Genomic DNA, 113,885 nt, shown 5'->3' on the forward strand with positions numbered 1-113,885 from the left:
ATTCGGATAAAGAACCTTCGTTTACGAACATTTATTGGCATTAAGGACGAAGAGATTAACAACCGTCAGGATATTGTTATCAATGTGACGATCCACTACCCCGCCGATAAAGCGCGAACCAGTGAAGATATCAACGATGCGCTGAATTATCGCACCGTAACGAAAAACATTATTCAGCATGTAGAGAATAACCGTTTCTCTTTGCTGGAAAAATTAACTCAGGATGTGCTCGATATCGCACGTGAACATCACTGGGTGACGTATGCTGAAGTGGAGATCGATAAACTGCACGCGCTGCGCTACGCCGATTCGGTATCCATGACCTTACGCTGGCAGCGTTAACCGCCATATCGGGAGGCTGCATGAACATAGTGATCACTGGAGGAACGGGATTAATTGGTCGTCATTTAATCCCACGTTTGTTGGAACTGGGTCATCAGGTCACGGTTGTAACACGTAACCCGCAGAAAGCCAGCTCAGTTCTCGGCTCCCAGGTGACACTATGGCAAGAGCTTGCCGATCAAAGCAACCTCAACGGCGTTGATGCGGTGATCAATCTGGCCGGTGAACCAATAGCCGATAAACGCTGGACTCGCGAGCAAAAAGATCGCCTCTGCCAAAGCCGCTGGAATATAACGCAAAAACTGGTGGATTTGATTAACGCCAGCGACACGCCGCCGTCAGTGCTCATTTCCGGCTCGGCGGCGGGATATTATGGTGACTTAGGTGAAGTCGTGGTCACCGAAGAAGAACCGCCACATAACGAATTTACCCATAAACTCTGCGCCCGTTGGGAGGAAATTGCCTGTCGGGCGCAAAGCGACAAAACACGAGTGTGCCTGCTGCGTACCGGCGTAGTACTGGCTTCGGATGGCGGTATCCTCGGTAAAATGCTGCCTCCGTTTCGCCTTGGCCTGGGCGGTCCGATTGGCTCCGGTCGGCAGTATCTGGCCTGGATTCATATTGATGATATGGTCAACGGTATTCTCTGGCTGCTGGATAACGATCTGCGCGGGCCATTTAATATGGTCTCGCCATATCCGGTACACAATGAACAATTTGCCCATGCGCTTGGTCATGCGCTGCATCGCCCGGCGATTTTGCGCGTCCCTGCCACAGCTATTCGCTTGCTGATGGGGGAATCATCGGTTCTGGTCTTGGGCGGACAACGTGCGTTGCCAAAACGGCTGGAAGAAGCGGGTTTTGCGTTTCGCTGGTACGATTTAGAAGAGGCGCTGGCGGATGTCGTTCGCTGATGTGGTCTATTGCAAACATCCGCCAGTTAATTCCCGGTGTTACAGGATTAGTGGCTTTGCGCGATAAGATCGTCTGGCGAAAGTCGGGTCAGCATCAGAACTAACTCTCTGTCTAAACCTCTCTCCAACATCTCCTGAGCAATACGCAGGGCTTCTTCACGTTTGCCCAGAATTAATCCATCATTCCGCCCTTCTTCACGTAATCTGTCAGCAATGGTCATCAGTTTCTCCTTTTCTTGTGGTGCACGTTCCGCTATCTCACCAATAAATGCTCGGAAACGCTGGGCATCCCCTGTTTGTAATACGTAATTAAACAGAGCTTTTAGCTGTCTGTCATTAGTGTTCCCTGTAACTAGCAGCGAAACAATTTGATCGACTAATCCCAACAGATCGCGCTGACGGATATGTTTCTGAATTAATTCCAACAACGCCATTTTGCGATGTTGCATAATCTCGTCATCCGGCACTACGGTAATATCCACCAGCGGAAAAGCCGATGAATAAATTTTGCGGGCTATAGCTGGCTCCGCAAATTCATCAAGCCAGCAGAGAGAATAAGGGTAAGGACTCCTGCAACCATGATAAAACAGCATCGGGATCACCAACGGAAGCTCTTTATAGCCCGCATCAAGATGGTTTTGCATTGCCGCGATGGAATAGCGCATCATGCGAAAAGCCATTAATTCTTCTGGCTTACTTTGGTGCTCTATCACTACATAAATATAGCCCGCGCCCTCCTGCATTTTCACAGACCACAAGAGGTCGGAATAATATTGCCGCAGGTCTTCATCAATAAAACTGTTAGGTTCCAGTTTGAGCGTCGTTAAATCACACAGTTTGCGCAGCGGTGCGGGAAGATGAATATCAATAAAATCCCGCGCGGTGTCTGGATGGCGTAAAAAAGATTTAAATACCGCATCATGCGGCGTGGAAGTTGTCGATATTGTCATGGCGTTCCGTCACCCCTCAAATTTAAGATGACGTGACAATACCCATCCTTAATAGCTAATGCAGCAGGCAGTTTTTATCTTTGGACAGCGAATTCAGAAGTATTTTTAGCGGACTGCAACTTTTACATTTCAGCGGAAGCTGACTCGCAAATTCCCCCTGAAAATACTCCGGCAGCATTAGCCACCGGAGAGGTAATTATTTCAGCGAACCTTTAAGGAACTGTTGCAGACGCGGACTTTGCGGGTTGCCGAATAACTGTTCTGGCGCCCCCTCTTCTTCAATTTTCCCTTGATGAAGAAAAATTACATGCGTGGAGACGTGGCGGGCAAAGCCCATTTCGTGGGTCACTACAACCATCGTTTTTCCCTCTTCTGCGAGCTGCTGCATAATACGCAACACTTCGCCTACCAGTTCAGGATCGAGCGCCGAGGTAGGTTCATCAAACAGCAGAACCTCCGGTTCCATTGCCAGCGCCCTTGCGATGGAAACACGCTGTTGCTGACCGCCGGAAAGATGCACCGGGTATTTCCCCTGCGCACGTTCGTCTATGCCGACTTTCGCCAGATACTTCACCGCCCGCTCGCGTGCTTCGTGCTTACTCAGACCCAGCACCTGAATCGGCGCTTCCATGACGTTTTCCAGTACCGTCATGTGGCTCCAGAGATTGAAGTGCTGGAACACCATCGTCAGGCGTGTGCGCAGTAAGCGCAGCTGATTTTTATCGGCGACTTTGAGTTGGCCGTCTTTATCACGCACCAGATTGATGGTCTGACCGTTAACCACGATCGATCCTTCGCTCGGTTTTTCGAGGAAGTTAATGCAACGCAGAAAGGTACTTTTCCCCGATCCCGACGATCCGATGATGCTTATCACATCTCCGGCGTTCGCTTGCAGAGAGACCCCTTTCAGCACTTCGTGTTCACCGTAGCGTTTGTGCAAATCGATAACGTTTAATTTATTCTCGGACATCGTATTCTCAGTGCGTTGAAGAAGGTTTCACATGCTGCAACCAGCGTTTTTCCGCTTTACGGAACAGGCTTATCAGGACATAAGAGATAATTAAATAGAGCACAGCGGCAATGCCGAAGGCGGTAAATGGTTGATACGTGGCGGCGTTGATATCGCGGGCAATTTTCAGCAGATCCGGCACTGTGGCGGTAAAAGCCAGCGCAGTAGAATGCAACATCAGGATCACTTCGTTGCTGTAGGCCGGTAACGCAATACGCAGCGCCGATGGCAAAATAATGCAGCGATACATTTTAAAGCTTGAGAAACCGTAGGCTCTGGCGGCTTCGATTTCCCCGTGCGGCACCGAACGGATCGCCCCGGCAAAAATCTCAGTGGTGTAAGCACAGGTGTTGAGCGTCAGCGCCAGCACGGTACAGTTCAGGCCACTGCGGAAAAAGGCATTAAGGAACTCGGTGCCCTTAACAATCTCCAGCGTGTACATGCCAGAATAGAACACCAGCAGCTGAACATACAGCGGCGTACCGCGAAAAATATAGGTAAATAACCAGATTGGAAACTGGATGTATTTATTACTTGAGACGCGACCAATCGCCAGAAACAGCGCCAGAATTCCGCCTATCACTACCGACAAAATCAGCAGCCACAGGGTGATCGCCACGCCGGTAAAACGATAACCATCGGTCCACAGCAGTGGTTTCCAGTATTCATGTAAGATTTCGATCACAGGTCAGCCCTCTTCACACCCACGGAATAGCGGCGCTCAAGGAACAGCAGCACACCATTGGAAACGGTGGTGAAAACCAGATAAATCACGCCACAGACGATGGCGAAATAGAACGGTTCCCAGGTACTTTTTCCTGCCAACTGCGTGGCTTTGACCACATCTTCCAGGCCGAGTAACGAAACCAGGGCTGTAGATTTGAGGATTACCTGCCAGTTGTTGCCAATCCCCGGCAGGGCGTAACGCATCATCGCCGGAAACATGATCCGCCGAAACACTTGCCCACGAGTAAAACCGAACGCCGTCGCCGCCTCTATATGTCCTTTCGGCACTGCCATAAACGCGCCACGGAACGTTTCGGTAAAATAAGCACCGTAGATAAAACCGAGAGTGATAATGCCGGCGACCATCGGGTCGATATCAATCTGCCCGACGCCCATCGCCTCCGTCACCGTGTTTAACGCAATCTGCAAACCATAGAAAATCAGCAGCATCAACACCAAGTCCGGCACGCCACGAATCAGCGTGGTGTATCCTTCGAAAATCAGCCCCGAAAGCCGATTTTGCGAGAGCTTACCGCCAGCGCCAATTAAACCGATGATTACAGCGAGCACTACAGAGCTGATAGCCAGCTCCAGCGTGACGAGCGCACCCTGTAAAATAACACCTGAAAACCCATACAACATGCTGCCTGTCCTGTTATGTGTGGTGAATTACCGCCTCTTGTCTCCCTCCGGTTACCCGAAGGGAGCGGACTTTCTTTCACCGATGGTGATTAACCACCATAAACATCAAAATCGAAGTACTTTTTCGCCAGTTTCTCGTAAGTACCGTCAGCGCGCATTTCGGCAAAGGCTTTGTTCAGTGCCTCGCGCAGTTCGTTATCTTCTTTGCGCAGACCCATGCCGGTGCCTACGCCAAACAGTTTTTCATCTTTAACAGACGGGCCACCGAATTTGTAATCTTTACCGACGGGTTGTTTGAGAAAACCTTCGCTGGCGGCGACCTCATCCTGGAACGCGGCATCAATACGTCCGGCAGTCAGGTCAGAATAAATGTTGTCCTGCCCCTGATAAGAGACGATTTCAATGCCTTTGGGCGCCCAGTGTTCATTACCAAATGTCTCCTGGGTGGTGCCCTGCAATACGCCTACCCGCTTGCCTTTCAGCGACTCGACTGTCGGCTGAATGTCGGAATTTTTCGCCACCACCAGACGAGAATCGGCAGCGTACAGTTTGTCGGTGAAGGCAATTTCTTGCTGACGTTTTTCCGTAATGGAAAGCGATGACATGATGGCGTCAATCTTCTTCGCTTTTAAGGACGGGATTAACGCATCCAGCGGATTCTCAACAAACGTACATTGCGTATTGATGCGTTTACATAGCTCCTTCGCCAAATCGATGTCAAAGCCAACCAGTTCGCCTTGTGAATTTTTTGATTCAAACGGCGCATAGGTCGGATCGGTGCCGATGCGGATGTTTTGCGGGATCGCAGCAAACGCTGCAGTTGCGCTGGAGAAGGCCAGAACCAGAGAGAGCGATAGCACCAGTTTTTTCATAATGTCCTCAACTGACAGTCTTTTTATAGGGAATATTTACAGGTTTGTTACACTTATCGTGCCATAAAATTGACCATCAAGGCAAAATATCCCGCCCCGTTAGACGTATTATTTTCCATTAAAAATGCTTAAGTATGCATTTTAATGCACCACGATAGTGCAACAAACCTGGCGTGCACCATGATGATCATTCCATCAGGTACAGCTTCCCTGCGACATATCAGTCACCGTAGACATTAAAGTCGAAATACTTTTTCGCCATCTTGTCGTAAGTGCCGTCCTGACGCAGTTCGCCAAGCGCCTTATCAAAAGCGGCTTTCAGTTCGGCATCATCTTTACGTAGCCCTACGCCTGTACCATCACCGAAGTATTTTTTGTCTTTCACTGATGAGCCAGCAAAGGCGAACTCTTTACCGGCAGGTTGCTTGAGGAATCCTTCGCTGGCCGCGACTTCGTCCTGCAAAGCGGCATCCAGACGGCCTGCATCCAGATCGGAATAGACCAAATCCTGGTTAGCATAGGCCACCACATCGACGCCTTTACTACGCCAGTTATCATTGGCATACGCTTCCTGGGTAGAGCCTTGCAGCACGCCAACATGTTTACCTTTCAGTGAATCCAGCGTCGGCTGGATCGGCGAACCTTTGGCGGCAATCAAACGAGAATCTGCGGCGTACAACTTGTCAGAGAAGGCAATCTCCTGCTGACGTTTATCAGTAATGGAGAGCGACGAAATAATGGCGTCGATTTTTTTCGCTTTCAGTGAGGGGATCAGCGCATCAAAGTCACTGGCAACCCAGGTACATTTCACCTGCATCCGTTTGCACATCTCGTTACCGAGATCGATATCAAAGCCAACAAAGTCACCTTTGGCATCTTTCGATGAGAACGGTGCATAGGTGGTATCCGTTCCGATACGTACCGTCTCCGGTAGCGCCGCATAGCTGGAGGCCGCTGCGGAAATACCGACTAACAAAGACAGAGCGAGAATCGACTTCTTCATACATAACCCTCAAGTGAAATGGCTTTTTTATGTTGTGTATTGTGTTGTGTGTTTGCAGGCTCTTTCATGCAGGTCTTATGCCATCTTGACGGCAACATTAACATTCAACGTTAAATATGTTAATAAGACGTTGCATTATTGTCCTAAAGTTGAAGATAGCAGGTATGGCGGTTGAATCGCAGCGTTTCGATTGAATGGCAGGAACAAAATGTCGAGGATTTGATCGCGGTTGCAAAATTGCCCTGAAACAGGGCAACAGCGGAATTATGCGCCCTGCCAGCGGGCAAAGAGATCTTCAGGAAGGGTTATCGCAAACTGGTCAAGAACACGGTTAACCGTCTGATTTATCACATCATCAAGGGATTGCGGGCGATGATAAAACGCCGGAACGGGAGGCATAATCACCGCACCGATTTCTGCCGCCTGAGTCATTAAACGCAGGTGGCCTAAGTGCAACGGAGTTTCACGCACGCAGAGCACCAACGGACGACGCTCTTTCAGCACCACATCTGCCGCACGGGTCAGTAAGCCATCAGTATAGCTATGGACAATACCGGACAGTGTTTTGATTGAACAGGGTAAAATCACCATCCCCAGTGTCTGGAAAGAACCGGAAGAGATGCTGGCGGCAATATCGCGCGCATCGTGCGTGACATCGGCTAATGCCTGCACTTCGCGCAGGGAAAAATCCGTTTCGAGGGATAAGGTCTGGCGCGCTGCCTGGCTCATCACCAGATGCGTTTCGATATCTGCGACATCACGCAGAACCTGTAATAAGCGCACGCCATAAATCGCGCCGCTGGCACCGCTGATGCCCACAATGAGTCGTTTCATAAAGAGTTGCCCTGTCAGACTTGCAGGCAGACTTTGCAGGATTTCGGCGAGAGTTGCAAGTCAGGGTGCCAGACTGGCACCCTGCGTGAAGGCATCATCCTTCGTTATGCATTTCGAGATTTTCCACTTCGTTCTGACGTTGCACTGCTTTGGCGTCGTCATTACGTAAAGTATCGAGGAAATCGAGATAGCCCTGATCAACATCTTTGGTGACGTAGACGCCGTTGAACACCGAGCATTCAAACTGCTGGATATCCGGGTTTTCAGCGCGAACGGCTTCGATCAGATCGTTCAGATCCTGGAAAATCAGACCGTCAGCACCGATGATCTGGCGAATTTCATCTACTTCACGACCGTGGGCGATAAGCTCCGTGGCGCTCGGCATATCAATACCGTAAACGTTCGGGAAGCGGATTTCCGGTGCCGCAGAAGCGAGGTACACTTTCTTCGCTCCGGCTTCACGCGCCATCTCGATAATTTGCTCAGAGGTGGTGCCACGGACGATAGAGTCATCGACCAGCAGGACGTTTTTATCGCGGAACTCGGCGCGGTTAGCGTTCAGTTTACGCCGCACGGACTTACGACGCAGTTGCTGACCCGGCATGATAAAGGTGCGACCAACGTAACGATTTTTGACAAACCCCTGACGGTACGGTTTACCCAGAATACGAGCAATTTCCAGTGCGATATCGCAGGAAGTTTCCGGGATCGGAATAACCACGTCGATATCCAGATCTTCCCATTCACGGGCAATTTTTTCGCCAAGCTTCGTTCCCATATTCACACGCGCGCTGTAAACGGAAATTTTGTCGATGAACGAGTCCGGGCGGGCAAAGTAAACATACTCAAACAGGCATGGATTGCTGACTGGATTATCGGCACACTGGCGGGTAAACAACTGACCATCTTCAGTGATGTAAATCGCTTCACCCGGTGCGACATCACGCAGGAACTCAAAGCCCAGGGTGTCGAGCGCAACGCTTTCAGAAGCGACCATATATTCTGTGCGATTCTCATCAATATCGCGTTTTCCTAACACCAGCGGACGAATGCCGTTAGGATCGCGGAAAGCAACCATACCGTGACCGATAATCATCGCCACACAGGCATACGCGCCACGGATCAGGCGGTTTGTGGCGGCAATGGCAGCAAAAATGTTGTCGGCTTCCAGCGGATAATGGCGAAAGTTGTCCAGTTCGCTGGCGAAGATATTGAGCAGAATTTCCGAGTCGGAAGTGGTGTTGATGTGGCGGCGTTTTTCTTCAAACAGCTTTTTACGCAACTCGTGAGCATTAGTCAGATTGCCATTATGGGCAAGCGTGATGCCATACGGGGAGTTAACGTAAAACGGCTGTGCTTCAGAGGCGCTGGAGCTGCCAGCCGTAGGGTAACGCACATGACCAATGCCCATATTGCCCTGTAAACGCTGCATATGGCGAGCTTCAAATACATCGCTCACCAGCCCGTTCGCTTTACGCAAACGGAAGCAGTTATTGGCATCAATGGTGATGATGCCGGCGGCATCCTGACCGCGATGCTGAAGCACCGTTAAGGCATCATAAATCGATTGGTTAACCGGCATAACACCGGCGATACCGACAATACCGCACATACGTCTTTTTCCTCGTTAAGCCACATCTCAGAGCACTTACGCTCTGGGCAAGAAACTTGACGAGCTTTGCAGATAATCAAAAAACCATCTGATGATAAAACTGAACTGTGGAATCAGCTGTGATTTGCTCCAGTCTTCGCTTTTCGACACTCCGGTAAAGGAGTCAAGAAAGAAAAGAATGGCAGCAACAATCAGCACACCACGCAACGCACCGAAACAGACGCCCAGCACCCGATCGGTGCCTGACAACCCTGTTTTCTCCACTAGCTGGCCTATCACGAAGTTCACGATAGCGCCAACGATAAGTGTGGCAATAAACAGTACCGCGATGGCAATCCCATTTCGAACCAGTTCGTCTTCAAAGCCCGTAAACCAGACTGACAGGTAAGTGTAGTAATGACTGGCGACAAAGAAAGCACAACCCCATGTCACCAGCGATAACGCTTCACGAACAAAGCCACGGATCAGGCTAACCAGAGAGGAAAAAGCAATCACCGCGATTATGGCGTAATCAATCCAGACCATATGTGTCCCACGATTTTACGCCCTGTCATCCTGTTCGGGGCGCATTCTAACAGAAAAAGAAAACGTTTGCGTAGGGATTTCCTTCCCGTGCATCAATAAAAATGGCGCTGAAAAAACATTCAACGCCATCGTTTTTTTTTGCCTTTGCGGCATCGGGCAATACATGTCGGATGCGGCGTGAACGCCTTATCCGACCTACGGTTCTACCCCTGCGTAGGCCTGATAAGACGCGCCAGCGTCGCATCAGGCAAAACCGTATTAATTCGGCGTATAGCCCATTACCACGCCGCTTAAGCCAGAAAGTTGCTTCAGCTCACCCAGCGAGCCTTTCAGCTTCTCTTTCGAGGCATCCGGCCCAACCAGAATACGGGTAATTTTACCCTGTACTGGCGTTGACGGCGACGTATAAACCCGGTATCCCGCACCGCGCAATTTACCAACAATCTCATTCACTTTGTCGGCATTTTTCAGCGCACCCAGTTGCACAACATACGCTTTACCCGTCGGTGCAGCTTTTTCCTCCACGACCGGTTTCGGTTCTGGCTTCGGCGCAGGTGCTTCCACTTTCGGTTTAGGCGGTTCCACCGGTTTCGGCTTCGGCGGAGCGACCAGTGCAGGTTCCGGTTCAAACTCGGTATTATTGGCTGCAATGATTGCCGGATCGAGCGAAGGTGCCGCAGCATCGCCCGCACGCACCTCCTCTGCAGCCCCTTCCGGCGGCTGTGTCGGCAATGCCTGGGTAGCGGCTGGCATCATATCAGGCTCATCACGATCGCCCGCTTTAGGCACCAGCGGGATTGCCGCGAACTCATCCTGATAATGTTTTTTCTGCCCGTCCAGCAGCCCTGGCAGCACAATCACTCCCAGCGCCACCAGCACTATTGTGCCAACTAACCGATTCTGAAACTTACTCGCCACCGCTTCTCCTCGCGTCAATCACTTCCATGACATGTGCGACCGTGTGGAATGAACCACACACCAGCACGGTATCTTCCGGTTTAGCGTCTGCCATTGCGGCATCCCATGCCTGCGCAACGCTATCAAATGATTTGCCGTTACCCAAATGCTCAAGCAGTTGTTCTGCCGTGGCACCGCGCGGCCCTTCCAGTGGCGCACAATACCAGTCATCCACCACGCTTTTCAACCAGGCCAATGTACCAGCAATATCTTTATCATGTAGCATACCGATTACTGCCAGTACGCGCCCCTTTTTCGGTAACGCTTTCATACGCCCGGTAAGATATTCTGCCGCATGGGGATTATGGGCGACATCAAAAATGACGCGTGGCGACTCGCTCACAATCTGGAAACGTCCCGGCAAAATTGCGCTGGCAATGCCATCGCGAATTGCCTGTTCACTGACCTCCAGACCGCTGGCACGCAGCGCAGCCAGCGCCGTTGCGGCATTCGGTTGTGGGACAAGCGGTAACGGCAGGTTTTCCAGCGTACCGTTTGCGTCAGTAAACGACCAGCCATGGTCGCTGACGAAATAATTCCACTCTACGCCTCGACGTCGCAACAGTGCGCCCTTCTCATGCGCTACATCGGCGATGGTGTACGGCATTTCAGGTTCACCAACGATCGCCGGTCTTTCACTGCGGAAGATCCCCGCTTTCTCGCGACCAATGCTTTCGCGATCTGGCCCCAGCCAGTCGGTATGATCCAGCGCAATGCTGGTCACCACAGCCACATCAGCATCGACAATATTGGTGGCATCCAGACGACCACCCAGCCCCACTTCCAGAATTACCACATCAAGTTGCGCCTGTTTAAACAGCCACAGCGCCGACAACGTGCCGTATTCAAAATAGGTCAGGGAAATATCACCGCGTGCCGATTCAATCTCAGCAAAAGAGGCGGTGTGGGCCGATTCTGGTAGTTCCTGACCCTGCACACGAACGCGCTCGGTATAACGCACCAGATGCGGCGAACTGTAAACACCCACTTTGTACCCTGCCGCCATGAGTATCGATTCCAGCGTGCGGCAGGTTGTGCCTTTGCCATTAGTACCCGCGACGGTAAACACAAACGGTGCTGGTTTCAGAACGCCGAGACGCGCTGCCACCTGGCTTACGCGCTCAAGGCCGAGATCGATAGTCTTACTGTGCAGGTTTTCCAGATAAGAAAGCCACGAAGCCAAAGGCGACGCGGCTTGAGGTGTGCGTTTGATAATCATGGTATCCGCTGATTCATTACGGGGATAATAGCAAAAGGGCAGAGCCAGCGGCCCTGCCCTTATCAGTTATCAGGCCTCAGGTTCCTGATCCGGTGCTGGTGGCACCACTTCGCCTTCACGTGGCGCTTCAGGATTTGGCGCTGGCAGATTCATCAGCTTCGCCAGAATGCTCGCCAGTTTCAGGCGCATTTCCGGACGACGGACGATCATGTCGATCGCGCCTTTTTCGATCAGGAACTCACTGCGCTGGAATCCCGGCGGCAGTTTTTCGCGAACGGTCTGTTCAATCACACGCGGGCCGGCAAAGCCGATCAACGCTTTCGGTTCAGCAATATTGAGATCGCCAAGCATCGCGAAACTTGCAGAAACACCGCCCATGGTCGGATCGGTCAGCACGGAAATGTACGGCAGACCGCGCTCTTGCATTTTCGCCAGCGCCGCAGAGGTTTTCGCCATCTGCATCAGCGACATCAGCGCCTCTTGCATACGTGCGCCACCAGAGGCGGAAAAGCAGATAAGCGGGCAGTTGTCTTCCAGCGCCTGCTCAACGGCACGCACAAAACGAGCACCCACTACGGATCCCATTGAACCGCCCATAAAGGCAAATTCGAAGGCAGCAGCAACGACCGGCATTCCATACAGGGTGCCTTTCATTACGACCAGCGCGTCTTTTTCGCCGGTTTCTTTCTGTGCTGATGCCAGACGATCTTTATACTTTTTGGAGTCACGGAACTTCAGCACATCTTTCGGCTCAAGCTCGCTACCCAGCTCCACAAGGCTTCCTTCATCTAACAGGCTATGCAGGCGATTACGCGCCGTCATACGCATGTGATGGTCACACTTCGGACAGACCTCAAGATTACGTTCCAGCTCTGCACGGTATAAAACCTGACCGCAGCTATCACACTTAGTCCACACACCTTCAGGAATGCTTGCCTTGCGGGTGGGAGTAATGTTGCTTTTAATTCGTTCAATCCAGCTCATTAGGGACCTTTCTGTCTGAACCTGGTTCGATGCCAGTTTTATCTTTGGGGACGCATAATGCCATTTTTGCCCCCAACAGACCATCAATGTTGCACATTAAAACATAACAGCCCGAAACTTTGGATAAAAAAGTGGTCGAACCGCCGAGTTACTTTATTTTGCGGCGCGTGCCGCAGCGCGTTTGTGACGGATAATTTCGATGACGCCCGGCAATATGGAAACCACAATAATCCCGACGATCAGCAGCTTAAGGTTATCCTGAACCATTGGGATTGTACCGAAGAAATAGCCTGCGTAGGTAAAAAGCAGCACCCATAACAGCGCGCCGATCACATTGTAAGCGGCGAAATGACGGTACGACATGTGGCCCATCCCCGCAACGAACGGGGCGAACGTTCTGACGATTGGCACAAAACGGGCAAGAATAATGGTTTTGCCACCGTGTTTCTCATAAAACTGATGCGTTTTGTCGAGATAACTACGGCGGAAAATTTTCGAGTTCGGATTACTGAATAATTTCTCGCCGAACAATCGCCCGATGGTGTAGTTGACCGCATCACCAACAATCGCGGCAATTAACATCAGTACGACCATCATATGAACATTGAGATCGTTGGTTTCAAGCGAAGCCAGTGCTCCAGCGACAAACAGCAGCGAATCTCCCGGCAGAAACGGTGTCACCACCAGACCGGTTTCACAGAACAAAATCAAAAACAGGATGGCATAAACCCAGACGCCATACTCTGCGACCAGCTCCGCCAGATGCACATCAATGTGCAGGATAAAATCGATGAGGAAATAAATCAGGTCCATAATTGCCTATGCCTTTTGCTCTTACTCTTTCAGGCCGTAACTGCGTTGGCTACGGCCTGAAATGTTCAGAGCATTATTCTCGTTAGTCCGCCAGAAATAGCGGGCCCATTGGCGGCTTTGGAAGATCAAACCGGTCAGGGTAATCCACCGCAACCAGATATAGACCTTCCGCTTTCGCCGTTGCTGCCGCCAGCGTTCTGTCCTTTGCCGCCAACAGCTCTGCTATCCAGCTCTCTGGCTGGTTGTGGGCACCGACTTCCATCAGGCTGCCTACAATATTCCTCACCATATGGTGTACAAAGGCATTCGCTTTGATATCCACCACCACATAAGGACCGTGACGCGTGACGTTGATATGCATAACGTTGCGCCACGGCGTTCGGGACTGACATTGCACCGCGCGAAACGAGGTGAAATCATTCTCGCCCAGCAGACATTGTGCAGCCCGATGCATCCGTTCGGCGTCCAGCGGTTCGTAAAAGTGGGTTACCCCTTTACTCAGCACTGCCGGGCGCAGGCGATGATTGTAGATGATGTAGCGATAACGGCGAGCCGTGGCGCTAAATCTGGCATGAAAATCATCGGGTACAGCTTTAACCCAACGCACGGCGATGTCACCAGGTAAATTCGCATTTACGCCCAACGTCCACGCAGCGTCTTTGCGCTGCGCGGTCGTTTCGAAATGCACAACCTGCCCGGTGCCGTGTACGCCTGCGTCGGTACGCCCGGCGCAGAAGACGGTGATCGGTTCGTTCGCCACCTGCGAGAGCGCCTTTTCCAGCTTCTCCTGCACGCTGCGAACTTCGTTCTGCCGTTGCCAGCCGTAATATCTGCTGCCGTCGTACTCAATGCCCAGCGCAATTTTATAAACTGGCGGTTGTTGCTGGTCGGACATTAGTACAGGTACTCCTGCACCAGTTTTTCAGCGATCTTCACTGCCATCAATGCGCCGCCAAAGCGAACGTTATCAGCCACCGACCAGAACTGAATTTGCTCCGGCATACCATAGTCATTACGCACGCAACCAACAGAAAGATGCGGCGACCCGGAAGCATCGCCCACCTGCGTTGGAAATTCATTCTCTTCAGAAAGCTCAATATCTTCGCTTTGAGCAAACGCATCACGCGCTTCTTCTGCCGCCAGCGGACGCAGTGCTTCAAAATTGACCATCTGGGCATGACCGTAAAATACCGGTGCCTGAACAACACTTGCCGAGATCATCAGTCCTTCGTCCTGCATGATTTTGCGCACTTCATCGACGATACGGCGTTCTTCGCGCACGCTACCTTCGCGATCCGGCAATAAGGGCAGCATGTTGAACGCCAGCTGACGCCCAAAGAAATCTTCTTCATCAATCGGAATACCGTTCAGCAGTTTCGCGCTCTGCCCCGCTAACGCATCGACCGCTTTTTTACCCTGGGCGGAGGCAGAAATCAGGCTGGTGACGCTGATACGAGACAAACCGCCTTGATCGATTAACGGTTTCAGTGCCGCCAGTAACTGGCTGGTCAGGCTATCCGGTACGGCGATGACATTCCGGTTGCGGTAATCGGTCAGTACAAACGGGTTTACTTCCGGCACCACCAGCGGTACGTCGGGTTCGAGAGCAAACAATCCGCTGCTGTCGATCACCAGACAACCCGCGTTAGTCGCTTCTTCAACCCAGGCAGCGGTCGCTTCTTTGCCTGCGACAAAAAATGCCAGTTGCGCCTGCGTCCAGTCGAATTCAGCGGCATCCTGCACGGTGATTGTCTTACCACCAAAGCGCAGTTGTTCGCCTGCGCTTTCGTTACGTGCCAGTGCATAAATTTCCCCAACCGGGAACTGACGTTCAGCCAGCGTTTCAAGCAGGGCTTCGCCCACAGCGCCAGTTGCGCCCAGGACGGCAATGTTCCAGCCTTCAGACATGGTGGTTTACTCCAGAAATAGCAAAACTCCCTGCCAATATTACAGCAGAGAGCATGAAGAAGAGATTAACGTGCCGGATGATGAACGGCGTTAAAACCCAGTTTACACAGTAATGCCGCCGCGCTGGCGTCATCACAGATCACATACAGAGACGACCATTCACGGCGCTCAAGGTAGTTTTTGCGCAGTTTATCAAACTCACCCGGTATTCCGGCGACTTTACGCAGCGGTGCGTCATCGCGGCGCACATCATACACCAAATGCACCAGCCTTTTCAGCGTTGGCTGATCGAGCGAGCCATGCAGCGTAATGCGACCAAACTCTGGCGTTGGCAGCAATGTATCCAGCGCAACGTGTTGTTCATGACCAATAAACTTGCTATAGGCTTCAAACACTTGCGTAGTACCGCGCGCTTTTCCTTCCAGGGTATAACCGGCAATATGCGGCGTGCCGATATCCACTTTCTTCAACAGTTCCACGTTGAGTTCCGGTTCGCCTTCCCAGACATCCAGCACCACGCTTAATTTCTGACCTTCGTTCAGACAGGTCAGCAGGGCGGTATTATCGACGACTGCGCCACGGCAGGCGTTAATCAGGATCGCTCCAGGTTTAAGGCTACGGATCAGTTTTTCATCCGCCAGATGTAGCGTTTTGTACTGTCCGTCTTTGAAGAGTGGCGTATGGAAAGTCAGAATATCCGCGTGCTGAACCAGCTCATCAAGAGAACGGAAATCCCCCTCATCCCCACGATCGGCGCGTGGCGGATCGCAAAGCAAAGTTTTAATCCCCAACGCCTCCAGCCGCGCCTGTAATCGACGACCGACATTACCGACGCCCACGATCCCCACGGTACGGTCATGCAGTGAAAATCCATCGCGTTCGGCAAGCATCAGCAATGACGAGAAAACGTATTCCACTACCGCAATCGCATTACAGCCAGGTGCCGCAGAAAAACCAATCCCCACCTGCTTCAACCATGCCTCATCAACATGGTCTGTCCCTGCCGTGGCAGTGCCAACAAATTTTATCGGTTTCCCCGTCAGCAGCGACGCGTTCACTTTTGTGACTGAACGCACCATCAGCGCATCTGCATCATCCAGTTCAGCGACTGGAATTGGACGCCCCGGAACCGCTTTCACCTCACCCAGACGGCTAAATAATTCGCGGGCATAAGGCATATTTTCATCAACAAGGATTTTCACGTTTGTGCTACCTGTATGAGAACGAGAGTTAACCGGATAAGTGTGCCATAATCTCGCGGCCAGGCATACTTGCGATGATTTCAGGTATAAGGATACATAATGATACAACCTCTTTCAGGCCTTCCTCCTGCGCAACCACCAGGGCAGGGGGATAACCTGTCGTCTGGCGCAGGCAATCAACCTTTATCCAGCTTGCAACGTACCGCGTTGGAAAGTTTGATGACCAAAATAACTTCGCTGACGCAACAGCAGAGAGCGGAATTGTGGGCCAATATAAAGCACGACATCGGTCTGCCGGGTGATTCACCTTTGCTTTCACGCCACTTCCCGGCCGCAGAACAAAACCTTGCGCAACGTCTGCTATCTGCGCAAAAAAGTTATTCTGTCCGCCAACTTCTGGCTCAATTGGGGGAATATTTACGTCTGGGGAATAATCGTCAGGCCGTCACGGATTATATCCGGCATAATTTTGGCCAGACACCTCTGAATCAACTCTCACCGGAGCAATTAAAAACCGTCCTGACTCTGCTACAAGAAGGGAAGATGGTTATCCCACAGCCGCAACAGCGCCAGGCGACCGAGCGACCTTTATTACCAGCAGAGCACAATACGCTCAAGCAACTGGTCACAAAACTCGCGGCAGCCACGGGGGAACCCAGTAAACAGATCTGGCAATCGATGCTGGAACTTTCAGGGGTGAAAGATGGCGAGTTGATTCCGGCGAAACAGTTTAACCATCTCGTCACCTGGTTACAGGCGCGTCAGGCGTTAAGTCAGCAACACACACCGACGCTGGAGTCGCTCCAGATGGCGCTAAAACAGCCACTGGATGCCAGCGAGCTGACGGTATTATCGACCTATGTTGAGCAAAAGTATGGCCTTTCTACGCATTCAGCCCTGACTTCTGCACAGGCCGAGGATATCCTTAACCAGCTCTATCAGCGGCGGGTGAAAGGCATTGAACCGCGTAATATTCAACCGCTGTTCAATCCCTTTACCCCATTCATTGACACGATACAAAAAATGTCAATGCGCCCCAGCTTGTGGATATTATTCGTCGTCATCGTTGTGATGTTGGTTTGGCTGGTGAGTTAACACCGGCGAAACGACAGTATCGTCACGATAATCCCCAGCACCGCCGATATCGCCCCAGCAAGAAATACCGAAGAGTAGCCAAACGAGGTCGCCAGCACTCCCGCCAGCGGCCCGGAAACGCCGAGGGCGATATCCTGAAACGCGGCATAGCCGCCGAGCGCAGTACCGCGAACCTGGGAAGGAACACGTTTAACCACTTCCACACCCAGCGCAGGGAAAATAAGCGAACACCCTGCTCCGGTTAACGCCGCACCTGCTAATGCGACCCACGCGGCCGGCGCCTGCCAGAGCAACAACAAGCCTATCGTTTCCACCAGCAGAGAGACAATCGCCACTTTTACGCCGCCAAAACGATCCGGCATCCAGCCAAACATGACGCGCATCACGACAAATGCGCCGCCAAACGCGGTAAGAGTAAAGCCCGCCATCGCCCATCCTTTGCTGGCAAAGTAGAGCGAAACGAAAGTCCCGATAACCGCAAAACCAACGCCTTGTAGTGCCAAACCTAACCCTGGTTTCCAGATAAGCCTGATAACGCTCCACAGCGATGGACGTTCTCCCGCCAGGGCCGGTACTTTGCGCACTGTGCCGTTACAGGCCCACGCCAGTAAGGGTAATGCCATTGTGGTGAGCGCCAGTGCGGCAAAACCGTAATGGCTATGAATCAACAGGCCAAGCGGCGCACCAACAGCGAGGGCACCGTAAATCGCCATTCCGTTCCATGACATCACTTTGCCGGAATGTTTTGGCCCAACGATGCCTAATCCCCAGGTCAGAGCGCCCGTCAGTAACTGGCTTTCACCAAAGCCAAGAATCAAACGCCCGACGACCAACAGGGCAAATTTGAACGGTGCGGAGACGGGTAACAGCGCCGCCAGCAGCAGCGCGCCGCCAGCCAGACCACAAGCTAACATCCCCTGAAGCGCCGAACGTTTTGCGCCATATTGATCGGCCAGCCGCCCGGCGTAGCCACGCGTCAGCACCGTAGCCAGAAACTGAATGCCGACGGCAATCCCGACCATGGTGTTGCCATAGCCCAGTTCATGATGAACAAACAGCGGGATAACCGGCAACGGTAACCCTACGGTCATGTAAGTTAGAAAAACCGCAAAGGCGATACGAAAGAGTGAAAAATTGGCAGAAGATCGTGTTTCTGTTTGGCTTACAGCAGTCATGCATTACTCCAGAATGCAGCGCAAGGCGAGGAATTTCCCCGTCTCATCTCTCTGGTTTCAGGGTTACGGTGCGTTGGCAGGATTTAACGCTTACGTCTTTTCAGAAGGAAATCGACAAAGCGGGAAGTTTGCCTGGAACAGGCGGCAATTGTCAATGATGTGAAAAAGGGAACCATCAGGCTCCCTTTTGCGTTAGTGTCGGATGCGACGCTGACGCGTTTTATCCGACCGACTCTATCTATTAATCTTTCAGCTTACGCATTACCAGCGTGGCGTTGGTGCCGCCGAAGCCGAAGCTGTTAGACATAACGGTAGTCAGTTCGCGATCGGTTGTTTCGGTCACGATGTTCAGACCCGCCGCCTGTTCGTCCAGCTCTTCAATGTTGATGCTCGGGGCGATAAAGCCGTGTTCCAGCATCAGCAGAGAGTAGATAGCTTCCTGCACACCCGCCGCGCCCAGTGAGTGACCGGTCATTGCTTTGGTTGCAGAAATCGCCGGGCTCTTATCGCCGAACACTTCACGGATAGCCGCCAGCTCTTTCACGTCGCCAACCGGAGTTGAAGTACCGTGAGAGTTCAGGTAGTCGATTGGGGTATCAACGCCGTGCATCGCCATCTTCATGCAGCGAACCGCACCTTCACCAGACGGAGCAACCATATCTGCGCCATCAGACGTTGCGCCGTAGCCAACGATTTCAGCGTAGATGTGGGCGCCACGTGCCAGAGCGTGTTCCAGCTCTTCCACCACGACCATACCACCGCCGCCAGCGATAACGAAACCATCACGATGAGCGTCATAAGTACGGGAGGCTTTTTCCGGGGTGTCGTTGTATTTGGTAGACAGCGCGCCCATTGCGTCAAATTCGCACGCCATTTCCCAGCACAGTTCTTCGCCGCCGCCAGCAAACACGATATCTTGTTTGCCCAGTTGGATCTGCTCGACTGCGTTACCGATACAGTGTGCGGAAGTCGCACACGCGGAGCTGATGGAGTAGTTAACACCGTGAATTTTAAACGGTGTGGCGAGGCAGGCAGAAACGCCAGATGCCATCGCTTTGGTGACCACATACGGGCCAACCGCTTTCAGGCCGCGCGGGCCACGCATTGCGTCAGCGCCGAACACCTGGAAACGCGGGGAACCGCCGCCGGAACCTGCAATCAGGCCAACGCGCGGGTTATTCTGGTAAGCTTCCGGAGAGAGGCCAGCATCTGCAATTGCCTGCTCCATAGAAAGGAATGCATAGATGGATGCGTCGCTCATAAAGCGCACAACTTTGCGGTCAATGAGGCCAGTGGTATCCAGTTTTACGTTGCCCCAGACGTGGCTACGCATGCCGGAATCCTTCAGCTCCTGAGAGAAAGTGATCCCTGAACGTCCTTCACGCAGAGATGCCAGGACTTCCTGCTGGTTATTACCGATGCTGGAAACAATGCCCAGGCCAGTAATCACTGCACGTTTCATTCAATACCTCTGTAAGTCGCACATAGAGTAAGTTTCGAATGCACAATAGCGTACACTTGTACGCCGAACAAGTCCGATCAGACAATTTATAGAGAAATTTGCGCAGCCTGACACACATCGCTAAGATCGAGCCACCGCCTGTAAGACGAGTAACTTACGTGAAACACTACGCAATACAACCTGCCAACCTCGAATTTAATGCTGAGGGTACACCTGTTTCCCAAGATTTTGACGATGTATATTTTTCCAACGATAACGGACTGGAAGAGACGCGTTATGTCTTTCTGGGAGGTAACCAATTAGAGGCACGTTTTCCTGCTCATCCACATCCTCTGTTTGTGGTAGCCGAGAGCGGCTTCGGCACCGGATTAAACTTCCTGACGCTATGGCAGGCATTTGATCAGTTTCGCGAAGTGCATCCGCAGGCGCAATTACAACGCTTACATTTCATTAGTTTTGAGAAATTTCCCCTCACCCGTGCTGATTTAGCGTTAGCGCATCAACACTGGCCGGAACTGGCGCCTTGGGCGGAACAACTCCAGGCGCAGTGGCCTTTACCCTTACCCGGTTGCCATCGTTTATTGCTCGATGAAGGACGCGTAACGCTGGATTTATGGTTTGGCGACATTAACGAACTGACCAGCCAACTGGACGATTCGCTGAATCAAAAAGTGGATGCCTGGTTTCTGGACGGCTTTGCGCCCGCGAAAAACCCGGATATGTGGACGCAAAACCTGTTTAATGCCATGGCGCGTCTGGCGCGTCCTGGCGGCACGCTGGCGACCTTCACTTCTGCCGGATTTGTCCGTCGCGGTTTGCAGGAAGCCGGATTCACAATGCAAAAGCGTAAGGGCTTTGGGCGAAAACGGGAAATGCTTTGCGGCGTAATGGAACAGACATTACCACTCCCCTCCTCCACGCCGTGGTTTAACCGTACAGGCAGCAGCAAACGGGAAGCCGCAGTTATCGGCGGCGGTATCGCCAGCGCGTTATTGTCTCTGGCGCTGTTGCGTCGCGGCTGGCAGGTAACGCTTTATTGCGCGGATGAAGCCCCCGCGCTGGGTGCTTCCGGCAATCGTCAGGGGGCGCTGTATCCGTTATTAAGCAAACATGATGAGGCGCTGAACCGCTTTTTCTCTAATGCGTTTACTTTTGCTCGTCGGCTTTACGATTTATTGCCCGTTAAATTTGATCATGACTGGTGCGGCGTCACGCAGTTAGGCTGGGATGAGAAAAGCCAGCATAAAATCACGCAGATGCTGTCGATGGATTTACCCGCAGATCTGGCTGTTGCAGTCGGGGCGAATGAGGTTGAAGGCGTTACAGGTGTAGTAACAAATTGCGGCGGTATTACATATCCGCAAGGTGGCTGGTTGTGCCCGGCAGAACTGACCCGTAATGTGCTGGAACTGGCGCAACAGCAAGGCTTACAGATTCGTTATCAACACCAGTTACAGGACTTATCCCATAAGGATGACTGTTGGTTGCTGAATTTTGCAGGTGATAAGCAAGCGACGCATAGTGTGGTGGTACTGGCGAACGGGCATCAAATTAGCCGTTTCAGCCAAACATCGCCTCTGCCGGTGTATTCAGTTGCCGGTCAGGTTAGCCATATTCCGACAACACCGGAACTGGCGAAACTGAAGCAGGTGCTGTGTTATGACGGTTATCTCACGCCGCAAAATCCGGCAAATCAGCATCATTGTATTGGCGCCAGTTACCATCGCGGTAGTGAAGATACGACGTACAGTGAAGATGATCAGCAGCAGAATCGCCAGCGGTTGATTGATTGTTTCCCGCAGGCGAAATGGACGACAGAAGTCGATGTCAGTGATAAAGAGGCGCGTTGCGGTGTACGTTGTGCCACCCGCGATCATCTGCCAATGGTGGGCAATGTTCCCGATTATGACGCAACGCTCGCGGAATATGCCTCGCTGGCGGAACAGAAAGATGAGGCGGTAAGCGCGCCGGTTTATGACGATCTGTTTATGCTTGCAGCTTTGGGTTCGCGTGGTTTGTGTTCTGCCCCGCTGTGTGCCGAAATTCTGGCGGCGCAGATGAGCGACGAACCGATTCCGATGGATGCCAGTACGCTGGCGGCGTTAAATCCGAATCGGTTATGGGTACGGAAATTGTTGAAAGGTAAAATGGTGAAGGCCGGGTAATCAGCTTTGGCATTGTTTGTCGGATGCGGCGTGAACGCCTTATCCGACCTACGGTAACATGTAGGCCTGATAAGACGCGGCAAGCGTCGCATCAGGCATGGTGCTCCAGACGCCAACAACTTACTGCTGTGACGCCTGCTGAAACAGTTTTTCCCACATATCGGTAACCAGCGCCTGGTCACGCGGCGACAATTCACCGGCGCCAATGGCTTTTTCCAGACTCTGGCTAACGGTTGTATGCACAGCCTGGGCGGAGTGGTCATCACCACTTTCCAGTTCTGCGATGGCTAACGTCAGGTGGCCACGCAAATATCCACTGGCAAACAACTCATCATCACTGGCATGGTCAACCATACCGTCGATTAATGCCAGAATGCGTGATTCAAACTCCGCGATCATCTTCTTTCCTCATTGTAAAACGTGGCGCTGGCTTCAGTTGAGCTCTTCCGGCCACGGGAACTGTTCCGCCGTAATTTCCGGCGTGTGATAATAATTTTGTAATGCGTTTATGAAGCGTGCCGGACGTTCGGGAATACCGTTTGCCAGATAATCCATCACCTGCGCATGTACGCGTCGCTGGAACACCACGCGATCCGGTTCGAAGTCGCCTTCCAGATTGTCGCAGCTAACGTTAAACGGATATCCCGCCGCCACGCAGAACAACCAGTCCAGCGCCTGCGGCTTAACTTCAACATCTTCAAACTGGCTTTGCGTTTGGGCATCGCGTCCGTCCGGGCAATACCAGTAGCCGAAATCAACCAGTTCACGGCGCGCTTTCCCGGCAATACACCAGTGCGAAATCTCATGAATTGCGCTGGCATAAAAACCATGAGCAAAGACGATTCGGTTAAACGGTATTTCCGCATCAGCAGGAAGATAGATCGGTTCGTCGTCGCCTTTAATCAGACGGGTATTAAATTCATCGGCAAAGCAGCTATTAAAAATTTCAATCAACTGCTCATAGTGGTGTGTACTGTTCATTAGTTCATCCCCAACCAGTGGAGGATCTCCTGTCCGTGGCTATCATAAAGTAATTTGGCACTCATCACCGCCGATACAATAACGATCATCGGGCGGATCAGCTTTTGTCCTTTGCTCAACACCAGTCTTGAACCCATGCGCGCGCCGAGAAACTGCCCCACCAGCATCACGAATCCTGTCGCCCAAATCACTTTGCCGCCGAGAATAAACAGCAGCAAACCGCCTATGTTTGACGTTGCGTTAAGTAATTTAGCGTGAGCCGTGGCTTTGGCGAGGTTGAATCCGCACAGCGTAACGAAGGCCAGCGCGTAAAACGATCCGGCAGCCGGGCCAAAGAATCCATCGTAAAAACCGACACAACCACCAGCAATTAACGCGAAAGGTAGGCCGTACATCCGGCGCTGGCGATCTTCTTCTCCCAGTTTGGGCATCAGCAAGAAATAGAGACCGATACAAATTACCAGAATGGGCAAAATCTGCCGTAAGACATCAGCCTGAACGTATTGCACCAGCAGTGCGCCGCTCATTGAGCCGACAAAGGTCATGGCGATATTGAGTTTCTGATCGCTTAAACTAACCACTTTGCGGCGAATAAAGTAGATAGTGGCGGAAATAGAGCCGCCGCAGGCTTGCAGTTTATTGGTTGCCAGCGCGTTAGCGGGAGACATCCCCGCCGCCATTAACGCCGGAATGGTAAGTAACCCACCGCCACCGGCAATCGAGTCAATAAATCCCGCCAGCATGGCGACAAAAAAGAGAACGCCCAGCAATAGCGGGGAGACCATAAACAGGCTATTAAACGTTTCCATTAGATCACGTGCTCATCCAGTAGCGCCTGGCAGGAAGGCGGCAACGGAGGCGGTGTCTTCTTCTCAGGCTTGGTTGTTCCTGGTTTCGGTGGTTCAAACCAGCTTTGCAGTTCTGCCCCGCAGCCATCGCCCGGCGGCGGTAAAGGTTGATCTTCACACTCCAGACTATCGGCAGGACAACGTAATCGTACATGCATATGCGCGCGATGCTGGAACCAGGGTCGCACTTTGCGCAACCAGTCGCGATCGGTGCCCGCATCAAGGCAAAGTTGTTGTTTAATCGCCGGATTAACAAAAATGCGCGTGACGTCTTTGTCCTGGGCGGCGAGTTTGATCAAGCTGAAAATTTCTGGCTTCCACAGCGTCGGAACAACGTGTTTACCGTCGCGGGAAACTAAGTTTAGTGCTTGCGGACGCAAGAGCTGCGCGGAAGTCCAGCGTATTTTTGGCAGTTGCAGGAAGATATCAACATCCAGTCCGGTCTGGTGGCTGGCGTGACCGCCGTTGAAACGCCCACCAGCGGGCATCCCCATATCGCCAATCAGCACCGTACCCATGCCCAGATTGTTCACCTGGCTACTCAGACGCTGAATAAACATCACCAGATCCGGGTGTCCGAAATAGCGACGCTGGTCGGTACGCATCACCTGATAATGTTCGGAGTGTATCGGCAGCGTGTCAGCACCGACGATACAGCCATTGGAAAAACTGCCTATCGATTGTGCGCTACCCGGCACAGGTTGGGTTATTTTTTGCCACGGCGTCGCTGCCAGGCTGGCGCTACTGGCAAGCAGAGCCAGCAGCGCAATCGCGGTTTTGTTCATTTTTTACCAGCGTGGAATATCAGTCTTCACATCGGCATTTTGCGCCCGCTGCCGTAGCAGGTGATCCATTAAAACGATCGCCAGCATCGCTTCAGCGATCGGCACCGCGCGGATCCCGACACAGGGATCGTGACGGCCTTTGGTGATCATCTCAACTTCTTCGCCAAAGCGGTTAATGGTACGCCCCGGCACAGTAATGCTGGAGGTCGGTTTCAGCGCCATATGGGCAATGATTTGCTGCCCGCTGCTGATACCGCCGAGAATGCCGCCCGCATGGTTGCTCTGGAAACCGTCTTTGGTGATTTCGTCGCGGTTCTGGCTGCCGCGCAGCGCCACCACGTCAAAACCATCGCCAATTTCCACGCCTTTCACCGCGTTGATGCTCATCAGCGCGTGGGCGATGTCGGCATCCAGGCGGTCAAAGACCGGCTCGCCAAGTCCGGCAGGAACGCCACTGGCAACAACGGTGACTTTCGCACCGATGGAGTCGCCCTCTTTTTTCAGCGCACGCATCAGTTCATCTAAGGCTTCGATTTTGTCCGGATCCGGGCAGAAGAACGGATTTTGCTCAACCTGCGACCAGTCTTTGATTTCCAGCGGAATATCGCCCATCTGGGTCAGGCAGCCGCGAATTTCAATGCCAAATTTCTCAGCGAGATATTTTTTGGCAATCGCCCCTGCCGCAACGCGCATGGCGGTTTCACGAGCGGAAGAACGACCGCCGCCGCGATAATCGCGCAAGCCGTATTTTTGTTCGTAGGTGTAATCGGCATGGCCTGGGCGGAAAACGTCCTTAATCGCGCTGTAATCCTGAGAACGCTGATCGGTGTTTTCGATCAACAAGCCAATGCTGGTGCCGGTGGTGACGCCTTCAAAAACGCCGGAGAGAATTTTGACCTGATCCGGCTCGCGGCGCTGGGTGGTATAGCGCGATGTCCCTGGGCGACGACGGTCGAGATCGTGTTGCAGATCCGCTTCCGTGAGCGGGATGCCTGGCGGCACACCATCGACGATACAGCCGAGCGCCAGCCCGTGCGATTCGCCGAAGGTGGTTACGCGAAAGAGTTGTCCTATTGTGTTTCCAGCCATCACGGCTCCGTTATTGTTGTGTTTGCGTGTTTACTTAATCTTTATAAATTCCAAAATGTTCCCGCGCCGCAACAAGCTGCGCTTTGGTGAGCATAAACACACCGTCGCCGCCGTTATCAAACTCCAGCCAGGTGAACGGAACATCCGGATATTGTTCCATAAGATGTACCATGCTGTTGCCCACTTCACAAATCAGCACGCCATCATCAGCAAGGTAATCTGCCGCGTTACCGAGAATGCGGCGCGTCAGTTTCAGGCCGTCAGTGCCAGATGCCAGGCCCAGTTCCGGCTCGTGACGATATTCGTTTGGCAGGTCGGACATATCTTCCGCATCGACATACGGCGGGTTGGTGACGATCAGGTCGTACTGCACTTTCGGCAAGTCACGGAACAGATCGGATCGAATCGGAATGACGTTATGGATCAAACCGTGTTCTTCGATGTTCTGTTCGGCAACCGCCAGCGCGTCGGGAGAGATATCCACCGCATCAACTTCCGCTTCCGGGAAGGCATAAGCGCAGGCAATGGCAATGCATCCGCTGCCAGTGCACATATCCAGAATATGCTGCGGTTGTTTGCTGATAAGCCCGGCAAATTTATTGTTGATCAGTTCACCAATCGGCGAACGAGGCACCAGTACGCGTTCATCGACGTAAAATTCGTGACCGCAGAACCAGGCTTTGTTGGTCAGATAGGCCACCGGAATACGTTCGTTGACGCGGCGGATCACGCGCTCAACAATACGATGTTTTTCGCTGGAGGTCAGGCGGGCGTTACGCATATCTTCCGGAATATCCAGCGGCAGATAGAGCGATGGCAATACCAGTTGCACTGCTTCGTCCCACGGGTTGTCTGTGCCGTGACCGTACCAGATATTTGCCGCGCTGAAGCGGCTAACCGACCAGCGCAACATGTCCTGAATGGTTTGCAGCTCATTTACTGCTTCATCGACGAAAATTTTATCCACGTATTCCTCCAGGGCATGGTCGCATTAATTTCGGCGGCTAGTTTGCCATGAAGATGACGATAAATCAGCATTCACGCGGCGATGACGCAGGAAAATTATGTTTTGACCGATCGATTGTGCTGCGAGTCGGGTAAACTGTAGGAAAATTAAAACAGAGATACATAAATGAAAAAGAAAACAACACTCAGCGAGGAGGATCAGGCACTGTTTCGCCAGTTGATGGCGGGTACTCGCAAAATTAAGCAGGACACGATTGTCCATCGTCCACAACGAAAGAAAGTCAGCGAAGTGCCGGTCAAGCGGTTGATTCAGGAGCAGGCTGATGCCAGCCATTATTTCTCTGATGAGTTTCAGCCGTTATTAAATACCGAAGGTCCGGTGAAATATGTTCGCCCGGATGTGAGTCATTTTGAGGCGAAGAAACTGCGCCGTGGCGATTATTCGCCGGAGCTGTTTTTGGATCTGCATGGTCTGACGCAACTTCAGGCCAAACAAGAGTTAGGCGCGTTGATTGCCGCCTGCCGCCGTGAGCATGTGTTTTGCGCCTGTGTGATGCATGGTCACGGGAAGCATATTTTGAAGCAGCAAACGCCGCTGTGGCTGGCGCAACATCCGCATGTCATGGCGTTTCACCAGGCACCGAAAGAGTATGGTGGCGACGCGGCGTTGCTGGTGTTGATTGAAGTGGAAGAGTGGCTGCCGCCAGAATTGCCCTGAATGACAACAACCGGATATAGAATTTGCAGGTCGGATAAGATGCGTCAGCATCGCATCCGACAAAAAGTGCCGGATGCGGCGTAAACGCCTTATCCAGCCTACGCACGACTGAATGGCAGCAACCGATATGGAATTTGCAGGTCGGATAAGATGCGTCAGCATCGCATCCGACAAATAGTGCCGGATGCGGCGTAAACGCCATATCCTGCCTGGGCGCTACAGCATATTCAATACATACTGGAATCGGCAGGTGGAGTCTATGGGCTGCCTGCTACTGGTATCCACACGCACTAACATATCGTGCAGTTGTCGATCGGTAATAGGGTGTTGCGTTGGCGCTACCGTCACTTTAGCGTCATCACATCCTTCAGCAGTAAAGGTAATCAACTGATTTACAAAGCGACAATACGCGCCGCGTTCATCCATTTTACTGCCATCGCAGAGCTGACCATCTTTCATCAGGTAGGTCGATAAGTTTTGTTCAATCACTGACCCTGTTGATTTCAGATTCAAAACCTTACTGTGTTCAACGCGGCTGTCACTCCAGGAGATATCATAATTTGTTAATGGCTCACCTGGGCAGGTTGTTGTATAGGTCGTCGGCCCCCTATAGTATTCGAACTTCGATTGATAATTAATGAATACCTTTACAGTACTATTCGCCGTCATCCCCACCATCCACGGGCACGTCTCCGCCGAACCATTGACCTCAATCGTCAGTAATATTTTTAAGCATTCCCAGTCGAAATCTGGGTCAATCTCTTTAACGCCCGGACAATAAGAATCTGCTACGACACCATCACCACTTGACATTACCGTTATTTTTGGTGCAGGAATGTTTCCTGGCCCCGTCCATGATTTATTCGGAAGATCCCCATAATGGACGCCATATGATCGATCCTGATAATACTCCCCATGATAAACCCCAGTGGTGGTGAGTAAATCAAGGTAAAAACGAAGCGTTGCAGTGGCACCAAGCGTACCATAATAGACTGGCACATTATTATAGACTGCCCCCAGTTTCGCCTGAACGCCCTGGCTAAAACACAGCACCAGCATGGCGCAAAACAGTAATCGTATTTTTTTCATCTTATATATACTCAAAAGTTGCCGTCAGGCTGGCGGTAAAATCACCGAGCGTGACATCGCGACCGCTTTTCGCCTGCAGCCAGGCCCTGAAATGAATATCATTGCTGCCATCGCTGAGCGTAAATTTCGCCCCGGTCGGGTTGTTAATCGCCACCCGCACACCATCGGTCGTTTCCATTCCAATCCCGACGCCCTGAGCGGTTGAGGTGGTATCCAGCGCGAGGAAACCCGGCTGCTCACTGTCTTCCGTACCGGTAAGGGTCACCTGCACCTGGTAACTCGCTGGCCCTTTACAATCTTTCAGCTTAAACACCACCGGAACGCGCGGGGATTCCCCGGCGACCATAAGATCCTGACGGCTGATGGCAGGAAAATGCACTTCTGCCAGATTTCCGCCATCAACCACCAGCGTGCAGGAACGGCTTAATAAGTTGCCTGAAAAATGCAGGTTGTTATCCACGGCCAGGGCACAAGTGCCACCGGTCAACAGCAGCCCCGCTAACAGCGCGTAGCCGAACGAATAAATGCGTCCTGTCTTCATTGATAATCCACCCGCAATGTTGCATAGGCCGAAAACGTGGTATCACTCAACACCGCATCAGCCGACTTCACTGGCACAGCCTCCAGCTTCGGCTTTTGCGTAAAATCGGTGGCGTTAATGGCAAGCGGCGTATTCAGCTTAAAACGCTGACCATCGTGCTGAAGCTCAATACCAAAGCCAGGGACATCTGTTTCGATAGCCGCGTCATTGTACGAGGTCTGCGTCCCCGTCCAGGTAAGTGTCATAATCCAGTCGGGATCGCGTACTGCGGAGTCACAGCTCAGGTCATAGTTCACTTCCCTGCGACCATAATCCCCGTTGATGCTGTCGATGATAAGATCGCGAAATTCCACTTCAATGGTCTTTCCCTCGCTAATGGTACAGGCTGGAGGTGACACCAGCGTACCGTGGAAGGTGATGTCTTCATTTGCTGCCAGAGCCATGCCACCATACGCGCAGAGTATAAAGAACGTGATTTTTTTCATTGGTAATCCACCACCATCGTCATACTGGCGTTAAATTCCGCTGGCGTAAGCTGCACTCCGCTCTGTTTTACCGGCACAGCTTTGAGACTGGGCAACTGGTTAACATTGAAATCAGACCAGTTACCTTCTCCGACTTTAAACAGGGTGTTATCGGCGCCGTTTTCAATGCGGATACCCAAACCTGAAATTTGCGTCGCAATGACCGTTTCCCCGTTAATCACGGTGGTGGTGCCTTTAAGCTGCATCCGCAGATCATCAACACCTGACGCCTTGTTAGCACAATTCAGGGTATAAAGCGCACCCGTCGTGCGGTAATTTGTGCCATTGATTTTGTTAATGTACACATCGCCAAACTCAACATTGCTCCCCTTCACGGAACAGGGCGGTGGCTCATCCACCAGAACGCGCAACGTTAATAACACCGGTTTACTTTCTCCCGCGACGGACATGTTGCCCGTCAGCCAGCCGCTCAGGAGAAAAATGCCCGTTCCCACCAGAAACGTGTATTTCATAAGACTCTCCCGGCATCAGCCTTTGCGGCTCTGCTCTGCATCCACCTGGCAACTATTGCCGTTGCATTTAAAGATCAGCGACAATCGTGCGCCGTAGTCGTTGACATACGTCAGCACCGGCACACTGTCCATCTTCACATTCAGCGGTGCGGATGTTTTCGGCGGCATCACCAACGGCGTAAATCCGGCTGCCGGATTACCATTTTTCTGGGTACTGGCGTTGCTGAGGATCACGTAATACGGCGTCGGGTTATTAACGGTGAAGGCCTGCCCATTGCGGGTTAAAGTCACCTTGTGCTGCCACGGATCTCTCATATTGATTTCTGCCAGCGCCTTCGGTCGCCAGAACAGTTTGATACGCGTTTGCAGCGCAATTTGCAGGGTGTTCGGTTTGTTCGATTTTGGCGGAATTTCACGCACATTAAAGTAGAACATGCTCTCACGATCGGCAGGTAACTTGCTGATATCCGGCATTCCCTGGACTTTTACCTGACCATTCATCATCGCATCAATGCGCTGTACCGGCGGCAGAACCGTCAATGGCGAGCTGATTTTGTTGCCCTTTTCGTCTTCTATCCAGCTTTGCGCCAGATATGGCAGCTTAGGATCGTTATTGCGCAACGTGACGCTGATGGATTTGTCACTTTCGTTGAAGATCAAGCGGGTGCGGTCGGGCGTTACCGATGCGTGGGTTGTAAAACTGGCGGCGGTCACCAGCAGCGCCAGCGCCGGGGCAACCATTTTTGCGGTATTAGTCTGTGTATACATGGATCATTCCTTAATCACGTTATTGGTTAGCGGAGATAGCGACTGGCGGTGTACCCGGAGTGAGCTGCTGCGTCTGTTCCTGAATCACCGGTTTGATTTCCAGCGGAGTGGCAGGCGCCACCGCGCCTTTTTGCTTACACGGCAGTAACAGGCCGTTGAACAGGTCGGCAGGCAGCGGGTCTGGCAGGGAGATCTCACAGTGGGAAGCCCCATTCCATGAGACACTCATACGTTCGCCAGCTTTTACCCCGGCCAGATAGACGTTGCCGTCATCGTCAACCAGACCGACCTGCTGGTCGTGTTCGTTTTTCACTTCTGCACCAAATGGCGGATAACTACCATCACTCATGCGCAGGACAGCCATCGCCTTTTGCCCACTGATGACCGCAAATTTACGGTAGCCAATGGCTCCTTCGGTGAGCGTCGCCTGAACCACTGACTGCGTGGCTTCGGCATTCTCTGGCAGTTTAGTCAGGTCAATAGTGGCCTGGTTACGGTAGTAGTTATTGACGTCCGCAACGACAGCTTTACCGAACATGTTGGTGTACACCGCTGAACCGTTACCTTCGACCGGTACGTCAGCCACGCCGTCAGCGTCGATAAGCAGGCGCGTACCGCCCATGTTTTGAGTACGATGCAACGCGCCACCGTGCGCCGTTAACGTGGCTCCGCCCTGCAAAGACAACCCGGCAGAAGTGTACTGCCCTTCATGGTAGTTGGCGCTCAGATCCACATGCGCCATTGAACCGTCACGGCTGTAATAGCCATCGACACTGGAGTGATTTTCACTGCTGCCAACGTTTATCTGATAGTGGCTGGCGTCATCAATACGGTTGAAGTATCCCACCTGACTACTGTCTGAACCGCTGCCGTAGTTGCCGTTGTAACTCACGGTGCTGTTATCACCCCACGGCATACTTAAGGAGATATAGACGCCTTTGTCGGCGCTGTTGTCATACTCGTAGCGATAACCCGTCAGGGAGATACTCATGTTACGAATGCCGCCCATGTTGAAATAATGGGAGAGCATGACGTTGTAGTTGGTCTGCTCCTCGCGATCCCAGTAGGTATGGCGCGTATAGTTCAGATAAACAGAAACGCCGGCATCCCTGAAGTTCTGGTTATAGGTGGCGGTGTACATCTCTTTATCATTGCCGGCGCGGACCATTTCGCTGTCATTCGCGTCCAGATACTCGCTCATGGTCATATAGTTTTCTTCAGAGAAGCGGTATCCGGCGAAGGTGACGCGGCTGTTTAGATCATCAAAGTCTTTGGAGTAACTGACGCGGAAAGAGTTACCGTCGAGTGTGCCCTTGCCGTAAGCGGTTGAATCGTCAAGCCGGGTATGTGAATGGGTAATATCAAACGCCATCGCGCCGAAAATGGAGAGATCGCGCCCGATGCCAAGCGCGGCAGACTGGTAGTTTTCATCGCCCAGCGCCCCGCCGTACAGCGACCAGCCGTTGGCTATCCCCCAGGACGCTTCACCACCGGAGAAGAATCCGCCCTGTACATGGTGCCCCCACTCCTGCGGGCGCCCCATCATCACTTTGTATCGCACCTGGCCCGGACGCGTCAGGAACGGCATGGAAGCGGTGCTGATGTCATACTCTTGCACCTGGCCGTTCAACTCTTCAATGCGCACATGCAGCGTACCAGAGTTAAATTCACCGAGATCCTGAATACGGAATGGCCCGGCAGGCACCTGGGTTTCATAAATTATGCGCCCTGCCTGACTAACGGTGACTTTCGCCGCCGTATGCGCCACGCCGGAAATATCCGGAGCATAGCCGCGCAGGTTCGGCGGCAACATTTGATCGTCGGTGCTGATGCTACCGCCGATGTAGTTAAAACCATCAAAAATATCAGAATCGAGGTAGTCTTCGCCGAGTGCCAGTTTGGCTTTCAGGCTCGGTAACGCACGCCAGGCGTAGTAACGGCTCCAGTCCCAGTTTCTCTCGGTGCTGTTATCCGTCTCTTCATCGTTACTGCGGGTGTGCTGATAATCGCTCTGCCAGTCGGCGCGCAGGCGCCACGGCCCAAGGTTAACGCCAACCGTACCATTGCCGCTGATGTTGTTGCTGTCATCGCCGCCATTTTCTTCGTGTCGGGTTTGGGCGTTGATGCTGTAATCGGCAATGAAACCGGGAATGCCATCATCCCAGAGTGAAGGTGGGTCCCAGTCTACATCGCTGTATTCAAGATAAGCCTGCGGTAAGGTGATGAGCAGTGCGGACTGGCTTAAATCAGCACGTATTTCCAGACCGTCAAGTTGACCTGGTTTGAGGCATTTACCATCGCGATCCCATTGCAATTTTTGTGCAATATCTTCTTTAAAACCAAGCTGCGCCACCAGCTCTGGCGACAGGCAGGCGTAAGTTTTATTTTTATCGTTTTCTGACGCATACCAGTAAATATCATATTCATCAGGTAACGGCTGTTTATTTACCTGAATCTGTAAATTATATTTACCCGGTTCAACATAACCCTGGCTGGAAAAACGCTTCAGATCAATTTTCGTGTCGCCTTTTAATTCCAGAAAACGGGAATCAAACTGAATATCTTCGTCGGCCCAGGCATTGATATGGCATCCAGATATTGCCATGGCAACGCACCAGGGAAGCGCCCGTAAGCGGAAAAGGGAATGGTCAGGCATACACGTATCCATCCGTGGTTATTTAAAGACTATCGAAACGCTAAAAAACCCTCATAGCATTACTGCTATGAGGGGGAATACCTTAGAGATAGGTAATCTGGAAGGTGGTATTCGCTTCAAAACCGCCCAGGTCCGGTGCGTCAGTCGCACCTACCAGCCAGGCTTTAAAGTTTAAAGTTTGTTTCGGTTTGCCTTTGGAGGTTGCAGTATCTTTTACGATCTGCTGATTAATGCCAGCGCCACTTTTGTAAGAGGTTCCTTGTTGATCACCAATCGCCAGGCTCACGTTGTTAAACGCCGCACCGGTATCGGTATTAAAAATGGTGTAGTAGTTGCCGCTATTCGCCGTAGACACAGTACCGGTGAAGGTAGTGGTCATGGTAGTTTGGGTATCAAACACGCAATCCTGTAAACGAATCTGGAAATCTTTCGGCGTGGTAGTGCCGTTGTTTTTCAGTTTTTCCGCACCGATATTACCCATATCCACTTCCAGTTTGTGATCGTCTGGTACGATAGAGCAAACGGAATCTTCAATGGTGCCGTAAAAACGGGCAGTACCGTTGTTACCTTCTGCGAAAGAAGATGTTGAAGTGAACGCACCCATTACCATTGCTGCTGCAATAGCTGTTTTTACAAACTTACTCATTATTTGTCCTTAAACCATAAATAATTAGAATATAAGCCAACTGAAATATTGATGATAAAATCCCTCAATCTTTCTTCAGCAGCTTTTAACCAACCATTGAATAGGATTTCTGATCCATAAAATACGGGTTGTACGAGATGATATTCTTTGGCGTGGCGGCAATGTTGATATTTTAATGAGAGTGGTTCAATTTAAATTTACTAACAACACTGTGTAGAAACTTTTAAATAATCAATAGTGCAAATAATATCTTGAGGATTATCTCAAAAAACAGCAGAACATTTCATCAAAACGGCACGAACACTTTACCCCATGAATGATTCTGGATCATAAAACAGCTAAAAATAAATATGGCAATTGTGATTATATCTTCGGGAAGATATAATCTTAATTCTTCTGAATTAATATTATATCAAGACCCTAAAATACCTGCTCAATAATCTCTCTCTTTATTTTTTAACACATCTTTTCGAAAAATAATAACCCATGCAAAAAAGCAACAATTACTTCCATATGTAACTTTGTGAAAATAAATAACTGACCTTGCTATAAATGGAAACATTTATTTTTTCATAACAGGAGGATTAAATGCATTTAAATGGCAATAATTTCAATACAGTAAGCAAAACTAAGGCCCGAAAGCTTACGCCAGCGGGCCTTACACGTTCATATCAAATTGCTTTTGCCATCTTCAGATTACACGGGCTCATCTGCCAGTTGAATTGACCTTTTCCGCTTTCATCAAGCGTTACGCTGGCAATGGCCGAGGTGGTAAACATAGGCGGCGTTTCGCCCGGACATAACTCAGCGACCAGATATCCGACTAAGGGTAGGTGGGAGATCACCAGTACCGAAGCAACACCTTCATTGGTCAACGCCTGCAGATAGGCACTGACCAGGCCAACATCGCCGCAGGGCGTTAACTCCGGCAGAACTTCTGCACTGGAAGGCAGGTTCAGACAATCCCCTACTTCGTCCAGTGTTTGCTCGGCTCGCAGGAACGGGCTCACCAGAACGCGTTCGATTTCCACTTTTTGACCTTTCAGCCAGTTCGCCATCAGGCGAGATTCGTCACAACCGTTAGTGGTCAGAGGACGAACCGAATCACTGGCGGCATCGAGGGCTGCGTCGCCGTGACGCATGATAAAAACTTGCATATTGCACCGCTTTTGTTAACCAGATTCGCCCGTCTTCTTTCATCTGAAACCAGATAAAGAGGACGGTGGCCGGCATTGTGCCTTATCCATTCACCGAATGAAACGCTGTTTTTTACCTCAATGGCGTAAGTATAGTCAATATGCGTTTACATTTTGACCAACACTCCGCCATTCAGCGCGGATTCATATAGCTTTGACCTTCTTATTGCAGGTCAGTTGCAGTTGTTTTCCAAAAACTTTCCCCTCGCTCGCTCATCTCTACTAAACGCTCGCAAGGGGTAAAACGAGAACCATACTGCGTGGCCAGTCGCTGCATTATTGCAACCACTTCGCCCGCGCCGAGAGAATCGATATAGCGGAACGGTCCACCGAGAAATGGCGGAAAACCAATGCCAAATACCGCGCCAATATCTCCGTCACGCACGCTACGGATAACCTGCTCGTCCAGACAACGTACTGCTTCATTCAGCATCAACATCACGCACCGTTCAGCAACCTGCGGTGCGGAGAGCCGCCCCTGCCCTTGCGCGCCAATCAGCGGGTAAATGGCGGGATCGACCTGTTTTTTGCTTTTACGCCCTTTCTGACCGTAAAGATAGAATCCCCGACCATTTTTTCTACCTTTGCGATCGTCGTTCAAAATTGAAGAAACAACATTTGCAGGCGCGCTAAAACGTTCTCCATAAGCGGCTTCCAGTACAGGAATAATTTTAGTCCCGGTATCGATTCCTACCTCATCCAAAAGTTGGATTGGCCCTACCGGAAAACCAAATTTCACCAGCGCAGCATCAATGTGCTCTACCCGTTCACCTTCGGTCAACATGCGGATAGCTTCATTAATGTAAGGCGCTAAGATGCGATTGACGTAAAACCCAGCTTTGTCACGCACGACAATTGGCGTTTTACCCTGTTTTTTCGCCAGTTTTACCGTGGTGGCGATGGTTTTCGCCGATGTAACCGCATGAGGAATGATCTCTACCAGCGGCATTTTTTCCACCGGACTGAAGAAATGCAGGCCGATAACTTGCTCTGGTCGCGTGGCGTGAGCGGCAATATCGCCAATCGGTAAAGATGAGGTATTCGAAGCAAAGATGGTATGAGCGGCGCAATTCTGCTCAACTTCTGCCACCATTTGTTGTTTTAATTCGAGATTTTCAAACACTGCTTCAATAATCAGATCGCGATGGGCAAAGCCGCGATAATCCGTCGTTCCCGAAATTAATGCCAGCTGTTTGTCGCGTTCACTGGCTTTGAGATGCCGACGGCGCACTTTGCCCTCAAGCTGATCCCAACTGTATTTCAGCGCATGATTAATCCCCTGGACGTTGATATCTTTAATTCGTACCGGCAGACCCGCTTTACAGGCAGTGACGTAAGCAATACCGCCGCCCATCAAGCCACCACCTAAAATTCCCACACTATTTAAAGGAGCGGGGGCAACATCGCTGCCGGGATCTTTCTTCACGTCGGTACTGGCAAAAAAGATATTGCGCAATGCCTTTGATTGCGACGTCATCGCCAGTTCACCAAAGGCTCGAGCTTCAGCGTCATAGCCGCTACTGGTGCCCTGCGCTAACCCGGTCTCGATAACCTCAAGAATACGTTTTGTCGCCGGGTAGTTGCCCTGGGTTTTCTGTTCTGTTTTTTTGCTTACCATTTTGAATAACAGCGCACGACCTAATGGCCCCGCCATCACACGTTTGCGAATCGGAAGTGCCCGCGAAACCGGACGATCCTGCTTCGCCAGCTCTACAGCGGCTTCCAGTAAAATGGAGTGCGGAACGACGTCATCCACCAGTCCCAGCTTTAACGCCTGTTTTGCCCGAAGCTGCTTGCCGGTGAGGATCATCTCTAATGCTGTGCTGACACCTATCAGGCGCGGTAAACGCTGGGTTCCACCTGACCCGGGTAACAACCCAAGCTGAACTTCAGGCAAACCGAGCACCGTTTTAGGATCGTCAGTACAAACACGACCGTGGCACGCCAGCGCCAACTCCAGTCCACCGCCCAGGCAAGCGCCGTGAATGGCGGCAATAACCGGAACTGGCAAGGCATGAATTTCCGCCATCAACTGTTGCCCCTGCCGCGCCAGTGCTTCCGCTTCTTGCGCCGTTTTGCAGTTGCCGATCATGTTGATATCCGCGCCGGCAATAAAGTTGTCCGGTTTCGCGGAGATAAACACCACGCCGCGCAGATCTTTATTTTCGCGGAGTTGTTTAATAATGGTGCGTACCTGTGAGGCAAACTCCGCCTTCAGGGTGTTCATTTTCTCGCCAGGGACATCAATGGTGATGACGGCAATATTGTCCAGACGCATATTGAGGGTAAATGCTGATGCCATTTCCATTATTCCGCCTCCAGAACCATTGCTGCACCAAGCCCACCTGCGGCACAGGCGGTCACTAAACCAAATCCACCGCCGCGACGGCGAAGTTCATGCAATGTCTGGGTTATCATCCGCGCACCAGTAGCCGCGAAGGGATGCCCGTAAGCAATCGAACCGCCAAGCACGTTAAATTTGCTGTCGTCCACTTCACCAGTGGCATGTGCGCGCCCCAGCACATCGCGGGCAAAACGTTCACTACCCAGCAACTGAATATTCGCCAGCGTCTGGGCAGCAAATGCTTCATGCATATCAATCAATGTCAGATCGCTCATCGTTAAACCGGCACGTTCCAGCGCCAGCGGCGTTGACCAGGCTGGACCGAGCAACATGTCCTGCCAGACATCTATCGCGGTAAATGCATAACTGCGCAGATACCCCAGCGGCACCAGCCCTAATTCTTTCGCCCGCGATTCGGTCATCAGGATCACCGCCGCAGCGCCGTCGGTCAGCGGCGTACTGTTCGCTGCCGTTACCGTTCCGTGTTTACGATCAAACGCCGGACGCAGCTTTGCGTAATCGGCAAGCGTGGAATTACCGCGAATATTATTATCTTCCGCGAACGGTTGTTTATAAGGGGGGATAAAGGCGGTCATCACTTCTTCTTTGAGTTTACCTTCCGACCACGCCTGAGCGGCTCGCTGATGCGAACGGTGCGCTAATGCATCTTGCTGTTCGCGGGTGATGTCGTAGGTTTTCGCCATTTGTTCAGCGGTGTCACCCATCCGCAAGCCGGTGGAATATTCCGCTACTGCAGGCGGCACGGGTATTAAGTCGCGCAAACGCAGGCGAGAGAAGAGTTTCAGACGCTGGCTCATTGTGCGGGCTTTGTTGACATCCACCAGCACGCGCGCCAGTTTTTTGCTAACGCCAATCGGCAATACCGACGAGGAATCTGCCCCACCGGCAATCCCCGCACGAATGGTTCCCGCCATCAGGCTTTCGGCGACGTTTGCAACAGCCTGGAAACTGGTGGCACAGGCACGACTGACGCTGTAAGCATCGGTATGGACGTTCATTCCGGTGCCAAGAACAATTTCACGCGCAATGTTGGGGGCTTCCGGCATTTGTACGACCTGACCAAAGACCAGTTGTTCAATCACTTCGGCGGGGATCTCGCTACGAGCAAGCAGTTCTCCGACGACCATCTTCCCCAAATCAACAGCGGGAATACCATGAAAAGCCGTCGCCTGGCGAGCAAAAGGCGTGCGTAATCCGCTAACAATGGCGATACGATCGCCCTGGCGGGTAACCAGCGGTAAAACCTGACCCATAACACTCCCCTGTAAAAAAATAGATAAAGTGGTCTGACCTGATCATAGTCTTAACCATTTTTTTACATTTAGCCAAGTGGAGAAAAGGGAAAGTGGGAGCTATAACACAGAGAGAAAAAGAAGAAGAGAAAACAAAACGCCCCTGCCAGCAACTGGCAGGGGCGTGTGTACCTGAGAGGAATTAACGCAGACCCAGCTGGAAGATCAGCATTTCAGCTTCGCAGGCAAAAGTGAAATCGATATCCAGGCGAACACCATCAGACTCTTCAGTGAAAGTCGGGGTGATTTTGCACGGTTCGGATTCCACGCTACGGGCTTTTTCAGTCAGCGCCGCCAGCGTTTGTTCTGCTTCTGCGCGGTTTGCAAACACGCGGCTGTAAGACGCGGTGCAATCGGAGTTGTCCATAATGGTGCCAACATCCATACAGCAGCAAACCGGGGTTTCATCAGCACTACATTTACTCATCGTTGATTTCCTCTGTATGTGCACCCAAGGTGCCAGATAAACGTTGCGGATATTTTACGCTTCCGGAAAGTGCTGCTCCAGTTGTTAATTCTGCAAAATCGGATAAGTGACCGAAATCACACTTAAAAATGATCTAAAACAAAATTCACCCGGATGGATGAGTGCGCCACCTCTAAATTTTGCCAGCTGGATCGCGTTTCTTAGATCATATTTGAAAAAAGATAGAAACATACTTGCAACATCCTATCTGGTCAGACCTATACTCTCGCCACTGGTCTGATTTCTAAGATGTACATCAGCCCCTACACTTCGCGCTCCTGTTACAGCACGTAACATAGTTTGTATAAAAATAAATTATTGAGGTTATGGTCATGAGCCAGAAAACCCTGTTTACAAAGTCTGCTCTCGCAGTCGCAGTGGCACTTATCTCCACCCAGGCCTGGTCGGCAGGCTTTCAGTTAAACGAATTTTCTTCCTCTGGCCTGGGTCGGGCTTATTCAGGGGAAGGCGCAATTGCCGATGATGCCGGTAACGTCAGCCGTAACCCCGCGTTGATTACCATGTTTGACCGCCCGACTTTTTCTGCGGGTGCGGTTTATATTGATCCGGATGTAGATATTACCGGGCATTCTAATTTAACCGGTCAGAGTGCAAATGCTAAAAATATCGCACCGACAGCGTGGGTCCCTAACCTGCACTTTGTCGCGCCTATTAACGATCAGTTTGGTTGGGGAGCGTCAATAACGTCCAACTACGGCCTGGCTACGGAATTTACCGACAACTATGCTGCTGGTATCTATGGCGGTAAAACCGATCTGCAGACAATCAACCTTAACCTTAGCGGGGCTTATCGCCTTAACAATAGCTGGAGTTTTGGTCTTGGTTTTGATGCTGTTTACGCCAAGGCAAAAATTGAGCGTTACGCCGGTTCGCTGGGGCCTTTGTTGTCTCAACAGTTGATTGCCCAAGGTGTACCCGCGTCATTGACCAATGGTATTAATACTCCGGACTCTCAAATTGCTCATCTGAAAGGTGACGAGTGGGGCTTTGGCTGGAACGCGGGTATTCTTTATGAACTGGATAAAGATAACCGTTGGGGCCTGACATATCGTTCAGAAGTTAAAATCGACTTCGAAGGGGATTACAAAAGCTCCATTAACCCAAATCTGAACAACATTTTGGGTAATATGGGCTTGCCGTATGGCACGATGGGTGCAACACAAAATGGATCCTTGACGCTCAACCTGCCTGAGATGTGGGAGATTTCTGGTTATAACCGTGTTGCGCCGCAGTGGGCAATTCACTACAGCATGGCCTATACCAGCTGGAGTCAGTTCCAGGAGTTGAAAGCGAAAGGCGATAGTGGTCAGACGCTGTTCTATAAAGATGAAGGATTCCGTGACGCATATCGTATCGCGTTGGGTACAACCTACTATTACGATAAAAACTGGACCTTCCGTACCGGTATCGCCTATGACGACAGCCCGGTTCCGGCAGATAAACGCTCTATTTCCATTCCTGACCAGGATCGTTTGTGGTTAAGTGCTGGGTTAACCTATGCATTTAATGAAGATGCATCCATTGACGTTGGCGCATCTTATATGCATGGTCAGAAAGTGAAATTCACCGAAGGTGAAGGTGCGGCAGCTTATTCTTTCGAGTCTGAAGGTAAAGCCTGGCTGTTCGGGACTAACTTTAACTACGCGTTCTAATAACACGTTCGTTTAATAAGAAAAAAGGTGAGTTTTACGACTCACCTTTTTTATTTGCGTCTTATTCAGAATCGATATCTTTTAAATCATCCTGAATCGCTTGCGCGTTCGGGTTTTCTTGCGGTTTGAGCTCACCGCCATTGGCGATGAAATCATGACGCTGGAAGTAAGCCTCGCGCACCATAATGTAAGGATCGGAGGACTGGCGAAGCAAGCCGTCAGAATCCAGCAACTGCGCACGAGTTTCGATCCCTTCAAGCGTCCATTTACCCACCGACATCGGCCAGGTCAGCCAGGAAAGTACCGGGTAAAGGCTGTCTGCCATATCACCGCCGTCATCACGCAGCGTAAAGCTACCGTAGAACGGTAACTGAACGTACGGCCCATAACCCACGCCATAGTGACCGAGCGTACTGCCAAAACGGTGAGGTTCGGTGCGTTGCAGTTTCGGGTTCGCCATCCCAGCAACATCAATAAAACCGCCCATTCCCAAAATGGTGTTCAGGAAAAAGCGGGTAAAGTGGACCATCCCCTGATAAGGGTCACCCTGCAAGAAGTAGTTAACCATCACCGCAGGTTCTTCAAGGTTGCCGGTGAAGTTGCTCAAACCGTTACGCGCCGGTTGCGGAACATAATCACGCCAGGCGACCGCTACCGGTCGAACCACATACGGGTCTAACACATTGAAGTTAAAATTGTACATGGTGCGGTTGAACCCTTCTAACGGGTCAGAACGCCCTTGCTGATCTGTACCGGAACTCGCACACCCCACCAGAAGCGTAGTTCCCAGAGCAAGCGCCGACAGGCGAAGCTTCATAAATGTCTCCCTGTTTTTTATGGCTTTTTTATGGCTTATGCAGTTTGCCATCCATGACGGAACGATACCGTATCCGCCTGTTTAGGTGTGGGCGATTGTAACAGCACGTCAACTGATGTCCAGACGCCCTGGTTTGCTGACTTGATCATAGCCTGGTAATCGCCGCCCTGTAGGCTACTTGATTCTGTAGAAACAGAAAAAGGCAAACGCCGCCTTTTATACATTTTCAGAGTAACTCCCGCCAGTTGCGAGCAAAAAAGCCGCTACGCTTTAGCTATACGTGCTAATTCAAGAGACGACATCATGGACAATGACAAAATAGATAAACACAGCGACGAACTTGAAGTAGAGAGCGAAGAAAAAGAGCGTGGAAAAAAAATAGAAATAGATGAAGACCGGCTCCCCTCCAGAGCGATGGCTATTCACGAACATATCCGTCAGGACGGCGAAAAAGAGCTGGAGCGCGACGCGATGGCGCTACTGTGGTCAGCCATTGCGGCGGGTCTGTCGATGGGCGCTTCGTTACTGGCAAAAGGGATATTTCATGTCGAACTGGAAGGCGTACCGGGGAGTTTTTTGCTGGAGAATCTGGGTTATACCTTTGGTTTTATTATCGTCATTATGGCACGCCAGCAATTATTTACTGAGAATACCGTAACGGCGGTACTGCCGGTGATGCAAAAACCGAGCATGGGCAACATCGGCTTACTGATGCGGTTATGGGGCGTCGTGCTGCTGGGTAATATTCTCGGAACAGGTATTGCGGCGTGGGCGTTTGAGTATATGCCTATCTTTAATGAAGAAACCCGCGATGCGTTTGTCAAAATCGGCATGGATGTGATGAAGAACACCCCCAGCGAGATGTTTGCCAACGCGATCATCTCCGGCTGGCTTATAGCCACAATGGTATGGATGTTCCCTGCGGCGGGAGCGGCAAAGATTGTAGTAATTATATTGATGACGTGGCTTATCGCGCTGGGCGACACTACCCACATCGTCGTCGGTTCAGTAGAGATCCTCTATCTGGTCTTTAACGGCACGCTGCACTGGAGCGATTTCATCTGGCCATTCGCGCTACCTACTCTGGCGGGAAACATCTGCGGCGGCACCTTCATCTTCGCATTAATGAGCCATGCGCAAATCCGTAACGATATGAGTAACAAGCGTAAAGAAGAGGCACGCCAGAAAGCAGAACATGCGGAAATCATTAAGAAAAATGATAAAAATCCGCTATAAGTGGCGAGGGTTTAAGCAATCGAGCGGCAGTGTACTTACCCCGCTGTTTAATAGCGGTTATACTCATGCCGCATTGTCCTCTTAGTTAAATGGATATAACGAGCCCCTCCTAAGGGCTAATTGCAGGTTCGATTCCTGCAGGGGACACCATTCACTACCGCCTTCCATACCCCACCATAAAGCGGATCATCAAGCCACAAGCTGGGGCAATAAACATAAATATCCCCGTTACCAGCTCATTACCGCCAGTTAAACACATAGTGAAGTAATAAATGAGGGCGGCGAGGATCACCATGCCGAAAAATGAAGAGACGGCAGATACTACATTTAGTACCTGGCCAATATATCCGCTGACACAAACAATACACAGGGCGAGAAACATCCATAAATAAATCATAGCTCAACCTCCTGCCGCGCTAAAAAACCTGTTACTTCAGGTAATTTAATAGTAAGACAATTCTTAATCACTGGCAATTTTTGCCAGGTTCTAATAAAAACAAGATGTTAAAAAATAGGGCTATTCGCTCCTGAAAAATATTTACTTGAGTGATTAATAATCAGTAGCTGAAAACAATCGGCTGATGATAAAATGGAAGTACCGCATTCATGCTCCTCGTGGTTTTGTCCTGACTAGTCTTTACACTCTTTACAGGAACCATTGTCGTACATGATGGCCTAATATTATTGAGTGTACCGCTGTCGACATGGAATCTTCTGCGATACAACAATTCGTATCTACAGAAGGTAACTATGTTTCCACAGCGCAAATTTTCCCGCGAGTTTCTCCATCCTCGCTACTGGCTCACGTGGTTTGGTCTGGGCGTACTCTGGCTTTGGGTACAACTTCCTTATCCTGTCTTGTGCTTTCTTGGCACACGTATCGGCACGATGGCCAGACCATTTCTGAAACGTCGCGAATCCATCGCCCGTAAAAACCTTGAACTTTGCTTCCCGCAGCATTCATCTGAAGAACGCGAGAAGATGATTGCCGAAAACTTTCGTTCACTCGGCATGGCGCTGGTAGAAACCGGCATGGCGTGGTTCTGGCCCGATCGTCGCGTGCGTAAATGGTTTGATGTTGAAGGTCTGGATAACCTGCAACGCGCACAAATGCAAAATCGCGGCGTAATGGTCGTCGGCGTACATTTTATGTCTCTGGAACTGGGTGGCCGCGTAATGGGGCTTTGCCAGCCAATGATGGCAACTTATCGTCCGCATAATAATCAATTGATGGAATGGGTGCAGACCCGTGGTCGGATGCGTTCGAATAAAGCGATGATCGGCAGAAATAATCTGCGCGGTATTGTTGGTGCTTTGAAAAAAGGTGAAGCCGTATGGTTCGCTCCCGACCAGGATTATGGTCGTAAAGGAAGCTCCTTCGCTCCGTTCTTTGCGGTAGAAAATGTTGCGACAACCAATGGCACTTACGTATTGTCACGCCTCTCAGGTTCCGCCATGTTGACTGTGACGATGGTACGAAAAGCCGATTACAGTGGATACCGTTTGTATATCACCCCAGAAATGGAAGGCTACCCGACAGATGAAGGTCAGGCTGCGGCTTATATGAACAAGATTATTGAGAAAGAGATTATGCGCGCACCGGAGCAGTATCTCTGGATCCACCGCCGCTTCAAAACGCGTCCGGTGGGTGAAGCGTCGTTATACGTTTAACAAACGACCAGCTCTTCTTTCCTCCTCAAATTAGCCATAATAACTCAATGGTTTTTATGGCTTTTTTCTTAAGGCTTTCCCCTTCGCTGAATCATGAATTATTACTGACAGAAATTAAACTGTCGCCGATATGAGACACTCGTAAGTTACTAAAAGTAAATAAGAAAATGCCACTTGTTTCAATTTAGTTTTAGGCGTACATTAGCGCCGTCTCGAGCAAATCAGCTCAGAATTCTGGGGTGATGCCCACGGCAAAACAGAGCCGTGTTAAGGTCGTTTTCCCGGTGTCAACTCACTGTATCAGATGTAATGAAGTCATTCAGGCGTAACAGTAATTACGCGGAGAGATGTAAAGTGAAATATTTCTTTATGGGCATTTCTTTTATGGTCATCGTTTGGGCCGGTACTTTTGCCCTGATGATCTAAAAGCAAACTGTGCAATGAAAAACAGGAGCCATCTGGCTCCTGTTTGCGTTTCTGGCGAAGGTGTTTATTCCGTGTTTTCGTGAATATGTTTACTGCTGGCTGGAAGTAAACCATCGGCTCGGAACATCGCTTTGATGCCTCTGACTGCCTGACGAATACGGTCACGGTTTTCAATCAACGCAAAGCGTACATGCGTGTCGCCGTAGTCACCAAAGCCAATCCCCGGCGAGACACAGACCTTCGCTTCGTTAAGCAGCTTTTTGGCAAACTCCAGCGAGCCCATTGCCGCATACGGTTCAGGGATTTTCGCCCAGACATACATCGAAGCTTTCGGCATTTCGACCATCCAGCCCGCTTCATGCAGCCCTTTTACCAGCACATCGCGGCGGCGCTTATACTGTTCGGCAATATCGCGCACGCACTGTTGATCGCCTTCCAGCGCGGCAATTGCAGCCACCTGTAACGGTGTAAAGGTGCCGTAATCGTGATAACTTTTGATACGCGCCAGCGCACTGACCAGCGTTTTGTTACCAACCATAAAGCCGATACGCCAGCCTGCCATGTTGTAACTTTTCGACAAGGTAAAGAACTCAACCGCCACGTCACGTGCGCCCGGCACCTGCATGATTGACGGCGCTTTCCAGCCATCGTAGACGATATCAGCATAGGCCAGGTCGTGGACCACCAGCACATCGTAGCGTTTCGCCAGCGCCACCACTTTTTCGAAGAACTCCAGTTCCACACATTGCGCTGTTGGGTTCGACGGGAAGCCGAGGATCATCATCTTCGGTTTCGGATAGCTTTCGCGAATAGCGCGTTCCAGTTCATTGAAGAAATCGACACCCTCCACCAGCGGCACTGAACGTACCTGCGCACCGGCAATCACAGCGCCGTAGATATGAATCGGATAACTTGGATTCGGCACCAGCACCGTGTCGCCGTGATCCAGCGTCGCCAGCATCAGATGCGCCAGCCCCTCTTTCGAGCCAATGGTGACGATGGCTTCTGATTCCGGATCAATCTCGACATCGTAGCGATCCTGATACCAGCGGGAAATGGCGCGACGTAAGCGCGGAATGCCGCGTGAAGTGGAATAGCCGTGTGTGTCCGGGCGCTGCGCCACGGTACAGAGTTTTTCGACGATATGCGGCGGGGTCGCGCCGTCCGGATTGCCCATACTGAAATCGATAATATCTTCGCCGCGCCGACGCGCAGCCATTTTCAGTTCAGCGGTAATGTTAAAAACGTAGGGCGGGAGACGATCAATACGCGTAAAGCGACGTTCAGGGCGAGTGTCAGCCATAATTTCCTCAGATAAACGTTAGCGCCCGGACCGTCCGAGCGACGCTGCCACGATGGTGGCTGTTTTGAAAATAGCCTGATTAATTTCTGTCTGTCGAGCGTTTTAGCAAAAATTTTTTTCTACCAAAAAAAGAGGAACATCTGTAATAAAACGGGAAATCCTTACTTTCTTTTAAGAAAATCAAACCCACATTAATTAACATTATAATTTCAATAAATTTACCTTCTGAGTGTGTATTAATAAGAGATGCATTGGCAATGCACCATTTACCTTATAATCCCCTTTTAAAATTGTGGTTTTTCCTCAAAAACGGCCTGCTGGTCATCAGCCTTCAGGTTACCTATCATAGAGGTTTAATCCTTATCCAGAGTTACCCGTGCACGAAATATTCAACATGCTGCTGGCGGTCTTCGATCGGGCAGCGTTAATGCTTATCTGCCTGTTCTTCCTTATTCGTATCCGCCTGTTTCGCGAGTTGTTGCACAAGTCGGCGCACTCACCAAAAGAGCTGCTCGCCGTTACCGCCATTTTCTCGCTGTTCGCCCTGTTCAGCACCTGGTCCGGCGTGCCGGTGGAAGGCTCACTGGTTAACGTGCGTATTATTGCGGTGATGTCAGGCGGGATTTTATTTGGTCCGTGGGTGGGGATTATTACCGGCGTGATAGCCGGGATTCACCGCTATCTTATTGATATTGGTGGCGTGACGGCGATTCCCTGCTTTATCACCAGTATTCTGGCGGGATGTATATCGGGCTGGATCAACCTAAAAATCCCCAAAGCGCAGCGTTGGCGTGTCGGTATTCTCGGCGGTATGTTGTGTGAAACGTTGACCATGATTCTGGTGATTGTCTGGGCGCCGACCACCGAACTGGGGATCGATATCGTCTCTAAAATCGGTATCCCGATGATCCTTGGCAGCGTCTGTATCGGCTTTATTGTGCTGCTGGTGCAAAGCGTTGAGGGCGAAAAGGAGGCCAGCGCCGCGCGGCAGGCCAAGCTGGCGCTGGATATCGCCAACAAAACGCTGCCGCTGTTTCGCCATGTCAATAGCGAATCATTACGTAAAGTCTGCGAAATTATCCGCGATGATATTCACGCCGATGCGGTAGCAATCACCAATACCGATCATGTGCTGGCGTATGTTGGCGTGGGTGAACATAATTATCAGAATGGTGATGACTTTATTAGCCCGACAACCCGCCAGGCGATGAATTACGGAAAAATCATCATTAAAAACAATGATGAAGCCCATCGCACGCCGGAAATCCACTCGATGCTGGTGATCCCGCTTTGGGAGAAAGGAGTCGTGACCGGGACGCTGAAAATCTACTACTGCCACGCGCATCAGATCACCTCGTCATTGCAGGAAATGGCGGTCGGTCTGTCACAAATCATCTCCACGCAACTGGAGGTTTCGCGTGCCGAGCAGCTACGTGAAATGGCAAATAAGGCAGAGCTTCGCGCGCTACAAAGTAAAATTAATCCCCATTTCCTGTTTAACGCTCTGAACGCAATCTCCTCATCAATTCGCCTGAATCCGGATACCGCTCGCCAGCTGATCTTTAATCTGTCGCGTTATCTGCGCTATAACATTGAATTAAAAGACGATGAGCAAATCGATATCAAAAAAGAGCTGTATCAAATTAAAGACTATATTGCCATTGAGCAGGCCCGCTTTGGCGACAAGCTGACGGTTATCTATGATATTGATGAAGAGGTGAATTGCTGCATTCCCAGCCTGCTGATCCAGCCGCTGGTAGAAAACGCCATTGTTCACGGTATTCAACCTTGTAAGGGAAAAGGTGTTGTCACCATCAGCGTTGCAGAGTGCGGTAATCGGGTTCGTATTGCGGTGAGAGATACCGGGCACGGCATCGATCCGAAAGTGATTGAGCGGGTCGAAGCGAACGAAATGCCGGGCAATAAAATTGGCCTGCTGAATGTGCATCATCGCGTGAAGTTGTTATATGGTGAGGGGCTGCATATTCGTCGTCTGGAGCCTGGGACGGAAATCGCGTTTTACATTCCTAACCAACGCACCCCTGTCGCCTCACAGGCTACGTTATTGCTTTGAGCCGGAGTGATATTGTGAAAGTCATCATTGTTGAAGACGAATTCCTGGCACAACAGGAACTGAGCTGGCTAATTAAAGAGCACAGCCAGATGGAGATTGTCGGCACCTTTGACGACGGTCTGGACGTGTTGAAGTTTTTGCAGCATAACCGCGTCGACGCCATTTTTCTGGATATCAATATTCCGTCGCTGGATGGCGTGCTGCTGGCGCAAAACATCAGCCAGTTTGCCCATAAACCGTTTATTGTGTTTATCACCGCGTGGAAAGAACATGCGGTAGAAGCGTTTGAACTGGAGGCGTTTGACTACATTCTCAAACCGTATCAGGAATCACGCATCACCGGGATGCTGCAAAAACTGGAAGCGGCCTGGCAGCAACAGCAAACCAGCAGTACGCCTGCCACAACGGTAACGCGTGAGAATGACACCATTAATCTGGTGAAAGATGAGCGAATTATCGTTACGCCAATTAATGATATCTATTACGCCGAAGCGCACGAAAAAATGACCTTTGTCTATACGCGGCGTGAATCCTACGTAATGCCGATGAACATTACCGAGTTTTGCAGCAAGCTGCCTCCATCGCATTTTTTCCGCTGCCATCGCTCGTTTTGTGTCAATCTGAACAAAATCCGCGAAATCGAACCGTGGTTTAATAACACTTATATTCTGCGGCTAAAAGATCTGGATTTTGAAGTGCCAGTCAGCCGCAGCAAAGTTAAAGAATTCAGGCAGTTAATGCATCTGTAATCAGGAATATTCATGAAAGCAACAGGCTTGCCCGCCGATCAACAATTTTTCGCCGATCTGTTCAGCGGCCTGGTGCTTAACCCGCAACTACTTGGGCGCGTCTGGTTTGCCAGCCAGCCTGCCTCGTTGCCGGTGGGTAGTTTATGTATTGACTTTCCCCGTCTGGATATCGTGCTGCGCGGCGAATACGGCAATCTGCTGGAAGCAAAGCAGCAGCGTATGGTGGAAGGGGAAATGCTGTTTATTCCGGCGCGCGCGGCTAATTTACCGGTCAACAACAAACCGGTGATGCTCTTAAGCCTGGTGTTCGCACCGACCTGGCTTGGGTTATCGTATTACGATAGCCGCAGCACGTCATTGTTGCATCCGGTTCGCCGGATCCAGCTTCCCAGTCTGCAACGCGGTGAAGGTGAAGCAATGCTCACCGCCCTCACCCATCTCAGCCGTTCGCCGCTGGAGCAGAATATCATTCAGCCACTGGTGTTAAGTTTGCTGCATCTTTGCCGCAACGTGGTGAATATGCCGCCGGGCAATTCGCAGCCGCGCGGCGATTTTCTCTATCACAGCATTTGTAACTGGGTTCAGGATAATTATGCCCAGCCGCTCACCCGCGAGAGCGTGGCGCAGTTTTTTAATATCACGCCCAATCATCTGTCAAAACTGTTTGCTCAGCATGGAACGATGCGTTTTATCGAGTATGTGCGTTGGGTGCGAATGGCGAAGGCGAGGATGATTTTGCAGAAATATCATCTGTCGATTCATGAAGTGGCGCAGCGTTGCGGCTTTCCGGATAGCGACTATTTTTGTCGCGTCTTCCGGCGTCAGTTTGGCCTGACGCCGGGAGAGTACAGCGCCCGTTTTCAGGGCTAACATTAGAAGGTTAATTCCGTTTCCAGCAGCGTCAGGATGCTTTGTGCGTCTTGCGCGGCGAACAGCGACTGGCGGAAGTTTTTATTCACCAGTTTGCGCGCCAGCTGCGAGAAGACCTTCACATGGTTCATCCCTTCGCTAGCGCCCAGCGTCAGCATGATCACCAGCTCGACTTCGCCCATTTCTGACTGCCAGTCAACCGGTTTCACCAGCCGGGCAATGCTGATACTGGAATGGCGGATCCACTGAGATTTAGTGTGCGGGATCGCCACGCCAAAACCAACACCAGTAGTCACAATCTCTTCCCGCTGCCAGACATCCTCTTCCAGCTCGAACGGATGTTCAGTGCGCCCGTTAACGCCGAGGTTACCGCACAGGAACTGGATCGCCTGCTCTTTATTGCTAAAGGCCTGATCAACGAAGATATTCTCCAGCGCCAACAATGGGCGAACGTCTTCTTCCGGCGTAAAGGCGGTGAGTAACGCTTCAATTTCCTGCGCGCTGCGACATTCACACGCCTGACGTGCCAGTTCCCGACACGCCTCGCTATCCAGTTGACGAAGCTGGCTTTTCACCGCCGGAATGCGCGGGCTACTCATACTTAGCTCATCCAGGCTCAGCCCAAGCAGTAGCGGCAGATAACGGCTTTCACCACCCAGCTCACCGCAAATGCCGACCCATTTTCCCCGCTGATGCGCAGTGGTCACTATCTGCTGCAACATGCGCAGGAAAGATGGCGTAATCGGGTTATACAGCGGCGATACGCGCGGGTTATTACGATCGACCGCATACAGATACTGGGTCATATCGTTCGAGCCGATACTAAAGAAATCGACCTCATCGCAGAAGTGGTCGATGATGTAGCAAACCGACGGCACTTCCACCATGATCCCAAGCGTAATCGTCTCTGCATGACGCAGGCCATCGCGCTTAAGCTCAACGATTGCTTTCTGGATCTCACTCTTCACCCATAAGATCTGATCGAGGCTGTGAACCATCGGAATCATCAACTGAGCGTTACCGTAACTGGCAGCACGCAAAATGGCCCGTAGCTGGGTACGGAACAGGCCAGCAAATTCCGGGTAAATACGTACCGCGCGATAGCCGAGGAACGGGTTCTCTTCCTGGGGAATATTCAGATAAGGAATGCTTTTATCGCCGCCGATGTCCATCGTGCGGAAAATAATTGGCTTGTCGCCCGCCGCCAGTAACACCTGCTGGTAGGCTTCAAACTGTTCCTGCTCGTCCGGCGCGCTATCGCGATCCATATACAGCATTTCGGTGCGGAACAGCCCGACGCCTTCCGCGCCATTGGCAAACGCACCAGGAGCTTCCAGAGCGGTGCCAATATTCGCGGCGATATCAATTCGCTTGTTATCACGGGAATAGGCCAGTTGCGCGGCGGCCTGCGCCTGTTGTTTTTGGCGTTTGTCCGCCAGCGTCTGCGCAACCTGGTAATAACCGCTCACCGCGTCATCAGGATTAATCGCCAGCACGCCACACTGGGCGTCAAGCACCGCCGGTTGCCCGGCATAACGGGCTATCGCATCCAGCGGCAAGCCGCTCAGTACCGGGATCGCCGAAGCTCGCGCCAGAATCAGGGTATGCGATGTGCGCCCGGTTTTCTCCAGAATCATGCCTGCGAGATTTTTTAAATCGAGACTCAAAAACTGGCTTGGAGTTAAATCTTCGGCGACCAGAATGGTCGATTTTTCAAGCAGCAGATTATTGCGCGGCTTCAGTTCCGGCCAGGTGATATGCAGCAACTGTTCGCTGATATCACGAATATCACTAACTCGTTCGCGCAGATAATCGCTGGCAGAGGCAGAAAGTTTGTCGCAAACCTGCTCCATATTGCTGATGATTGCCGCCCCCAGTCCCTGATGTTGTTCTGCCATCAGACGACGGATATTCCCCGCAAACTCTTCATCCTGAATCAGCGACAAATGGGCGCTAAGAATGGTTTTACTTTCGCCGTCACGCTCGCGCAGCTGCTGGTTCAGTTGTTCGGCAAGCGTTGCCAGGCTGTGTTCCAGCCGGGTGGTGTCTTGCACACTGGCAGGGATCGCCCGATAACTGTCGAGGCTGTCGCTCTGCAACAACGTTAACGTACCAACACCGACGCCGCTCGCCAGCACGTTACCGTACAGCAAATCAGGGTTAAGGCGACTTAATGAACGTGGCAGCGGATGCGCCGTCAGTTCTGCTTGTGTCGGTTGGATGCTGTCGCTGTCGATAAAGCGCACCTGGATGTACTCTTCCAGTACGCGCCGTGCCTGTTCTTCATCGCCACCGCTAATGTTCAGGCTGCAACTGTCATTAAATAAAGTGCCGGTGCCAATCAGCGCCAGTGAACTTTTGGCATCGGCCTTTGCGTTCTGGCGATGGTTGATAAAAGCGATTTCGCTTTGCCACTGACTACACTGTTCTTTAAGTTCCCACGCCGGACGGGCATGAAGACCGTTAGGCAAAGGACAGAGAAATTGAATCGTTAACATAACCGCTCCGGGTTAATCGGGAAATCATCTGAAATCCGTCAGTTGAACAACCGTCTCACGGGTAAGACGTTGAATAAGGGCAGATAAAAGTTGCTGCATCTGCAAAATATCGCGGCAGTCGGCAATCGATGCGGCGCAATGTCCATGGCGGGTTGCTGGCCCCATCACCACTGTGGGTACGCCAGTACCGGTTAAGTGAACCGCTCCACCGTCCGTGCCGCCGTTACTGAACATATCCGCCTGTAACGGCACGCCAATTTCTGCCGCCACGGTTTCAATCCAGGCTGTGAGTTTTGGCGGCGCAATCAGCGATTTATCGCTTAACACCAGCATCGGACCGTTACCAATCTGGCGATGGTTCGCCGCGCCATAATCAAAGTTTTTCGCCCAGCAGGCGGTATCAAGCACAATGGCGACGTCCGGCGACACCGCGCGGGTGGCGGTTTGCCCGCCGCGTAATCCCACCTCTTCGCTGGAACTTGCCACCAGCCACACTTCCGCAGGCAGTTCGGCGCTGTGTAGTTCGCGCAGTAACGTCACCAGCAGATAGCAACCGAGGCGGTCATCAAAGGCTTTCCCCATCACCCGCTGGTGAGGAAGAACCTGAAAAGCGGTATCAAACGTGACGCGATCGCCTGGACGAATTCCCGCCTGTATCACTTCATCATACGAGCGCGCGCCAATGTCCACGCGCATTACGCTAACCTCATTTCCCTGCCGCTCGCCATCAAGCAGGCCGGGAATTTTGCACTCTTCACGGGTGGTGATGCGCACCGGCTGCAACTGGCGGGCAGCCATGCGCACGTTGCCAACCGGCAGCACGTCAATAGCGCCTTCGCGGGAGATGCTACGCACCATAAACCCCACTTCATCCATATGTGCGCAGATCATCACCTTCGGCCCCATCGATTCATTGAGGCGGATCAGCACCGATCCCAGACCGTCAAATCGCACTTCTTTTTGCAGTCGATCCGCTTCATCCAGCAGGATCTGCCGCACTTCCTGTTCCGAGGAGGCGATCGCATCGGCCTCGCTCAACGCTTTTAATAGCGATAAATCCATTATGCCTCTCCCGTGAGCAACACTGTTTTCGGCATGGCGTAGAGCACTTCTGCGCCTTGCGGGGTAACCAGCACAACATCTTCGATGCGCACGCCCCCTTGCCCTGGCAAATAAATCCCCGGCTCTACGGTCAGTAACATGCCAGGCTGGAGCATCGTGGTATCACGTGGTGAAAAACGCGGATCTTCATGTACGTCAATGCCGATTGCATGACCGGTGTTATGGCCGAAATACTCTCCATAACCGGCTTCTGTAATGACCCGACGCGCGGCGTCGTCAACCTGCTGGCAACGCACGCCGGGGAGAATCGCGGAGATTGCCGCCAGTTGCGCTTGCAGGACAATCTGATACACGTTAAACAGCGGGTGAGATTCGGCGCTCACCCCTTCGCCATGAACCAGAAAGGTGCGCGTCATATCAGAGCAGTAGCCCTGATACAGCGCACCGAAATCGAGTGTGACAAACTCGCCCGCTACAACCACTTTGTCGCTGGCCTTGCCGTGCGGCAGCGCCCCACGCCAGCCACTGGCAACAATGGTGTCAAAGGAGGCTTTTTCTGCTCCCTGCTGGCGCATAAACCACTCCAGTTCAGCAGCTATCTCACATTCGCTCATCCCCGCCTGAATAAAGCGGCGAATATGCTCTGCACCACGATCGGCAATCCCACAGGCGAGACGGATTTTCTCCACCTCCTCTGGCATTTTGATTTGCCGCAGCACATCCGGCGTGGCGCTGACCAGCTTTGCATTAAGTTCAACCTGCCAGCGGTGCGCGGTTTCCCAACTCACCTGCTGGCCTTCAAAACCGAGCGTTTGCAGCTGCTCATCGGCAATGATTTGATTGACGATGGTTGCCAGCGTGTGCGTCGCGTCAAGCAAATGTAGCTGGTAGCCTTGCGCACGAGCTTCCACCTCCACGTAATAGCGCGAATCCACCAGAATGTGCGCGCTCTCACGACTAATCAGCACATAGCCTGACCCGGTGGAAATCCCCAGATGGGGCTGTTTGTTCTGCCGTGAGGAGAGAAGCACCGCATCCAGCTGTTGCGCCTTAAGCCAGTCGCGCAGCGAAGCGAGTAATGTCATTAGGATTGTCCTTCTTACAGGCTATCGATTAACAATTTGCCTTTGCGGAACATCATCAAACGCAGGAACACCACCATCAGCGCGGTAATGATTGCCCCCAGCGCGATCCCCGCCATGTAAACGCCCAGATTAGTCACCAGCGGCCACGCCCAGATTGCTGATTCCGGGAACCATTGCACTGCGCCCAGCCAGACAGCGGCGGTGGAGCCGACAATCGCACCGACCATATAGGACGGAATTGCGGTGATGGGGCTTTCCAGCGCAAACGGAATCGCACCTTCACTGATCCCCATAAACGCCAGGAACATGGCGGTTTTACCCTGCGGATAAAGCTGGGCGTTAAACAGGCGTTTGCCGGTTAAACGACGGTCGATAATAGTCGCCAGACCCAGACCAATCGGCGGAATGACGATTGCGATAGAACGCGCGGTAACCGGTAATACGTGGTCAGTGGTAAAGCTGAAAGCAACGAAACCTGCTGCTTTGTTGATTGGGCCACCGAGGTCGATTGCGGTCGCTGCTGCGATACCCATCGCATACATCAGCGCCCCCTTCTCACCTGCGGCAGTCAGCACGGTACGGATACCGCCGTTGATCCAACCGCCAAATGGGGTGATGACGTAATACATCGCCAGCATGACAAAAATGGCGGAAAGAATCGGTAGCAAAAATGTGGTTTTGAACGCTAACAGGAAATCCGGTAACTGGATTTTCTGGTTCATCCACTTCACAAGGTAACCTGCAACGATAGAAATGATCAGCGCACCAATGAAGGTAGACGGCACCGGTGAAGAGGTCGCCCACTGCATGGTACTGGGATCAAAGTTCAGCAGTTGCGTTGGCTGGGTAGACATTAACCCGCCGATAAACCCAGCCGGGAACGCCAGTTTGCCGCCAATGGAGTTCGCCACAAAAGCAGCAAACATCGGAATGGCAAAACCAAACAACACGCCGCCAAAGGACTGCGACAGCCAGGCAAATTTCAGTAAGGAGAGGTCGAAACCGGAAAATTTCCCGCTATTAAGTGCATCCATAATGCCAATGTCAGCGGGAATTTTTAGCCAGCTATAAGCAATCAGCTGGCTGAAAGCGAGGATCACGCCGCCCATAATTAAGGTCGGCACCATGCGTGAAATCCCTGACATCACATGCTGCGGAAGTTCACCCCAGAAGCTGCTTTTAGAGGCCTGCGGATTCTTAATTGCCGCTGCCGCACCGGATGCGCCAGGCACAACGGTTGCACTGCGTTTTTTAATGGCCATAACAATTATCCCTGTCGAAAATTACGGTTGTTCAGCGGCAATCATCTCTTCGATTTCTTTGATGATGCCCGCTGCGTTTTTAATTGCGTCCTGCAAAGTGATTTCATAAACGTCGCGGGATTCGAAACGTTCGTTATCTTCCGGGGTAACTGCCACTGAGTGGATGATGATGGTCGCTTCGGCGATATCCTGCGCCGTCAGGCGATTCTGGATACCGTCCGCGCCCTGGGTTTCAATTTTCACTTCATAGCCAGCTTCCACTGCGGCCTCTTCCAGCGCCTGAGCCGCCATAAAAGTGTGCGCAAGGCCCATCGGGCAGGCACATAAGGCAATCAGTTTCTTACTCATCGTTATTTCCTCGTTCGTTTATAGTTAACGAGTGAAATTATGAACGTGCAAAACAAATTGCCGTTACCAGACAAATAATGCATTTACTGGAGAATTAATCCCGTAGTGCGGAAGTGTGACGCAGGTCGGCCTTGTGATGAAACACAAAGAAAAATTGAACTAACCGTATGATTTAAAAGATTATCGGGAGGATTATCTCCCGATATGGCAGGAAGGATTTACAGGACGTACCCTAAGGTCTGGCGTAAATGTGCACCTGAGCCGAGAAGACCCGGATTGTCATGGACGATAAGATAAGCCGGAATATCATGGACATATTCTTTAAAGCGGCCTTTGTCTTCAAAAGCGGCACGGAAACCAGAGGCTTTGAAGAATTCAAGGAAACGCGGCACGATACCGCCCGCAATAAACACGCCGCCAAATGTGCCGAGATTGAGCGCCAGATTGCCGCCAAAACGGCCCATAATCACGCAAAACAGCGACAACGCGCGGCGGCAATCGGTGCAACTGTCGGCCAGCGCGCGTTCGGTAATATCTTTTGGCTTGAGATTTTCTGGCAGACGGTTATCTGCTTTCACAATCGCGCGGTACAAATTCACCAGCCCTGGCCCAGAGAGCACGCGTTCAGCAGAGACATGGCCTATTTCAGCACGCAGTATTTCGAGAATAATGGCCTCTTCTTCGCTGTTTGGCGCAAAATCAACGTGACCGCCTTCGCCTGGCAGGCTTACCCAGCGTTTATCAACATGAACCAGATGCGCCACGCCTAGCCCCGTTCCGGCACCGTAAACCGCGATAGGTTTACCTTCAACTGGTTCCTTACCGCCAAACTGGATCAGATGCTCTTTTTTCAGCATCGGGATCGCCATCGATACAGCGGTAAAATCGTTAATAATTTCCAGATGGCTAAAACCGAGATTCTTTTTCATTTCGGCAATTGAGAACGCCCAGGTATGGTTGGTCATTGCCACCCAGTCACCGGTAATTGGGCAAGCGATGGCAATACAACCGTCTTTCACCTCGACCTTATGTTCTTCGAGATAAACGCGGATAACCGCTTCCAGGCTGGGATAATCAAGCCCAGAATAGGTTTTAGCCTGCGAGATTTCACCACTGGTAATATCACACAGAGCAAGACGTGCGTTGGTGCCGCCCACATCACCGACTAATGCATACTTTGTCATTCTTCTACTGCTCCGCTAAAGTCAAAATAATTCTTTCTCACACTGTAAATACCTGGGAGCCTAACAACAACGCCGGAAAGGCGGGCTCCCTGTAAATATCGATCTGGGTCACACTATTACTTTATCGTTTCAGCACCAATTGCAGCGATGCCTTTATGCAAGCTGGGCAAACTAAGTATCTGACCCCGCATAAGGAATAGAACATGCTCCATTCGCGAGCCAGAACCATGTTGTTATTATCGCTTCCCGCCCTGGCAATTGGGATTGCGTCCAGTCTTATTCTGATTGTGGTGATGAAAATCGCCTCGGTATTACAGAATTTACTCTGGCAACGACTGCCGGGAAGTCTGGGGATAGCCCAGGATTCACCGCTGTGGATCATCGGAATATTAACGCTGACGGGGATCGCAGTGGGACTGGTTATCCGTTTCAGCCAGGGTCATGCCGGACCAGATCCCGCCAGTGAACCGCTGATCGGCGCGCCAGTCCCCCCTTCTGCGCTACCAGGGCTTATCGTAGCATTAATTCTCGGTCTTGCCGGTGGCGTCAGCTTGGGGCCGGAACATCCGATTATGACTGTTAATATCGCCCTCGCGGTAACGATAGGCGCTCGCCTGTTACCTCGAGTTAACCGGATGGAATGGACTATTTTAGCCTCAGCCGGAACTATCGGTGCGCTATTTGGTACACCTGTTGCGGCGGCGTTGATATTTTCGCAAACCTTAAATGGCAGTAATGAAGTGCCGCTATGGGATCGACTCTTTGCGCCGTTAATGGCAGCGGCGGCTGGTGCGCTGACGACAAGTCTATTTTTCCACCCCCATTTTTCGCTGCCCATTGCGCATTACGGACAGATGCAGATGGCAGACATTATCAGCGGTGCGATTGTAGCGGCGATTGCCATCGCTGCGGGGATGGTCGCCGTATGGTGTCTGCCACGGTTGCACGCAATGATGCATCAGATTAAAAACCCTGTGCTTATGCTCGGGGTTGGCGGGTTTATTCTCGGTATTTTGGGCGTTATTGGTGGGCCGGTTTCACTGTTTAAAGGGCTGGATGAGATGCAGCAAATGGTGATGAATCAGGCTTTCAGCACCAGTGATTACTTTTTACTGGCAGTGATTAAGCTCGCCGCTCTGGTCATTGCCGCCGCCAGCGGGTTTCGTGGCGGGCGAATCTTCCCGGCAGTGTTTGTTGGCGTGGCGTTAGGTTTGATGCTACATGAACACGTTCCCGCAGTCCCGGCGGCAATTACTGTCTCCTGCGCTATTCTCGGTATGGTACTGGTGGTAACGCGCGATGGCTGGTTAAGCCTGTTTATGGCGGCAGTCGTTGTACCTGATACCAATCTGCTACCGCTACTTTGTATCGTTATGCTTCCGGCATGGCTATTGCTGGCTGGCAAACCGATGATGATTGTGAATCGCCCGAAGCAGCAACCACCCCACGATAATCTTTAGCAAAAAATGCTCTCCATCATGATTTAAGAGTTATGGCGATGAAACGGGGCTTTACCTCCCCGTAATATTGCGTTAACAGGCCGCTGACGGCTTCGATCGTGAAGGAGAATAACAATGTTCAGGTCACTGTTTCTGGCGGCCGCCCTGATGGCTTTTACCCCGCTTGCGGCAAACGCAGGTGAAATTACCCTACTGCCATCAATCAAATTACAAATTGGCGATCGCGATCATTATGGTAATTACTGGGACGGTGGTCATTGGCGCGACCGTGATTACTGGCATCGTAATTACGAATGGCGTAAAAACCGCTGGTGGCGTCACGATAATGGCTACCACCGTGGCTGGGATAAGCGTAAAGCGTATGAGCGTGGCTATCGTGAAGGCTGGCGCGACCGTGATGATCATCGCGGGAAAGGTCGTGGACACGGACATCGTCATTAAACACATCCACCAATGGAGCACGATGCCTGATGCGACGCCCGCGCGTCTTATCAGGCCTACAGCCCCACTCCATTATTGAACGCGTAGGGCGGATAAGGCGTTTACGCCGCATCCGCCAGTGATGCCTGGTACGACGCCAGTTGAACTACAACCCCAGCGCCGTTCCCACCAACAGCCAGATATTCAGCGCCACTACCAATACCACAATCACCCAGCCAGCCTGTTTTACGCGTTTGCTGTTCACCAAATCGCCCATCAACTTACTGTCGCTGGTGAAAATCAACAGTGGAACCAGCGCCAGGGCGATACCAAAACTTAGCAGCACCTGACTCATGACCAGAATTCGTGTCGGATCTAATCCCATCAGGATGACAATAAATGACGGTAACATGGTCACTGTCCGGCGCACCCACAGCGGGATATGGAAACGAATAAAGCCCTGCATCACCACCTGCCCCGCCAGCGTACCCACCACCGTTGAAGAAAGCCCTGCTGCCACCAGGCTTAAACCAAAGACCGTCGCTGCAGCATTGCTTAACAGCGGTTGCAGCGTCAGGTAAGCTTCGTCAAGATCGGCGACACCAGTATGGCCGGAAAAGTGGAACGCGGCAGCAGCCGTTGCCATCATCGCCAGATTGACAAAACCAGCAATAGTCATGGCAATCGCGACATCCCATTTGGTGGCTGAATAACGTTGCTGGCGTGACCCACCATGCAGATGCTGGGTCAGCGAAGAGTGCAAATAAATCACATGCGGCATAATTGTCGCACCCAGCACACCCGCAGCCAGGAAGACCGCCTCTGAGGTCGGTAAACTCGGGATCACCATCCCTTTACTCAACTGCACCAGGTTAGGCTGGGAGAAGATCAGCTCAACAATGTAAGCCGCTGCGACAAACAGCAGTAGCCCGCCAATCACTTTCTCCAACGGTTTTTGCCCGCGACGTTGCAGCATTAAAATGAGGAAGGTTGCGATACCCGTTAATACGGCGCCCTGCAACAGCGAAACCCCAAGAATGAGTTTGAAACCGATAGCCGCACCAATAAATTCCGCCAGGTCGGTAGCCATCGCAATAATTTCTGCCTGAACCCAATAGAACCAGACGACCGGACGCGGGTAGTGATCGCGAATTTGTTCCGCCAGATTTTTACCGGTGGCAATCCCCAGTTTGGCCGAGAGGATCTGAATCAACATCGCCATCAGATTAGCCCAGACAACAACCCACAATAGCTGATAGCCGAAGCTGGCACCCGCCTGAATATTGGTCGCAAAGTTACCAGGATCGATATAACCAATCGCCGCAATGAACGCAGGTCCCATTAATGCGAGCCTCATCTTGCGCGCCGCCCGTCCGCTGCTACTCTCAACGCGATAGTTCGTCATCTTGTTGTGCCTCTAAAACATAGCCTTTGCTATGTTTCATGCTATGTCAAACGAGAATGATTATCAAATTCATTTAAATGGGTTGTGATGATTTCTCTGATAGACCAGGATTATGACTACGAAAAGATTGATGGTTTGAATGTTATTTTTATGTTTAATGTTAGCACATTTACATAACTTTCCGCTTCCATACACAACATAGCAGAAATGTAGGACAGCTCACTATTTTTGAAGCTTGTCACAGGACGTCATTATAGTGTGTGTCAGATCTCGTTTTCCTGAATCATGTTGCATAGAATGTGCACGGAAATTTAACCTGCCTCATATTTGGAGCAAATATGGACCGCGTCCTTCATTTTGTACTGGCACTAGCCGTTGTTGCGATTCTCGCATTGCTGGCAAGCAGCGACCGCAAAAAAATTCGTATCCGTTATATTATTCAACTGCTTGTTATCGAAGTATTACTGGCGTGGTTCTTCCTGAACTCTGACGTTGGTCTGGGCTTCGTGAAAGGCTTCTCCGAAATGTTCGAAAAACTGCTCGGATTTGCCAACGAAGGTACTAACTTCGTCTTTGGTAGCATGAATGATCAAGGCCTGGCGTTCTTCTTCCTGAAAGTGCTGTGCCCTATCGTCTTTATTTCTGCGTTGATCGGTATTCTCCAGCACATTCGCGTGTTGCCGGTGATTATTCGCGCGATTGGTTTCCTGCTTTCCAAAGTCAATGGCATGGGCAAACTGGAATCCTTTAACGCCGTAAGCTCCCTGATTTTGGGACAATCCGAGAACTTTATCGCCTATAAAGATATCCTCGGCAAAATCTCCCGTAACCGTATGTACACCATGGCAGCAACGGCGATGTCCACCGTGTCGATGTCCATCGTTGGCGCATACATGACGATGCTGGAGCCGAAATACGTCGTTGCTGCACTGGTACTGAACATGTTCAGCACCTTTATCGTACTGTCGCTGATCAACCCTTACCGCGTTGATGCCAGCGAAGAAAACATTCAGATGTCCAACCTGCACGAAGGTCAGAGCTTCTTCGAAATGCTGGGTGAATACATTCTGGCAGGTTTCAAAGTCGCCATTATCGTTGCAGCGATGCTGATCGGCTTTATCGCCCTGATCGCCGCACTGAACGCACTGTTTGCCACCGTGACTGGTTGGTTTGGCTACAGCATCTCCTTCCAGGGCATCCTGGGCTACATATTCTATCCGATTGCATGGGTGATGGGTGTTCCTTCCAGTGAAGCACTGCAAGTGGGCAGTATCATGGCGACCAAACTGGTTTCCAACGAGTTCGTTGCGATGATGGATCTGCAGAAAATTGCTTCCACGCTTTCTCCGCGTGCAGAAGGCATCATCTCTGTATTCCTGGTATCCTTTGCTAACTTCTCTTCTATCGGGATTATCGCGGGCGCGGTTAAAGGCCTGAACGAAGAGCAAGGTAACGTCGTTTCTCGCTTCGGTCTGAAACTGGTTTACGGCTCTACGCTGGTGAGTGTGCTTTCTGCGTCAATCGCAGCACTGGTGCTGTAAGTCCAATACATTCATTAAAAAAGCCGGGGATAATTCCCCGGCTTTTTTACGTCTGTTAATCAACTAATGGCTGAGGGCGACCAATCAAATACCCTTGCAGATATTGCACCCCAAGTTTATGCAATAACGCCTGCTGCTGTTGCGTTTCGACAAACTCCGCTACCACGCTTAACGACTTCGCTTTCGCCAGGTCGGTAATTGACCGCACAATCATCGCATCCAGCGTATTAGTCACTATATCTTTCACAAAGACGCCATCAATCTTGATGATATCGGCCTGCAAACGTTTTAATCGCTCGTAGTTGGCATAACCAGTGCCAAAATCATCAATCGCAATACGGAAGCCAAATTTATGCAGTTGCTCGATGTTGTACATGCTGCTTTCTGCATTTGAAAACGCCTGCTCCTCGGTGATCTCAAGAATGACTGTCTCCGGGGAGATGTGATAACGCTTAAACAGACGAATAATCCGCCCGGCGATATTTTTTTGCAGCAGAGTGAGCGGCATTAAATTGACTGAAAAGCGCGGACCTTTATTGTTGGAAGGGTGAGTTGCTAACCACTTCAACAGAGATTCCAGCACCTGCAAATCGAAACGCGCGCTAAGGTTAAACTGGGCGATAAGCGGCAGAAATTTATCCGGCGTCATAATGCCGTCGTCATATTTCAGACGCGCCAGGATCTCATCATAGCCCTGCCCCTCTTTGTTTCGAATGGGCTGAGCGTAGAGGAGCAAGTCACCATTATCTAACGCCTTACGAATGGTGTTCAGCAACAGTACCTGTTTGGTGGTCTGCCCGGACGCTATTTCCTCTCGATTATCCAACGCCAACACATGATGATGAACGCAGGATTGTTCCGCCAGCCAGCTTAACTGCCCCAGCATGGGCTGCAGGGTTTCCTGATTGCCATCAAAACGCCCCCAGGCGGCACCATAGCCCATATCCAGGCCGGTGTTGTTCCAGTGAATCTGCCGACTATTGAGGATGTTAACCATATGCTGTAGTCGACCTTCCGTTTCCGGCCCGGTCAGTACCAACAGCAATTCACTGCCCGGCAGTTGATACAACTTTTCGTTTTCCTGCATCAACGGCAGCAAGGTACGGTAAATTGAGCGGATACAATGAACACGCATCACCAGGCCGTAATGACGACTCAGAAACTCAAGATTATCAATACGCAGGCAGCAAAAACTCTTTCCTGCCTCCTGCTCTTGCGATTGCTCCAGTGCACGAAAGTTGGGTAATAGCGTTAATGGATCGGTCAGCGCCTGCAAATGCCAGCGGCGATTAAGCCATTCACTTCGATGATAAATACGCACCATGTAAAGCAGGCAAACGCTAAAGGAAATCAGCACCGCGAGAATAAATGCCAGCGAATATTCGGTTTCGACTCCTTGTAAAAAATTCTGGTTGTAATTCAGGAGGAAAAGAGTCGAAACAGCCCAGGTGAGATTTAAAAACGGATAACGAAGTTTACCAACACCAAGGGTAAAGATGATGAAGAAAACGGGCACCAGGTAACCGGCAATAAAATCGTTTTCATAAGGCGTACACATCAGAAGCAGCAGCACGCTAAGAGTTACCAGCCAGCTTAAAGTAAATGCACGTTTCTCTTTGTTCAGCGACGGGGCGATATCCCTGCGCCACAATATCTGCGCAAAGTGGGGACTTACAACCATGCGAGTGAGATAGTAAAAGAACATGTTGTAAATCAGCACAGCGGTGAAAAGGCTAAGCAAATCAACGACCGTGAAAATAGCATCTGCATCGCCGAAAAATGTCGATATCTTTAGCGGGAAATCAAAAAAGCTACCCACCAGATACATGCTGCCTTTGATGCCAATCGGCGTCACTAAACCAAGCCAGAAGAGACGTTGCCAGACGTATCGGGTGGTCAACCCATAACGCCAACGCGTTCCTAACTGCCAGCGTAATATTGCACAGGCACACAGCACTACAAATGTCTGGCTGCCGAGCATGACGGCAGTTTGCAAAAATGAGAGATGAAAATTCCACAGATTAGTGCAAAACATCCCGCATAAAACAGGAACAACACCACGCCAGCCAAAGATGAATAATATTGACAGCATTACGCACAGTGGCATCCACGCCAGAAAGATATAGCTGGAATGGATAACGGCCAGTGGCGAAATAAAACGGGATAGCTGAATAAGTACCACGGTGAGCGTAAACGCCAGTGTGAATATCTTGATATTTTTTATCAGGTTATGCTCCACAAACATGAGTAGACTACTCTCACTGATCGGGGTTTTCAGGCACACAAATAATAAGTTTATTCGCATCGCGAAGCAAACAGGGGCCGGCCTGTTGCCGATTTTTCATCCAATGATGCTTTCACCAGGCGGCACTAACCCGGACGTAGACTGTATTACAAAAGCGGCAAAAATCAGAGACAAAAAACCCCCGCTTCACAGCGAGGGTTTGAAATTTGGTGGAGCTAAGCGGGATCGAACCGCTGACCTCTTGCATGCCATGCAAGCGCTCTCCCAGCTGAGCTATAGCCCCACGAGGCGTTTACGTACCAAATTTGCTGGGTGCAAAATTTGGTGGAGCTAAGCGGGATCGAACCGCTGACCTCTTGCATGCCATGCAAGCGCTCTCCCAGCTGAGCTATAGCCCCGTCACGTAAAGCTTGTCGAGTTGACGGGCGGCATCATATGAATTCCGTCCGAATGTGTCAACGGCAAATTGCAGCGCCTTGTTTCAATCGCTGAAAAATCAGGCAAATGAACATTTTTGGATTACGCCTCGCATTCAGTAGTTATTCATGTCACGGTTTCATGTAAATTGATGCTATAAAATGAACACTTAATAGACCCACAACTATTCCGGGAATTGTTATGTTCAAGGAGAGGATGACGCCAGATGAACTTGCCAGACTGACCGGTTATAGCCGCCAGACCATTAATAAATGGGTACGCAAGGAAGGCTGGACGACATCACCCAAACCAGGCGTCCAGGGGGGCAAGGCTCGACTGGTACACGTCAATGAACAGGTTCGTGAATATATTCGCAATGCAGAACGCACGGAGGGTCAGGGAGAAATACCCGCCCTGTCTGGCGATGCACCGCTTGAAGTGCTGTTAGCTACGCTGGCGAAAGAGATGACGCCGGCTGAACAAAAACAGTTTACATCATTGCTTCTGCGGGAAGGGATTATCGGGTTATTACAACGCTTAGGGATTCGCAATAGCAAATAATATGAAAAGATTACGCAATAAAATGACCACCGAAGAACTGGCGGAATGCCTCGGTGTGGCTAAACAAACCGTTAACCGCTGGATTAGAGAAAAAGGCTGGAAAACAGAAAAATTTCCCGGAGTGAAAGGAGGTCGCGCCAGACTTATTCTACTGGACACACACGTTTGCGAATTTATTCAAAACACGCCTGCCTTCCATAATACGCCAATGCTTCTTGAGGCCGAAGAACCCCTTGCTGAATACGCGCCAGGTATGCGCACTCCGGCTTATCGGCAAATCATCAGCGCAATAGACAATATGACTCACAGTGAGCAGGAAAAAGTTGCGCAATTTTTATCGCGTGAAGGAATTCGTAATTTCCTTGCCCGTCTCGACATAGACGAATCAGCATAAATAAAAAACGGCAGGGGTATTTCTCCTGCCGTTTATCTTTTATGCGCTAATTACTGCTGGTTTTCGCGTTCAGCAATAAAAGCCAGAGCTTTATTGATGCGCTCGATGCTACGTGCTTTGCCGATCGCGTGAACGGTAACATCCAGTGCCGGAGACTGCCCCGCACCAGTAACGGCGACACGCAGCGGCATACCAACTTTACCCATTCCCACTTCCAGCTCGTCCGCCGTCGTCTGAATAGCGTGGTGAACGTTTTCAGCTGTCCAGTCAGTAATCGCGGCCAGTTTGTCGCGAACTACTTCCAGCGGCTGACGTGCTACCGGGCGCAGATGTTTTTTCGCTGCATCGGCATCGAACTCAGCAAAATCTTCGTAGAAGTAACGGCAGCTCTGTGCCATCTCTTTCAGCGTCTTGCAGCGTTCACCCAGCAGTTTAACCAGATCCGCCAGCTGCGGGCCGTTGCGGGTATCGATATTTTCCTGCTCGATGTGCCACTGTAAATGGGTAGCAACATACTCCGGCGGCAGCGTGTTAATGTAGTGATGGTTCAACCACAGCAGCTTGTCGGTATTGAACGCGCTGGCGGATTTGCTGACGGCATTCAGGGTGAAGTATTTGATCATCTCTTCACGGGTGAAGATTTCCTGATCGCCGTGAGACCAGCCCAGACGCACCAGATAGTTCAGCAACGCTTCCGGCAGATAGCCGTCATCACGATACTGCATTACGCTGACCGCACCGTGGCGTTTGGACAGTTTTTTACCATCATCGCCGTTGATCATAGAAACGTGCGCATAAACCGGCACTGGTGCTTTCAGGGCTTTAAGAATGTTGATCTGGCGCGGCGTGTTGTTGATATGGTCTTCACCACGGATAACATGGGTGATTTCCATATCCCAGTCATCGACAACTACACAGAAGTTATAGGTCGGAGAACCATCGGTACGGCGGATGATCAGATCATCCAGCTCCTGGTTGCTGAACTCGATCGGACCACGGATCTGATCGTCAAAAACCACAGAACCTTCTTGCGGATTAGCAAAACGAACGACACATGGTTCATCATCAGCATGATGTTCATGGTTGTGGCGGCAGCGACCGTCATAACGCGGCTTTTCACCTTTCGCCATTTGCTCTTCACGCAGTGCTTCCAGACGCTCTTTAGAGCAATAGCATTTATAGGCCGTGCCCTCTTCCAGCATCTGATCGATAACTGCGTTATAGCGATCAAAACGTTTGGTCTGATAGTACGGACCTTCATCCCACTCCAGACTCAGCCAGTTCATACCATCCATAATGGCTTCGATAGCTTCCGGCGTAGAACGCTCAAGATCGGTGTCTTCAATACGCAGCACGAACTCACCGCCGTGGTTACGTGCAAAAAGCCAGGAGTAAAGAGCAGTACGCGCGCCGCCAACGTGCAGATAGCCTGTTGGGCTTGGCGCGAAGCGAGTTTTGATTTTCATGAAATGGCCTTACGTTTAGAAAGATGCCGACAACCGGCAAATCCTGGAAAAATTGAGTGGGCGATATTCTATCACTCCAGCCTGATTCCTCAATGTAGTTCGGGTTGCTACATGATGCATTATTGTTTTCGTTGAGAAATTGCGCAACGCGGTCTGTTTTGCGATCATCCTGCTTAATTTTACGACGAACAAACAAATTCTTTAGAAAATGCGTTGACTCATTTCCAACTCTCCCTATAATGCGACTCCACACAGCGGGGGTGATTAGCTCAGCTGGGAGAGCACCTCCCTTACAAGGAGGGGGTCGGCGGTTCGATCCCGTCATCACCCACCAACTACTTTATGTAGTCTCCGCCGTGTAGCAAGAAATTGAGAAGTGGGTGATTAGCTCAGCTGGGAGAGCACCTCCCTTACAAGGAGGGGGTCGGCGGTTCGATCCCGTCATCACCCACCACTTTCTCGCCAGCTAAATTTCTTGCAATAATGTGAAGTACCGAAGTGGGTGATTAGCTCAGCTGGGAGAGCACCTCCCTTACAAGGAGGGGGTCGGCGGTTCGATCCCGTCATCACCCACCACTTCGGGTCGTTAGCTCAGTTGGTAGAGCAGTTGACTTTTAATCAATTGGTCGCAGGTTCGAATCCTGCACGACCCACCAGTGTAAAAAAGCGCCCTAAAGGCGCTTTTTTGCTATGTGCGATTTGCGAAATTGCCAGATTCGCTTCGCTTATCAGACCTACGATTTCCGGCTATCTCCCCCTCGCCTACTGTCTCAATGCTGCCAACAGCTTAACCATCGCGGGCGTCACCTGCTGCGTTTCATAAACAATATATAAATCTGCCGGGATGCGCTCTTTGAGCGGACGGAAAATGACACCAGGCCAGTTCATCTGTGCATAGCTGTCTGCTATCAATGTGATACCAATGCCCATACTGATCATGGCCAGCACCGTTTGTGGTTCATTAACTTCGCGAATAACAACCGGTGAAAAACCCGCCTGCTGACAAACGCGCTGCAAAAATTCCCAGTCAGTGTACACGGGCGGCATTGTGACAAAATACTCGTCACGTAGTGCTTCCAGCGGAACGTCGGAATATGATGAGAGGTGATGCTCTTCAGGCATCGCTACCAGAAACGCCGATTCATGCAAGCGTAAGCTGGTAAAATCTTCCGGTGGTTCTGTCGCCATTCGCCAGATCCCGGCATCGAGTTCGCGGCGCTCCAACAGCGCCATTTGCATCGCAGGCATCTTTTCGCGAAACAGTACTTCAACGTTGGGGTTTTCCCTAAGGAATCGCCGCATAACCGGCCGCATCCGTCCCCACATTGCCGTTCCGACCACACCGAGTTCAATCCGCCCTGCTTCTCCCCGGCCTATTTGTTCAATCCGAGCCAACACCTGATTTGCATTCATCAGCAACCGGCGCGATTCTTCCATCAAGATTTTGCCCGCGTGTGTCAGGGCGACGCTGCGCGAATGACGAATAAAAAGCTGTGTGCCGAGTTGATTTTCCAGCTCTTTAATATGAATACTGAGCGGAGGCTGAGACATATTTAAACGCGCCGCTGCGCGGCCAAAATGTAACTCTTCCGCTACAGCAAGAAAATAACGGAGCAACTTAAGGTCTGTTCTGTAAATGCGTTCCATAATTAAATGCTCCGTTTAATAAATATATCTTATTAAATTATCACGGCATAAAGTATTTCACCACCAGATAACCTACATACATAAACACAATAGATAATATACCCGGCAATACATTTGGCACGGGAATAGGTAACCGCACGATTGTAAATAAAGCACCAATACCAAAACCGACGCCAGAAGAAAATAAAATATCTTTCATTAATTAACCTTTATCATAAAAGCAGCCCTGAAAAACGGAGCTGCCAGTTCTTTTAATGTGTCACTGTTCGATGTGTTATCTTTTCAGGGTCATGGTTATATTTAAATCCAAAGAAAAATATCACTGCGAGGAAAAGAGAATATCCTGCAAACATCAGCCAGATAGTTTGCCAGTCTTTTACGCCATCTACCGAGAAGTAATCCACTGCCATGCCGCTCAGAATCGAGCCAACCCAAGCACCGACACCATTTACCATGGTCATAAAGAGCCCCTGTGCGCTGGCACGAATGTTGGAATCAACTTCCTGTTCAACAAAGACCGAACCGGAAATATTGAAGAAATCAAATGCGCAGCCGTAAACAATCATCGACAGCAGCAGCAAAATAAACCCAGTTGGTGACGGATCGCCATAAGCAAAGAAGCCAAAGCGCAGCGTCCAGGCCACCATACTCATAAGCATGACCGTTTTGATGCCGAAACGCTTCAAAAAGAACGGAATCGTCAGAATGAAACCGACTTCAGCCATCTGTGAAACTGACAATAAAATGGACGGATATTTCACCACGAAGCTATCAGCAAACTCCGGGTTACGGGCAAAATCATGCAGGAACGGGTTGCCAAAAACGTTGGTAATTTGCAGTACCGCGCCCAGCATCATGGCGAAGAGGAAAAAGATGGCCATACGCGGATTTTTGAATAGCACAAACGCGTCCAGACCGAGTTTACTGGCAAGCGAAGTAGTCACTTTTTTCTGCGCAACAGGAATTTTAGGCAAAGTCAGCGCGTAAGCCGACAGCAGCAGAGACGCACCGGAAGCGATATACAATTGCAGGCTGCTCAATTCCAGATGCAGTAAGCTTACTGCCCACATCGCAATGATGAACCCCACCGTACCAAAAACGCGAATAGGCGGGAAAGCTGTCACCGGGTCAAGCCCGGCCTGAGCGAGGCAGGAATAAGAGACGCTGTTTGATAACGCGATGGTCGGCATAAATGCCATTGCATTGACTAACATCACCCAAAACATCGTATCCGGATCACTGACGGATGCCGCATAAAAAAGCACGCCAGCACACACCAGGTGGCACAGCATATATGCGCGTTCCGCACGCAGCCATTTATCCGCGATAATCCCCATAATGCCGGGCATAATAATCGCAGCAATCCCTTTGGAGCTGTAGACCATACCGACGTTAGCGCCGGTAAAATGAAGGGTATTAATCATGTAGGAACCGAGGGTAACCAGCCAGCTCCCCCAGATAAAATATTGCAAAAAGGACATTACCTTTAAGCGCAAAGCGATGCTCATAATCGTTTCCTTGTCGCATCATGTGGCCTCACCCGTGAGGCCGTTTATTGTTGTTTTAATCAGGCAATATTGCGCAGAAAGCCGCAAATAAGGTTGATAAAGTTCTGCTTAGAGAGATCCGCTGCCGCCAACGTTTGGGTATGCGAGAGCTTCACGTCACTCAGACCTTCCGCCATATTGGTAATCGCAGAAACGGCCACGACCTTCAGGTCACAATGGCGTGCTGAAATAACTTCAGGCACAACGGACATTCCAACGACATCCCCGCCAATAATTTGCATCATGCGAATCTCTGCCGCCGTTTCGAAATTCGGCCCCGGATACGAGACGAACACACCTTCCGTCAGGGGGAAACCCTCTTCTTTCGCCACTTTTTGCAACAGTGCGCGGTAGTCCGCATCGTAGGCATTCGCCAGCGAGAAAAAGCGTTCGCCAAAGCGTTCATCGTTAAGACCCACCATCGGTGTACCTGGCATGGTGTTGATGTGGTCTTTCAGCGCAACCAGACTGCCCGCACCGACTTCCGGACGCAGTGAGCCCGCCGCATTGGTGCAGAACAGCAGTTCACAGCCCAGCAATTTGAAAGTACGAATCGCGTCGGTCATGATGGTCATTCCACGACCTTCATAGAAATGCCCTCGACCTTTCATACATGCCACCGGAACGCCCTGGAGATGCCCCAACACCAGCTCACCCGCATGTCCATGCACCGTACTCACCGGGAAACCCGGCAGCTTTTCATAGGAAATGGCGACAGCGTTATCAATCTGATCGGCCAGCGCGCCCAGCCCGGAACCTAAAATAAAAGCCACTCGTGGTGTGAAATCTGGTTTATAAGCCTGGATAATATCGACGCAATACAGCGGGTTATGAGAAAATTGAGCCTGAGACATATATATCCTTTTTTCAGTAGGGTTGAATCTAATGTCTTTTTATAGCGAGGTTGTCCCGGCTCTTACCAATACACTTTCCTCACGCATTCAATAGCGATTTGATATCGATGGATTTATATCTTTTCACTATTAATTCCCAGCAAAAACTGTATTGGCGATATTCACTCCCTTGCATTAACAATATGCTGTTTTTAACAAACCACTTTATTAAGCAATCTACTAATAACGATCGGCATAGGGAATTATGCTATGAAAAAACATCTTTTAACTCTGACGCTCACCTCTTTATTAGCCGTACCCGTAATCTCCCACGCAGAATTTAAAGGTGGGTTTGCAGATATCGGCGTGCATTACCTGGACTGGACCAGCCGAACCACCGAGAAATCGTCAACTAAGTCACACAAAGATGATTTTGGTTATCTGGAACTGGAAGGCGGTGCCAACTTTAGTTGGGGAGAAATGTACGGGTTTTTCGACTGGGAAAACTTTTATAACGACCGCCACGATAAACCAGGTAGTGAGCAGCGTTATACCTTTAAAAATACCAACCGCATTTACCTGGGCAATACCGGATTTAATCTCTACCTGCACGCGTATGGCACCTACGGTTCTGCAAATCGGGTAAATTTCCACGACGATATGTTCCTGTACGGTTTTGGCTACAACTTCACCGGTAACAGTTGGTGGTTCAAACCGTTCTTCGCCAAACGCTATACGGATCAAACCTATTACACGGGCGATAACGGCTACGTGGCAGGTTGGGTTGCGGGTTACAGCTTTATGCTGGGCAGAGAGAAATTCACCCTCACCAACTGGAACGAGTACGAGTTTGACCGTGACACGACCTATGCGGCAGGTAATGGCGGTAAAGAAGGGCTGAACGGTGCGGTCGCCCTCTGGTGGAATGCTACCCCGAATATAACTACGGGGCTTCAGTATCGCTACGCGGACGACAAGCTGGGAGAAGCCTGGTATCAGGACGCCATCATTTACTCGGTCAAATTTAACTTCTGAACCATTTCTGCCGGGATTCCCGGCAGAAATGCATAACACGATATATGATACAACGATTCCCCTTCTCGCCCTGCCATCACTATTCACCCTGTTCTTGCTCCACGTCCTCTAATGCTTCACCAGCTGTTGAAAGTGTCCGGTTCTTCCTTCGCTACTGTGACGAAAACCTTTAATTGTTTTAAAGAGTCATTCATCTATTTTCTTCATGAATGAATGCAATAAATCAATTTTATTTCTCAAACTGGAAGAAGCACAATAGAACCATCGATCATCTGGAGTCTTTATGAAACTTTTTCGTATCCTCGATCCTTTCACCTTAACCCTGGTCACGGTGGTGTTACTGGCTTCTTTCTTTCCGGCCAGAGGCGGTTTTGTCCCCTTCTTTGAAAATCTGACCACGGCAGCCATTGCTCTGTTGTTCTTTATGCACGGCGCGAAGTTGTCGCGAGAGGCCATTATTGCAGGTGGTAGTCACTGGCGACTGCATTTGTGGGTGATGTGCAGTACCTTCGTGCTGTTTCCGGTTCTGGGCGTGTTGTTTGCCTGGTGGAAACCAGTAAACGTCGATCCAATGCTCTATTCCGGTTTTCTCTATCTTTGCATTCTTCCTGCCACGGTGCAGTCTGCAATCGCTTTTACCTCAATGGCGGGCGGTAACGTCGCGGCGGCCGTTTGTTCTGCATCAGCATCCAGCCTGCTGGGTATTTTCCTTTCGCCATTGCTGGTTGGTCTGGTGATGAATGTTCACGGTGCAGAGGGCAGCCTCGAACAGGTCGGTAAGATTATGCTGCAGCTGTTACTACCTTTTGTGTTGGGGCATCTTTCTCGCCCGTGGATTGGCAACTGGGTGGCGCGTAATAAAAAGTGGATTGCGAAAACTGACCAGACTTCCATTCTGTTGGTGGTCTATACGGCCTTCAGCGAAGCTGTTGTTAACGGCATCTGGCACAAAGTCGGTTGGGGTTCGCTGCTGTTTATTGTGGTAGTTAGCTGCGTATTGCTGGCTATTGTGATTGTGATTAACGTCTTTATGGCGCGTCGACTGGGTTTCAATAAGGCGGATGAGATAACGATTGTCTTCTGTGGTTCGAAAAAGAGCCTGGCGAATGGTATTCCGATGGCGAACATTCTGTTCCCAACGTCAGTTATCGGTATGATGGTGCTGCCACTGATGATTTTCCATCAGATCCAGCTGATGGTTTGCGCGGTGCTGGCGCGTCGTTATAAGCGCCAGACCGAGCAACTACAGGCGCAGCAGGAAAGCCACGCAGGGAAGATTTAAAGCGGACGTTTCAGGGGCTGAACCAGTTGCGTCAGCCCCTCGGTTTTAATCAGCAGCGTGATTTGCATTAGCTCACCGAGTTTTCCTGCCGGGAACTCATCCTTGCGGGCAAACCACAAAAGATACTCTTCCGGCAGGTCGATTAAGCGACGCCCTTTGTACTTGCCAAACGGCATTATCGTATTGGCTATTTCAATCAGCTGCTCTTTTTCCATCTCAGTTACCCAGCAAACGTAGCATCTCTGCTTCGTCGATCACTTCAATGCCCAATTCCTGCGCTTTCGCCAGTTTAGAACCTGCGGCTTCTCCGGCGATCACCAGATCGGTTTTCTTCGAAACGCTGCCCGCGACTTTCGCGCCCAGTTCGACCAAGCGAGCTTTAGCATCATCACGCGACATCTGACTTAAGCTACCGGTGAGCACCACGGTTTTACCGGCAAACGGGCTGTCGATCTCTTCCGCGTTAATCACCACCGGCGCAGGCCAGTGAACACCTTCCGCCAACAGCTCGCTGATGACATTGCGGTTACTGTCTTCGGCAAAGAAGTTGTGAACATGGGATGCGACGACAATTCCGACATCGGGCACTTTTTGCAGCTCTTCAATCGAGGCTGCTTCCAGTGCGTCCAGCGTGCCGAAATATGCTGCCAGACCTGCTGCAGTGGCCTCGCCGACTTCGCGAATGCCAAGCGCATAAAGGAAGCGAGCAAAGGTGGTTTCTTTCGCTTTTTCCAGCGCGTTAACCACGTTTTGCGCTGATTTCGGCCCCATTCTCTCCAGTCCGGTCAGTTTGCCTGCGGTGAGTTTAAACAGGTCAGCAGGTGTGTGGACGTACTCTTTTTCGACAAGCTGGTCGATGATTTTGTCACCCATACCGTCAACGTCCATCGCCCGACGGGAAACAAAATGTTTCAGTGACTCTTTACGCTGAGCGCCGCAAATCAGGCCACCTGTACAGCGGGCGACTGCTTCTCCTTCCACACGTTCAACATCAGAACCACATACCGGACAATGTGTCGGGAACTCTACGGCACGGGTATCTTCCGGGCGTTCAGAAAGCACGACGTTAACCACCTGCGGGATCACATCGCCAGCACGGCGGATCACCACCTTATCGCCAATACGTAAACCAAGACGTTCGATTTCATCGGCATTGTGTAAGGTAGCATTGCTCACCAGCACGCCTGCAACATGTACAGGTTCCAGACGCGCAACGGGCGTAATAGCGCCGGTACGTCCAACCTGAAACTCAACGTCGCGCACGAAAGTCATCTGTTCCTGCGCCGGGAATTTAAACGCCACAGCCCAGCGCGGGGCACGTGAAACAAACCCAAGCTGTTCCTGCTGCGCCAGTGAGTTGACTTTAATCACCACGCCGTCGATATCAAAGCCCAGCGTCGGGCGGTCTTCTTCAACTTTGTGATAAAACGCCAGCACCTCTTCTGCCGATTCACATAACGTGACACGATCGCTGACCGGTAATCCCCACTTTTTAAATTGCATTAAACGACCAAGATGGGTGTCCGGCAGCTCGCCGCCTTCCAGCACACCAACGCCGTAGCAGAAGAACGTGAGCGGTCGCTTCGCCGTGATACGCGGATCAAGCTGACGCAGCGAACCTGCCGCAGCATTACGTGGGTTAGCAAATACTTTCCCGCCCGTGCGTCGCGCCTCTTCGTTGATCTTTTCGAACCCTGCTTGTGGCAGGAATACTTCACCACGCACTTCCAGGCGCGCCGGGATATTCTCACCATGCAATTTCAGCGGAATCGCGCGAATAGTACGGACGTTAGAGGTGATGTCTTCGCCGGTGGTGCCATCACCACGGGTCGCCGCACTGACCAGAACGCCATTCTCATACAGAATGCTGACGGCAAGGCCATCAAGCTTCAGCTCACAGCACCAGGTGACTTTTTCGTTACTTTTCAGACGATCCAGTACGCGTTTGTTGAAAGCGAGAAAACTCTCTTCATCAAAAACGTTGTCCAGCGACAGCATCGGTACTTCATGACGGATCTGGCTGAAGGCTGCCAGCGGCGCTGCACCTACGCGCTGGGTTGGTGAATCCGGGGTAATGAGTTCCGGATGTTTTGCTTCCAGCTCGCGCAGCTCACGCATCAGCCTGTCGTATTCAGCGTCGGGAATTTCCGGCGCATCCATCACATGATAAAGATATTCATGATGGCGAAGCGTCGTTCGCAGTTCTGTGAGTTGTCTTTCGATTGATTCCATATCGCACCATCAATGCTAAAAACCCCCGACAAGCGGGGGTTCGAAGAAGAGTTAATTTGCCTTAAGTGTATCAGACGTTAGCGTCTTTCACTTCGCGGATGATGTCCTGATACTCGCGCAGTTTCTGCGGAGTCATCATACGGCGCTGATCGTCAAGAACTACGCCACCGACTTCATCAGCGATATGCTGCGCAGATTGCAGCATCAGCTTGAAGTTTTGCAGTTCATCACCATAAGACGGAACCTGCATAAAGATAGTGACGCCAGGAGTGGTGAAATCCTTCATTTCAGGATCGAATGTTCCCGGTTTCACCATATTCGCCAGGCTGAATAACGCAGGGCCACTGCCGTCCGGGCTGAGATGACGATGGTAAATATTCATATCGCCAAAGATAAAGCCCGCCTGCTGAATGCTGTTAAGAAGCAGTTCACCATTCAGCTCGCTACCGTGATGCGCCGCGACGTTCATAATGATCACCGCTTCTTTACGCTTCGGCTTATCCATGACAGGTGCCGGTTCATTTACAGGTTCAGGCTGCGGTGCCGCTACGGGTTCCGCAACCTGGAAAGCCTGCTGCGCTGGTTGGGGCGCTGGCTGCGTCGGTTGCGGAGCTGGCGGTACTTGCGGAGCAACCTGCTGTTCAGGCTGCGGCTGGTAGGTCGGCTGCTGAACCGGCTGCGGTTGCTGAACCGGCTGCGCTGAATGCGGAGCATGTTGCGGCGATACCTGCGCTTCAGGCGGCTGCTGAACCGGTTGACGCGGCTGCGCAGACGCATAAGGCGGTTGGTACTGGTGTTGCGGCGACGGACGAGCAGCCTCATGCTCCTGGGCGTTAGCCGGGGCATGATTTACGCGGTGAACACGAACCTCACCAACGCCCTCATCATCTTCGACATCCTCATCATAAGAATCGTCGTCACGTTTTGACTTCATTCGTTTTAATGGCCGATCGCGGAACATAGAAGATCGTTCTTTACGGCTGGTCCAGAAACCATGTACCAGTAAAGCGATTATGGCGATCGCGCCAACAATGATTAATATCAGACGCAAATCCTGCATCATTATATTCTCTGTTGTTCTAACACCTTGCCACCACGGCAAACATTTACTCACTAAGAGTATTTGCCGATTACCTCGAGTGCAAGTGCACTCTTAACTTTCACAGCACAAAGATAGATGAAATCGTGCTTTTTGCTGTTTTTTCGAACATATCCTAACTGTCCATTGCGCAATTACCCGGTAAAATACGCAGAATTTTCCTGGGATTGGTCAAAAGGAGCATCTCCTGATTATGGTTTCAACATACACATCTTCCCCACGCAGCGGTTTTTACTATTTTGCGCAAGGCTGGAAGCTCGTCTCGCAACCCGGGATTCGGCGTTTTGTCATTTTACCTCTGTTGGTCAATATTTTGTTGATGGGAAGTGCATTCTGGTGGCTCTTTACCCAACTGGATGTCTGGATCCCATCATTAATGAGCCACGTGCCTGACTGGCTGCAATGGTTAAGCTATTTGCTGTGGCCTGTCGCGGTTCTCTCCGTGCTGCTGATTTTTGGCTATTTTTTCTCAACTATTGCGAACTGGATTGCCGCGCCATTTAACGGTTTATTGGCTGAACAACTGGAAGCAAGGCTGACAGGCGCTACGCCGCCGGATACCGGAATTTTGGGTATCATGAAAGATGTGCCGCGAATTATGAAACGCGAATGGCAAAAATTTGCGTGGTATTTACCACGCGCCATCGTATTGCTGATCCTCTACTTTATCCCAGGCATCGGGCAAACCGTCGCGCCAGTGTTGTGGTTCCTGTTCAGCGCCTGGATGTTAGCCATTCAGTACTGCGACTATCCGTTCGACAACCACAAAGTGCCGTTCAAAGAAATGCGCACTGCCCTGCGCACGCGCAAAATCACTAACATGCAGTTTGGCGCATTAACGAGTCTGTTCACGATGATCCCGGTGCTCAACCTGTTCATCATGCCGGTGGCCGTCTGTGGCGCGACAGCAATGTGGGTCGATTGCTATCGCGCTAAACATGCACTATGGCGGTAACAATCTTCCGGTTGTTTTGTAAACTATTTGTATGAAACAAGGGTGGCTTATGCCACCCTTATTCCATCTTGCAAGTCATTATTTCCCTTCTGCATATAGATATGCTAAATCCTTACTTCCGCATATTCTCTGAGCGGGTATGCTACCTGTTGTATCCCAATTTCATACAGTTAAGGACAGGCCATGAGTAAGATTTTTGAAGATAACTCGCTGACTATCGGTCACACACCGCTGGTTCGCCTGAATCGCATCGGTAACGGACGTATTCTGGCGAAGGTGGAATCTCGTAACCCCAGCTTCAGCGTTAAGTGCCGTATCGGTGCCAATATGATTTGGGATGCCGAAAAACGCGGCGTGCTGAAACCCGGCGTTGAACTGGTTGAACCCACCAGCGGCAACACTGGTATTGCTCTGGCTTATGTGGCAGCCGCTCGCGGTTATAAACTCACTCTGACCATGCCAGAGACAATGAGTATTGAACGCCGCAAACTGCTGAAAGCCCTGGGCGCAAACCTGGTACTGACTGAAGGCGCGAAGGGCATGAAAGGCGCGATTCAAAAAGCAGAAGAAATTGTCGCCAGTAACCCAGAGAAATACCTGCTGCTACAACAATTCAGCAACCCGGCGAATCCGGAAATTCATGAAAAAACCACCGGTCCGGAGATCTGGGAAGATACCGACGGTCAGGTTGATGTATTTATTGCGGGTGTCGGTACTGGCGGTACGCTGACCGGCGTCAGCCGCTACATTAAAGGCACCAAAGGCAAGACTGACCTCATCTCTGTTGCCGTTGAGCCAACCGATTCTCCCGTCATCGCCCAGGCGCTGGCAGGTGAAGAAATCAAACCCGGCCCGCATAAAATCCAGGGCATCGGCGCTGGCTTTATCCCGGCGAACCTTGATCTCAAACTGGTCGATAAAGTTATTGGCATCACCAATGAAGAAGCTATCTCTACTGCACGTCGTTTAATGGAAGAAGAAGGCATTCTTGCCGGAATCTCTTCCGGTGCGGCGGTTGCTGCGGCGCTGAAACTACAAGAAGATGAAAGCTTTACCAATAAGAATATTGTGGTTATTCTGCCATCATCGGGTGAGCGTTATTTAAGCACCGCATTATTTGCCGATCTCTTTACCGAAAAAGAATTGCAACAGTAATGCCAGGTTGTTAAAAATGCGTAAAAAAGCACCTTTTCAGGTGCTTTTTTGTGGCCTACTTCAAATTTTAGCCTCTCCTGGCATTGATTCAGCCTGTCGGAACTGGTATTTAACCTGACTAATTATTTTGATGCGCGAAATTAATCGTTACAGGAAAAGCCTTAGCTGAATCGATTTTATGATTTGGTTCAATTCTTCCTTTAGCGGCATAATGTTTAATGATGAACGAAACGTCAGCGGTCGATATCCGCCAGCAATGGACTGTACAGAACACTTCGTGCGTCGCGTCTGTTAAAAACTGGCGCTAACAATACAGGCTAAAGTCAAACCGCCAGGCTAGACTTTAGTTCCACAACACTAAACCTATAAGTTGGGGAAATACAATGTTCCAGCAAGAAGTTACCATTACCGCTCCGAACGGTCTGCACACCCGCCCTGCTGCCCAGTTTGTAAAAGAAGCTAAGGGCTTCACTTCTGAAATTACTGTGACTTCCAACGGCAAAAGCGCCAGCGCGAAAAGCCTGTTTAAACTGCAGACTCTGGGCCTGACTCAAGGGACCGTTGTGACTATCTCCGCTGAAGGCGAAGACGAGCAGAAAGCGGTTGAACATCTGGTTAAACTGATGGCGGAACTCGAGTAATTTCCCGGGTTCTTTTAAAAATCAGTCACAAGTAAGGTAGGGTTATGATTTCAGGCATTTTAGCATCCCCGGGTATCGCTTTCGGTAAAGCTCTGCTTCTGAAAGAAGACGAAATCGTCATTGACCGGAAAAAAATTTCTGCCGACCAGGTTGATCAGGAAGTTGAACGTTTTCTGAGCGGTCGTGCCAAGGCATCAGCCCAGCTGGAAACGATCAAAACGAAAGCTGGTGAAACGTTCGGTGAAGAAAAAGAAGCCATCTTTGAAGGGCATATTATGCTGCTCGAAGATGAGGAGCTGGAGCAGGAAATCATAGCCCTGATTAAAGATAAGCACATGACGGCTGACGCAGCTGCTCATGAAGTTATTGAAGGTCAGGCTTCTGCCCTGGAAGAACTGGATGATGAATACCTGAAAGAGCGTGCGGCTGACGTGCGTGATATCGGTAAGCGCCTGCTGCGCAACATCCTGGGTCTGAAGATTATCGATCTGAGCGCCATTCAGGATGAAGTCATTCTGGTTGCCGCTGACCTGACACCGTCCGAAACCGCACAGTTGAACCTGAAGAAGGTGCTGGGTTTCATCACCGACGCGGGTGGCCGTACTTCCCACACTTCTATTATGGCGCGTTCTCTGGAGCTGCCGGCCATCGTGGGTACTGGTAGCGTCACTTCGCAGGTGAAAAATGACGACTATCTGATTCTGGATGCCGTAAATAATCAGGTTTACGTCAATCCAACCAACGAAGTTATCGATAAATTGCGCGCTGTTCAGGAGCAAGTGGCTTCTGAAAAAGCAGAGCTTGCTAAACTGAAAGATCTCCCGGCTATTACGCTGGACGGTCACCAGGTAGAAGTGTGCGCTAACATCGGTACTGTTCGTGATGTTGAAGGTGCAGAACGTAACGGCGCTGAAGGCGTTGGTCTGTATCGTACCGAATTCTTGTTCATGGACCGCGACGCGCTGCCAACAGAAGAAGAACAGTTTGCTGCCTATAAAGCAGTGGCTGAAGCGTGTGGTTCGCAGGCTGTTATCGTTCGTACCATGGACATTGGCGGCGACAAAGAGCTGCCGTACATGAACTTCCCGAAAGAAGAGAACCCGTTCCTCGGCTGGCGTGCTATCCGTATCGCGATGGATCGTAAAGAGATCCTGCGCGATCAGCTCCGCGCTATCCTGCGTGCCTCGGCTTTCGGTAAATTGCGCATCATGTTCCCGATGATCATCTCTGTCGAAGAAGTTCGCGCTCTGCGCAAAGAGATCGAAATCTACAAACAGGAACTGCGTGACGAAGGTAAAGCGTTTGACGAATCAATTGAAATTGGCGTAATGGTGGAAACACCGGCTGCCGCAACAATTGCGCGTCATTTAGCCAAAGAAGTTGATTTCTTTAGTATCGGCACCAATGATTTAACGCAGTACACTCTGGCAGTTGACCGTGGTAATGATATGATTTCACACCTTTACCAGCCAATGTCACCGTCCGTGCTGAACTTGATCAAGCAAGTTATTGATGCTTCTCATGCTGAAGGCAAATGGACTGGCATGTGTGGTGAGCTTGCTGGCGATGAACGTGCTACACTTCTGTTGCTGGGGATGGGTCTGGACGAATTCTCTATGAGCGCCATTTCTATCCCGCGCATTAAGAAGATTATCCGTAACACGAACTTCGAAGATGCGAAGGTGTTAGCAGAGCAGGCTCTTGCTCAACCGACAACGGACGAGTTAATGACGCTGGTTAACAAGTTCATTGAAGAAAAAACAATCTGCTAATCCACGAGATGCGGCCCAATTTACTGCTTAGGAGAAGATCATGGGTTTGTTCGATAAACTGAAATCTCTGGTTTCCGATGACAAAAAGGATACCGGAACTATTGAGATCATTGCTCCGCTCTCTGGCGAGATCGTCAATATCGAAGACGTGCCGGATGTCGTTTTTGCGGAAAAAATCGTTGGTGATGGCATTGCTATCAAACCAACTGGTAACAAAATGGTCGCTCCGGTTGACGGCACCATTGGTAAAATCTTTGAAACCAACCACGCGTTCTCTATCGAATCCGATAGCGGCGTTGAGCTGTTCGTCCACTTCGGTATCGACACCGTTGAACTGAAAGGCGAAGGCTTCAAGCGTATTGCTGAAGAAGGTCAGCGCGTGAAAGTTGGCGATACGGTTATTGAATTCGATCTGCCGCTGCTGGAAGAGAAAGCCAAGTCTACCCTGACTCCGGTTGTTATCTCCAACATGGACGAAATCAAAGAACTGATCAAACTGTCCGGTAGCGTGACTGTGGGTGAAACCCCGGTTATCCGCATCAAGAAGTAATTCTTGCCGCAATGAAAAATGGCGCCATCGGCGCCATTTTTTTATGCTTCTAACAGCGGCGGCAAAATCAATTCATCGCTCTCATGTTGCTGTGTATAACGCATTACCTCCAGCACACGTAAGCCCGCGCTGTGTACTGCGTCGGTTAACGCCTTCCCTTTCAGTAATCCACTAATAAGCTGGGCGCAAAACAGATCGCCAGTACCTTTCAGGTCGGTTTTTACCCGTGAATGGGAAATGACATTCACGCTATCGGCACTGACCACCACCACCTGCATCTCCTGGTGTTCTTCATTGCCGGAGGCGCTGGTAACAACCACCCATTTTAATGTCTCTGAAAGCAGGCTTTTTGCAGCAGCAATGGCGCTGTCGAGGTCGCGGCAGTTTTTACCGGTCAATATTTCCAGCTCAAAGATATTTGGCGTAATCCCCTGCGCCAGCGGCAGTAAATATTGCCGATACGCATCGGGAAGATCAGCTTTGACGTAAATACCGCTATCAATATCGCCAATCACCGGATCAACCATAATCAGCAAGTCAGGATGCTCTTCGCGTAAGGCTGTCAGCCATTCAGCAAGGATTTTGATTTGCGATGCCGTCCCCATATAGCCCGTGGTAACAGCGCGAAGTTGGCGCAGCGCATCACGCTCCTGAAGCGCACGCAAATAGCCACTAAACCACTCGTCCGGAATCGCACCACCGTAGAACGTATCGTAATGCGGCGTATTGCTCAGCAACACGGTCGGCACGGCAAAGACATTCAGGCCGTTCTGTTTAATCGCAGGCACGGCAATGCTGTTACCTACGCTGCCGTACACCACCTGCGACTGCACGGCGACGATATCCGCCTGCAGCGCCCTGCTCTTATCGTTAAACAACAACAAACTACTCATTTAGTTTTTCTCCTTGCCGATGATCCCCATCGTATTCCAACCGAAACTTTACCTGATTCTGGCAGTCAAATCGGCTATCACAAAACAAGGATAAGGTAATTCAGTGAAGAAAATCATTTGTCTGGTCATTACGCTGTTAATGGCACTTCCCGCTTACGCGAAGTTAACAGCCCATGAAGAAGCCCGCATCAACGCCATACTAGAGGGATTAGCACAGAAAAAGGATTTGATATTTGTACGCAACGGCGATGAACACACCTGCGATGAAGCGGTTTCCCACCTGCGTCTGAAGCTGGGCAATACCCGTAATCGCATTGATACTGCCGAGCAATTTATTGATAAGGTTGCCTCGTCATCATCGATTACCGGAAAGCCTTACATTGTGAAGATCCCTGGTAAGAGCGATGAAAACGCGCAACCTTTTTTACATACGTTAATTGCCCAGACGGATAAAACGTTGCCTGCGCAATAAACTCAAATCCCCGCCCCCTGGCTAAAGTGTTCTTCGCCAAATACGCCGGTGGAAAGGTAGCGATCGCCGCGATCGCAGATAATCGCCACCACTACCGCGCCAGCGTTAGCTTTTGCCACGCGCAGCGCACCAGCAACCGCGCCGCCAGAACTAACGCCGCAGAAAATCCCTTCCCGCACCGCCAGTTCGCGCATGGTGTTTTCCGCATCGCGCTGATGAATATCCAGCACCTCATCCACCAGCGAGGCGTTGAAAATCCCCGGCAGATACTCTGCTGGCCAGCGGCGAATGCCCGGAATGCTGCTGCCCTCTTCTGGCTGCAGGCCGACAATGGTCACCGGTTTGGATTGCTCGCGCATAAACCGTGACACACCGGTAATGGTGCCGGTTGTCCCCATACTGGAGACAAAATGGGTAATGCGACCGCCAGTTTGCTGCCAGATTTCCGGCCCGGTGGTGGTGTAATGGGCGTAGGGGTTATCGGGGTTGTTGAACTGATCGAGCAACTTGCCTTCGCCCCGGTTCGCCATTTCCAGCGCCAGATCGCGCGCGCCTTCCATGCCTTGTTCTTTGGTCACCAGAATCAGCTCCGCACCGTAGGCACGCATCGCCGCACGGCGTTCCTGGCTCATGTTGTCGGGCATCAGCAATTTCATGCGATAGCCTTTTAGCGCGGCGATCATTGCCAGCGCAATGCCGGTGTTACCGCTGGTGGCTTCAATCAACACATCGCCCGGTTTAATCTCACCGCGTTTTTCCGCCTCAACAATCATCGATAGCGCCGCACGATCTTTCACCGAACCTGCCGGATTATTACCTTCCAGCTTTAACCAGACTTCACTGCCGTTATCCGGCCCCATTCGCTGTAACTTCACCAGAGGCGTATTGCCTATTGTTTGTTCTAATGTACTCACGATCTCTGTCCATACATGGTGTTGCCTGATGCGACGCTTGCGCGTCTTATCAGGCCTACAGGTTACAAAACCTTGCCATTAAAAAGCCCGGATCGCGGGAAGCGCCTCCGGGCGTTTAACATTCACTCAACCTATCAGGCGCTTTGTGCGAGAGCAAGTTCCTCATCGCGGGTTTCGATACGCTCGTCACCGTTATACAGCCGCGCATGTTGCAGCCCAACAAACAGGCGATCGCCGCGTACTGGCGCGTCATCCCCGCGCATCACCACGGTTAGCGGGTCGTCATACCATCCCAGCGGCTGCACCACTAATTGGGTGTAGTGGCCTTTCGGGCTGGCCTCCAGTACCTGTACCGGCAGTGGCGAATCGAGGCTGGTACGGCGGCTGATATCCACTTCCCACGGGCGCAGGAAGAGATCCACCGGCCCCTGATAGGCAGGCGTATATCCCAGCGGCCAACGGTGCGCGCCAACGTGGAACTGCCCGCCGCGAATGGTGCCACGCAGACGGTTTACTTCGCCCATAAATTCCAGCACAAAACGGGTCGCCGGTTCGCGCCATACCTGATCCGGCGCGTCAGCCTGTTCAATATTGCCCTGGCTCATCACCACCACGCGGTTAGCGACTTCCATCGCTTCTTCCTGGTCGTGGGTCACAAAGACGCTGGTGAATTTCAGTTCTTCATGCAGTTGACGCAACCAACGACGCAGCTCTTTACGCACCTGCGCATCCAGTGCGCCAAACGGTTCATCAAGTAGCAGAATTTGCGGTTCAACAGCAAGCGCGCGCGCCAGCGCCACACGCTGTTTCTGACCGCCGGAAAGCTGCGCCGGATAACGATCCGCCAGATGAGCAAGCTGCACCATCTCCAGCAATTTTGTCACTTTCGCTTTGATGGCTGCGGCATTTGGCCGCTCGCGACGCGGCAGCACCGTTAGGCCAAAAGCGATATTGTCGAATACCGTCATATGGCGGAACAACGCGTAATGCTGGAACACGAAACCGACTTTACGGTCGCGCGCGTGCAGGCGGCTGACGTCAGTGCCGTGGAAGCGAATATGTCCGCTGGTTTGATGTTCCAGCCCGGCAATAATACGCAGCAGCGTGGTTTTCCCGGAACCGGACGGCCCCAGCAGCGCGACCATCTGGCCTGAAGGAATATCCAGTGAGATATCGTTCAGCACCTGGGTGCGACCAAAAGACTTCTTAATCCTGGCAATCTCAATGCTCATGATGTTCCTCCTGCTGCGCGCGTTTTTCCTGATTCTCCAGGCGCCATTGCAACATACTCTTCAAAAACAGGGTGATAATCGCCATCAGCGTCAATAACGCCGCAGCGGTAAAGGAGCCGACAGTGTTGTAGTCCTGCTCCAGCAATTCAATTTGTAACGGCAGCGACAGCGTTTCACCGCGAATCGAGCCGGAAACCACCGACACCGCGCCAAACTCACCAATTGCGCGGGCGTTGGTCAGCACCACGCCGTAAAGTAGCGCCCAGCGAATATTCGGCAATGTGACGCGACGAAACATCTGCCAGCCAGATGCACCAAGCAAAATCGCCGCTTCGTCTTCCTGGCTGCCCTGGCTTAACATCACCGGCACCAGCTCGCGCACCACGAACGGGCAAGTCACGAAGATAGTGACCAGCACCATCCCCGGCCACGAGAACATAATTTGCAGGTTATGCTCGTCGAGCCAACCGCCCAGCGGGCCATTCGAGCCGTAAAACAGCAGATAGACCAGACCGGCAACCACCGGCGATACGGCAAACGGGATGTCCAGCAGCGTCAGCAGCAACTGACGTCCCGGAAAATCAAAACGCGTCACCAGCCAGGCCAGCAGAATGCCGAATACCAGGTTTACCGGTACGGCAATCAGGGCGATCATCACCGTCAGCCAGATGGCGTGCAGCATGTCCGGGTCGGCCAGATTCTGTAAAACCGGCATCAGCCCTTTGCTGAATGCCTGCACGAAGATGTAAATCATTGGCACCAGCAGGATGAACGCCGAAACCAGCATCCCGGTGCCAATCAGAAACCATTTGCCCCAGTTAATCGGGCGCGCGTCATAACGCTTCAATTGGGTAACTTCCGCCATTAATGACCTACCACACGCCGACCAAAGCGACTTTGCAGAGTGTTAATAGAGAACAGCAGCAGCAGTGATGCCGCGAGGATCACCGAAGCGATCGCGCTCGCAGCCGGGTAATCAAACTCCTGTAAGCGAACGAAAATCATCAGCGACGTCACTTCCGTCTTCCAGGCGATGTTCCCGGCGATAAAAATCACCGCGCCAAACTCACCGAGGCTGCGGGTGAACGACAGCGCAATACCGGCAATCAGCGCCGGAGAGAGTTCTGGCAGCACCACTTTGCAGAAACTCTGCCAGCGCGTTGCTCCGAGCGTTTCCGCCGCTTCTTCATATTCCGGGCCTAACTCTTCAAGCACCGGCTGCACGGTACGCACCACAAACGGAATACTGGTAAAGGCCATTGCCACCGCAATCCCCAGCCAGGTGTAGGTGACCTTGATATCAAACTTCGCCAGCCATTCACCGTAAAAGCCGTTGACCGAAAACAGCGAAGCCAGCGTTAAACCTGCTACCGCCGTCGGCAATGCAAACGGCAAATCCATCAGCGCATCAAGCAGAGTGCGCCCCGGAAAGCGATAACGGGTTAGGATCCATGCCATCAGCAGACCGAAAACGCCGTTAAAAATCGATGCCACAAACGCCGACAGCAACGTCACTTTATAGGCCGCCACCACCTGCGGGTTGGTGATCACCTCCCAGTACTGCGCCCAGCTCATCTCAGAGAGCTGCATCACCAGTGCGGAAAGCGGCAGTAACAAAATCAGGCACACAAACAGCAGACTGGTGCCGAGGCTTAAGGTAAAGCCCGGCAGCACACGTCTGGAAGCGACGGCAAACATCAGCTACGCCCCGCCGCTAACAGCTTGTCTAACTCGCCGCCGCTGGTGAAGTGAGTTTTCATCACTTCCGGCCAGGAGCCAAATTTGTCTTCCACGCGGAACAGCTCGGTCTGCGGGAATTTATCTTTCAGTTTGTCCATAACTTCCGGGTTATTTACGCGGTAGTAATAGTCGGTGATGATGGTTTGCGCCTGCGGGCTGTAGAGCCAGTTCAGGTAAGCTTTGGCGGCTTTTTCCGTACCGTTGGCCTGCACGTTTTTATCCACCCACGCCACCGGGAACTCCGCCAGAATGTTGGTTTTCGGGATCACCACTTCAAAGCCCTGCGCTTCATACTGTTTACGGATGTTGTTCACTTCCGATTCGAAGCTGATCAGCACATCGCCCAAGCCGCGCTCGGCAAAAGTGGTGGTTGCGCCACGACCGCCGGTATCGAACACTTCGACGTTTTTCAGGAACTGGGTCATAAACTGTTCGGTTTTGGCTTTATCGCCACCGTCGGCTTTATCCGCTGCGCCCCACGCGGCTAAATAGGTGTAGCGCGCGTTACCGGACGTTTTCGGGTTCGGGAAAATCAGCTTCACGTCGGAGCGAACCAAATCGTTCCAGTCGTGGATATTCTTCGGGTTGCCCTTACGCACCAGGAAGCCCATGGTGGAGTAGAACGGCGAGCTGTTGTTCGGCAGGCGCGACTGCCAGTCCGCCGGGATCAGCTTGCCTTTGTCGTGCAGGATTTGTACGTCGGTCACCTGGTTATAAGTAACAACGTCGGCTTTTAAGCCCTGCAAAATCGCCAGCGCCTGTTTTGATGACCCGGCATGAGATTGTTTTATCGTCAATTTGTCGCCGCCGTTATCTTTTGCCCACTGCTGTTCAAACGGGGTATTCAGGGCTGCAAACAGCTCGCGGGAGACGTCATAAGAACTGTTAAGCAGTTCCGTTGCCTGCACGTGGCCAGCCAGCAGCAGCGAAGCGACCAGCGCGAGAGAGTTCTTTTTCAGTAAGTTAACGGCCATTGCGCACCCTTATATATTTAATGACTTTCTAATAGCCATCATATTTATAACGGGCATGAAAGGAGTAACGGTTTTATATACCGTTTGGTGATTTGGAAGTTGAAAAGGGAATAAGAACTTGGTTCAACAGGCGTAATTGTTGCAGTCAGTTTGGACACGGACAGCGCGGAGAAACCGGAGCGTACACATAGTACGTGAGGATTTCGAGCACTGCCCGGGGCAAAAATGACAAATAAAATAGCCTGGTGAACTTAGTTCAAGACGAAATCCTCCCCACTAATGCAGGGAGGAAACAGAGGTGAATCAGATGCCGACGCTAACCGTCTCCGGTAGTGTGCTACCGCCATCGATCACATTCTGTGTACCTGTTAAATAGCTGGATTCATCCGACGCGAGGAAGGCTGCCAGTTCGCCGACTTCCAGCGGATCGGCGAGGCGACGCAGCGGGATTGCTTTTGCCATTTCGGTGAGCACCGATTCCGGATCTTGCGGATTTGACTGACGGGCGATGCTTTCCGCCATTGGCGTGCGAACGTAACCAGGGCAGATTGCATTAACGCGAATCCCCGACTGTGCATACTCCACTGCCAGCGATTTGGTCAGCCCCACAATCGCCGCTTTCGTTAAGGCATACGCTGTTTCGCCCGGATCGGCCACCATATCGCCGGTGACCGAAGACATCATCACAATGCGACCATCTTTGCGGGCAATCATCTCCGGCAGCACCGCCTTCGTGACGTTCCAGACACCTTTGATATTGATATCAATATGGAAATCGCGATCGTCATCGCTCATTTCAAGAAAACTACCCAGACGGCAAACACCTGCGTTATTCACCAGAATATCAATGCGCCCTTCTTTTTCCTTCGCGCGCTTGATCGCTGCCGTAACTGACGCCGGGTCGCGTACATCGGCAATTACCGCCGTACAGCGATGACCACGACCACACAGCTCATCCGCCAGCTTTTCAATCTCAGGGGAGATATCCAGCAAGATTAGGTTTGCGCCATGACGCGCAAAGGTTCTGGCAATTCCTTCACCAATGCCTTGCGATGCGCCCGTAATCAGTGCTGTCTTGCCCGTGAGTTTACCCATTTCAAGTTTCTCCTTTTGAATACAGAGCATTACGCTCTATTGTCCCTACCATACCTGAATAACAGATCAATGCTGAGGAGTGGATCTAAATTCAGGAAAATCTTAAGTAAAATCTCCCTTAACCACAACTCTGTCATTGTATGCATTCCCTGCTGTACATAATCAGGCAGGGAGATATGATTCACTCCATATGAAATTATTCGAAGGCAAATATTTAAGGTGATTGTATATGCAACTTGAAAAAATGATTACTGAAGGTTCGAACAGCGCCTCGGCTGAAATCGACCGCGTATCGACGCTGGAAATGTGCCGAATTATCAATGATGAAGATAAAACCGTTCCATTGGCCGTTGAGCGAGTACTGCCGGATATCGCAGCGGCGATTGATGTCATCCACGCCCAGGTCAGCGGTGGTGGTCGTCTGATTTATCTCGGTGCCGGGACTTCCGGTCGGCTGGGGATTCTGGATGCCAGCGAGTGCCCCCCAACCTACGGCGTGAAACCTGGTCTGGTGGTTGGTTTGATTGCTGGCGGCGAATATGCCATTCAGCACGCGGTGGAAGGCGCGGAAGACAGCCGGGAAGGCGGCGTCAACGATCTGAAAAATATTGCGTTAACGGCGCAGGATGTGGTTGTCGGTATTGCTGCCAGTGGTCGCACGCCGTATGTGATTGCCGGGCTGGAATACGCTCGCCAGTTGGGCTGCCGCACGGTGGGCATTTCCTGTAATCCCGGTAGTGCTGTTTCAACAACCGCAGAGTTTGCTATTACGCCAGTCGTCGGGGCTGAAGTGGTTACCGGTTCTTCGCGGATGAAAGCAGGTACGGCGCAGAAACTGGTGCTCAACATGCTCTCCACCGGGCTGATGATTAAGTCAGGAAAAGTGTTCGGCAACCTGATGGTCGATGTGGTCGCCACCAATGAAAAACTACACGTGCGCCAGGTCAATATTGTCAAAAACGCAACCGGATGTAGCGCGGAACAGGCGGAAGCGGCGCTAATTGCCTGCGATCGCCACTGCAAAACAGCGATTGTAATGGTCTTGAAAAATCTCGATGCCGCAGAAGCGAAAAAACGCCTGGCGCAGCATGGCGGTTTTATTCGTAAGGCTCTGGAAAAGGAATAACCTATGGCTAAAGAGATCAGCAGTGAGCTTCTGAACACCATTCTTACCCGCGTCGGCGGCGCGGGAAATATCGCCAGTTGTGGTCACTGTATGACGCGTCTGCGTCTCGGTGTACATGACAGTTCACTGGTTGATCCTGATATCAAAACGCTGGAAGGGGTGAAGGGTGTCATTTTGACCAGCGATCAAGTACAGGTGGTATTTGGGTCGGGCAAAGCGCATCGTGCCGCAAAAGCGATGAGCGTGTTGTTGGGTGAAACACCAGTGCAGGATGCCGCAGAAATCGCCGCTCAGAACAAACGTCAGTTAAAAGCCAGACAAACCTCTGGCGTGCAGCAATTTCTCGCCAAATTCGCCACTATCTTTACGCCGCTAATCCCCGGATTTATTGCCGCTGGTCTGTTGCTGGGGATTGCGACGTTAATCGCCACGGTGATGCACGTTCCGGCAGATGCCCAGGGAACGCTGCCCGATGCGCTGAATTTTATGAAGGTATTCAGCAAAGGCTTATTCACCTTCCTGGTGATCCTGGTGGGATATAACGCCGCTCAGGCCTTCGGCGGCACAGGTGTAAATGGCGCGATTATCGCCGCACTGTTTTTGCTCGGTTATAACCCAGGCGCGACCACCGGTTACTACGCTGGTTTTCACGATTTCTTCGGCCTGCCTATCGATCCGCGCGGAAATATCATCGGCGTACTGATTGCCGCCTGGGCCTGCGCCCGCATTGAAAGTATGGTGCGTCAATTTATGCCGGACGATCTCGACATGCTGCTGACCTCGTTAATCACTCTGCTGATCACCGCTACGCTGGCATATCTGGTGATTATGCCGCTGGGAGGCTGGTTATTCGAAGGCATGTCCTGGCTGTTTATGCATCTGAACAGTAATCCACTTGGCTGTGCAGTGCTTGCCGGACTGTTCCTGATTGCCGTGGTCTTCGGCGTGCATCAGGGCTTTATTCCCGTTTATCTTGCCTTGATGGACAGCCAGGGTTTCAACAGTCTATTCCCGATCCTTTCAATGGCAGGCGCAGGTCAGGTGGGCGCGGCGCTGGCGCTTTACTGGCGCGCGCAGCCGCACAGTGCCTTACGCAGCCAGGTGCGCGGGGCGATTATCCCTGGTCTGCTGGGCGTTGGTGAACCGTTGATTTACGGTGTCACCCTGCCGCGCATGAAACCGTTTGTTACCGCTTGTTTAGGCGGCGCAGCAGGTGGATTGTTTATTGGTCTTATCGCATGGTGGGGTCTGCCGATGGGGCTAAACAGTGCCTTTGGGCCGTCTGGCCTGGTGGCGTTGCCGCTGATGACTTCGGCACAAGGCATCCTTCCGGCAATGGCTGTGTATGCAGGTGGGATTCTGGTGGCATGGATTAGCGGGTTCATTTTCACCACGCTCTTTGGCTGCCGTGACGTCAATCTGGACTAAGCCGTAACTTAGAAACAAAACAGCCCGATACGCTACGCTTATCGGGCCTGCAGGTTAACTGCAATTTATTGAATTTTAACGATCATACAGGCCGGATAAAGCATTTACGCCGCTCCGGCAAGACGCTACAGGTGTGTGAGTAAAACTTACAGCGCCATCAGCTTGTCCAGCGACGGTGCGAAGTAATAGCCGCCAGTGACCGGTTTGGTGAAACGTAACATTGCGTCACGTTTGCCATCAGTATCGCCAAACATGCTCAGCAGCTGTTGCTCAATGTTGTGCAGACGTGCGCAGTAAGCGCAGAAGTACAGACCGTGCGTGCCGCTGGCTGTACCGTATGGCAAGCTCTGGCGAACAATCTTCAGCCCTTTGCCGTCTTCTTTCAGATCAACGCGGGTCAGGTGAGAGGTTTCCGGACGTTCGTCGCCGTCAATCTCTTCGTTGGCTTCTTTGGTGCGCCCGATCATCATCTCCTGATCGTGAACACTCATACGGTTAAGCTGCTTCAGGTTGTGCTCCCAACGCTGCACAAACACATAGCTGCCGCCCGCATCCACGCCGTCTTTGATAACCGCCACTTCGCGACGCGTCTCTTCACCCGCCGGGTTTTCTGTACCGTCAACAAAGCCGCTCAGGTCACGCTCTTCAACCCAACGGAAGCCGTGGATCTCTTCTTTCACTTCAATGCAGTCACCAAAGGCTTCCATCGCCGCCTGAGCGACAGAGAAGTTTACGTCGTGACGCAGAGAAAGAATGTGGATCAACACATCGAACTGGGTCGTCGGCGCAAGACCTTTACCGTAGCCCGGAAAATCTTTCAGCTCTTCGGCCCCAACGCCGCCACTCAGAGCACGCCAGGTGTTGTTACCAAAGGCAACCACAGCACCGAGATGCGCGTCCGGGAATTTTGCTTCAAAGGTTGCCAGTTTATCGGCAAAGGTTTTACTGGCCGCACGCAGGGCATCAACATCCCCTTTTACGTTGGCTTCAATCCAAATCGCTGCGCGGCAATGTTCTGGCAAAATGCCACTCTGAACCTGAGACATTGTTCCTCCTGAAAATAAGAATGCCACGCAATCCGTGGCATTGTTGGGCGCTATTTTACGTGTTTTTTCGCGGCAGCGGTTTGTTCAGACGCAAATTAACGCCGCCAGATAATTTTACTGACTTTCCAGTTTTTCAGGGTATCGTCTGAAGGCATTAACCCTTCAGGACCACTCCACTCACCGCTGAACTGGTAGCTAATATGTTGACTGCCTTCGGCTTTACATTCGACAGCACGATTATCATCACCATCAGCTTTTTGGCAATTGCCAAATGCTTTGCTGTAAAGGTCGCTAAACGGTGTTCCGATTTTAACACCCGTATCAGCAGGAATATCGCTATCCAGCACGTCAATACGGCTGATTGTGCCCTGATCGCCGTTAATCACCATCGCCACGTTGTCGCCTTTCATCACTTCGAAAAAGCGCACCACGTTGCCGTTCGCGGTTTTCATTCCGCTGCGCAGGCGATAATCGCCATCAAGCGCATCGGCAATGGCTTGTTCTTGCAGTGGTGTGGACGCCGTTAATTCACCCACGCCCTGCTCGCTCACTTTGGTGGACGACCCAAACCAGTTCCATGGATTAGCGGCAGACCAGTTAACTGACGACATCGTGGAACAGCCGGTCAGCATCAACGGCATAGCGCATAACATTAAACGCAGCGATTTCATGTCACTTCCTTTGGTTATTCAATAACGTTGCTTGGAGTGCAAATTCACCAAAAAGTGCCGTTATTCTTTTTCTTCATTAAAACAAGCGCGTAAACGTCGATTGGTCAAAAGCCAGATTAACGCCACAATATCTGCCACTACCAGCGCCAGACCGATACCGCTAACCGATTCGCCGTTCAGCCACAGCCACGGTTGCCAGCAAAGCAAAACGAACTGCGCCAACAGCAACAGAAAATAGAGCACATGCCAGATACGGGAAAACGTAGCCCGCCGACCACTCAGCAAAAACGCCAGCACCGCCGGAATACCCGGGATCAACCCCAGCCAGAAATTATCGTGATCGGGATAAAACAGATTCAGCAGCGCACTACCCTGCTCGCGCGATGCACCGGCAATAACAAACAGTACCCAGGTTCGCGCCTGTAGCAAAAGCACAATCCAGAAGAGAAAAGGTAAACGCAGGCGTCCGTGCGCATCATAATGGACAGGATGAAACTCAGTACTCTTCATCTTCAATCAAACGCTTACCCAGACTCAGCACGTCGGCGTGTTCATATCCCAGGCGTTCATACATTCCGAGCACCATGTCGTTATCTTCCGGCACGTTGATCTGAATTTTCGGGCAGCCGCGAGCAATCAGCTTTTTCTCCAGCCGATTAAGCAGCGCATTAGCAATGCCACGCCCACGAAACTCAGGATGCACACCAAGATAATAAGCAGATCCGCGATGCCCGTCATAACCGCCCATCACCGTTCCCACCACTTCACCGTTCACCTCAGCGACCAGAAACAAACTGACGTCATGGTTCATCTTGCGCTCGATGTCCATTTCCGGATCATTCCACGGACGCAGCAAGTCGCAACGCTCCCAAAGGGTGATGACCTCTTCGAAATCTTCCTGGCGAAATACGCGTATCTCCATGGTATTCGTTACCTTTTTGCGGGTTAAAAGGGTGATTATGGCGTGAACGGTTGAATTAGCCAATATCTGACGAAAATCGGTTGAAAAAGTGGCATAATGGGGAGTTGTCAACTATTGAAATGAAAAGTAAAACAATTCTCAACAGCAAACGGTCGTAACGGATTACGCGATACGATATAACATCTGGAACTTTATTATTACAACTCAGGCCGTATGAGCACTTTTAAACCACTAAAAACACTCACTTCGCGCCGCCAGGTGCTGAAAGCCGGATTGGCTGCCCTGACGTTGTCAGGCATGTCGCAAGCCATCGCCAAAGAAGAACCTTTAAAAACCAGTAACGGACACAGCAAACCAAAAGCCAAAAAAGCCGGCGGCAAACGTGTCGTTGTTCTCGATCCAGGCCACGGCGGGATTGATACCGGGGCGATCGGTCGCAACGGTTCGAAAGAAAAACACGTGGTGCTGGCAATTGCCAAAAACGTCCGTTCCATTTTGCGCAATCATGGCATTGATGCGCGTTTAACGCGTTCTGGCGATACGTTTATCCCACTTTACGATCGCGTTGAAATCGCCCATAAACATGGCGCGGATCTGTTTATGTCAATTCACGCCGACGGCTTTACCAACCCAAAAGCCGCAGGTGCATCAGTCTTTGCCCTCTCTAACCGTGGCGCAAGTAGTGCGATGGCAAAATATTTGTCGGAACGCGAAAACCGTGCCGATGAAGTCGCCGGGAAAAAAGCGACTGACAGAGATCATCTATTGCAGCAAGTGCTGTTTGATCTGGTGCAAACAGATACCATTAAAAACAGCCTGACGCTTGGCTCGCATATTCTGAAAAAGATTAAGCCGGTGCATAAACTGCACAGCCGCAACACTGAGCAAGCCGCGTTTGTGGTGTTGAAATCGCCGTCGGTTCCTTCAGTGCTGGTGGAAACTTCGTTTATCACCAACCCGGAAGAAGAGCGACTGTTAGGCACGGCGGCGTTTCGTCAGAAAATCGCCACAGCGATTGCTGAAGGCGTGATCAGTTATTTCCACTGGTTTGACAACCAGAAAGCACACTCGAAAAAACGGTAAGTTATGAAGCCCGACGCACACCAGGTTAAACAGTTCCTGCTCAACCTTCAGGACACAATTTGCCAGCAGCTAAGCGCCGTAGATGGCGCAGAGTTTGTCGAAGATAGCTGGCAGCGCGACGCTGGCGGCGGCGGACGTAGCCGGGTGTTGCGTAATGGTGGTGTTTTCGAACAGGCAGGCGTCAACTTTTCACACGTCCACGGCGATGCAATGCCGTCTTCCGCCACCGCTCATCGCCCGGAACTTGCCGGGCGCAGTTTCGAGGCGATGGGCGTTTCACTGGTCGTGCATCCGCATAATCCGTATGTTCCCACCAGCCACGCGAATGTGCGCTTTTTTATTGCCGAAAAACCGGGTGCCGAACCCGTCTGGTGGTTTGGCGGTGGCTTCGACTTAACCCCCTTCTATGGCTTTGAAGAAGACGCCATTCACTGGCACCGCACCGCCCGTGACCTGTGCCAGCCGTTTGGCGAAGACGTTTATCCACGTTATAAAAAGTGGTGCGACGAATACTTCTACCTCAAACATCGCAACGAACAGCGCGGTATTGGCGGGCTGTTCTTTGATGATCTGAACACGCCAGATTTCGACCACTGTTTTGCCTTTATGCAGGCGGTAGGCAAAGGCTACACCGACGCTTATTTACCAATTGTAGAACGACGTAAAGCGATGGAATACGGCGAGCGCGAGCGTAATTTCCAGCTCTACCGTCGCGGTCGTTATGTCGAATTCAACCTGGTCTGGGATCGCGGCACGCTGTTTGGTTTGCAAACCGGCGGGCGCACTGAATCAATCCTGATGTCAATGCCGCCACTGGTTCGCTGGGAGTATGATTATCAGCCAGAAGATGGCAGTCCGGAAGCGGCGTTGAGTGAGTTTATTCAGGTCAGGGATTGGGTGTAACTCCCTCACCCCAACTCCCGCATCCGCTGATGCAGCGTCAGTGACGGCTTCTCGGCAAACAGTTGCTGGTAATCCGTGGCGAATTGCCCCAGATGCCAGAATCCCCATTGCATGGCGGCGTCTTTTACCGTTGTGCTTTGCGACCACGGGCTTATCAGTTCGCGTCGCACGGCGTTCAGACGAATACGTTTCAACCACGCGTTCGGGCCAATGCCTAAAATAGCGTGAAACGCGTTTTGTAACGTGCGGCGACTGACATGCAGTTGATTACACAAGTCCAGCACCGTCACCGGTTCGGACATGTTTTCCAGCACATATTCACGGGCGCGGGAAAGCAATCGACGGTAACTCTGATGACTGATGCTTTCCGCCGTCATCATCGGCTGCGCTTCTTCCAGCATCGCCCCCATCGCCATTAGCAAATTATCCCCCAGCACTTTACGCACAGCAGGCTGATGAAGATTTTCCGGGTTCTCGCAAAACGTCGCCAGCGCCTGTTGGACAAAGCCCCACAGAGCGGCTTTATGCTGCTCTTTCACTTCCAGCGCCGACTGGCTACGCAGCATATGTAATACCCGATCCGGATTATGCAAAAAGTTAGCCTGCCGGGTAATGACGTCTTCAGAAAGCACCACGCCAAGAATTGTGTAATCGTCCGGCGTACTTAATTCAAACTCGGTTCCACCAGGGCGCGTGGCAATTTCTGCGCTTCCCAGACATTGCGAACCGATAAATCCCTGTTCACCTCGTGTCGCCGGAATGCCAAACCAGAACGAGTTCGGCCAGACCAGGCACGACTGACGCAGCGCCAGACCGGTGTATTCACGGAAAACCTGAATATCATCGAGCAGGATTTCCGTAAATTCACCATGAAACTTGCCCGGATGGAGCTGATCGTAAATCTGCTGCCAGGCGGTAATCGTCAAGGCATGTTCATAGACATCCGTTGTCTGTCGTTGATGAACATTATCCACTTCGACCTTCGGCGTGAGCTTCAGGTTTTCGGGTAAGGGTTCATGATAAAGATGGTGCAAATTGGCTGTACGGGTCTTTTTCATGATGTTAATGCCGGGTGTTGTATGACACCCGGCACCTCCGACAGGTTAATGGGGCTTGAGACGATAACGACTACTGCGTTTACGTAACGTCCCGGCAGAAAAGAGCTGTTCGAGCGCATTTCTGGCTTTTTCCAGCGGCCAGCCAAAGTGGGCAGCCACTTCTCCTGCCGTCATTCCCTGACGTACTGATGTTAACAGCGCCAACAACTCATCAGCAGATCCCACGGCAATAGCGGACGCGTCAGGTTGCTTCGGCTGGCGATTAAAGCCAGTAACCAGCCACTGGGTGTCATCATCAGGCCGACCAATCTCCTTACGGCTGATGACACGCCCGGTACGCATCGCGGCGGCACAACCTGCGTCCAGCGCCGCACGACACGCCGCCAGATCGCCTTCCACCACCAGCGTTAATCGACCTGGGTCAAGCACTTCGTGACTGAGCAGACGCACGTTAGCCGCTTTCAGCATGGCATCTGCCGCATCTATCGCGGCGACCATGCCGTCCACTTCCAGCAATCCCAGTGCATTGATCATCGGCAACCTCCGTTACGCACGCTGGATTGGATTACGCGCGATTTCCAGCACTGCATCGGTAAAGGCGTTGCAGGCCGCTTTACACGCTGCCTGACTACCGGTTAAAAATGCCGCTGAATAGTTGGTTTCTGACGGTGGCGGTACATAGGTCACCAGTTGCACGTCAGCCGATTTCAACGCCGCATCAATGCCATAGGTCGCTTCCAGCGGCGGCGCCACCAGATACGCCAGCGGATCGCCAAGCGTGATCCCGGCGGTTGATGAGAGATAAGAACCGGTACGCGAAACTACATGCGCGAGGAATGCGGTGTCTTGCTTATCGTTCGCCCACTGGAACGCCGCACCATTTTCAATATGCGCAACCATCGCATCCAGGCCGGCACGCACTTCCGCCGGGTTTGGCCCGCCGAGCATAATCAGCACTTCACCGGCAGTCGGTGACGGTTCGTGCGCCGCTCCGGCATACAGCGAGCGGCCATACACCACTTCGACCATCGCCTGTTTGGTCGCTTCGTCAGCCGCAATGTAGGTGACGTCATCGGAATCAGCAGAAATCAGCCCGAGACTACGAATATGCGGCGGTAATTTCAGTTCACGCGCAAAATCAGCGTTAACGGAGGCAATCACCCGCATGGCGGTGACCGACGGTCGAATCAAATCTAAAGCTGGCATGATGCCTCCTTAACGGGTCATATTGATGCCGGATGCTTTCTGCTCCAGCATACGTTTCGCCAAATCCACAATTACCGCCGCCGCTTCGACCGGTGGGGTACCGCCCTGATGAATATTGGAAATACAGGTTCTGTCCGCTTCTACGGTGGTCGCCACGCGCGGTGAGTAAACGGCATAGCAGGAGAGACTTTCTGACTGCCCCAGCCCCGGACGTTCGCCCACCAGCAAAATCACCACTTTCGCGCCAAGAATTTCGCCAATCTGATCCTCAATTTTTACGCGCCCGTAGCGCACGAAGAACGGCGTGCCGACTTTCAGCCCCGCCTGTTTCAGGCCAGCCAGCAGCGGTGGCAGGATCTCTTCATAGTTGGCGGTGATGGCATCGGTAGAAAGGCCATCAGAGACCACCACCTGCACATCGGGGTTAGCAGCACACTGAGCTTTCAATGCTTCAACGGCTTCCGCACACAGACGGCGGCCCAGATCCGGGCGCGTCAGATACAGGTTTTTGTCGCTAATTTCAGAACGGACTTCCAGCAGCCCTTGCGCTTTCACCCACTCTTCCGGTACCTCTTTCAGCACCGTATCTTTAGAGCGCGAGTGGTCGGCCAGGAAACGCAGCAACGCCTGAGTACGCGGACGCGGGCCGGCACGACCGGTACAAACGCGAGCCACGGTGCTGCGACGCAGTTCTGTTAATACGTCTGCGCGATGCGGATTTTCCACGCCAATCCATGCCTTCGCTTCAGCGGAACCTAAATCCAGCGCGCAACTTTCAGAGGTCACCGGCGCAGCGCACGTTGTGGTGGCGCATTTGGTTTCCGCTGGCGCGGCATCCGCCTGCCCCATTGACGCCATCACGCTGCGTACAATTTCTTCAATCTGTTTTTGATCCATGATGTGTTATCTCCGCGTCATCAGAAGAACAGTGACGGATCGCCCGCCCGTTTGGTCAGGCGACCGTTTGCCATAATGCCCATGCTTTCCAGCCAGCGTTCAAACTCCGGTGACGGACGCAGGTTGAGTAACTGACGCACTGTGGCGGTGTCATGGAAGGCGGTGGTCTGATAGTTGAGCATGATGTCATCGCCCAGCGGCATCCCCATAATGTAGTTGCAGCCTGCGGTAGCAAGCAGGATCATCAGGTTTTCGTTGAGGTTCTGGTCAGCGTCAGCGTGGTTGGTGTAGCAGCAGTCACAGCCCATAGAGATGCCGCTCAGCTTGCCCATAAAGTGATCTTCTAAGCCCGCGCGGATAATCTGCCGGTCGTTGTAGAGATATTCCGGCCCAATAAAGCCGACCACGGTGTTGACGATAAACGGATCGTAATGACGCGCCAGCCCGTAGTTTCGCGCTTCCATCGTCACCTGGTCAGCGCCGAAATTAGCGCCAGCGGAGAGCGCAGAACCTTGCCCGGTTTCGAAGTAGAGGCAGTTTTCCCCGGCAATACGGTTGAACTCCGCGCCCACTGCGCGGGCTTCGTCAAGCATCGCCAGCTCCACGCCAAACTCTTTCAGCCCTTTTTCACTGCCGCAAATACTCTGGAAAATCAGGCCGCCCGGCGCGCCGCGACGGATCGCTTCGATCTGGGTGGTGACATGCGCCAGCACGCAGCCCTGAGTTGGAATGTTGAATTTGTCGATAACACCGTAAATGGTGTCCAGCACGCGGCTTAAGTTTTCCACGTCATCAGTCACCGGGTTAACGCCAATCACCGCATCGCCCACGCCGAAAGAAAGCCCTTCGTAGATTTGTGCGGCAATACTTTGCACGTCGTCACGGGTATCATTTGGCTGCAAACGGGCGCTGAAAGTGCCTGGGATACCGATGGTGGTATTGGCCTTTTTGATCACCGGCATTTTCTTCGCGCCGTAGATGAGATCCGCGTTGGAACAAATCTTCGCCACCGCCGCGACCACTTCCGAGGTCAGCCCTTTGCGGGTAAAGGCAATGTCATCCACGCTGGTTTCGTCGCTCAGCACATACTCGCGCAGTTCGCTGATGCTCCAGTTTTTAATCTGGTTGTAGGCCGTTTCGTTAACGTCGTCCTGAATCAGCCGCGTTACGCAGTCCTCTTCATAAGAAATCACCGGATTATTGCGGATATCCGCCACCGTCATTTCCGACAACACCTGCTTTGCCGCCACGCGCTCCTGCGAGCTTGCCGCTGCAACGCCCGCCAGCACATCCCCCGAACGCAGTTCGTTGGCTTTAGCCAGCACCTCTTTTACATCCTTAAACTGATATACATTGCCGAACAATGTGGTCTTTAGTTTCATAAGTCGTTCCCTCAGGAAGGAAATGCGAGTGATTTCACCGTCACCGGCACAACCGATCCGCCAAAAAGAGGCGTACCAATGTCGATATAGTCCCCCGCGCGAACAATCACTTCGTCAATGACTGCCAACGGGAGTTGTTGTAGCTGTGGGCGCAATAACATGCCCAGAGCTTTACCAAAGTCCTGCCCGGCTACCACCAGCAGGGGATGCGGATTCGGAAAACGCGCGACGAAATCGACCAGCGCGTTGATGACCGTCAGTACCGAGGCGTAACGCACCGGAAGCCCGGCGGGAAGCGCCAGCACGTACGCGTCAGTTTTGGGGCATAGATCAAGCTGAATCAGCGCCTGTTGCCAGCCATTCACCAGATCCGTTTCATCAATTGGGATCGCCACTGGCAAATTGCGCAGCGGCAGTTGTACGCCCTCCAGCCAGATAGTGCTGCCCGAGAGCGAAAGGGTATGCGCGCCCGCGCCAATCACCGTGGCGCGCACGGTTTGCGCCGGAAACTGCACGTTCATTTCACGCAGGCGCGGATGCTCATGCAGCGCCGTTGCCAGCAACGGGCCAATATCGGCAAAACAGAACGGGTCAGCGGGCTGGTGGCGATAACATTCGCCAACCCCGCCGGAGAGCGTAATGATTTCCGGCGTAGCGCCTGCGGGCAGCAAACCGGTTTGCATCAATGCCTGCGCGAGCGGCGAGAGCGTACCGTCAATCACTTCGACAATCAGCGCCGCCATCCGCCGGGTGACCTGCACCAGTTGCGCACCGGTCAGTGAACGGGCATCGGTGCCTGCGCCGAAGCACTCATCCACAACCATCTGCCCCGGTTTATGGGCGTAAACCACGCGCCCCTGGCTGTCGGTTTCCAGCAGGCGACCGCCGACGTTGAGGCAGGCAGTCCCGCTGATTTTTCCGGCATCGAACAGGGCGTAGTTCGCGGTGCCACCGCCGATGTCAATATTCAGTACCCGACATAACCGTTGTTCAGAAAGGGTTTGCGCCCCGGCGCCGTGGCCTGCAATCACGGATTCGAGATGCGGTCCGGCGCTGGCGACGACAAAATCGCCCAGCGACCGGGAGAGCGCCATCACCGCCGGACGGGCATTGCGGGTTTTCGCGCTTTCGCCGGTGATGATGATGGCGCCGGAATCAACGCTTTCCGGCGCGATGCCTGCGGCCTGATATTGCTCGAGGATTAAGGATTTCAGTTCCGCTTCTTTTAGCCCGCCCTGTTTATCGACAGGGGTAAAGAACACCGGGCTTTGCCAGCTAATTTCGCGTTTGATAAATTCGTAGCGCGGCACCTGCGACACCGCCGCACGGTTAACCAGTTCCAGATGGGAGAAGATCACCTGAGTGGTGGTGGTGCCGATATCAATACCGACGCTCAGTAGCTGGCGAGTGCTCACGATTGCGCCTCCGCTGCGTTTTTAGCCGTTGCCGCGTCTTCTTTTGGCACCAGCATCATCGCCACGCCAATCGCCGTGACGCCGCCGATCAGCTTGCCAACAATCATCGGGAAGATCATGGCGTTCATGTTGGCAGCCGCGAAGCCTAAATGGTCGCCCAGGGCGAAGGCTGCGGAAACGGCGAAGGCACAGTTGATGACTTTGCCGCGAGTATCCATCTGCTTCATCATGCCGAACATCGGGATATTGTTGGCAAGCGTCGCCACCATGCCTGCTGCCGCGATATTGTTCATATTCAGCACTTTACCGACGCTCATCAGCGGTTTTTCAAACCAGCGGGTCAGTAGCAGTACCATCGGATACGCGCCAAGCAGGACGCAGGAGATCGAACCGATAACCTCAATCGCGCGCATCACTTCACCAGGTTTGTCGCCAGGCGCCATGAAGATGGGATCAAGACCGGGGATCAGTTCCCAGCCAAGCAGGAATTTCACCACCGCAGCGGCAAGACCGAGGGTGATTAATGCAACGAGAAATTTGGCAAAGATCTGGAAGCCGTTGATCATTTTTTCCGGGATGAACTTCAGCCCCAGCGCCACCAGCACCGCAACGATAAGCACCGGGATCATGTTCATCAGAATCAGGGCGAAGGTGAACTCCACCGGCTGGCCGTTGATCTGTACGCCTGAGTACATTGCCACCAGGCCACCGGCGATACAACCAATCGGAATGGTCACAATGCCCGCCAGCACGCCGAGTGCCAGATAACGACGATCTGAGGGTTCGATAATGCCGAGCGCCACCGGAATGGAAAACACAATCGTTGGCCCCATCATCGATCCGAGAATTAACCCAGAGTATAGCCACGCTGCTACGTCACCGCCCGCCAGCTCTTTGGCGAGGAAGAAGCCGCCCATATCGCACGCCAGCAGTGTTCCGGCGAACATGGAAGGGTTTGCGCCGAGCATTTCATAAACGGGGATGATTACCGGCCCAAGTACATGCGCCAGTACCGGTGCCAGCGCGGTCATACCGACCATCGCCAGGCCCAGTGCGCCCATCGCCATAAAGCCTTCTTCGAACTGCCCGCCCGATCCTTCAATACTTTTACCGAATTTACCGAGGAAACGTGCAGAACCGCCGAACTGCGACAAGATCCTGTCTACGGCCGCTATCAGCATAAAGAACATCATGATGTACATGATGATTTCGTTAATTCCCATCGCCTTTACTCCCTGTTAGTTGTTATTTATTGGCGGATGCGGCGTAAACGCCTTATCCGCCCTACATGTGCAATCCTGTAGGTCGGATAAGACGCGGAAAGCGTCGCATCCGGCAATTGCTCCGCACTGGCGGATGCGGCGTGAACGCCTTATCCGCCCTACATGTGCAATCCCGTAGGCCGGATAAGACGCGGCAAGCGTCGCATCCGGCATTTATTGTGCTGCTGCGTACAGGCCGACAATCTGTTCCAGGCTGGCGGTACGCGGATTACTGCGCAGACAAATATCTTCCAGCGCGGCCTGCGCCCATGCGCCGTAATGCGCAGATGTCGCACCAACATCGCCCAGTCGTTTACCAATCCCAACTTCCGCAATCAGCTCACTAACCGCGTTAATAGCATCACGCTCGTCGGATTTTTTAGTTCGCAGCGCCCTGCCTACCTGGCTAAAACGTTCGCGGCATACCATCCGGTTAAACTCCATCACCGTTGGCAGCAGCATGGCATTCGCCAGACCGTGCGGAATATGCAGCGCCGCGCCCGGCTGATGCGCCATCGCGTGGCATAACCCAAGCCCCGCACTGGAAAACGCCATTCCCGCCATGCATGATGCGAGCAACATACTTTCGCGCGCGGCAAGGTCGTGCCCGTAGCCCACCGCTTTCGGCAGCGATTTACCAATCATCGCAATGGCGCCAATCGCCAGACTGTCGGTAAACGGTGTGGCTTTCAGTGCGCTATACGCTTCAATGGCATGGGTTAACGCATCGATGCCGGTCATCGCCGTGACATGCGACGGCACGCCTTCGGTCAGCGCGGCATCGAGAATCGCCACATCCGGCATCAGCGAGGCATGTGCTAACACCTGCTTGCGCCCGCTCACAGCGTCGATAATCACCGTTACGTTAGTGGTTTCAGAGCCGGTTCCGGCGGTAGTTGGAATGGCAATCAGCGGCAGGCGCGGTTGCAGAACGCGGGTTTCTGACATCTCTGCCAGCGTGCTATCGGGGTTCGTCACCAGCAACGCCACGGCTTTCGCCGCATCGAGCACCGATCCACCGCCAAACGCAATCACCCCATCGCAACCCGATTCACGCAGTTGCGCCACAGCCGCACACACGTCGGTAATGCACGGTTCGCCCACCGGACATGGCCAGAGCGTCATGGCGATACCTTTTACCGCCAGGCTACGCGTCAGCCCGGCGGTCATCCCCGCCTGATGCAACAAGCTGTCTGTCATCACGAACAGATGTTTCAACCCGCGCGTTTGCGCCTGCTGTCCGCAGCTGCTCACCGCACCAGAGCCGCAAAGCGTCACCGGCGGGACGCTAAATGTTTTTACCCGTTGCAGATTCAGGGCATCGAATGCCTGAAAGAGCGCGGTCTGCAATTCATTTTGCATAGATCCCCTCCGCTTTCTCTCGCCCGCTACTGGCAATCGCCAGCGGGGTCATAAACAGACTGTGCTGCGGTAAATGCACCTGTAATGTCGGGAATTGTTTGCGAAACAGCTCCGCCACGCCCGGTTGCATACAGGAGCCGCCTGCCAGCCATAAATCAGTAATGCCCTGCCCTGCGATATGCCGCGCGACAATGTCCGCCATTTTTTCGTACACCGGTTTCACCACTGGCCAAATCTCTTCACCGTGACCGCGCTTGTACTGCTCAGCCTCTTCCAGCGGAATACGACGATTTCCGGCGAGCGTCAGAGAAATGTGATGTCCGCCGGTGGCTTCATCCGCCGAGTAGGTCACTTTGCCCTGTTTCACGATGGCAATACCGGTGGTGCCGCCGCCAATATCCACTACGCCTGCGTTATCCAGTTGCAGTAGATCCGCGACTGCGGTTGGTTCATCCAGAACATGGCTGACTTCCAGTCCGGCAGATTCCAGTACGTTGATGGAAATACGCGCATCCGTACCTGGGGGAAATGACGTCGCCGCATGGCTAAAACGGCGACCGAATTGCTGCTCAAGGGTGTCGAGATGGCGACGAACAATGGTGACTGCGCCGAAGAAATCCCAGACGATGCCGTCGCGGACCACATCGGCCCAGTCGAGGCATACCGCCACCGGCTGACCTTCGCGGTCGACAACCATCGACACCACATCGCAGGTGCCCAGATCCACCCCCAGCCACAGCGGAGATTCCGTCGCGGCAGGCGTCTGGTTACACAGCGTTGCCGCTATGTGCAGACGTGGGGTGAGCCATTGTTCGTCGTGCGCCATCTGTTACTCCTTAAACAATGCGAAACGCATCGACTAATACACAGCGACGCAGACGGACAAACGTCCGCGCGCTGGTTACCCCTTCACCGGTTGGCGTGGTGATGGTCATGGTGGTCCAGCCTTCCCCGCCCAGCCCCAGCCCGGCAATACACGGTCCGTTCTTAACGAAAATGCTGGTATCAATGGCATTCGCCATCTGGTTCATGTTTTCGATGTTGCGCGAGTGCATTGCCGCCGTGTGGTGGCAACCGCCTTCCAGTTTCACCGCCAGCGCAATGGCATCCGCCACATTGGCGACGCGCACCACCGGCAGTACCGGCATCATCAGTTCGGTCACGGCAAACGGATGTTCTGCGGTGGTTTCTACAAACAGCAAGCGCGTTTCTTGCGGCACGTTCAGACCGATTGCCGCCGCGATTTTCGCCGCATCGCGACCTACCCAGTCGCGGCTGACTGTGCCCTTTCCGCGTTCGTCGATATTTTTCAGCAACACCGGTTGCAACTGCTGCGCCTGCTCTGCGGTCAGTTTCACCGCGTTCTGGCCTTCCATCAGACGCATCAGTTCATCGGCTACGCTATCGACGACAATCAGTACCTTTTCATCGGCACAAATAATGTTGTTATCGAAAGAAGCGCCTTTGACAATGGACTGAGCGGCACGGGCAAGGTCGGCGGTTTCATCCACCACTACCGGCGGGTTGCCTGCACCTGCGGCTATCAGACGTTTATTGGTGTGTTTACGCGCCGCTTCCACCACTGCTTCGCCGCCGGTCACCACCAAAAGGCCGATGCCCGGAAACTTGAACAAGCGTTGCGCGGTTTCGATATCCGGATTTGCCACGGTCACCAGTAAATTTTCCGGCCCGCCTGCGGCAACAATCGCCTGGTTGAGCAGCGTAATCGCCCGCTGGGAGACTTTTTTCGCCGCCGGATGCGGGGCAAAAATGACGCTGTTGCCCGCCGCAATCAGGCTGATGGCGTTATTAATAACGGTCGCCGCCGGGTTAGTGGACGGCGTTACCGAAGCCACCACGCCCCAGGGCGCGTTTTCAATTAGGGTCAGGCCGTTGTCGCCGGTCAGCACCTGCGCAGAGAGACACTCAACGCCCGGCGTACCGCGCGCCTGAGCGACGTTTTTGGCAAATTTATCTTCGACGCGCCCCATGCCGGTTTCACTGACGGCAAGTTCCGCTAAATCTCTGGCGTGTTTTTCGCCTGCTTCACGAATGGCAGCAATAGCTAACTGGCGCATTGCCACGCTTTTTAACCCTTGCTGAGCAATTTTGGCTGCCGCAACGGCGTCATCCAGGGAAGCGAAAACGCCCATCTCATGAACGACGGCGGGCGGCATGTCACTGCTTTGCATTTTCAGCAGTACCGCTTTCACCACCTGTTCAATATCCTGTTGATTCATGATGTTCTGCCTTATTTGTGGAAAATTACCTGACCGCCAGAGACCACCTCATCGACGATGCCAATCACGCACAGATCGACCGGTGACGTTTCGCTTTTATGCGCCTGGCGGGCGGAACTGCCACTCACCAGCAACACCCACTCCCCGGCTCCTGCGCCAATGTTGTCGATGGCAACGGCACACTGCCCGTCAGGGTTTCCCTGTGAATCAATCATTTCCACCATCAGCAATTTGTCATGCGCCAGTCCGTGATGGCGTACGGTACAAACAATTTGTCCAGTGACGACTGCCAGTTTCATACCCGCCTCCGTGGCGTATTTCAGGTAAAAGCTCCCCCTACCCTCCGCAGAAGGTAAATAGAAAAAGGAGAGAGCGTGACGCCCGAATCGACGTCACACAGGGTGATTACAGGTTACTGCTGTCGCCTTTCAGGCCGATCGGGAACACTTCTTCCAGGTCGCCGTGCGGACGCGGAATAACGTGGACAGATACTAGCTCGCCAATACGCTGTGCCGCTGCGGCACCGGCATCGGTCGCCGCTTTACAGGCAGCAACATCACCGCGAACCATCGCAGTACACAGGCCGCCGCCAATCTGCTTAACACCAACCAGTTTGACGCGCGCAGCTTTTACCATCGCGTCAGAAGCCTCAATCAGTGCAACCAGGCCCCGGGTTTCGATCATTCCTAATGCTTCCATTGTGTTTTCCTCTTTATAGGGGTCCAGAACGGGACCGTTCATTCAACCAGTGTTTGTAAACTGCTTTCGCGGTTCACTTCTGTCTGACGCGGTACGGCTGCCACCAGCGCCAGTTCGATAATTTCCTGCACGCTACAGCCACGAGAGAGATCGTGCATCGGCGCGGCAAGCCCTTGTATCAACGGTCCGACGGCACGATATCCGCCAAGTCGTTGTGCGATTTTGTAGCCAATATTTCCTGCCTCCAGCGACGGAAAAACCATTACATTCGCTTTGCCCTGTAGCGGGCTGGCAGGCGCTTTTTGCGCCGCAACATCCGGCACGAAGGCGGCGTCAAACTGTAATTCTCCATCCACCACAAGCTGTGGCGCGCGTTCACGGACGATTTCGGTCGCCTGCTGAACGTTAGCAACGCAGGGGTGACGGGCGCTGCCGTTGCTGGAAAACGACAGCATCGCCACGCGCGGTTCTTCTCCGGTGATAGCGCGCCAGGTGTCGGCGCTGGCAAGCGCGATATCCGCCAGTTGCGCCGCCGTCGGCTGTGGCACCACGCTGCAATCGGCAAAACCCAACGCGGAGCCGCTGTACTGCGGCAGCATCAGGAAAATGGAGGAGAGCGTTTTACAGCCCGGCTGCAAACCAATAATGCGTAATCCGGCGCGTAACACATTCGCCGTGGAAGAGAGGTTGCCCGCAATGCAAACATCCGCTGTACCGGCGCTGACCATTGCGGCGGCAAACATCAGCGGATCGGTGAGTTTATCCAGCGCGTCCGGCGGCGTTTTATCGCCTGCGCGAGCAAGCCAGCGGTGGGCAAATTCTTCCCGCATCGCAAGATTGCTGTGTGGATCAATCACCTGTAGCCCGTCCATCGCCACGCCGTGACTGAGCGCAAACTGGCGAAGTTCAAACGGATTGGCGACCAGAATGGGCGTTGCCAGACCTTGTTGATGTAAATATTGCGCGGCTTTCAGCACACGTTGATCTAACGCATCCGGAAAAATCACTCTGGCGGGCGCTCGCAACGCCAGTTCACGACAACGTTCAATTATCATGGCGTCTCTCCCAGTCGTTGTTGGATCTGCGTCACCGTTAGCGGCTGCTTCGTCACGCTCAGGATCATCATCACGTAAACTGTGCTGGAAAGGCGGTTCAGCGCCTGCAAGATGTCCGGGCGTAACACTTCAAAACTGCGGGTGATAAACACCTGCGCCGCTACGGTTTCGGTTTCACGCACTTTGGTGCGTAGCAGATTGAGCAACGCGGCATCGCGCCCGTGGCTGGCTTCCGGCACCAGATGATCGTGGTCGAGATAACGCAGCGGCTGATGGGAAAGCCGATGCAGATCTTCGTCAGAAAGCCCGACAATCGCTTGATTGCCCAACGGTTCCCCCAGCGCATCGGCACGCATAATGTTGCCAAGACGCGAGCGGATGTCCGCCAGCCATGGCTGCCAGGGCTCCGCCAGTTCAATTTGCAGCCACACTGCCAGCGCAATGGTGCTGTCGAGAACCGCGCGAAAACCCAGGCGCGGATCGCTTTTGGCGACCATTTTTTCCGCCGACAGGTGAGTCAGCGTATCCGGCTTTTTTGCCACCGGCTGACGGCACAGTTCGCAGCACGCCTGCGGATGTTCATCGCTACTGGTCAGCCCGTGAACGGGCTGTGGCTGCTGCTGTTCATCGTCAACAAACAGGCGGCCCTACTCGTCAATAAACTTGATGCGCAGATGGCGGCTTTCCAGTAACTCCCGGGCAGAGGGCGTCAGGCGACTGTGCGCAGGGAGATGGATCTCTGCGCCTTCGCTAAGCGTATGGTTCGCTCTTAGCCATGCTTCGGTGATGAAATCTTTCATAGGGATTGCCAGTTAGCCGGCCAGGCGACATACAGGAATTTCACGCTGGATGTCGTACCAAATTCGATGCTGGAACCCTTCGGGATAAACATCACGTCGCCCGCTTTGGCGATCATGGTTTCGCCTTCATGGCGAACGTGCAGTTCACCTTCCAGTACCATGTCGATTTCGTCGTAGTTCAGCTTCCACGGGAAGAAGGCGTTATCCCACTGCATAAAACCCGCAGCCATGCTGCTGCCGTCATCTCCGGTAACCAGGTCGGTCAACCCGACGCATTGAGGCTCCGCGCCGTCGAAACGACCAAACTTCACGCTGCCGCCATCGATAACTTTGATGCCGCCTTTGCCGGTCACCGATTTAAAACTCGACTGCATTGCGCCCTGCTCCAGCGACTGCTTTTCCTTCATCACTTTTTCCATCAGTTGCGCGACCAGGCTTTCGGTAAACTGGCCTTCCGGCAGTTGGGCGATGATGGTTTCGCGAATGCGCTGACTTTCGGTTTTATCGGCAGGCGCGCTGGCAGGAACGGACGCCGTTACCGGTGTCGATTCATCGCATTCGGTGATGATAAACCCCAGCAGATCCGCCACTTCTCGCGCTTCCGGGGTGATAATGCTGGCGCGCAGAACCACGGACATTGCCTGTTCGCCGCGCGCATAGGCTTCACGAATATCATTCGCTGTGATGAGTTTTTTCACCTGCTTCCTCCTGTTCGGTGAGAGATGCCAGATAATCCACCAGTTGCTGCACGCTTTGCGGGTCGTGGCTGTTTAGCTCGAAAATCGGCTCTTCAAAGCCAGTCTCGCGCAATAACTGTCGCGTTGCGGCGACGTCAGCATCCGGCATGTCCGTTTTACTGATGACGGCGATTTGCCGTTTCGTGACGCCAATATCCAGCAACCCGGCAGGTAATCGGCTTTCCGGGTCATTCGCGCCGTGGACATATATCAGCATGTCCACATCCTGTAGCGTGGTAATTAAGGCGTGATACCAGCGGGGATGGCTAAAATATTCACCTGGCGTATCAATATCACCCTTATTATTAAATTCCACAGCCTGCGTTTTTCGCGCGAGGGTATAATCCCCTTGCAACGCATTAAATAACGTTGTCTTTCCTGCTCCGACAGCACCCACAAACGCAATTCGTTTCATGAATGCCTCGCATTAACTTTTGGTCATTTCACAAAGCGTATAATTTAATAAGCGCCCTAAACCGCTGACGGTTTGTGATAACGCTTCTTCTACCGCGCCCACCGAGCCATAAATCACCAGCGCGCCGCTAAAACGGTCAAGAAAACCGATATGCACATCGGCGGCTTTCAGTGCTAAATCGCCGGCGATCATCGCTGTTTCACCGGGAGTTAGCGTCATAATGCCGATTGCGCCGGCATCGGGAACACCGATTTTCTTCGCCAGTTCCTCACCGGGATGCGCAATTAAATGCGCCAGCGTGACCTGTTTACCGGGCACAAATTCCTGAATGATGCGTTCTTTATCCATGAGTCGCCGCCTGTGAAAAATCTGGCGCTATCGTGACAATTTTTCGTCAGAGTAAATAACAAAATTCGGCAAGGGAGTTTAAAAGGTGAGGTAGATCACTAAGAATGGAGAGATATTTTATCTAATGCATAAATTTTCATGTACAGCACATGAATATAATTAAATTGATATTGATTTATTTTTATATGGCGCGCTTTATTATTCGAAAAACAAGTAATAATTCCTTCTGATATATTGCGATAAACCGCTTACCCTGAATATTCAGGGTAAGCGTAAGAGTTAAGAAAGAATTACAGCGGCTGGGTTTGCGCTTCAACCACGGCCAGCGCCACCATGTTGACGATACGACGTACCGACGCGATTGGCGTTAATACGTGAACCGGTTTCGCCACGCCCATCAGCACCGGACCAACGGTTACACCTTCCGAGCTGGAAACGCGTAGTAAGTTGTAACTAATGCGGGCGGCTTCCATATTCGGCATCACCAGAATATTAGCGGAACCTTTCAGAGAGCTGTCCGGCATACGATCGTTGCGAATCGCTTCCACCAGCGCCGCATCACCGTGCATTTCGCCATCAATCATCAGTTCTGGCGCACGTTCCCTGACCAGTTCCAGGGCTTTACGCATTTTGCTGGACGACGGGCAATTTGAAGAACCAAAGTTGGAGTGCGAGAGTAAGGCAACACGCGGCTCAATACCGAAACGACGGACAGTTTCTGCCGCCATCAGCGTGATCTCCGCCAGCCCTTCTGCGTCTGGATCATCGTTGACGTAGGTGTCAGCAATGAAGGTGTTACCACTCGGCAGCAGCAGCGCGTTCATTGCGCCTGCGGTGTGAACGCCATCGCGATAACCAAACACATTTTTCACCACACTAAAGTGTTCGTGATAATCCCCCACCGTACCGCAGATCATTGCATCGGCTTCGCCACGCTGAACCATAATCGCGCCGATCACTGTCGGATTGCCGATCAATGCACGCTGTGCCTGTTCCTGGGTGACCCCGCGACGTTTCATGATCTGGAAGTATTCGCTCCAGTACTCTTTAAAGCGCGGATCGGATTCGTTATTGACGATCTCAAAATCAACGCCCGCTTTGATCTGCAAGCCCAGTTTCTGAATACGCATTTCGATCACGTTCGGACGACCAATAAGAATCGGTTTCGCCAGTCCCAGCGTTACCAGTTCCTGAGTCGCGTGCAACACGCGCGCCTCTTCCCCTTCCGGCAGCACCACGCGCTTCGGCGCTTTGCGAGCCTGAGAGAAGATCGGCTTCATAAACAGGTTGGTTTTGTAAACGAACTCGGTCAGTTTGTCGATGTAGACGTCGAAATCAGCAATCGGACGCGTCGCCACGCCGGACTCCATTGCCGCTTTTGCCACCGCTGGCGCGATCTTGACGATCAGACGCGGATCGAACGGTTTAGGAATGATGTATTCCGGGCCAAAGCTCAGATCCTGATCGCCATAGGCAGAAGCAACCACTTCGCTCTGTTCCGCATGAGCCAGTTCAGCAATCGCACGTACCGCCGCCAGTTTCATCTCTTCATTAATAGCGGTTGCACCAACGTCCAGCGCGCCACGGAAAATGAACGGGAAGCAAAGCACGTTGTTGACCTGGTTTGGATAGTCAGAACGACCAGTACAGATGATGGCATCCGGACGCACTTCTTTCGCCAGCGGCGGCAGAATTTCCGGTTCCGGATTCGCCAGCGCCAGGATCATCGGCGCGCGAGCCATTTTCTTCACCATTTCCTGGGTCAGCACTTTCGGGCCGGAGC

112 protein-coding genes, 7 tRNA genes and 1 pseudogene (2 of these 120 cut by a window edge) are annotated in these 113,885 nt (G+C 52.0%); 34 read left to right on the top strand and 86 right to left on the bottom strand.

Annotation, left to right across the window (positions count from 1 at the left end):
• Positions 1–342 carry the 3' portion of a dihydroneopterin triphosphate 2'-epimerase gene (gene folX / locus A7Z06_RS09995; RefSeq protein ID WP_000068453.1) on the top strand. Its footprint begins 21 nt before the window's first position, so 342 of the gene's 363 nt are visible here — the last part of the coding sequence; the start codon falls outside the window, past its left edge; its stop codon occupies positions 340–342.
• Positions 343–362: 20 nt separating this feature from the next.
• A complete protein-coding gene (locus tag A7Z06_RS10000; RefSeq protein ID WP_001028348.1) occupies positions 363–1,256 on the top strand; it encodes a TIGR01777 family oxidoreductase in 894 nt (297 codons plus the stop codon).
• Between the two features lie 47 nt (positions 1,257–1,303).
• On the opposite strand, the gene rpnB is transcribed toward A7Z06_RS10000, so the two are convergent.
• The 16 genes from rpnB to pdxB form a co-directional block, all read right to left on the bottom strand.
• Positions 1,304–2,206, bottom strand: a complete 903-nt coding sequence (gene rpnB, locus A7Z06_RS10005) for a recombination-promoting nuclease RpnB (RefSeq protein WP_105279412.1) — start codon at positions 2,204–2,206, stop codon at positions 1,304–1,306.
• Between the two features lie 196 nt (positions 2,207–2,402).
• Positions 2,403–3,176, bottom strand: coding sequence for a histidine ABC transporter ATP-binding protein HisP (gene hisP, locus A7Z06_RS10010; protein WP_001293604.1), 774 nt, complete (start codon positions 3,174–3,176; stop codon positions 2,403–2,405).
• Between the two features lie 7 nt (positions 3,177–3,183).
• Positions 3,184–3,900, bottom strand: coding sequence for an ABC transporter permease (locus tag A7Z06_RS10015; RefSeq protein ID WP_000569947.1), 717 nt, complete (start codon positions 3,898–3,900; stop codon positions 3,184–3,186).
• Entirely contained in the window at positions 3,897–4,583 is a 687-nt protein-coding gene (gene hisQ / locus A7Z06_RS10020) for a histidine ABC transporter permease HisQ (RefSeq protein ID WP_000965518.1), read from the bottom strand. The genes A7Z06_RS10015 and hisQ overlap by 4 nt, the downstream gene beginning before the upstream one ends.
• Before the next feature lie 89 nt (positions 4,584–4,672).
• Positions 4,673–5,455 (bottom strand): histidine ABC transporter substrate-binding protein HisJ, encoded by a 783-nt coding sequence (hisJ, locus tag A7Z06_RS10025; protein WP_000737621.1) that lies wholly within the window; start codon positions 5,453–5,455, stop codon positions 4,673–4,675.
• Between the two features lie 220 nt (positions 5,456–5,675).
• The gene (gene argT, locus A7Z06_RS10030; protein WP_000748236.1) at positions 5,676–6,458 is read right to left on the bottom strand and encodes a lysine/arginine/ornithine ABC transporter substrate-binding protein ArgT; all 783 of its coding nucleotides are present in this window, start codon (positions 6,456–6,458) and stop codon (positions 5,676–5,678) included.
• A 264-nt stretch (positions 6,459–6,722) separates the two neighbouring features.
• Positions 6,723–7,292, bottom strand: coding sequence for a flavin prenyltransferase UbiX (gene ubiX / locus A7Z06_RS10035; RefSeq protein ID WP_000825688.1), 570 nt, complete (start codon positions 7,290–7,292; stop codon positions 6,723–6,725).
• Positions 7,293–7,386: 94 nt separating this feature from the next.
• The gene (gene purF, locus A7Z06_RS10040) at positions 7,387–8,904 is read right to left on the bottom strand and encodes an amidophosphoribosyltransferase (protein WP_000334227.1); all 1,518 of its coding nucleotides are present in this window, start codon (positions 8,902–8,904) and stop codon (positions 7,387–7,389) included.
• Positions 8,905–8,940: 36 nt separating this feature from the next.
• Positions 8,941–9,429 carry a colicin V production protein gene (gene cvpA, locus A7Z06_RS10045; RefSeq protein ID WP_000262113.1) on the bottom strand — a complete coding sequence of 163 codons (489 nt, stop codon included), beginning with the start codon at positions 9,427–9,429 and terminating at the stop codon, positions 8,941–8,943.
• A 258-nt stretch (positions 9,430–9,687) separates the two neighbouring features.
• Positions 9,688–10,347: a cell division protein DedD gene (gene dedD, locus A7Z06_RS10055; protein ID WP_000146982.1), complete on the bottom strand. Its 660-nt coding sequence runs from the start codon at positions 10,345–10,347 to the stop codon at positions 9,688–9,690.
• Positions 10,337–11,605 carry a bifunctional tetrahydrofolate synthase/dihydrofolate synthase gene (gene folC / locus A7Z06_RS10060; protein ID WP_000584589.1) on the bottom strand — a complete coding sequence of 423 codons (1,269 nt, stop codon included), beginning with the start codon at positions 11,603–11,605 and terminating at the stop codon, positions 10,337–10,339. The genes dedD and folC overlap by 11 nt, the downstream gene beginning before the upstream one ends.
• A 69-nt stretch (positions 11,606–11,674) precedes the next feature.
• Positions 11,675–12,589 (bottom strand): acetyl-CoA carboxylase, carboxyltransferase subunit beta, encoded by a 915-nt coding sequence (gene accD, locus A7Z06_RS10065; protein WP_000118402.1) that lies wholly within the window; start codon positions 12,587–12,589, stop codon positions 11,675–11,677.
• A 153-nt stretch (positions 12,590–12,742) separates the two neighbouring features.
• On the bottom strand, positions 12,743–13,402 hold the full coding sequence (locus A7Z06_RS10070) for a DedA family protein (protein ID WP_000364335.1): 660 nt from the start codon (positions 13,400–13,402) through the stop codon (positions 12,743–12,745).
• An 82-nt stretch (positions 13,403–13,484) separates the two neighbouring features.
• Complete coding sequence (truA, locus tag A7Z06_RS10075; RefSeq protein ID WP_001283597.1) at positions 13,485–14,297, bottom strand: tRNA pseudouridine(38-40) synthase TruA; 813 nt, start codon at positions 14,295–14,297, stop codon at positions 13,485–13,487.
• Entirely contained in the window at positions 14,297–15,310 is a 1,014-nt protein-coding gene (locus tag A7Z06_RS10080; RefSeq protein WP_001289156.1) for an aspartate-semialdehyde dehydrogenase, read from the bottom strand. Before A7Z06_RS10080 ends, truA begins: the two co-directional genes overlap by 1 nt.
• A gap of 65 nt (positions 15,311–15,375) precedes the next feature.
• Positions 15,376–16,512, bottom strand: coding sequence for a 4-phosphoerythronate dehydrogenase PdxB (pdxB, locus tag A7Z06_RS10085; protein ID WP_000699163.1), 1,137 nt, complete (start codon positions 16,510–16,512; stop codon positions 15,376–15,378).
• Positions 16,513–16,611: 99 nt separating this feature from the next.
• Between pdxB and flk the strand changes: the two genes are divergently transcribed.
• Positions 16,612–17,607: a flagella biosynthesis regulator Flk gene (flk, locus tag A7Z06_RS10090; protein WP_000615849.1), complete on the top strand. Its 996-nt coding sequence runs from the start codon at positions 16,612–16,614 to the stop codon at positions 17,605–17,607.
• Here flk and A7Z06_RS10095 read toward each other — a convergent pair.
• On the bottom strand, positions 17,604–18,782 hold the full coding sequence (locus A7Z06_RS10095; protein ID WP_105279414.1) for an MFS transporter: 1,179 nt from the start codon (positions 18,780–18,782) through the stop codon (positions 17,604–17,606). The genes flk and A7Z06_RS10095 overlap by 4 nt on opposite strands.
• Before the next feature lie 241 nt (positions 18,783–19,023).
• Positions 19,024–20,244: a beta-ketoacyl-ACP synthase I gene (fabB, locus tag A7Z06_RS10105; protein ID WP_000817178.1), complete on the bottom strand. Its 1,221-nt coding sequence runs from the start codon at positions 20,242–20,244 to the stop codon at positions 19,024–19,026.
• A gap of 158 nt (positions 20,245–20,402) precedes the next feature.
• On the opposite strand from fabB, the gene mnmC reads away from it, so the two are divergent.
• Positions 20,403–22,409, top strand: a complete 2,007-nt coding sequence (mnmC, locus tag A7Z06_RS10110; RefSeq protein ID WP_000683532.1) for a bifunctional tRNA (5-methylaminomethyl-2-thiouridine)(34)-methyltransferase MnmD/FAD-dependent 5-carboxymethylaminomethyl-2-thiouridine(34) oxidoreductase MnmC — start codon at positions 20,403–20,405, stop codon at positions 22,407–22,409.
• 120 nt (positions 22,410–22,529) lie between these two features.
• Here mnmC and A7Z06_RS10115 read toward each other — a convergent pair whose 3' ends face one another.
• Genes A7Z06_RS10115 through prmB form a run of 6 tightly spaced genes read right to left on the bottom strand, consistent with a single transcriptional unit; the run spans position 22,530 to position 27,079 of the window.
• Positions 22,530–22,808: a YfcL family protein gene (locus A7Z06_RS10115; protein WP_000559762.1), complete on the bottom strand. Its 279-nt coding sequence runs from the start codon at positions 22,806–22,808 to the stop codon at positions 22,530–22,532.
• A gap of 33 nt (positions 22,809–22,841) precedes the next feature.
• The gene (gene epmC / locus A7Z06_RS10120) at positions 22,842–23,390 is read right to left on the bottom strand and encodes an elongation factor P hydroxylase (protein WP_001089228.1); all 549 of its coding nucleotides are present in this window, start codon (positions 23,388–23,390) and stop codon (positions 22,842–22,844) included.
• Positions 23,390–24,199, bottom strand: a complete 810-nt coding sequence (locus A7Z06_RS10125) for a sulfite exporter TauE/SafE family protein (protein WP_000447361.1) — start codon at positions 24,197–24,199, stop codon at positions 23,390–23,392. Before A7Z06_RS10125 ends, epmC begins: the two co-directional genes overlap by 1 nt.
• Positions 24,199–25,023 carry a penicillin-insensitive murein endopeptidase gene (gene mepA / locus A7Z06_RS10130; RefSeq protein WP_001043797.1) on the bottom strand — a complete coding sequence of 275 codons (825 nt, stop codon included), beginning with the start codon at positions 25,021–25,023 and terminating at the stop codon, positions 24,199–24,201. Before mepA ends, A7Z06_RS10125 begins: the two co-directional genes overlap by 1 nt.
• A gap of 3 nt (positions 25,024–25,026) precedes the next feature.
• Positions 25,027–26,112, bottom strand: a complete 1,086-nt coding sequence (aroC, locus tag A7Z06_RS10135) for a chorismate synthase (RefSeq protein ID WP_001353064.1) — start codon at positions 26,110–26,112, stop codon at positions 25,027–25,029.
• A 34-nt stretch (positions 26,113–26,146) separates the two neighbouring features.
• A complete protein-coding gene (prmB, locus tag A7Z06_RS10140; RefSeq protein ID WP_010346713.1) occupies positions 26,147–27,079 on the bottom strand; it encodes a 50S ribosomal protein L3 N(5)-glutamine methyltransferase in 933 nt (310 codons plus the stop codon).
• Between the two features lie 165 nt (positions 27,080–27,244).
• Here prmB and smrB point away from each other — a divergent pair, with 165 nt between their 5' ends.
• Entirely contained in the window at positions 27,245–27,796 is a 552-nt protein-coding gene (gene smrB, locus A7Z06_RS10145; protein WP_000730816.1) for an endonuclease SmrB, read from the top strand.
• Between the two features lie 216 nt (positions 27,797–28,012).
• Here smrB and A7Z06_RS10150 read toward each other — a convergent pair whose 3' ends face one another.
• The 11 genes from A7Z06_RS10150 to A7Z06_RS10200 form a co-directional block, all read right to left on the bottom strand.
• Positions 28,013–28,885 carry a StfH/YfcO family fimbrial adhesin gene (locus tag A7Z06_RS10150; protein ID WP_000723849.1) on the bottom strand — a complete coding sequence of 291 codons (873 nt, stop codon included), beginning with the start codon at positions 28,883–28,885 and terminating at the stop codon, positions 28,013–28,015.
• Between the two features lies 1 nt (position 28,886).
• Positions 28,887–29,426: a fimbrial protein gene (locus A7Z06_RS10155; protein WP_000847939.1), complete on the bottom strand. Its 540-nt coding sequence runs from the start codon at positions 29,424–29,426 to the stop codon at positions 28,887–28,889.
• Complete coding sequence (locus A7Z06_RS10160; protein WP_000724357.1) at positions 29,423–29,911, bottom strand: fimbrial protein; 489 nt, start codon at positions 29,909–29,911, stop codon at positions 29,423–29,425. Before A7Z06_RS10160 ends, A7Z06_RS10155 begins: the two co-directional genes overlap by 4 nt.
• The gene (locus A7Z06_RS10165) at positions 29,908–30,423 is read right to left on the bottom strand and encodes a fimbrial protein (RefSeq protein ID WP_000877921.1); all 516 of its coding nucleotides are present in this window, start codon (positions 30,421–30,423) and stop codon (positions 29,908–29,910) included. The genes A7Z06_RS10160 and A7Z06_RS10165 overlap by 4 nt, the downstream gene beginning before the upstream one ends.
• Before the next feature lie 15 nt (positions 30,424–30,438).
• Positions 30,439–31,191 (bottom strand): fimbria/pilus periplasmic chaperone, encoded by a 753-nt coding sequence (locus A7Z06_RS10170; RefSeq protein WP_000288641.1) that lies wholly within the window; start codon positions 31,189–31,191, stop codon positions 30,439–30,441.
• Between the two features lie 19 nt (positions 31,192–31,210).
• Positions 31,211–33,847, bottom strand: a complete 2,637-nt coding sequence (locus tag A7Z06_RS10175) for a fimbrial biogenesis outer membrane usher protein (RefSeq protein ID WP_010346722.1) — start codon at positions 33,845–33,847, stop codon at positions 31,211–31,213.
• Between the two features lie 82 nt (positions 33,848–33,929).
• A complete protein-coding gene (locus A7Z06_RS10180) occupies positions 33,930–34,493 on the bottom strand; it encodes a fimbrial protein (RefSeq protein ID WP_000033322.1) in 564 nt (187 codons plus the stop codon).
• A gap of 671 nt (positions 34,494–35,164) precedes the next feature.
• Positions 35,165–35,650, bottom strand: coding sequence for a phosphohistidine phosphatase SixA (gene sixA, locus A7Z06_RS10185; protein ID WP_001195811.1), 486 nt, complete (start codon positions 35,648–35,650; stop codon positions 35,165–35,167).
• Between the two features lie 202 nt (positions 35,651–35,852).
• A complete protein-coding gene (gene fadJ / locus A7Z06_RS10190; RefSeq protein WP_000424980.1) occupies positions 35,853–37,997 on the bottom strand; it encodes a fatty acid oxidation complex subunit alpha FadJ in 2,145 nt (714 codons plus the stop codon).
• Positions 37,997–39,307, bottom strand: a complete 1,311-nt coding sequence (gene fadI / locus A7Z06_RS10195; RefSeq protein ID WP_000531938.1) for an acetyl-CoA C-acyltransferase FadI — start codon at positions 39,305–39,307, stop codon at positions 37,997–37,999. The genes fadJ and fadI overlap by 1 nt, the downstream gene beginning before the upstream one ends.
• Positions 39,308–39,488: 181 nt before the next feature.
• Positions 39,489–39,773, bottom strand: coding sequence for a YfcZ/YiiS family protein (locus A7Z06_RS10200; RefSeq protein ID WP_001296261.1), 285 nt, complete (start codon positions 39,771–39,773; stop codon positions 39,489–39,491).
• Positions 39,774–40,144: 371 nt separating this feature from the next.
• On the opposite strand from A7Z06_RS10200, the gene fadL reads away from it, so the two are divergent.
• A complete protein-coding gene (gene fadL, locus A7Z06_RS10210; protein ID WP_024212665.1) occupies positions 40,145–41,485 on the top strand; it encodes a long-chain fatty acid transporter FadL in 1,341 nt (446 codons plus the stop codon).
• Between the two features lie 61 nt (positions 41,486–41,546).
• On the opposite strand, the gene mlaA is transcribed toward fadL, so the two are convergent.
• Complete coding sequence (gene mlaA, locus A7Z06_RS10215) at positions 41,547–42,302, bottom strand: phospholipid-binding lipoprotein MlaA (protein WP_000776780.1); 756 nt, start codon at positions 42,300–42,302, stop codon at positions 41,547–41,549.
• A gap of 303 nt (positions 42,303–42,605) precedes the next feature.
• Here mlaA and A7Z06_RS10225 point away from each other — a divergent pair, with 303 nt between their 5' ends.
• A complete protein-coding gene (locus A7Z06_RS10225; RefSeq protein ID WP_000368108.1) occupies positions 42,606–43,538 on the top strand; it encodes a formate/nitrite transporter family protein in 933 nt (310 codons plus the stop codon).
• 75 nt (positions 43,539–43,613) lie between these two features.
• Positions 43,614–43,688, top strand: a tRNA-Arg gene (locus A7Z06_RS10230).
• 4 nt (positions 43,689–43,692) lie between these two features.
• Here the strand turns inward: A7Z06_RS10230 and A7Z06_RS10235 are convergent.
• Positions 43,693–43,935 (bottom strand): YfdY family protein, encoded by a 243-nt coding sequence (locus A7Z06_RS10235; protein ID WP_000639879.1) that lies wholly within the window; start codon positions 43,933–43,935, stop codon positions 43,693–43,695.
• Between the two features lie 353 nt (positions 43,936–44,288).
• On the opposite strand from A7Z06_RS10235, the gene lpxP reads away from it, so the two are divergent.
• Together lpxP and ypdK are read left to right on the top strand one after the other, a co-directional pair.
• On the top strand, positions 44,289–45,209 hold the full coding sequence (gene lpxP, locus A7Z06_RS10245) for a kdo(2)-lipid IV(A) palmitoleoyltransferase (protein WP_000484421.1): 921 nt from the start codon (positions 44,289–44,291) through the stop codon (positions 45,207–45,209).
• A 354-nt stretch (positions 45,210–45,563) separates the two neighbouring features.
• Entirely contained in the window at positions 45,564–45,635 is a 72-nt protein-coding gene (gene ypdK / locus A7Z06_RS10250) for a membrane protein YpdK (RefSeq protein ID WP_010723117.1), read from the top strand.
• 64 nt (positions 45,636–45,699) lie between these two features.
• Here ypdK and alaC read toward each other — a convergent pair whose 3' ends face one another.
• On the bottom strand, positions 45,700–46,938 hold the full coding sequence (alaC, locus tag A7Z06_RS10255; RefSeq protein WP_000785936.1) for an alanine transaminase: 1,239 nt from the start codon (positions 46,936–46,938) through the stop codon (positions 45,700–45,702).
• A 376-nt stretch (positions 46,939–47,314) separates the two neighbouring features.
• Between alaC and ypdA the strand changes: the two genes are divergently transcribed.
• The 3 genes from ypdA to A7Z06_RS10275 are packed head-to-tail and all read left to right on the top strand — an operon-like array spanning position 47,315 to position 50,631.
• Complete coding sequence (gene ypdA / locus A7Z06_RS10265; protein WP_000544384.1) at positions 47,315–49,012, top strand: two-component system sensor histidine kinase YpdA; 1,698 nt, start codon at positions 47,315–47,317, stop codon at positions 49,010–49,012.
• A 14-nt stretch (positions 49,013–49,026) separates the two neighbouring features.
• Positions 49,027–49,761, top strand: coding sequence for a two-component system response regulator YpdB (ypdB, locus tag A7Z06_RS10270; protein ID WP_001298580.1), 735 nt, complete (start codon positions 49,027–49,029; stop codon positions 49,759–49,761).
• A gap of 12 nt (positions 49,762–49,773) precedes the next feature.
• Positions 49,774–50,631 carry an AraC family transcriptional regulator gene (locus A7Z06_RS10275; RefSeq protein ID WP_000648317.1) on the top strand — a complete coding sequence of 286 codons (858 nt, stop codon included), beginning with the start codon at positions 49,774–49,776 and terminating at the stop codon, positions 50,629–50,631.
• A gap of 2 nt (positions 50,632–50,633) precedes the next feature.
• On the opposite strand, the gene ptsP is transcribed toward A7Z06_RS10275, so the two are convergent.
• The 6 genes from ptsP to glk form a co-directional block, all read right to left on the bottom strand.
• Positions 50,634–53,129: a phosphoenolpyruvate--protein phosphotransferase gene (ptsP, locus tag A7Z06_RS10280; protein ID WP_105279415.1), complete on the bottom strand. Its 2,496-nt coding sequence runs from the start codon at positions 53,127–53,129 to the stop codon at positions 50,634–50,636.
• 24 nt (positions 53,130–53,153) lie between these two features.
• The gene (ypdE, locus tag A7Z06_RS10285) at positions 53,154–54,191 is read right to left on the bottom strand and encodes an aminopeptidase (protein WP_000365994.1); all 1,038 of its coding nucleotides are present in this window, start codon (positions 54,189–54,191) and stop codon (positions 53,154–53,156) included.
• A complete protein-coding gene (ypdF, locus tag A7Z06_RS10290) occupies positions 54,191–55,276 on the bottom strand; it encodes an aminopeptidase (RefSeq protein ID WP_000173234.1) in 1,086 nt (361 codons plus the stop codon). Before ypdF ends, ypdE begins: the two co-directional genes overlap by 1 nt.
• A 14-nt stretch (positions 55,277–55,290) precedes the next feature.
• Positions 55,291–56,538, bottom strand: a complete 1,248-nt coding sequence (locus tag A7Z06_RS10295) for a PTS fructose transporter subunit IIC (protein WP_000985311.1) — start codon at positions 56,536–56,538, stop codon at positions 55,291–55,293.
• Positions 56,539–56,559: 21 nt separating this feature from the next.
• Positions 56,560–56,886, bottom strand: a complete 327-nt coding sequence (locus A7Z06_RS10300) for a PTS fructose transporter subunit IIB (protein ID WP_000038454.1) — start codon at positions 56,884–56,886, stop codon at positions 56,560–56,562.
• A gap of 218 nt (positions 56,887–57,104) precedes the next feature.
• Positions 57,105–58,070, bottom strand: coding sequence for a glucokinase (gene glk, locus A7Z06_RS10305; protein ID WP_000170385.1), 966 nt, complete (start codon positions 58,068–58,070; stop codon positions 57,105–57,107).
• Positions 58,071–58,273: 203 nt separating this feature from the next.
• Between glk and A7Z06_RS10310 the strand changes: the two genes are divergently transcribed.
• Together A7Z06_RS10310 and ypeC are read left to right on the top strand one after the other, a co-directional pair.
• A complete protein-coding gene (locus tag A7Z06_RS10310) occupies positions 58,274–59,530 on the top strand; it encodes an ion channel protein (RefSeq protein WP_032225851.1) in 1,257 nt (418 codons plus the stop codon).
• A gap of 114 nt (positions 59,531–59,644) precedes the next feature.
• Entirely contained in the window at positions 59,645–59,971 is a 327-nt protein-coding gene (ypeC, locus tag A7Z06_RS10315; RefSeq protein ID WP_000490072.1) for a DUF2502 domain-containing protein YpeC, read from the top strand.
• A 145-nt stretch (positions 59,972–60,116) separates the two neighbouring features.
• On the opposite strand, the gene A7Z06_RS10320 is transcribed toward ypeC, so the two are convergent.
• Positions 60,117–61,355 carry an Nramp family divalent metal transporter gene (locus tag A7Z06_RS10320; protein WP_000186377.1) on the bottom strand — a complete coding sequence of 413 codons (1,239 nt, stop codon included), beginning with the start codon at positions 61,353–61,355 and terminating at the stop codon, positions 60,117–60,119.
• A complete protein-coding gene (locus tag A7Z06_RS22435; RefSeq protein ID WP_423779531.1) occupies positions 61,336–61,395 on the bottom strand; it encodes a hypothetical protein in 60 nt (19 codons plus the stop codon). Before A7Z06_RS22435 ends, A7Z06_RS10320 begins: the two co-directional genes overlap by 20 nt.
• A gap of 298 nt (positions 61,396–61,693) precedes the next feature.
• On the opposite strand from A7Z06_RS22435, the gene nupC reads away from it, so the two are divergent.
• A complete protein-coding gene (nupC, locus tag A7Z06_RS10325) occupies positions 61,694–62,896 on the top strand; it encodes a nucleoside permease NupC (protein WP_001516818.1) in 1,203 nt (400 codons plus the stop codon).
• 55 nt (positions 62,897–62,951) lie between these two features.
• Here the strand turns inward: nupC and A7Z06_RS10330 are convergent, their stop codons facing one another.
• From A7Z06_RS10330 to A7Z06_RS10340, 3 genes are all read right to left on the bottom strand, one after another.
• On the bottom strand, positions 62,952–65,141 hold the full coding sequence (locus A7Z06_RS10330; protein ID WP_105279416.1) for a bifunctional diguanylate cyclase/phosphodiesterase: 2,190 nt from the start codon (positions 65,139–65,141) through the stop codon (positions 62,952–62,954).
• Between the two features lie 207 nt (positions 65,142–65,348).
• Positions 65,349–65,424: transfer RNA gene (locus A7Z06_RS10335), tRNA-Ala, on the bottom strand.
• Positions 65,425–65,463: 39 nt separating this feature from the next.
• Positions 65,464–65,539: transfer RNA gene (locus tag A7Z06_RS10340), tRNA-Ala, on the bottom strand.
• 220 nt (positions 65,540–65,759) lie between these two features.
• Between A7Z06_RS10340 and A7Z06_RS10345 the strand changes: the two genes are divergently transcribed.
• Together A7Z06_RS10345 and A7Z06_RS10350 are read left to right on the top strand one after the other, a co-directional pair.
• On the top strand, positions 65,760–66,119 hold the full coding sequence (locus A7Z06_RS10345; RefSeq protein ID WP_000472029.1) for a YfeC-like transcriptional regulator: 360 nt from the start codon (positions 65,760–65,762) through the stop codon (positions 66,117–66,119).
• Between the two features lies 1 nt (position 66,120).
• On the top strand, positions 66,121–66,513 hold the full coding sequence (locus A7Z06_RS10350; RefSeq protein ID WP_000826490.1) for a MerR family transcriptional regulator: 393 nt from the start codon (positions 66,121–66,123) through the stop codon (positions 66,511–66,513).
• Between the two features lie 50 nt (positions 66,514–66,563).
• Here A7Z06_RS10350 and gltX read toward each other — a convergent pair whose 3' ends face one another.
• Positions 66,564–67,979, bottom strand: a complete 1,416-nt coding sequence (gene gltX / locus A7Z06_RS10355; RefSeq protein WP_000695648.1) for a glutamate--tRNA ligase — start codon at positions 67,977–67,979, stop codon at positions 66,564–66,566.
• A 258-nt stretch (positions 67,980–68,237) separates the two neighbouring features.
• On the opposite strand from gltX, the gene A7Z06_RS10360 reads away from it, so the two are divergent.
• From A7Z06_RS10360 to A7Z06_RS10375, 4 genes are all read left to right on the top strand, one after another.
• Positions 68,238–68,313: transfer RNA gene (locus A7Z06_RS10360), tRNA-Val, on the top strand.
• 44 nt (positions 68,314–68,357) lie between these two features.
• Positions 68,358–68,433: transfer RNA gene (locus A7Z06_RS10365), tRNA-Val, on the top strand.
• 46 nt (positions 68,434–68,479) lie between these two features.
• Positions 68,480–68,555, top strand: a tRNA-Val gene (locus tag A7Z06_RS10370).
• A gap of 4 nt (positions 68,556–68,559) precedes the next feature.
• Positions 68,560–68,635 (top strand) — tRNA-Lys (locus A7Z06_RS10375).
• A 106-nt stretch (positions 68,636–68,741) separates the two neighbouring features.
• Here the strand turns inward: A7Z06_RS10375 and xapR are convergent.
• Genes xapR through xapA form a run of 4 tightly spaced genes read right to left on the bottom strand, consistent with a single transcriptional unit; the run spans position 68,742 to position 72,027 of the window.
• Entirely contained in the window at positions 68,742–69,626 is an 885-nt protein-coding gene (gene xapR / locus A7Z06_RS10380) for a DNA-binding transcriptional regulator XapR (protein WP_000439925.1), read from the bottom strand.
• A 40-nt stretch (positions 69,627–69,666) separates the two neighbouring features.
• On the bottom strand, positions 69,667–69,825 hold the full coding sequence (locus tag A7Z06_RS10385) for a DUF1427 family protein (RefSeq protein WP_000651752.1): 159 nt from the start codon (positions 69,823–69,825) through the stop codon (positions 69,667–69,669).
• 52 nt (positions 69,826–69,877) lie between these two features.
• Positions 69,878–71,134: a xanthosine/proton symporter XapB gene (gene xapB / locus A7Z06_RS10390; RefSeq protein ID WP_000020387.1), complete on the bottom strand. Its 1,257-nt coding sequence runs from the start codon at positions 71,132–71,134 to the stop codon at positions 69,878–69,880.
• 59 nt (positions 71,135–71,193) lie between these two features.
• Positions 71,194–72,027: a xanthosine phosphorylase gene (gene xapA / locus A7Z06_RS10395; RefSeq protein ID WP_032225890.1), complete on the bottom strand. Its 834-nt coding sequence runs from the start codon at positions 72,025–72,027 to the stop codon at positions 71,194–71,196.
• 249 nt (positions 72,028–72,276) lie between these two features.
• On the opposite strand from xapA, the gene A7Z06_RS10400 reads away from it, so the two are divergent.
• Both A7Z06_RS10400 and A7Z06_RS10405 read left to right on the top strand, forming a co-directional pair.
• Positions 72,277–73,041: a nucleoside-specific channel-forming Tsx family protein gene (locus tag A7Z06_RS10400; RefSeq protein WP_000716426.1), complete on the top strand. Its 765-nt coding sequence runs from the start codon at positions 72,277–72,279 to the stop codon at positions 73,039–73,041.
• A gap of 283 nt (positions 73,042–73,324) precedes the next feature.
• Positions 73,325–74,323, top strand: coding sequence for a bile acid:sodium symporter family protein (locus A7Z06_RS10405; RefSeq protein WP_000765628.1), 999 nt, complete (start codon positions 73,325–73,327; stop codon positions 74,321–74,323).
• On the opposite strand, the gene A7Z06_RS10410 is transcribed toward A7Z06_RS10405, so the two are convergent.
• From A7Z06_RS10410 to zipA, 3 genes are all read right to left on the bottom strand, one after another.
• Positions 74,320–74,538, bottom strand: coding sequence for a DUF3820 family protein (locus A7Z06_RS10410; protein WP_000410201.1), 219 nt, complete (start codon positions 74,536–74,538; stop codon positions 74,320–74,322). The two genes, A7Z06_RS10405 and A7Z06_RS10410, sit on opposite strands and share 4 nt — an antisense overlap.
• 1 nt (position 74,539) lies before the next feature.
• Positions 74,540–76,555: an NAD-dependent DNA ligase LigA gene (gene ligA, locus A7Z06_RS10415; RefSeq protein ID WP_000443720.1), complete on the bottom strand. Its 2,016-nt coding sequence runs from the start codon at positions 76,553–76,555 to the stop codon at positions 74,540–74,542.
• A gap of 70 nt (positions 76,556–76,625) precedes the next feature.
• A complete protein-coding gene (zipA, locus tag A7Z06_RS10420; protein WP_000983144.1) occupies positions 76,626–77,618 on the bottom strand; it encodes a cell division protein ZipA in 993 nt (330 codons plus the stop codon).
• A 229-nt stretch (positions 77,619–77,847) separates the two neighbouring features.
• On the opposite strand from zipA, the gene cysZ reads away from it, so the two are divergent.
• The 5 genes from cysZ to crr all read left to right on the top strand — a co-directional run bounded on the left by cysZ (position 77,848) and on the right by crr (position 82,727).
• Positions 77,848–78,609 (top strand): sulfate transporter CysZ, encoded by a 762-nt coding sequence (gene cysZ, locus A7Z06_RS10425; protein WP_000255356.1) that lies wholly within the window; start codon positions 77,848–77,850, stop codon positions 78,607–78,609.
• Between the two features lie 183 nt (positions 78,610–78,792).
• Positions 78,793–79,764: a cysteine synthase A gene (cysK, locus tag A7Z06_RS10430; RefSeq protein WP_000034402.1), complete on the top strand. Its 972-nt coding sequence runs from the start codon at positions 78,793–78,795 to the stop codon at positions 79,762–79,764.
• A gap of 383 nt (positions 79,765–80,147) precedes the next feature.
• Entirely contained in the window at positions 80,148–80,405 is a 258-nt protein-coding gene (gene ptsH, locus A7Z06_RS10440) for a phosphocarrier protein Hpr (protein ID WP_000487600.1), read from the top strand.
• Positions 80,406–80,449: 44 nt separating this feature from the next.
• Positions 80,450–82,177, top strand: coding sequence for a phosphoenolpyruvate-protein phosphotransferase PtsI (ptsI, locus tag A7Z06_RS10445; RefSeq protein ID WP_000623129.1), 1,728 nt, complete (start codon positions 80,450–80,452; stop codon positions 82,175–82,177).
• 40 nt (positions 82,178–82,217) lie between these two features.
• Complete coding sequence (gene crr, locus A7Z06_RS10450) at positions 82,218–82,727, top strand: PTS glucose transporter subunit IIA (protein ID WP_000522247.1); 510 nt, start codon at positions 82,218–82,220, stop codon at positions 82,725–82,727.
• A gap of 41 nt (positions 82,728–82,768) precedes the next feature.
• Here the strand turns inward: crr and pdxK are convergent, their stop codons facing one another.
• Positions 82,769–83,620 (bottom strand): pyridoxine/pyridoxal/pyridoxamine kinase, encoded by an 852-nt coding sequence (gene pdxK, locus A7Z06_RS10455; RefSeq protein ID WP_000096632.1) that lies wholly within the window; start codon positions 83,618–83,620, stop codon positions 82,769–82,771.
• Between the two features lie 103 nt (positions 83,621–83,723).
• On the opposite strand from pdxK, the gene A7Z06_RS10460 reads away from it, so the two are divergent.
• Positions 83,724–84,092: a YfeK family protein gene (locus tag A7Z06_RS10460; RefSeq protein WP_000719935.1), complete on the top strand. Its 369-nt coding sequence runs from the start codon at positions 83,724–83,726 to the stop codon at positions 84,090–84,092.
• A 2-nt stretch (positions 84,093–84,094) separates the two neighbouring features.
• Here the strand turns inward: A7Z06_RS10460 and cysM are convergent, their stop codons facing one another.
• From cysM to ucpA, 6 genes are all read right to left on the bottom strand, one after another.
• Positions 84,095–85,006 carry a cysteine synthase B gene (gene cysM / locus A7Z06_RS10465; protein WP_000105472.1) on the bottom strand — a complete coding sequence of 304 codons (912 nt, stop codon included), beginning with the start codon at positions 85,004–85,006 and terminating at the stop codon, positions 84,095–84,097.
• A gap of 134 nt (positions 85,007–85,140) precedes the next feature.
• Entirely contained in the window at positions 85,141–86,238 is a 1,098-nt protein-coding gene (gene cysA / locus A7Z06_RS10470; protein ID WP_000021084.1) for a sulfate/thiosulfate ABC transporter ATP-binding protein CysA, read from the bottom strand.
• Positions 86,228–87,103 (bottom strand): sulfate/thiosulfate ABC transporter permease CysW, encoded by an 876-nt coding sequence (gene cysW / locus A7Z06_RS10475; RefSeq protein WP_000852695.1) that lies wholly within the window; start codon positions 87,101–87,103, stop codon positions 86,228–86,230. The genes cysA and cysW overlap by 11 nt, the downstream gene beginning before the upstream one ends.
• Positions 87,103–87,936 (bottom strand): sulfate/thiosulfate ABC transporter permease CysT, encoded by an 834-nt coding sequence (cysT, locus tag A7Z06_RS10480; RefSeq protein WP_000458366.1) that lies wholly within the window; start codon positions 87,934–87,936, stop codon positions 87,103–87,105. The genes cysW and cysT overlap by 1 nt, the downstream gene beginning before the upstream one ends.
• A complete protein-coding gene (cysP, locus tag A7Z06_RS10485; RefSeq protein WP_000290254.1) occupies positions 87,936–88,952 on the bottom strand; it encodes a thiosulfate/sulfate ABC transporter substrate-binding protein CysP in 1,017 nt (338 codons plus the stop codon). Before cysP ends, cysT begins: the two co-directional genes overlap by 1 nt.
• Before the next feature lie 303 nt (positions 88,953–89,255).
• Positions 89,256–90,047, bottom strand: coding sequence for an SDR family oxidoreductase UcpA (gene ucpA, locus A7Z06_RS10490; RefSeq protein ID WP_000517454.1), 792 nt, complete (start codon positions 90,045–90,047; stop codon positions 89,256–89,258).
• A 229-nt stretch (positions 90,048–90,276) separates the two neighbouring features.
• On the opposite strand from ucpA, the gene murQ reads away from it, so the two are divergent.
• Together murQ and murP are read left to right on the top strand one after the other, a co-directional pair.
• Complete coding sequence (gene murQ / locus A7Z06_RS10495; protein ID WP_001175639.1) at positions 90,277–91,173, top strand: N-acetylmuramic acid 6-phosphate etherase; 897 nt, start codon at positions 90,277–90,279, stop codon at positions 91,171–91,173.
• A 3-nt stretch (positions 91,174–91,176) separates the two neighbouring features.
• Complete coding sequence (murP, locus tag A7Z06_RS10500) at positions 91,177–92,601, top strand: PTS N-acetylmuramic acid transporter subunit IIBC (protein WP_001040442.1); 1,425 nt, start codon at positions 91,177–91,179, stop codon at positions 92,599–92,601.
• A 146-nt stretch (positions 92,602–92,747) separates the two neighbouring features.
• On the opposite strand, the gene yfeX is transcribed toward murP, so the two are convergent.
• From yfeX to A7Z06_RS10520, 4 genes are all read right to left on the bottom strand, one after another.
• Positions 92,748–93,647: a porphyrinogen peroxidase gene (yfeX, locus tag A7Z06_RS10505; protein WP_010344616.1), complete on the bottom strand. Its 900-nt coding sequence runs from the start codon at positions 93,645–93,647 to the stop codon at positions 92,748–92,750.
• A 95-nt stretch (positions 93,648–93,742) separates the two neighbouring features.
• Positions 93,743–94,318: an RpoE-regulated lipoprotein gene (locus A7Z06_RS10510; RefSeq protein WP_000838945.1), complete on the bottom strand. Its 576-nt coding sequence runs from the start codon at positions 94,316–94,318 to the stop codon at positions 93,743–93,745.
• A 60-nt stretch (positions 94,319–94,378) separates the two neighbouring features.
• Positions 94,379–94,828: a DUF2919 domain-containing protein gene (locus A7Z06_RS10515; protein WP_010344614.1), complete on the bottom strand. Its 450-nt coding sequence runs from the start codon at positions 94,826–94,828 to the stop codon at positions 94,379–94,381.
• A complete protein-coding gene (locus A7Z06_RS10520) occupies positions 94,815–95,240 on the bottom strand; it encodes a GNAT family acetyltransferase (protein WP_000406000.1) in 426 nt (141 codons plus the stop codon). The genes A7Z06_RS10515 and A7Z06_RS10520 overlap by 14 nt, the downstream gene beginning before the upstream one ends.
• A 213-nt stretch (positions 95,241–95,453) precedes the next feature.
• On the opposite strand from A7Z06_RS10520, the gene amiA reads away from it, so the two are divergent.
• Both amiA and hemF read left to right on the top strand, forming a co-directional pair.
• The gene (gene amiA, locus A7Z06_RS10525; RefSeq protein ID WP_000102902.1) at positions 95,454–96,323 is read left to right on the top strand and encodes an N-acetylmuramoyl-L-alanine amidase AmiA; all 870 of its coding nucleotides are present in this window, start codon (positions 95,454–95,456) and stop codon (positions 96,321–96,323) included.
• 3 nt (positions 96,324–96,326) lie between these two features.
• Positions 96,327–97,226, top strand: coding sequence for an oxygen-dependent coproporphyrinogen oxidase (gene hemF, locus A7Z06_RS10530; protein ID WP_085461000.1), 900 nt, complete (start codon positions 96,327–96,329; stop codon positions 97,224–97,226).
• 5 nt (positions 97,227–97,231) lie between these two features.
• Here hemF and eutR read toward each other — a convergent pair whose 3' ends face one another.
• From eutR to maeB, 18 genes and pseudogenes are all read right to left on the bottom strand, one after another.
• On the bottom strand, positions 97,232–98,284 hold the full coding sequence (eutR, locus tag A7Z06_RS10535; RefSeq protein WP_032225906.1) for an HTH-type transcriptional regulator EutR: 1,053 nt from the start codon (positions 98,282–98,284) through the stop codon (positions 97,232–97,234).
• Between the two features lie 45 nt (positions 98,285–98,329).
• Positions 98,330–98,818 carry an ethanolamine utilization microcompartment protein EutK gene (eutK, locus tag A7Z06_RS10540; RefSeq protein ID WP_010344606.1) on the bottom strand — a complete coding sequence of 163 codons (489 nt, stop codon included), beginning with the start codon at positions 98,816–98,818 and terminating at the stop codon, positions 98,330–98,332.
• Positions 98,819–98,830: 12 nt separating this feature from the next.
• Positions 98,831–99,490, bottom strand: a complete 660-nt coding sequence (eutL, locus tag A7Z06_RS10545; protein WP_105279417.1) for an ethanolamine utilization microcompartment protein EutL — start codon at positions 99,488–99,490, stop codon at positions 98,831–98,833.
• Positions 99,491–99,499: 9 nt separating this feature from the next.
• On the bottom strand, positions 99,500–100,387 hold the full coding sequence (gene eutC, locus A7Z06_RS10550) for an ethanolamine ammonia-lyase subunit beta (RefSeq protein WP_000372333.1): 888 nt from the start codon (positions 100,385–100,387) through the stop codon (positions 99,500–99,502).
• 20 nt (positions 100,388–100,407) lie between these two features.
• A complete protein-coding gene (gene eutB / locus A7Z06_RS10555) occupies positions 100,408–101,769 on the bottom strand; it encodes an ethanolamine ammonia-lyase subunit alpha (RefSeq protein ID WP_000769998.1) in 1,362 nt (453 codons plus the stop codon).
• Positions 101,770–101,780: 11 nt separating this feature from the next.
• Complete coding sequence (gene eutA / locus A7Z06_RS10560) at positions 101,781–103,184, bottom strand: ethanolamine ammonia-lyase reactivating factor EutA (protein WP_000107567.1); 1,404 nt, start codon at positions 103,182–103,184, stop codon at positions 101,781–101,783.
• Positions 103,181–104,407, bottom strand: a complete 1,227-nt coding sequence (gene eutH, locus A7Z06_RS10565) for an ethanolamine utilization protein EutH (RefSeq protein WP_000512384.1) — start codon at positions 104,405–104,407, stop codon at positions 103,181–103,183. Before eutH ends, eutA begins: the two co-directional genes overlap by 4 nt.
• Before the next feature lie 213 nt (positions 104,408–104,620).
• The gene (eutG, locus tag A7Z06_RS10570; RefSeq protein WP_001178769.1) at positions 104,621–105,808 is read right to left on the bottom strand and encodes an ethanolamine utilization ethanol dehydrogenase EutG; all 1,188 of its coding nucleotides are present in this window, start codon (positions 105,806–105,808) and stop codon (positions 104,621–104,623) included.
• Positions 105,798–106,634, bottom strand: a complete 837-nt coding sequence (gene eutJ / locus A7Z06_RS10575) for an ethanolamine utilization protein EutJ (protein WP_000929688.1) — start codon at positions 106,632–106,634, stop codon at positions 105,798–105,800. Before eutJ ends, eutG begins: the two co-directional genes overlap by 11 nt.
• Positions 106,635–106,644: 10 nt before the next feature.
• On the bottom strand, positions 106,645–108,048 hold the full coding sequence (locus A7Z06_RS10580) for an aldehyde dehydrogenase family protein (protein WP_001075654.1): 1,404 nt from the start codon (positions 108,046–108,048) through the stop codon (positions 106,645–106,647).
• Between the two features lie 11 nt (positions 108,049–108,059).
• Entirely contained in the window at positions 108,060–108,347 is a 288-nt protein-coding gene (eutN, locus tag A7Z06_RS10585; RefSeq protein ID WP_000762199.1) for an ethanolamine utilization microcompartment protein EutN, read from the bottom strand.
• A gap of 106 nt (positions 108,348–108,453) precedes the next feature.
• Positions 108,454–108,747, bottom strand: coding sequence for an ethanolamine utilization microcompartment protein EutM (gene eutM / locus A7Z06_RS10590; protein WP_000387713.1), 294 nt, complete (start codon positions 108,745–108,747; stop codon positions 108,454–108,456).
• Between the two features lie 38 nt (positions 108,748–108,785).
• Entirely contained in the window at positions 108,786–109,802 is a 1,017-nt protein-coding gene (pta, locus tag A7Z06_RS10595; RefSeq protein WP_000582950.1) for a phosphate acetyltransferase, read from the bottom strand.
• Positions 109,799–110,602, bottom strand: a pseudogene (eutT, locus tag A7Z06_RS10600) (ethanolamine utilization cob(I)yrinic acid a,c-diamide adenosyltransferase EutT). The gene pta and the pseudogene eutT overlap by 4 nt, the downstream one beginning before the upstream one ends.
• Complete coding sequence (eutQ, locus tag A7Z06_RS10605; RefSeq protein WP_000733940.1) at positions 110,599–111,300, bottom strand: ethanolamine utilization acetate kinase EutQ; 702 nt, start codon at positions 111,298–111,300, stop codon at positions 110,599–110,601. The pseudogene eutT and the gene eutQ overlap by 4 nt, the downstream one beginning before the upstream one ends.
• Entirely contained in the window at positions 111,275–111,754 is a 480-nt protein-coding gene (gene eutP, locus A7Z06_RS10610) for an ethanolamine utilization acetate kinase EutP (RefSeq protein ID WP_000820741.1), read from the bottom strand. Before eutP ends, eutQ begins: the two co-directional genes overlap by 26 nt.
• A gap of 12 nt (positions 111,755–111,766) precedes the next feature.
• Complete coding sequence (gene eutS, locus A7Z06_RS10615; RefSeq protein ID WP_000356956.1) at positions 111,767–112,102, bottom strand: ethanolamine utilization microcompartment protein EutS; 336 nt, start codon at positions 112,100–112,102, stop codon at positions 111,767–111,769.
• 290 nt (positions 112,103–112,392) lie between these two features.
• Positions 112,393–113,885, bottom strand: partial view of an NADP-dependent oxaloacetate-decarboxylating malate dehydrogenase gene (maeB, locus tag A7Z06_RS10620; protein WP_000342666.1) — the 3' portion only. Its footprint extends 787 nt past the window's final position; the window shows 1,493 of its 2,280 coding nt (coding positions 788–2,280); its start codon lies off the right edge, out of view; the stop codon is at positions 112,393–112,395.

The organism is Escherichia sp. MOD1-EC6819 (assembly GCF_002965765.1).
Lineage (GTDB): Bacteria > Pseudomonadota > Gammaproteobacteria > Enterobacterales > Enterobacteriaceae > Escherichia > Escherichia ruysiae.

Excerpts from the sequence above, each read along its gene's own strand:
- A7Z06_RS10000 (WP_001028348.1), top strand. The coding sequence starts at position 363 with ATGAACATAGTGATCACTGGAGGAACGGGATTAATTGGTCGTCATTTA.
- rpnB (WP_105279412.1), bottom strand. The coding sequence starts at position 2,206 with ATGACAATATCGACAACTTCCACGCCGCATGATGCGGTATTTAAATCT.
- hisP (WP_001293604.1), bottom strand. The coding sequence starts at position 3,176 with ATGTCCGAGAATAAATTAAACGTTATCGATTTGCACAAACGCTACGGT.
- hisQ (WP_000965518.1), bottom strand. The coding sequence starts at position 4,583 with ATGTTGTATGGGTTTTCAGGTGTTATTTTACAGGGTGCGCTCGTCACG.
- hisJ (WP_000737621.1), bottom strand. The coding sequence starts at position 5,455 with ATGAAAAAACTGGTGCTATCGCTCTCTCTGGTTCTGGCCTTCTCCAGC.
- argT (WP_000748236.1), bottom strand. The coding sequence starts at position 6,458 with ATGAAGAAGTCGATTCTCGCTCTGTCTTTGTTAGTCGGTATTTCCGCA.
- ubiX (WP_000825688.1), bottom strand. The coding sequence starts at position 7,292 with ATGAAACGACTCATTGTGGGCATCAGCGGTGCCAGCGGCGCGATTTAT.
- purF (WP_000334227.1), bottom strand. The coding sequence starts at position 8,904 with ATGTGCGGTATTGTCGGTATCGCCGGTGTTATGCCGGTTAACCAATCG.
- cvpA (WP_000262113.1), bottom strand. The coding sequence starts at position 9,429 with ATGGTCTGGATTGATTACGCCATAATCGCGGTGATTGCTTTTTCCTCT.
- folC (WP_000584589.1), bottom strand. The coding sequence starts at position 11,605 with ATGATTATCAAACGCACACCTCAAGCCGCGTCGCCTTTGGCTTCGTGG.
- accD (WP_000118402.1), bottom strand. The coding sequence starts at position 12,589 with ATGAGCTGGATTGAACGAATTAAAAGCAACATTACTCCCACCCGCAAG.
- A7Z06_RS10070 (WP_000364335.1), bottom strand. The coding sequence starts at position 13,402 with ATGGACCTGATTTATTTCCTCATCGATTTTATCCTGCACATTGATGTG.
- truA (WP_001283597.1), bottom strand. The coding sequence starts at position 14,297 with ATGTCCGACCAGCAACAACCGCCAGTTTATAAAATTGCGCTGGGCATT.
- A7Z06_RS10080 (WP_001289156.1), bottom strand. The coding sequence starts at position 15,310 with ATGTCTGAAGGCTGGAACATTGCCGTCCTGGGCGCAACTGGCGCTGTG.
- flk (WP_000615849.1), top strand. The coding sequence starts at position 16,612 with ATGATACAACCTCTTTCAGGCCTTCCTCCTGCGCAACCACCAGGGCAG.
- A7Z06_RS10095 (WP_105279414.1), bottom strand. The coding sequence starts at position 18,782 with ATGACTGCTGTAAGCCAAACAGAAACACGATCTTCTGCCAATTTTTCA.
- fabB (WP_000817178.1), bottom strand. The coding sequence starts at position 20,244 with ATGAAACGTGCAGTGATTACTGGCCTGGGCATTGTTTCCAGCATCGGT.
- A7Z06_RS10115 (WP_000559762.1), bottom strand. The coding sequence starts at position 22,808 with ATGATCGCGGAGTTTGAATCACGCATTCTGGCATTAATCGACGGTATG.
- epmC (WP_001089228.1), bottom strand. The coding sequence starts at position 23,390 with ATGAACAGTACACACCACTATGAGCAGTTGATTGAAATTTTTAATAGC.
- A7Z06_RS10125 (WP_000447361.1), bottom strand. The coding sequence starts at position 24,199 with ATGGAAACGTTTAATAGCCTGTTTATGGTCTCCCCGCTATTGCTGGGC.
- mepA (WP_001043797.1), bottom strand. The coding sequence starts at position 25,023 with ATGAACAAAACCGCGATTGCGCTGCTGGCTCTGCTTGCCAGTAGCGCC.
- aroC (WP_001353064.1), bottom strand. The coding sequence starts at position 26,112 with ATGGCTGGAAACACAATAGGACAACTCTTTCGCGTAACCACCTTCGGC.
- smrB (WP_000730816.1), top strand. The coding sequence starts at position 27,245 with ATGAAAAAGAAAACAACACTCAGCGAGGAGGATCAGGCACTGTTTCGC.
- A7Z06_RS10150 (WP_000723849.1), bottom strand. The coding sequence starts at position 28,885 with ATGAAAAAAATACGATTACTGTTTTGCGCCATGCTGGTGCTGTGTTTT.
- A7Z06_RS10155 (WP_000847939.1), bottom strand. The coding sequence starts at position 29,426 with ATGAAGACAGGACGCATTTATTCGTTCGGCTACGCGCTGTTAGCGGGG.
- A7Z06_RS10160 (WP_000724357.1), bottom strand. The coding sequence starts at position 29,911 with ATGAAAAAAATCACGTTCTTTATACTCTGCGCGTATGGTGGCATGGCT.
- A7Z06_RS10165 (WP_000877921.1), bottom strand. The coding sequence starts at position 30,423 with ATGAAATACACGTTTCTGGTGGGAACGGGCATTTTTCTCCTGAGCGGC.
- A7Z06_RS10170 (WP_000288641.1), bottom strand. The coding sequence starts at position 31,191 with ATGTATACACAGACTAATACCGCAAAAATGGTTGCCCCGGCGCTGGCG.
- A7Z06_RS10175 (WP_010346722.1), bottom strand. The coding sequence starts at position 33,847 with ATGCCTGACCATTCCCTTTTCCGCTTACGGGCGCTTCCCTGGTGCGTT.
- A7Z06_RS10180 (WP_000033322.1), bottom strand. The coding sequence starts at position 34,493 with ATGAGTAAGTTTGTAAAAACAGCTATTGCAGCAGCAATGGTAATGGGT.
- sixA (WP_001195811.1), bottom strand. The coding sequence starts at position 35,650 with ATGCAAGTTTTTATCATGCGTCACGGCGACGCAGCCCTCGATGCCGCC.
- fadJ (WP_000424980.1), bottom strand. The coding sequence starts at position 37,997 with ATGGAAATGGCATCAGCATTTACCCTCAATATGCGTCTGGACAATATT.
- fadI (WP_000531938.1), bottom strand. The coding sequence starts at position 39,307 with ATGGGTCAGGTTTTACCGCTGGTTACCCGCCAGGGCGATCGTATCGCC.
- A7Z06_RS10200 (WP_001296261.1), bottom strand. The coding sequence starts at position 39,773 with ATGAGTAAATGTAGTGCTGATGAAACCCCGGTTTGCTGCTGTATGGAT.
- fadL (WP_024212665.1), top strand. The coding sequence starts at position 40,145 with ATGAGCCAGAAAACCCTGTTTACAAAGTCTGCTCTCGCAGTCGCAGTG.
- mlaA (WP_000776780.1), bottom strand. The coding sequence starts at position 42,302 with ATGAAGCTTCGCCTGTCGGCGCTTGCTCTGGGAACTACGCTTCTGGTG.
- A7Z06_RS10225 (WP_000368108.1), top strand. The coding sequence starts at position 42,606 with ATGGACAATGACAAAATAGATAAACACAGCGACGAACTTGAAGTAGAG.
- A7Z06_RS10235 (WP_000639879.1), bottom strand. The coding sequence starts at position 43,935 with ATGATTTATTTATGGATGTTTCTCGCCCTGTGTATTGTTTGTGTCAGC.
- lpxP (WP_000484421.1), top strand. The coding sequence starts at position 44,289 with ATGTTTCCACAGCGCAAATTTTCCCGCGAGTTTCTCCATCCTCGCTAC.
- alaC (WP_000785936.1), bottom strand. The coding sequence starts at position 46,938 with ATGGCTGACACTCGCCCTGAACGTCGCTTTACGCGTATTGATCGTCTC.
- A7Z06_RS10275 (WP_000648317.1), top strand. The coding sequence starts at position 49,774 with ATGAAAGCAACAGGCTTGCCCGCCGATCAACAATTTTTCGCCGATCTG.
- ptsP (WP_105279415.1), bottom strand. The coding sequence starts at position 53,129 with ATGTTAACGATTCAATTTCTCTGTCCTTTGCCTAACGGTCTTCATGCC.
- ypdE (WP_000365994.1), bottom strand. The coding sequence starts at position 54,191 with ATGGATTTATCGCTATTAAAAGCGTTGAGCGAGGCCGATGCGATCGCC.
- ypdF (WP_000173234.1), bottom strand. The coding sequence starts at position 55,276 with ATGACATTACTCGCTTCGCTGCGCGACTGGCTTAAGGCGCAACAGCTG.
- A7Z06_RS10295 (WP_000985311.1), bottom strand. The coding sequence starts at position 56,538 with ATGGCCATTAAAAAACGCAGTGCAACCGTTGTGCCTGGCGCATCCGGT.
- A7Z06_RS10300 (WP_000038454.1), bottom strand. The coding sequence starts at position 56,886 with ATGAGTAAGAAACTGATTGCCTTATGTGCCTGCCCGATGGGCCTTGCG.
- glk (WP_000170385.1), bottom strand. The coding sequence starts at position 58,070 with ATGACAAAGTATGCATTAGTCGGTGATGTGGGCGGCACCAACGCACGT.
- A7Z06_RS10310 (WP_032225851.1), top strand. The coding sequence starts at position 58,274 with ATGCTCCATTCGCGAGCCAGAACCATGTTGTTATTATCGCTTCCCGCC.
- ypeC (WP_000490072.1), top strand. The coding sequence starts at position 59,645 with ATGTTCAGGTCACTGTTTCTGGCGGCCGCCCTGATGGCTTTTACCCCG.
- A7Z06_RS10320 (WP_000186377.1), bottom strand. The coding sequence starts at position 61,355 with ATGACGAACTATCGCGTTGAGAGTAGCAGCGGACGGGCGGCGCGCAAG.
- nupC (WP_001516818.1), top strand. The coding sequence starts at position 61,694 with ATGGACCGCGTCCTTCATTTTGTACTGGCACTAGCCGTTGTTGCGATT.
- A7Z06_RS10330 (WP_105279416.1), bottom strand. The coding sequence starts at position 65,141 with ATGTTTGTGGAGCATAACCTGATAAAAAATATCAAGATATTCACACTG.
- A7Z06_RS10345 (WP_000472029.1), top strand. The coding sequence starts at position 65,760 with ATGTTCAAGGAGAGGATGACGCCAGATGAACTTGCCAGACTGACCGGT.
- A7Z06_RS10350 (WP_000826490.1), top strand. The coding sequence starts at position 66,121 with ATGAAAAGATTACGCAATAAAATGACCACCGAAGAACTGGCGGAATGC.
- gltX (WP_000695648.1), bottom strand. The coding sequence starts at position 67,979 with ATGAAAATCAAAACTCGCTTCGCGCCAAGCCCAACAGGCTATCTGCAC.
- xapR (WP_000439925.1), bottom strand. The coding sequence starts at position 69,626 with ATGGAACGCATTTACAGAACAGACCTTAAGTTGCTCCGTTATTTTCTT.
- A7Z06_RS10385 (WP_000651752.1), bottom strand. The coding sequence starts at position 69,825 with ATGAAAGATATTTTATTTTCTTCTGGCGTCGGTTTTGGTATTGGTGCT.
- xapB (WP_000020387.1), bottom strand. The coding sequence starts at position 71,134 with ATGAGCATCGCTTTGCGCTTAAAGGTAATGTCCTTTTTGCAATATTTT.
- xapA (WP_032225890.1), bottom strand. The coding sequence starts at position 72,027 with ATGTCTCAGGCTCAATTTTCTCATAACCCGCTGTATTGCGTCGATATT.
- A7Z06_RS10400 (WP_000716426.1), top strand. The coding sequence starts at position 72,277 with ATGAAAAAACATCTTTTAACTCTGACGCTCACCTCTTTATTAGCCGTA.
- A7Z06_RS10405 (WP_000765628.1), top strand. The coding sequence starts at position 73,325 with ATGAAACTTTTTCGTATCCTCGATCCTTTCACCTTAACCCTGGTCACG.
- A7Z06_RS10410 (WP_000410201.1), bottom strand. The coding sequence starts at position 74,538 with ATGGAAAAAGAGCAGCTGATTGAAATAGCCAATACGATAATGCCGTTT.
- ligA (WP_000443720.1), bottom strand. The coding sequence starts at position 76,555 with ATGGAATCAATCGAAAGACAACTCACAGAACTGCGAACGACGCTTCGC.
- zipA (WP_000983144.1), bottom strand. The coding sequence starts at position 77,618 with ATGATGCAGGATTTGCGTCTGATATTAATCATTGTTGGCGCGATCGCC.
- cysZ (WP_000255356.1), top strand. The coding sequence starts at position 77,848 with ATGGTTTCAACATACACATCTTCCCCACGCAGCGGTTTTTACTATTTT.
- cysK (WP_000034402.1), top strand. The coding sequence starts at position 78,793 with ATGAGTAAGATTTTTGAAGATAACTCGCTGACTATCGGTCACACACCG.
- ptsH (WP_000487600.1), top strand. The coding sequence starts at position 80,148 with ATGTTCCAGCAAGAAGTTACCATTACCGCTCCGAACGGTCTGCACACC.
- ptsI (WP_000623129.1), top strand. The coding sequence starts at position 80,450 with ATGATTTCAGGCATTTTAGCATCCCCGGGTATCGCTTTCGGTAAAGCT.
- crr (WP_000522247.1), top strand. The coding sequence starts at position 82,218 with ATGGGTTTGTTCGATAAACTGAAATCTCTGGTTTCCGATGACAAAAAG.
- pdxK (WP_000096632.1), bottom strand. The coding sequence starts at position 83,620 with ATGAGTAGTTTGTTGTTGTTTAACGATAAGAGCAGGGCGCTGCAGGCG.
- cysA (WP_000021084.1), bottom strand. The coding sequence starts at position 86,238 with ATGAGCATTGAGATTGCCAGGATTAAGAAGTCTTTTGGTCGCACCCAG.
- cysW (WP_000852695.1), bottom strand. The coding sequence starts at position 87,103 with ATGGCGGAAGTTACCCAATTGAAGCGTTATGACGCGCGCCCGATTAAC.
- cysT (WP_000458366.1), bottom strand. The coding sequence starts at position 87,936 with ATGTTTGCCGTCGCTTCCAGACGTGTGCTGCCGGGCTTTACCTTAAGC.
- cysP (WP_000290254.1), bottom strand. The coding sequence starts at position 88,952 with ATGGCCGTTAACTTACTGAAAAAGAACTCTCTCGCGCTGGTCGCTTCG.
- ucpA (WP_000517454.1), bottom strand. The coding sequence starts at position 90,047 with ATGGGTAAACTCACGGGCAAGACAGCACTGATTACGGGCGCATCGCAA.
- murQ (WP_001175639.1), top strand. The coding sequence starts at position 90,277 with ATGCAACTTGAAAAAATGATTACTGAAGGTTCGAACAGCGCCTCGGCT.
- murP (WP_001040442.1), top strand. The coding sequence starts at position 91,177 with ATGGCTAAAGAGATCAGCAGTGAGCTTCTGAACACCATTCTTACCCGC.
- yfeX (WP_010344616.1), bottom strand. The coding sequence starts at position 93,647 with ATGTCTCAGGTTCAGAGTGGCATTTTGCCAGAACATTGCCGCGCAGCG.
- A7Z06_RS10510 (WP_000838945.1), bottom strand. The coding sequence starts at position 94,318 with ATGAAATCGCTGCGTTTAATGTTATGCGCTATGCCGTTGATGCTGACC.
- A7Z06_RS10515 (WP_010344614.1), bottom strand. The coding sequence starts at position 94,828 with ATGAAGAGTACTGAGTTTCATCCTGTCCATTATGATGCGCACGGACGC.
- A7Z06_RS10520 (WP_000406000.1), bottom strand. The coding sequence starts at position 95,240 with ATGGAGATACGCGTATTTCGCCAGGAAGATTTCGAAGAGGTCATCACC.
- amiA (WP_000102902.1), top strand. The coding sequence starts at position 95,454 with ATGAGCACTTTTAAACCACTAAAAACACTCACTTCGCGCCGCCAGGTG.
- hemF (WP_085461000.1), top strand. The coding sequence starts at position 96,327 with ATGAAGCCCGACGCACACCAGGTTAAACAGTTCCTGCTCAACCTTCAG.
- eutR (WP_032225906.1), bottom strand. The coding sequence starts at position 98,284 with ATGAAAAAGACCCGTACAGCCAATTTGCACCATCTTTATCATGAACCC.
- eutK (WP_010344606.1), bottom strand. The coding sequence starts at position 98,818 with ATGATCAATGCACTGGGATTGCTGGAAGTGGACGGCATGGTCGCCGCG.
- eutL (WP_105279417.1), bottom strand. The coding sequence starts at position 99,490 with ATGCCAGCTTTAGATTTGATTCGACCGTCGGTCACCGCCATGCGGGTG.
- eutC (WP_000372333.1), bottom strand. The coding sequence starts at position 100,387 with ATGGATCAAAAACAGATTGAAGAAATTGTACGCAGCGTGATGGCGTCA.
- eutB (WP_000769998.1), bottom strand. The coding sequence starts at position 101,769 with ATGAAACTAAAGACCACATTGTTCGGCAATGTATATCAGTTTAAGGAT.
- eutH (WP_000512384.1), bottom strand. The coding sequence starts at position 104,407 with ATGGGAATTAACGAAATCATCATGTACATCATGATGTTCTTTATGCTG.
- eutG (WP_001178769.1), bottom strand. The coding sequence starts at position 105,808 with ATGCAAAATGAATTGCAGACCGCGCTCTTTCAGGCATTCGATGCCCTG.
- eutJ (WP_000929688.1), bottom strand. The coding sequence starts at position 106,634 with ATGGCGCACGACGAACAATGGCTCACCCCACGTCTGCACATAGCGGCA.
- A7Z06_RS10580 (WP_001075654.1), bottom strand. The coding sequence starts at position 108,048 with ATGAATCAACAGGATATTGAACAGGTGGTGAAAGCGGTACTGCTGAAA.
- eutN (WP_000762199.1), bottom strand. The coding sequence starts at position 108,347 with ATGAAACTGGCAGTCGTCACTGGACAAATTGTTTGTACCGTACGCCAT.
- eutM (WP_000387713.1), bottom strand. The coding sequence starts at position 108,747 with ATGGAAGCATTAGGAATGATCGAAACCCGGGGCCTGGTTGCACTGATT.
- pta (WP_000582950.1), bottom strand. The coding sequence starts at position 109,802 with ATGATAATTGAACGTTGTCGTGAACTGGCGTTGCGAGCGCCCGCCAGA.
- eutP (WP_000820741.1), bottom strand. The coding sequence starts at position 111,754 with ATGAAACGAATTGCGTTTGTGGGTGCTGTCGGAGCAGGAAAGACAACG.
- eutS (WP_000356956.1), bottom strand. The coding sequence starts at position 112,102 with ATGGATAAAGAACGCATCATTCAGGAATTTGTGCCCGGTAAACAGGTC.